Below are 114,055 nucleotides of genomic sequence, written 5' to 3' on the forward strand. Positions count from 1 at the left end.
TTGCACAGGCATAGCGCTATGGAGGTAGGAGGCAACTTGTTGCCGAAAGGGTCTGACGCGTTTCTTCAGGCACACCGCCTCGCGAACAAGTTCGCTCCTACCGGGCATTGCACAGGCATAGCGCTTATGGGGGTAGGAGGCAACTTGTTGCCGAAAGGGTCTGACGCGTTTCTTCAGGCACACCGCCTCGCGAACAATCGCGCTCCTTGGTCGATCCTGCAGAGGCACCATCCGCCTTTGCACCACACCGTTACGCCACATCCTCAGCTCGCCGCCCTTGGCTGCGGCGGCCACCTGTGACCAGTTCACTGAATTTACGGGCGCTCAACGGTCTGGCGAATAACCACCCCTGACCGTATTTCACGCCTTCACTCATGAGCAGCCGGGCCTGGGCTTCGAACTCGATACCTTCGGCAATCACCCGCAATTGCAGGGCATGGGCCATACGGATGATATGAGGAGCCACGCCGCTGCTGGCGGCGTCGTGACCCAGGGCATCGATAAATGCTTTGTCGATTTTCAGGCAATCCACGGGCAGTGTTTGCAGATAAGCCAGGCTGCAATATCCCGTGCCGAAGTCATCAATCAACACTTGGTGTCCCTTGTCGCGCAACGCCTGCAAGTGATTGCGGGCGACCACCACGTCGATCAATCCCCGTTCGGTGACTTCAAAGGCAATCTGCCGGGCCGAGACTTTGTGCACGGCCAGTAATCTGGCCGTGACCCGGCCAATCCTCGGCGCCATCACATCGCACGCGGCGAGGTTCACCGAGATGTAGAGCTGCGGATTGGCTCGCAGCAGAGGCCCTAACTGCTCAAGCAACTGCTGCAACACGAAATCCGTAATCTGCCGAATCTGCCCCGTGTTTTCCGCCAACGGAATAAACAGGTCCGGACTGGTCAGCGTGCCGTCCGGCCTACGCCAGCGAACCAGCGCTTCGGCCCCCACGCATACACGCGAATGCAGATCAAAAATCGGCTGGAAGAGCACTTTCAATTCGCCGCGCCGCAACGCGCCCTGCAGCTCACCCCCTAACGACTGGCGCTGACGCACGAGTTGCAACACCAGCGCGCCTATAAACAATGCAATCAGCAGGCTCGCGGGGACCAGCAACCACCAGGCTCCCGCTACTTTTTGCTGGAGACCGGCGCGGGGCGCAATCATCACCAACTGGTACACGGGGCTCTCAGTGGGCATGCGATAGATCAACAGGGTATCGGTGATGATCAGCTTTTCAGCGCTGTTCGAGGACCAGCGGACGCTGAGCGGCCAGGGTTGATCAGGACCCAGGACAGTGACGGCTTTGACGCCATGATTCAGCACCACCAGCAGACTGCCGCCGGTGGGCAAATCCACCACATCGGTCAGATGCCCCCGGGAGGTCGACACCCTGAAGCCGCCCCGGCCCAGCACCAACGCTGCGAGGTTGTCGTCGGGTTGAGCTGAGGTATTGAGCCAGTAATCGTAGGTGGGGCCGCGAATATCCGGCTTGCGAGGCAGGCCAGGCTGACTGTCCCGCGATCCGCTGGAACACGCTCTGGCATCGCCCACAAACGCAGCTTCATAGATGAATCGATAGCTGGAGGTAACCTGACGCAATCGGTCGATCATGTCCGGATTACAGCGTCGCAGAGGCTGGGCCTCCAGTTGATCAAGACCGGCGCGCAGTTGGCCAAACAGCTGCTCCAGGCGCACCAGAAAGCGCCCGCCCTGAGCATTCATCTGTTCGCTTTCGTTCTGTCGTGCCTGATGCAAAGCCAATGCAAAGCTGCCCGCCAACAACACGGCAGCACTCATCAAGGCGGCGAGCAAAGCCATCAGCCAAGGACGATACAGGGTCGTGCGAAAGGGTGTTGCCGCATCGCGCATCAGTTGATACCCGGAGGAATACCCCTAGGTATAGCAACAAACGCGAAAATAGCCCGCTGGATTGGAGCTGCGGCAACGAATTGGCGAAATCAGCGCTGGCGGTTGAGCACTTTCAGGATAGCGGCGCTCTGCACATCTGGCTGTCCGTCGAAACGCGCGGGTCGGTAATGCATCTGAAAAGCGGCCAGAACATCCCGCGTGGCAACATCCAGTTCACCCGTCTGCGGTACGGTGTAGCCAACGCGAGCAAGCTGCTGCTGAAACCAGGCGATGTCCGGCACGCTATCGAGCATAAGTGCCTGCTGTTCGGCCACCAGACGCTCGTCCGGCCAGACACCCAGCCCAGCCTCGGCCAGTCGTTTCCAAGGAAACAGCGGCCCCGGATCCAGCTTGCGCGCCGGCGCGATATCGCTATGACCGATGATGTGCCGCGGGTCGATATGGTTACGCTTGACGATGTCTTTGAGCAGCACGATCAGCGCCTGAATCTGCCCTTCCGTATACGGATACCAAAGTCTGCCCGTCGGTGTATCGCGGTAACCAGGATTGACGATTTCGATACCAATCGATGCAGAGTTGAGCCAGGTGCGCCCATCCCACTCACTTTCACCGGCGTGCCAGGCCCGGGCGCTCTCGTCGACGAGCTTGTAGATGGTCGGCGGCGTATCACCAATCAGGTAGTGCGCACTGACCTCGCCGTGAGTGAGCAACTCAAGGGAACGCTCAAGCGTCGCAGAGGTGTAATGCACCACGACAAACTGCACGCGGTTATCGTAGTTCACCGACGGATGACTGGTGTCGAGTCGCGGTCCGCTGGTGCAGGCCGTCAACGTAATGAGCAGCAGGGCAGATAAAAACAGCTTCATGAAAACCTGATCATAGAGACAAGAAAGTGGGGAGCATAGCGCACTGCTGTGGAATCGCTTACTGCTGTCGAGTCATCGATCAACCTTGCTCAACTCTGTTGCGGCCGTTTTCCTTGGCGCGGTACAAGGCCTGATCAGCGCGCTTGAGCGCTACATCACTGCGCTCGCCGGGGCGTAACGCTGTCACGCCCGTGGACACGGTGATGGTGACCGGTTCGCTCTTGAAGTGAAACGGGCACTCCTCAACCGCCGTCCGCAGTTTCTCGAGTAAAGCCAGGCCTGCTGTCACCTGAGTCGCAGGCAAGAGGATCACAAACTCCTCACCGCCGAAGCGCGCAATGAAATCCGTCGGGCGTAGCTGCTTCTTCACAACCTTTGCAACAATCTTGAGAACCCGGTCGCCGGCCAGATGCCCGTAGCCATCGTTAATACGCTTGAAGTGATCCAGATCCAGAATACACACCAACAGGTTGGTCTTGTTCTTCTGCCAGACGGCCATTTCATGCCCAAGGCGTTCTTCCCAGGCGGCCCGATTGGGCAAGCCGGTCAATGGATCGATCAGTGCCTTTTGCCGCTGCTCTTCAAGATTGGCCCTGAAACCCAACGCCTCTTGCTCCATGGTCGCCACCCGGCTCGCCAGACCTTGGAGGCGCGCCGCAACGTCCTGCTCACGCTCGTCGCGGGTCTTCTGATGTTGATCCATGGTGCCCAGAAGACCTTCCAGGCGGTTCTCCAGTACCTTTTTCAGGCTCGGCAAATCGGCGGCGTCCTGGACGCTGCTTTGCAAGCCGTCCACTTGCAGACGCAGCTCATTGTTCAACTCACGCGAGGCGGTCTGCTGGCCCACGTAGTCTTCGCTGGCGGCCTGAAGATTGCTCTGGAATGACTCGAGCCTTTCATTGAGCTGCTTTAGATAAATCTCGAACTCATGCTGACCACTGTCCGTGATCGCCAGCATCAAAACGGCAAGATCATCGAGAATGGGCAGCAATTCGTACCAGTTAAGGCCATGTTCGAGGCGCAAGCGCATCGCCTCGGCTTGAGGCCGATGGTGCTCCGGCAGGGTCAGATCGTTGAGCAGGCCCAACAGGGTGTGTTCGATATGCGCAGCCACGGAGCTGTAGCTAGGCTCGGGAGAGCTGGGCAGCGCGTAGGTTGATTCTTCTTCGCCAGACTCTGCTTCTTGCGGCAACTCATCGAATTCGCCGACAGCGCTGACCGGCTCTGACACGTATTCGTAGGGCACAACCGGGATTGGGGCGAGCAAATCCTCAATCGGGATGGATTCAGTGACTGACGCAGCCAGTGGAACAGCGATAGGCTCGACAATGACGTCGGCTTCATGGCCAGGAGCCGGGATCGCGGGCTCGGGCACTTCGAGCACGGGCTCGACGTTCGGCGTCTGCACGTCTGGCGGCGGGGCTGCTGGTTCTGGCGGCAGTTGCGGAGTTTTCGGAGGAGCAGAGACCGCTGCAGCAGGCGCAACAACAGCTGGCGACGTAGCTGGATCGACTGGTTTGGGCGGTTCGTCAGGCTCGTCCCACTCATCGACCTCGGTTGAATCAGTCGTACGCTCAGGCATGACTTCCGGAACAGTGGCTGCGGTATCACTGGCGTCCTTAGCCGGAGCATCCCCCGTTTCATGCCCACCAAACAGACGCTGCAGCAACCCCGGCCGGTGCGGCTCTTCAGGTCGTTCAATCACCGTCAGCGCCTGGCCCTGCAGGCCGCTTAGCTCGCCGAGCAACAGTGGTAGCTCCCGCGCTTGCGAGGCGCGCTCCTCAAGGTCTTTGGCGAAACGCTTGAGTGGCTTGCGTACGTCCTTGGGCAATTGCAGGGACTGTAACTGCGTGACCAGCGACACCAAGGCGCTACTGACCTGTGCAGCGCGCTCTTCGCGGCGCTGCTCGGAATCCAGTACCGCCTTTTCCAGCCTTGGAATCAACGCTGCAAGGCCCGCGTCCATGTCGTCCTTACGGACGATTTCGCGCATTTCCTTCATGCATTGGTCGACAGCCCGGTCCGACCCTTCGGCCGCCAGACTACTGCGCACCAGACCACGGCGCAGCAAGTCGAGACGGGCATTCCAGCGTTTTTCGAGCTTGTCTTGCTGTTCGACGCCTTTGAGGTATTTCTCTCGCCAGCGTTCGGCTTCGTCGCTCATTCAGGAGATCCGCGATGACTGATAACGGGCAGCGAGTCGCCACCCAATGAAGCAGGCAGGCGGATCTCCACTGCAACGGGCAAATGATCAGAGATTGGCTGAGCCAATACCTGAACCCGTTCCAGAGTGAGTGTAGGACTGAGCAGAATATGATCAAGGCAGCGTTGCGGTCGCCAACTGGGAAAAGTCGCTTCAATTTGCGGAGCAAGGAGACCCAGGTCACGTAATGGAGATTTTTCCAGCAGGTCGAGGGCGTGGGTGTTCATGTCACCCATCAGTACCTGATGACGGTAACCACCGATCAATTCACGGATATAGGCCAATTGCCGGGTACGGGTGCGTGCGCCAAGTGCCAGGTGCATCATCACCACGACCAGCGCATCCTCACCTTCGCCAAAACGAACCAGAATCGCGCCGCGCCCGGCAGGCCCGGGCAGCGGGTGATCCTCGATCGCCCACGGTCGCAGGCGGCTAAGCACGCCATTGCTGTGCTGACCCAGACGACCCAGGTTGCGATTGAGTTGCTGATACCAGTAAGGAAAGGCACCGAGCTGAGCAAGGTGCTCGACCTGATTGACGTAGCCGGAGCGCAAACTGCCGCCATCGGCTTCCTGCAAGGCAACCAGATCGAAGTCACCCAGCAAGTCACCTATCTTCTTCAGGTTACTGGCCCGCCCCACGTGCGGCAGCAAATGCTGCCAGCTGCGCGTGACGTAATGACCATAGCGGCCGGTGCTGATCCCGACCTGGATGTTGAAGCTAAGCAAGCGGAGCCGACCGTCCGCCGGCAGACCACTTGCCTGTAGATGATCCTCGTTGACCTGCGGATCATGCAGGCCAACGCTTCTTACTGCTTTCTTGCGCAGCATGGCAGGCGCTGCTTACTTGGCCGCTCGCTCTTTTTCGATGAGCTGATCAGCCACTTGCAGGGTTTGCTCCGGACCACCGGCAGAACCCAGGTCGAAACGGTATTTGCCGTTGACGATCATGGTCGGTACGCCCGTGATTTCATACTTCTTGGCCAGTTCCTTGTACTGGGCGATCTTGCCCTTTACAGCGAACGAGTCGAAGGTCTTCAGGAACTCTGCCTTGTCGATGCCTTGAGTAGCAACGAATTCGGCCATGTCGTTCTTGTCGGTCAGACGCTTGCCGCCTTTCTGGATCGCATCGAATACTGCGGCGTGAACCTTGTGCTCTACGCCCATGGTGTCCAGGGTGATGAACAGTTGGCCGTGGGCGTCCCAAGGGCCGCCGAACATGGCAGGAATACGGACAAAGTGAACGTCAGCAGGCAGCTTCTCGACCCATGGGTTGATGGTCGGCTCAAATGCGTAGCAGTGCGGGCAGCCGTACCAGAACATTTCTACAACTTCGATCTTGCCTGGCTCGGAAACAGGAACAGCGCTGCTCAGCACGGTGTACTGCTTACCGGCTTCGATAGGCTCGGCAGCGTGTGCCGTGATACCGAAAATACTGGCGGCAACCAGTGCGGCGCTGAGAATCAGATTACGCATGCTTTACTCCTGAGGCTGATTTGAGGGCCTTGCAACGACCGGGCTTCGACCGGCTGACAAGACACGAGTTCGCTAGTGTAACGCTGGCAACACCAAAAAAGGGTAGCCGAAGCTACCCTTTTTTTGAGTTGGAATGCGTTGGAGCGAGGCTTGCACGCGAAGAACTGTAACGCGGTGTATCTGCCCTGCGCGGTGATTGGTTCCTGGGCAAGCCGGATCGCCACCCGCACGCTCCAACAAGATCACCGCATGATCAATGCAGCCCCTGAATGTACTGCGAAAGCGCCTCGATATCCTTGTTACTCAACTTGGCGGCTATTGAGCGCATGACCATAGTGTCGCCGTCATTGGTGCGGTCACCTTCGCGGAAGGCCACGAGCTGCTTCTTGATGTAATCAGCGTGTTGACCGCCCAGATGCGGAAACCCCGCTGGCGCGTTGCCCACGCCATTGGGCGAATGGCACCCGGTACAAGCCGGCATGCCCTCGCTCAGTTTGCCGCCACGGAACAGTGCTTCACCGCGAGCGACCAGGTTCTCGTCAGCGGCACCCACGCTGCCTTTCTGACTGGCGTAGAACGCGGCGATATCGTTGAGGTCCTGCTCGTTGAGACTGGTCAGCAAGCCGGTCATTTCCAGCACGACGCGCTTGCCGTCCTTGATTTCATGCAGTTGCTTAAGCGTATATCGCTGGCCCTGGCCCGCCAGTTTGGGGAAGTTTGGCACCAGACTATTACCATCGGGGCCGTGACAAGCGCTGCAAACGGCGGTTTTGGCCTGCCCAGCAGCCGCGTCGCCGACTACCGTGTCAGCCGCCTGACTCGTGCCGCAGATGCCCAGAGCCAGCAGCAGACTCACGAAAATTTTGTTCATCAGGTAATCCAGATCGGCTAAAGGTGAATAGTTTTATAGAGGTGGACTCGCTCATCCAGACGGACGAAGGTTCGCGAATCCCCGCTATTGCGGTCTCTGCACAATCCACGCAACGGCATCACTTTGAACTCCTGAACACAGGCGACTCCAAAGCCTTCATACTCAGCAACCCTTTCAGGTTAAAAGCGGACTGCGTTCTAATGCGCTTATAGTTCTCGCTTGGCTGATGTAGCTTCCCGGGACCGGGACAAAGCACACACAAAATCTGCGGTAATTATATACTGGCCCCACTGAAACGGAAACGACACCTCTTGCCGCACCCCTTGCAGGCACCGCTCTCACCGGAAATCACATGCAACTCAAGAATCCCATCCTCGGCTTGTGCCAACAGGCAACCTTCATGCTCAGCGCAGCCAAAGTCGACCAGTGCCCGGACGACGACGGCTTTGAAGTGGCGTTCGCAGGACGCTCCAACGCAGGCAAGTCGAGCGCGCTGAATACCCTGACGCACGCCAGCCTGGCCCGTACATCGAAGACGCCAGGTCGTACGCAACTGCTGAACTTCTTCAAGCTGGACGATGAGCGACGCCTGGTCGACCTGCCGGGTTATGGCTACGCCAAGGTACCTATCCCGCTGAAACTGCACTGGCAGCGCCACCTTGAAGCGTATCTGGGCAGCCGCGAAAGCCTGAAAGGTCTGATTCTGATGATGGACATCCGTCACCCGATGACCGACTTCGACCTCCTGATGCTGGACTGGTCCATCGCCAGCCACATGCCGATGCACATTCTGCTGACCAAGGCTGACAAGCTGACTTACGGCGCAGCCAAGAACACACTGCTCAAGGTTCAGTCAGAAATCCGCAAGGGTTGGGGCGACGCCGTCAGCATCCAGCTGTTCTCTGCACCAAAGCGCATGGGCCTGGAAGAAGCCTATACCGTACTTGCAGGCTGGATGGAGCTGGAAGACAAGGCACCCGCCGAGTAAATCGCAGGCAAAAAAAACCCCGGACTTCATGTGGGGGAGGGGAAGTTCGGGGTTCAAGTTCCAGACTTCCATGGAGGGAAGCCGGATATCTGCCAACACTTAACACAACTAGGAGCATGACTGGCTTCTCAGCCAATCGAGTTCTCTGACCGGCGTTTCGAGGCGTAAGTTCCTGGCCTTCGGAAATTCTCCGAACGATCAGTCAGGCACACCGCGTTACCGTTCTTCGCAGGCAAGCCCAGCTCCAACAAATAGCGTGATCCTTGTAGGAGCGCGCTTGCCCGCGAATCAGACGCCTCGGTCCGTCAGGCACACCGCGTTACCGTTCTTCGCGGGCAAGCCCAGCTCCCACAGACAGCGTAATCCCTGTGGGAGCGAGGCTTGCCCGCGAATCAGACACCTCGGTCCGTCAGGCACACCGCGTATCGTTCATCGCAGGCAAGCCCAGCTCCACAGACAGCGTGATATCTGTGGGAGCGAGGCTTGCCCGCGATGCAGACGCCTCGGCCCTTCAGACACACCGCGTTACCGTTCTTCGTCGGAATGCCGCCCAGACCAAGCTCGGCTCCAACAGGAGATCGCGTGCTTGCCCCGGCCCACCGCCTGGTCAGTGCGCCTCATCCCAGTTATTGCCCACACCGACCTCGACCAGCAACGGAACATCCAGCTGAGCCGCGCCGCTCATGTGCGGGCGGATTTGCTCGCTGATCTGCTCGACGAGGTCTTCGCGAACCTCCAGTACCAGTTCATCGTGAACCTGCAGGATGACTCTGGCGTCAAGCTTCGACGTCTCCAGCCAGCCGTTTACCGCCACCATAGCCTTCTTGATGATGTCTGCCGCCGTGCCCTGCATCGGCGCGTTGATTGCCATGCGCTCTGCGCCTTTGCGCAAGGCCTGGTTCTTGGCGTTGATGTCCGGCAAATACAGACGACGGCCGAAGATGGTCTCTACGAAGCCCTGTTCAGCGGCCTGCGTGCGAGTGCGCTCCATGTAATCCAGCACGCCCGGGTAACGGGCGAAATAGCGATCCACATAGGCCTGAGACTGCTTGCGATCAACACCGATCTGCTTGGCCAGACCAAAAGCGCTCATGCCGTAGATAAGGCCGAAGTTAATCGCCTTGGCACTGCGGCGCATGTCGGTGGTGACTGCCTCAAGCTCAACGCCGAACACTTCTGCCGCCGTTGCCCGGTGAACGTCCAGGTCATTACGAAACGCGTGTAGCAAACCTTCATCCTTAGCCAGGTGAGCCATGATGCGCAGCTCGATCTGCGAGTAGTCCGCCGCCAGCAGTTTGTAGCCCTTGGGTGCGACAAACGCCTGACGAATGCGGCGTCCTTCGGCGGTCCGGATCGGGATGTTCTGAAGGTTTGGATCACTGGAAGACAAGCGCCCGGTCACCGCCACCGCCTGATGGTAGGAGGTGTGAATGCGACCGGTGCGCGGGTTGATCTGCTCTGGCAAGCGGTCGGTGTAAGTGCTCTTGAGCTTGCTCATCGAGCGGTACTTCATCAACACCGTTGGCAGCGGAAAACCTTGTTCGGCCAATTCAGCGAGCACTGCTTCGGCAGTCGAGGCCTGGCCTTTGGCAGTCTTGCTCAGAACCGGCATGCCGAGTTTTTCATACAGGATCACGCCCAACTGCTTCGGCGATCCCAGATTGAATTCCTCCCCTGCAATCTCGAACGCCTCGCGCTCAAGGGCAACCATCTTGTCGCCCAGCTCAACGCTCTGAATGCCCAGCAGCTTGGCATCCACCAGCGCACCCTGGCGTTCGATACTCGCCAAAACGGGCACCAGAGGCATTTCAATTTCGTTGAGCACCGGGGCCAGGCTTGGGATCGTAGCGAGCTTCGCCTGAAGCGCTTCGTGCAAGCGCAGCGTTATGTCAGCTTCCTGAGCTGCGTATTGCGCAGCCAGCTCCAGAGAAATCTGGTCGAACGTCAGTTGCTTCACGCCCTTGCCAGCAATGTCCTGAATATTCCCGGCGGCATGCCCCAGGTATTTCAGCGCGAGGCTTTCGCGGTCATGACGGGTTGCGGTGGAATCCAGCACGTAGGATTCGAGCATGGTGTCGTACAGCAGCCCCTGAACTTCAATGCCCTGACTCTGATCGCCATCAATGGCGCAGTTAGCGAGGATATTGATATCGAACTTGGCGTGCTGACCGACTTTGATTTTGCTCGGGTCTTCCAGCAGCGGTTTGAGCTGCTTGAGTACGTGATCACGATCCAGTTGCTGCGGCACGCCCATGTAGGAGTGGGTCAGCGGGATGTAAGCGGCTTCGTGCGTCTGCACGGCAAACGACAAGCCCACCAGTTGCGCACGCTGGGCGTCCAGGCCGTTGCTCTGGGTCACAAACGCCACCAGCTTGGCGCCGTTGAGCTTTTTCAGCCAAACGTCGAGCTGGCTCTGCTCAAGGATGGTTTCGTAGCGGGACTCTGCCGGGGCAGGAGCTTCTTCGATGGCGATTTCCAGACCAACACGCTTGGCATCACGGTGCAGGTCTTCGATCCAGCTTTTGAATTCCAGCTCGGCGTAAAGCTCAAGCAGCGCTTCACGATCAGGCTCGGTGCAGTGCAGTTGATCCAGCTCGATATCCAGCTGGACGTCGATCTTGATGGTCGCCAGCTCGTAAGACAGGAACGCCATGGCACGATGTTCTTCGAGCTTGGCAGCCAGGGTTTTCGCGCCACGGATCGGCAGCGTTGCGACCATTTCGAGGTTTTCGTAAAGCTCTTTCAGGCCGCCGCCCACACCGACCAACAGGCCTACGGCGGTCTTTTCGCCAACGCCCGGCACGCCTGGAATGTTATCGACCTTGTCGCCCATCAGCGCCAGGTAATCGATGATGTGCTCAGGGCCGACGCCGAATTTCTCTTTCACGCCCGCCACGTCCTGGACGCTGCCGGTCATGGTGTTGACCAGCGTGATGTGCCCGTCGACCAACTGCGCCATGTCCTTGTCGCCGGTGGAAATGATTACCGGTCGGTCCGCTGCGGCGCTGCTGCGCGCCAGTGTGCCGATTACGTCGTCAGCTTCGACGCCGTCAACGCACAGCAACGGGTAGCCCAAACCTTTCACACAGGCGTGCAGCAGATCGATCTGCACGCGCAAATCGTCCGGCATGCTTGGCCGGTTGGCTTTGTACTCGGCGTACAGGTCGTCTCGGAACGTACCGCCTTTGGCGTCGAACACCACCGCGAACGGGCTGTCCGGGTATTGCCGACGCAGGCTTTTGAGCATATTCAGCACGCCCTTCACGGCACCCGTGGGCAAACCCTTGGACGTGGCGAGCGGCGGCAGCGCATGAAAAGCGCGGTACAGATAAGAAGAACCGTCCACCAGGACGAGGGGAGCTTGGCTCATGAGCAGAATCAACCTTTTCGGCGGGGTCGGCGCTAGAATGCGAGGACCATTGACGACAAAGGGACAAGGTTATCATGCGCACAACAAATCGCCTGTTGCTGGCCGGCCTGTTTACACTCTGCCCGCTGATTGCTGTTGCTGCTGATGAGGCACCGTCAGGAGACCCGGACGTTACAATCCGCACCGAAGGTGACAGAACGATTCAGGAGTATCGCCAGAACGGCTTCCTGTATGCGATCAAGATCACCCCGAAAGGCGGTAAACCTTACTTTCTGGTGCGCGCCGATGGTACAGACGCCAATTTCATTCGTTCAGACCAACCGGATATGCTGATTCCATCGTGGAAAATATTCGAGTGGTAAGGTCGCACATTCACCTTTTTTGCTGGCAGCCCTGATATGTCCGTATTTACCCCCCTGGCTCGGCCCGAGCTGGAAACATTTCTCGCCCCTTACGGGCTAGGCCATTTACGTGACTTTCAAGGCATTGCCGCCGGAAGCGAAAACACCAACTACTTCATTAGCCTGGAGCAGGGCGAGTTCGTGCTGACCCTCGTGGAGCGCGGTCCGGTTCAGGAAATGCCGTTCTTCATCGAGTTACTGGACACGCTCCACGAGGCTGATTTGCCGGTGCCGTATGCCCTGCGTACTACGGAAGGCGCGGCACTGCGTGAGCTGGCAGGCAAACCGGCGCTGCTGCAACCACGCCTGCCCGGCAAGCACATCAGCGCGCCGAACACGCAGCATTGTGTGCAAATCGGCGAGTTGCTGGGTCATCTGCACCTGGCGACACGCGACAAGGTTCTGGAGCGCAAGACTGATCGCGGTCTGGACTGGATGCTGACCGAAGGCGCGACACTGATTTCTCACCTGGAGGAAGCTCCCGGCGTATTGCTCAAAGCCGCGCTGGAAGAAATCGAACGTTTGAAGCCGAAGATCATGGCGTTGCCCAAGGCCAATCTGCATGCGGACCTGTTCCGCGACAACGCGCTGTTCGAAGGCACGCACCTGACCGGGTTGATCGACTTCTACAACGCCTGCTCCGGGCCGATGCTTTATGACCTGGCTATCGCCTTGAATGACTGGTGTTCGGACGAAGAGGGCAAGATCGACGCACCACGCGGGCGGGCCTTGCTGGGTGCCTACGCCGGGTTGCGGCCGTTCACAGCGGCTGAAGCCGAATTGTGGCCGACCCTGCTGCGCGTTGGCTGCGTGCGTTTCTGGCTGTCACGCTTGATTGCAGCGGAATCCAATGCAGGGCAAGACGTGCTGATCCATGATCCGATAGAATTCCAGAAGCGTCTGGAACAACGGCAGGAAACGCATTTGCCGCTGCCGTTTGCGTTGTAGGACTGGACTGGCAGCGCTCCGTTTTAGACGTGAGAGCGGTATTTATTCCTAAGCCCTCCTGACTAAAAGCCGGTCTTACGGCATGGCATAGAACCTGTGGGAGCTGGGCTTGCCCGCGAATCAGACACCGCAGTCATAACTGTCAGAACGAGGCTAGCCTTATCGCGGGCAAGCCTCGCTCCCACAAAAAGAAGTTAATAGCCGGAGCAGCGGTATTTCCGCCTAATAGAGATATAGCGAATGCCCGGACGTCCTCCCGGCTAAAGCCGGTCCTACGGGATGGCATAGAACCTGTGGGAGCTGGGCTTGCCCGCGATTCAGGCACCGCGGTTGTACCTGTCAGAACGAGGCTAGCCTTATCGCGGGCAAGCCTCGCTCCCACAGAAAGAAGTTAATAGCCGGAGCAGCGGTATTTCTGCCTAATAGAGATATAGCGAATGCCAGGACGTCCTCCCGGCTAAAGCCGGTCCTACGGGATGGCATAGAACCTGTGGGAGCTGGGCTTGCCCGCGATTCAGGCACCGCAGTTCTAAATATCAGAACGAGGTTCGCCTTATCGCGGGCAAGCCTCGCTCCCACAATGAAAAATTAAAGCGACTCCAGGCACCCCACCAGATCATCCCCCAGCTTGTTCAGCAGCAGCTCATACCCGGTCGCGTTTGCGGGGGTATCACCGCCCAATGCATCCAGCTCAGCCAGTTTTGCGGGCAATCCGGCCGTCAGGGTCTCGGCAAGGCGTGGGCGCAACGGCGGTTCGCTGAACACACAGGTCTTGCCTACTTCGGTCAAACGCGCACGCATGGCAGCGACATGCTGAGCCCCCGGCTGAACCTCGGCGGCAACGCTGAACACGCCCGCGTGCTTGAGGCCATAAGCGTCTTCGAAGTAATCGAAAGCCTCATGGAAAACGAAGTACGGTTTGCCGGCGATTCCAGCTACACGGCCTTTGATTCGTGCATCCAGCGCGTCCAGACGCGCATTGAAAGCCTTCGCGTTACTGGCATACCGCGCAGCATTGGCTGGATCGACAGCGCTCAAGTCAGTGGCCATTTTTGCCGCGATCACCCGGGCATTGACCGAAGACAGCCACAAATGGGCGTCGAGACTTCCGGGACGATGGTCATGATCATGCTCGTCGTGGCCGTGCTCATCGCCTTCCTCATGGGACGCACTGTCAGCGCCGAAGTGGCGCAACTTCAAGCCCGGCAGGGATTGCACCGCAACGACCGGCAAAGTCCGGTTTTTCAGAACACGAGGCAGGAAGCCTTCCATGTCCGGACCGATCCAGTAGAGCAGATCCGATTGCTGCACGCGCCGTACGTCGGATGGCCGCAGCGCATAGTGATGTGGCGACGCCCCAGGCGGCAAAAGCACCTCTGGCTTACCAACACCGTCCTGCACAGCCGCCGCGATCAACTGCAATGGCTTGATGCTGGTGAGGACGCGGACATCGGCCTGAACCGGGGAAATTGTCAGCAAACTTGCGGTTAAAGCGACAAATAGAGCAAAAAGACGGTACACGTGGGCCACTCATAGAAGGCTAGAACGGGTAACATAATAACGTCTCTAGCAAATATCGTCTCCGCTCATGCCTATTACACCGCTGGCCAGTCGCCCTCACGACCACTCCCATTGCGTGCATACCGCGCTTTCCGAAGCCGATACGCTGTGCGCCCAGAAAGGCCTGCGCCTGACTGCCCTGCGCCGTCGCGTGCTGGAACTCGTCTGGCAGAGCCACAAGCCATTGGGCGCGTACGACATTCTCGCCGTGCTCAGCGAAGAAGACGGCCGCCGTGCTGCGCCGCCTACCGTTTACCGGGCGCTGGATTTCCTGCTGGAAAACGGCCTCGTGCATCGCATCGCTTCGCTGAACGCCTTCACCGGCTGCAACCACCCGACTCACGTGCATCAAGGCCAGTTTCTGATTTGCCGTGAATGTAACGCCGCCATTGAGCTGCAAAGCCCGGCCATCAGCGATTCCGTGATCACTGCGGCCGCTGGCGTCGGCTTCGCGGTCGAAGGCCAGACCGTGGAAATCGTCGGGGTGTGTTCCGGCTGCAAGGCCGCCTGATGAGCAATGCGTTGATCAAGCTTGAGCACGTTGGCGTCGCCCTTTCCGGGCAGAATGTGCTGGAAAACATCCATCTGAGCGTCAAGCCTGGGGAAATCGTCACCCTGATAGGCCCTAATGGCGCGGGCAAGACGACGCTGGTGCGTGCCGTGCTGGGTTTGCTCAAGCCGGACACCGGCAGTGTCTGGCGCAAACCCAAGCTGCGCGTCGGCTATATGCCGCAGAAGCTACACGTTGACCCGACGCTACCGTTGTCAGTGCTGCGCTTTCTGCGTCTGGTCCCTGGCGTGGACCGCGCAGCCGCACTGGCTGCGCTGGTTGAAGTCGGCGCGGAGAAGGTCATCGACAGCCCTCTGCAAGGTATTTCCGGCGGTGAGATGCAGCGCGTCCTGCTGGCTCGCGCCCTTTTGCGCGAACCGGAATTGCTGGTGCTGGATGAACCCGTGCAAGGCGTAGACGTTGCCGGGCAGGCCGAGCTGTACAGCCTGATCACCCGCCTGCGTGACCGCCATGGCTGCGGAGTGCTAATGGTTTCCCACGATCTGCATCTGGTGATGAGCACCACGGATCAAGTGGTCTGCCTGAACCGCCACGTCTGCTGTTCCGGGCATCCGGAGCAAGTCAGTCACGACCCGGCGTTCGTCGAGCTGTTCGGCAAGAACGCGCAAAGCCTGGCGATTTATCACCACCATCACGACCACGCCCATGATTTACATGGGGAAGTCGTCGAGGGCGCCGCCGATTCGGTCGGCCACATCCATACACATGTTCACGGAGACAGCTGCAAGCATGGCTGATTTTCTTCTCTACGCCTTGCTTGCTGGCCTGGCTCTGGCACTTGTCGCAGGACCGCTGGGTTCGTTCGTGGTCTGGCGACGCATGGCCTATTTTGGCGATACGCTTTCTCACGCTGCATTATTGGGCGTCGCGCTGGGTTTCTTGCTGGATGTAAGCCCGACGCTGGCAGTGACCGTCGGCTGCCTGCTGCTGGCGATCCTGCTGGTGACCTTGCAGCAACGTCAGCCGCTGGCCTCGGACACCCTGCTGGGGATTCTTGCGCCCAGCACGTTGTCTCTCGGGCTAGTGGTGCTCAGCTTCATGCACGACGTGCGGATTGACCTGATGGCGTATCTGTTTGGCGATTTGCTGGCGATCAGCCCCAATGATCTGATCTGGATCCTTGGCGGATCACTGGCAGTGCTGGTATTACTGATAGCACTTTGGCGCCCACTGCTGGCAGTTACCGTGCACGAAGAGCTGGCGAAGGTCGAAGGCCTGCCCGTTGCCGGTTTGCGCATGGCGCTGATGTTGTTGATCGCGGTGGTGATCGCTGTGGCGATGAAAATCGTCGGCGTTCTGCTGATTACATCGCTGCTGATCATTCCGGCTGCTGCGGCACAGCGTCACGCCCGTTCGCCGGAACAGATGGCGCTCGGTGCAAGCGTGCTGGGCATAGTGGCCGTGTGTCTGGGGCTGTCGATGTCCTGGTTCAAGGACACCCCGGCAGGGCCTTCAATTGTGGTTTCAGCAGCGGCATTGTTCCTGCTGAGTTTTGTCCTACCCAAACGAGCGGTGTAGACTTGCTCGTTTTTTGCGCAATTAGAGAATCGCAGGAATGAAGCCGTTTGCATCCCGTTATCTGTTGCTTGCCGCATTTTCCGTCCTGTTGGCAGCCTGTCAAAGCGCGCCAACAGTCGAAGCGCCCGTGCCTGCAACTGAGGCAGACGGCTTCGCACAGCTCGAGCAAAGTATTACCAGCAATGAACTGGCCACTGCCGAAGATCAGTTGGCCAAACTGCAAGCTGCAGCGCCAACGGACATTCGTCTGGAGCCGTTCCAGCGTCGTCTGGCCGAAGCGTATTTGAGCCGCAGCCAGATTGGCTTGCAGAAGGGTGACGTCAACGCTGCCGCCACGGCCTTGAGCCGCGCAAGGGCCTTGATGCCTAAGGCACCCGCACTGACCAGTGGCGTCAACGGCGCCATCGCCCACGCTCGTAAAGCCGAGCTGGATCAGGCTGAAGCAGAGTTGAAAGCGGCTGAAGCCAAGCGCGTTGCCAAATTGATTGATCCGTCGGCAGAAAGCACGACTATCAAGCTCAAGATCGGCGATATGGCGCAATTACGTCGCCAGCTGGATGCGATCGCCGCCGATACCGTTGCCTTTAACTGCATCGTCCTGCTGCAAGTGCCGCGCACAGACGATTACCCATGGCTGGCCACATTGCTGACCAAACGGGTGAACAAGATCAATCCGGATTTTGAACTGGAACTGCGCCGCAAGATTGAGCGCAATGAGACGGCGACAGTCGTTCTGAAGCCAGCACAGCAATAAGCCTCCGGATGCAATCCCGGTAGGAGTGAACTTGTTCACGAGAGGTTCTATCTGACACACCGCATAGCGGCAGGATCGGCCGGCCGGCGCTCCGTTTCAGCCGGGAGGACTGCACTTCAAGCGCAGCAGATGTAGCGCCTGAACCAAAGCCCTCCCGGCTAAAGCCGGTCCTACGGAAATTCGTTTCCACACGATAGTAAAAAGGCGCCATCCATGGCGCCTTTTCGTATCAAGCAGGAATCGCTTTAGCCTTCGGTTCACGATCCCAGACGCGGTGCTGGGCGATCGCAGTAAAGAAAGGCTTGAACGACTTGCTGTCAGACACTTCCAGCAGCCCCGCATCCTTGTCCAGATGCAGCAGATCGATGATCTGTTTAGCCTCACCACTCACGGAAATCGCCTTGAGGTGTTTGTAAGCCTCGAGCACGTAGTGCAGTGCGACACCGTCGCCACTCAGCGCGGTCACCGAAGCAGCACCACCTGGAATGAACACTGCGTCGAACGCTACTGAAGGCAAGCCTTCCATGGAGGCATCAACCGGCAGGCTCGCACCGCTGGCGGTTTTCACCGGCGCAGAAGTCGGGCCAAGCACCTTGGCGTGAGCACCTTCAGCTTCCAGCGCCGCTTTCATGGCCGCGACAGCTTTGTCGTCCACACCGTTGGCAACCAGAATCGCCACTTTGCGCGACACGATATCGCCGGATAGCAGGTTCATCTGGCTAAGCAGAGGGGACTCTGCAAGCGATTGCTTCTTCGACGGCACGGTTGGAGCCGTTGGCGCAGGCAGACCGAGGTTCGCAGCGACACGAGCGGCCAATTCCAGATCAATGTTGGCAAGAATCTCGTTCACCTGACGGGCACGAATGTGTTCGCGCTCAACCTTGCCCAACTCGAAGCTGTACGCCGCGATGATGTGCTCTTTCTCGGCATGGCTCATGCTGTTGAAAAACAGCGTGGCTTGCGAGAAGTGATCGGAGAACGATTCGCTACGCTGACGAACCTTGTGTGCCTCGATACGCTCTGGATAGGTCTCAAAGCCGCCATCTACCGGGCCAGCCGGAGTTTCTTTCGGCCAGCCGCCATCAATCGAGTTCGGCTCGTAAGAAGCGCGGCCCTTGTCGATGGTTGTGCGGTGCTGAGCGTCGCGCTGGCCGTTATGGTTCGGCGCAATAGGGCGGTTGATCGGGATTTCGTGGAAGTTCGGTCCGCCAAGACGGCTGATCTGGGTGTCTGTGTAGGAAAACAGACGACCTTGCAGCAGCGGGTCATTGGAGAAGTCGATACCCGGCACGACGTGACCAGGGCAGAACGCGACCTGCTCGGTTTCGGCGAAGTAGTTGTCCGGGTTGCGGTTGAGCACCATTTTGCCCAGCGGCGTCACGGGTACCAGTTCTTCCGGGATGATTTTGGTCGGGTCCAGAATATCGAAGTCGAACTTGTGCTCGTCTTCTTCTGCAACGATTTGCACGCCCAGTTCCCACTCAGGGTAATCACCGGTTTCGATGGATTCCCACAGATCGCGGCGATGGAAGTCGGTGTCTTTACCGGCCAGCTTCTGCGCTTCGTCCCACACCAGCGAGCAAACGCCGAATTTAGGCTTCCAGTGGAATTTTACGAAGGACGATTTGCCTTCGGTATTGATCATGCGGAACGTGTGCACGCCAAAACCCTGCATGGTGCGCAGGCTTTTCGGGATCGCCCGGTCGGACATGGTCCACAGCACCATGTGCGCGGACTCAGGCACCAGCGAGACGAAATCCCAGAAGGTGTCGTGAGCGGAACCACCGGTAGGGATTTCGTTATGCGGCTCAGGTTTGACCGCGTGAACGAAGTCCGGGAACTTGATGGCGTCCTGAATGAAGAACACCGGCATGTTGTTGCCAACCAAGTCGTAGTTGCCTTCATCGGTATAGAACTTCACCGAGAAGCCACGCACGTCACGCACGGTATCGCCGGAACCACGCGGGCCTTGCACGGTGGAAAAGCGCACAAACACAGGAGTTTGCTTGGCCGGATCACGCAGGAAGCCCGCTTTGCTCAGCGCGGCGTGATCTTCGTAAGCCTGAAAGTAGCCATGCGCGCCGGTGCCGCGGGCGTGGACGATACGCTCAGGGATACGCTCATGGTCAAAATGCGTGATTTTTTCACGCATGATGAAATCTTCTAGCAGCGACGGACCACGATCGCCGGCCTTCAGGGTGTTCTGGTTGTCGGAGACCTTCACACCATGGTTGGTGCGCAGCGCCTGCTGGGTCGCGTCAGAGCGGAACTGCTCCAGACTTTCCAGCTTGGCGTTGGTGTTGCTGCGGTCCGGGGTATCGGTTCCTGCGAGTTCGCTTTTTGACGGGTCTGGCGTGTTCGTTGGTTTCTTCGTAGCCATTGGAAAAAAACTCCTCAATTACAGGCTGCCCTGTAGCCAGAACTGGCATCGGGCTTATAAACAGAAATCCCCGAAATCGAGTCTGGGGAAATCACGGCACTAAGAAAGTGACTGAGGAGATAAACAGGCGTTCCGTGTTTTTTTTGAAGATCGGGCGGGTGGTGCTCACAATGGAGCGGTTTCCTGCTTGCCCGCGATATGACTGGAGCGATATGCCTGATATTTGCGTAGCCTTATCGCGAGCAAGCTCTGCTCCTCTCAGACAAACTACAACTATTTGATTCGGAATACTTCCATCTGTAGGAGCGCGCTTGGTCTGGGCCGCATCCGGACGATTACGTCAGCAGAGACGATACATTCATCGACTGACAGACCGAATCGTCCGGATGCGGCCCAGACCAAGCGCGCTCCTACACAGACTGTGTGAAAACCCTCAGACAAAAACAAACTGCGCGCGCTCACGTGAAATCTTTAAAAGTTTGTGTGGGTTACAGACCTCAAACTCACGTAGGAGCGCGGTTTTTTGAGCGTTTTTTAGCCAGCTAATTGGCTCGTGAGGTTTTCACACAGCCTGTACAGGTCTCCACTTGCTTCGCGACAGCGTGATGTCAGGGACACCGGGGCTCTCCCACATGAAATCCAGATCATTGCCACCCATCGCCTTATTCCATTTACACAGGTCTGTTATGAAATAAATGCTAAATCGATTCCGGCGGACAGGCTAAAATGCGCGCCCGGCCTATCCAGCCGATGCCAATCAGCCGGTGTGCGTCCTGCCGCTGCGCTGAATTTTTACCGCGCCCCCACAAGGTTCGCTAAGTGATCGAGTTCCATAACGTCCATAAAACCTATCGGGTGGCAGGCAAGGAAATTCCGGCCCTGCACCCTACCAGCCTGCGCGTCGAAGACGGTCAGGTGTTCGGCCTGATCGGCCACTCAGGGGCTGGCAAAAGCACCCTGCTGCGCCTGATCAACCGCCTGGAAACCCCGAGCGGCGGACAGATCATCGTCGACGCCGAAGACGTCACCGCCCTTGATGCCAATGGCTTGCGGCGTTTCCGCCAGCAGGTCGGGATGATCTTCCAGCACTTCAATCTGCTGTCCTCCAAAACCGTGGCCGACAACGTCGCCATGCCGTTGACCCTGGCCGGTGATATGTCCCGCGCCGAGATCGATCAGCGCGTGGCAGAACTGTTGGCACGGGTTGGCCTGTCCGACCACGCGAAGAAATACCCTTCGCAATTGTCCGGAGGGCAGAAGCAGCGTGTCGGCATCGCCCGCGCTCTGGCGACCAAGCCGAAAATCCTGCTCTGTGATGAAGCGACCAGCGCGCTGGACCCGCAAACCACCGCATCGGTCCTGCAACTGCTGGCCGAGATCAACCGCGAGCTGAAGCTGACCATCGTCCTGATCACCCACGAGATGGACGTGATCCGTCGCGTATGCGACCACGTCGCGGTCATGGACGCTGGCGTGATCGTCGAGCAGGGCAAGGTCGCCGATGTGTTTCTGCACCCGCAGCATCCGACCACCAAGCGCTTTGTTCAGGAACACGAGCAGATCGATGAAAACGAACAGCGCGATGACTTCGCCCACGTCGAAGGCCGCATCGTGCGTCTGACCTTCCAGGGTGAGGCGACCTACGCGCCACTGCTCGGTACTGTCGCGAGAGAAACCGGTGTGGATTACAGCATCCTGGCCGGGCGCATCGATCGCATCAAGGACACGCCTTACGGGCAGCTGACGCTGGCCATCACCGGCGGTGACATAGACGCCGCCTTCGCTCGCTTCACCGCCGCGGATGTTCATATGGAGGTGCTGCGCTGATGGACGCTCTACTGACTTTATTCCCCAATGTCGATTGGGCCGAGATCTGGATCGCTACCCTCGACACCCTGAACATGCTCGTTGTGTCTCTGGGCTTTACCGTGCTGCTCGGTTTGCCACTGGGTGTGATCCTGTTCCTCACGTCGCCACGCCAGTTGCTCGAAAACAAAGGCCTGTACTCAGTGCTGGCGGTAATCGTCAACTTGCTGCGGGCTTTGCCGTTTATCATCCTGCTGATCGTGATGATGCCCGTGACCGAGATCATCACCGGCACCACGCTGGGCATCCTCGGCACGTTGCCACCGCTGATCGCGGGCGCCACGCCGTTCTTTGCACGTCTGGTGGAAACCGCGCTGCGTGAAGTGGATCGCGGCATCATCGAAGCGACTCAGGCAATGGGCGCCACCACGCGGCAGATCATCGTCAAGGCGCTGTTGCCTGAAGCTCGCCCCGGCATCCTGGCCGCTGTTACCGTTACGGCGATTGCGCTGGTGTCGTTCACCGCCATGGCGGGTGCCGTCGGCGCGGGCGGGCTGGGCGATCTGGCGATTCGTTACGGTTACCAGCGTTTCCAGAACGATGTGATGTTTGTGACGGTCGTATTGCTGCTGGTGCTGGTGCAAATCCTGCAAACCATTGGCGACAAACTGGTCGCGCACTTTTCCCACCGCTAGTTTTTGGCCGATACCCGTCGGCAATAGCCCGCCAGATTGGCGGGCTCTCAAAGGAGTTGATGTATGAAGAAGCTGTTGGCCGTATTTGCTGCTGTTGCTGCGTTGTCTGCACACGCTGATGAAACCCTGACCGTTGCGGCCAGTGCCGTACCGCATGCCGAGATTCTCGAATTCGTGAAGCCGACCCTGGCCAAAGAAGGCGTGGACCTGCAAATCAAGGTCTTCAATGACTACGTGCAGCCTAACGTGCAAGTCGAGCAGAAGCGCATGGACGCCAACTTCTTCCAGCATCAGCCATACCTGGATGAGTTCAACAAAGGTAAAGGTACTGATCTGGTCAGCGTGGCCAAGGTTCACGTAGAGCCGTTTGGTGCCTACTCGGACAAGTACAAAACTCTGGCCGAGCTGCCGGACGGCGCCATGGTTGCGCTGCCTAATGACGCCACCAACGAAGGCCGCGCTTTCCTGTTGCTGGCCAAAGCCGGCTTGATCACCCTGAAAGACCCAACCAGCATCCTCGCCAAACCGAGTGACGTGCTGCAGAACCCGAAAAACCTTAAGTTCCGCGAGCTGGAAGCGGCTACGCTGCCACGCGTGCTGACTCAGGTAGACCTGGCGCTGATCAACACCAACTACGCGCTGACTGCCAAGCTTGATCCAACCAAGGACGCGCTGATCATCGAAGGTGCCGAGTCGCCTTACGCCAACATTCTCGTGACGACTCAGGCCAACAAGGATGCGGACGCCATCAAGAAGCTGGTTGCTGCCCTGCAAAGCCCGGAAGTGAAAGCGTTCATCGCCGAGAAGTACAAAGGCGCAGTGGTTCCGGCGTTTTAAGCTGAATCACCGCACTTTCACGCTGCAAACATATGTGGGAGCAGAGCTTGCTCGCGATAAGGCTGGACTCGGCTCACTTTAGATCGCGTCCAGCCTTATCGCGAGCAAGCTCTGCTCCCACATAGGATTGCGCGGTGTCAGTAAACTCCGGTACTCACTCCCGCTCCAACAACCCCGGCAACTGCGCCAGCAGCTTCTGGTTGTTGAACGGCGCACGAATGAACCCACGCTGATTGCCGTCTGGCCCGAGCAACGCAAGGTTGCCGCTATGGTCCACGGTGTAGCCCGGTTTACTGGTATCGGCCGGAATAAACGGAATGCTCACGCTGTTGGCAAGCTTCTGGATATCCGGCACGCTCCCAGTCAACCCCACGAAGTCCTTATCGAAATATCCCAGATACTGTTTGAGCTGCTGCGGTGTGTCGCGATTGGGATCGACGCTGACCAGCACCACTCGCAATTTGCTCAACGTCTCCTGAGGTAGCTCGCTCTTGATCTGACGCAACTGGGCGAGCGTGGTTGGGCAGATGTCCGGGCAATAGGTGTAGCCGAAAAAAAACAGCGTCCACTTGTCCTTGAGCCCGTTGACCTGCACTGGCTGGCCGTCCTGATTGGTCATGGTCAGGTCTGGCAGCTTGCGGCTTTGGGGCAGCAGAATAATCCCGGCATCGATCAAAGCGGTCTGGTCACTAGCGCTGTTGCCAGACAACGCACGATTGACGGCATAGCCCAAAATCAAAGCGACGAGGGCGACCAGGATGAAAACGGTTTTCTGGGTTCGAGTCATGAGATCAGCAGTAATGGGTCTTGTGGTGGCGGAGCGCAGATTGCAATGGCGTGCCACGTTACAGCACGGACGCCCGAATCAGGAAGAGACCACGATACCTCCAGCAACAGCTAGCCGCCGCTTTTCGAGGCAGGCGTTTTGCTGGAGGTCACGTTGAACAAGGTGTACCCCAGGGTTAGCTGTTCGATATCCTTCGGCAAGTCGTAGTCGACGATGAAACGCACCAGCATTTCCACACGCTCACCCGGCTGCAGCACTTGCTGGGTGAAGCAAAAACATTCTGTCTTTTGAAAGTACGCCGCTGCGGAGCCTGGCGAGATGCTCGGCACTGCCTGAGCTGTCATGGGCTGGTCTGTGGGGTTCTGGGCGATGAACAACATGTCATTAACGGCGCCGGGATGTACTTCCAGTTGATCGGCTTTAGGGTAAAAGCCCCACACCATGTTCACGGCATTGGACGACAGGAACTTCACCCGTACCTGACGGCTTTCATCGACCCGTTGCGAGCGCTGATCATCGCCAGCCTTGCCATGAATGCCCAATATCCGAGACGCACCATTGAACAGCGGAACTGCAGAAACGCCGAGAGCAAACATGACGATAATCACCAGCAGCAGGCGGACGATCTGGGACTTGGAAAAACGGGGGGCATTCATACCAATACAGTCAGCCTGGTGAAGGTGTAATACGCGCCATGAGTTGATGGACCGAGACGTCGCGACGCAGCCATGACTCCAGATGTCGAACAGCGCCCGATGACCATCAGCACTGCCAAAAACCGAGTATAGACAGGCACCGTAGGCGTGCAACGCGCTGGAAAAATCCGGAAAATGTCGGCCGCGAGTTGCCGCGTCAAAAATTTAAGAGGCAATAGTGGCGCAAATGGCGCTTTTAATAGCCAATACACATATATGTGAACCTGTTATGACAAAAACGTCTTAGCCTTTCGTTCAGGCAGGCTAACGTATGGTCTCCCCCTATCCGTACCCTGGTTTTCCATCCTCAGGAGCATTCATGAACACCGCCGCTTTGCGCGAGCAGATACAACGTGCGCATCAACACGAGGCCGAGACCGGCCAGTTATTGCGTCAACTTGAAACTCAGTTACCGCACCTGCACCCTGCCATTCATCTGCCGGAAGTCGATGCGCGCGGCGTGCTGACGCGTTTTGTCACCGCCTATATCGATCTGGTGCCGGACTTGCTGGACGCGGCTCATGAGGTTGCCGTTGAAGCGGGCATCGAAGGGCAGATCAAACCGGTGCTGAAAATCGCCGAGCACTTCTTCACAGCACCACCCGCCATCATGGACGGCCACGAGGGCCTCGACAGCCTGCTGGATGAAGCCTATTTGGCGCATCGTCTGGTTGAGGAAGTGAATGATCTATACATCAAGCATTTCGCCCGCCCGCTGATCCCGTCCAATACCGTGGTCGCCAGCGTTATCGCCCACCAATTGATTGGTGAGTCGTTCGCCAACCAGTTGGACGAAGCGGTGCATCACGCTGTCGATCAGTTGCTTGATGAGGAAAGCTTTGAGCTGGAATCCGTGGAAGCCTACCGCGACCGCCTGAGCAGCCCGGACACCGAAGCCGCATGGAAACGCTGGCCGTGCCTGTCGCGCCAGCTGGGGCTTGGGCTGGCCCTGGATAGAGGTTAAGAGTTACCCGCAATACCGGGTGCCCCCCTGTGGGAGCGAGGCTTGCCCGCGATAAGAGCACCGCAGATTCTCGGTGAATCGCGTCTGGCCTTATCGCAGACAAGCCTCGCTCCAACAATCAACCCACATTAGCTTTGCGAAGCAGCTGACCCGATCCCGGTAGTTGTCGTCAACCGACCTTCCAGCCTGCGCTTCAATCTCCGTGGCTCGATGATCAAACGCGAGCCCTGAGCAGCGTTGGCGCGGCCCCATTCTTCCAGCAGTTCAAGGCAGGAATGGTCGATGTAGCTCAGGTTGCTCATCGGCACATAAACCTTGCTGCCCGCCGGAATAGTCTCCATCACCTTGGTCAGCGCCGGGACTTTCAGGAAGGTAGCGGAGCCGACCATGCGCAACTCGAACTCGCCTTCAACGTCGGTGGGCACCAGGTTGATTTTCAAACGCGCAGCTTGCAGCGCCAGTTTGACCAGGGTCAGACCGAAACCGACCAGCACACCTGTCAGCAGATCGGTGAAGATGATCGCCGCAGCGGTAGCCGCGTAGGTGAACATCGGCATCCGGCCATAACGGCCCAAGCCACGAAACGCCTTGAGGTCCACCAGTTTGCAACCGGTGTACACCAACACACCCGCCAGACTCGCCACCGGAATGCTTTGCAGCACGCTGGACAGCAGCAACACGAACGCCAGCAACCACAGGCCGTGGAACATCGCCGACATACGTGTCTTGGCACCTGCCTGAACGTTGGCGGAGCTGCGCACGATCACGCCCGTCATCGGCAATGCGCCTACCAGACCGCACAGCACGTTGCCGACGCCCTGAGCACTCAGCTCTTTATCGAAGTCCGAGCGCTGCCCGTCATGCATCCGGTCTACTGCGGCTGCCGAGAGCAAGGTTTCGGCACTGGCGATAAAAGCGACCGCAAAGGCAGCAATCAGAATCGCTGGATCAGCAAGGTTCATCAGGTCGGCAGGACGCAACCAGTCGATGGCTTCAGCCAGGTTATCCGGCACTTCCACACGCTTTACCTGCATCACTAAAGCGATACTGGCAAAGGTTGCCAGGCCGACACCCAGCAGGGCGCCCGGAACGAAGCGCAGCGACTGAGGACGAAACTTGTCCCACACCCACATCACCAGAATCGTACCCAGACCGAGAGCTCCGGCCTGCATGCCGCTGCCCGGGCCGATCGCCTGAATCAGGGTAGAAGGGAAGGCAACGAGGTTATCCAGGCCGGACGGTTTGGGCCCGCCATCAAACATGACGTGCGCCTGAGAGAGCACGATCAGCACACCGATACCGGCGAGCATGCCGTAGACCACCGCCGGGGCTGTGACGCGGAACCAGCAACCGAGCTTGAAGCGCCCGGCAAGGATTTGCAGCACACCCGCCAGCAGCAGGATCGGACCGAGCATGGCCATGCCGTGCTCGCGGACCACCTCGAAGACCAAGACCGCAAGGCCTGCAGCCGGGCCGCTGACTTGCAGCGGTGAGCCTGCCAACCAACCCACCACCAGGCCGCCGATGATGCCGGTGATCAGTCCTTTGGCCGGTGGCATACCGGAAGCGATAGCGATCCCCATACACAGGGGCAATGCAACCAGAAAAACGACTACGGAAGCGAGAAGCTCTCTGGGCAAAACGGATTTCAATTGAGCGAGGCCCATGATGACTCTCCGGGATTCTTCAGACGTGACGACGCCTCACGGCGCGCTGGTAGCGCACCGTCAGGTGTCTGAACGAGGTGAAAGTCGCGTTTTTAGTAGCGAGACTTCGGCGTGGCAACCGGTGTCGGATGGTCGCCATCCAACTCCAGGAAACGACCTTTTTCGGCATCGTAGGCTTTGATGCCACAGGTTTCGATGTCGTACACCCAGCCATGGATGAACAACTCGCCGCTGGCCAGCTTCGACGCTACTGATGGGTGAGTACGCAAGTGTTGAAGTTGCGCGATGACGTTCTCTTCGGTGAGGACGTGCATCGTTTCTTTTTCGCCGGTGCAGCTGCAGTTGTCTTCAACCACAGTACGGGCGACCTCGGCGTGTCGCAGCCAGGCTTTGACCGTCGGCATTTTTTCCAGCGTGTGCGGGTTAAGTACAGCGCGCATGGCGCCGCAGTCGGAGTGGCCGCAGACGATGATGTGGTGCACACCCAACGCCATGACGGCGTATTCGATAGCGGTGGAAACACCGCCGTTCATAGGACCGTATGGCGGGACTACGTTACCGACGTTACGCGTCACGAACAGGTCGCCAGGCGAGCTGTTGGTGATGAGCTCCGGCACAATCCGGGAGTCGGCACAGGTAATGAACATGGCACGCGGCTGCTGGGCCGTTGCGAGTTTCTTGAACAGTTCTTCCTGCTCAGGAAAAACTTCAGAGCGAAAACGTTTGAAGCCTTCAACAATGTGAGCCAGCGCTACGTCGGAAGTTTCGGCCTCAGGCTTAACGTCTACCGACGTAGCTGAAACCTGCTTATCCATGTCACTCATGTCTAATCCTCTTTGACGGATTGATGTGGGTTTATTGCTGCAACCCTAACAACAGGCATCGCGTCCAAATCCATTTGCCCGCGCCCAACGGGGTCATGCAGATTTACAGGCTAACCGTCAAAACTTAACTGAAACTGAATGTAGCGCTCTGGATCAAGGGTTACAGCCCAACGGCACTAGTGGCATTTGAATGGCCTGCAACCCTGATTTTTCCGTTATCCCTCGCAAACGCTACTGAAAGCTTCGACAACCTTCGGCAGATTCTGCTCGTTCAGCCCGGCCATGCAAACCCGGCCACTGCTGATCAGATAAACGGCGTGCTCGTTTCTCAGTCGGTCAACCTGTGCACTGCTGAAACCTGTGTAACTGAACATGCCACTTTGCGTGAGGATATAGCTGAAGTCACGTTGTGGCATTTTTTCCTTGAGAGCGGCCACCAGTTTTACGCGCATGTCGATGATACGCAGACGCATGGCTTCCACTTCTGCGAGCCACTGGTTACGCAAAATTGGATCGTTAAGCACGGCGGACACTACCAGCGCGCCGTGTTTTGGCGGACTGGAGTAGTTACGGCGGACGGTGGCCTTGAGCTGGCCCAGGACTTTGTCAGCCATGGCTGCATCCGGGCACACGATAGACAAACCACCGACCCGCTCGCCGTACAGTGAGAAGATTTTCGAGAACGAGTTGCTGACCAGTACCGTCAGACCCGCATCAGCCATGGCTCGAATGGCGTAGGCATCTTCACTCATGCCAGCACCGAACCCCTGATAAGCAGTGTCCAGGAAAGGAATCAGCTTGCGCGCGCCGATCAGTTCAATGAGCTGATCCCACTGGGCAATCGTCAGGTCCGCGCCTGTCGGGTTGTGGCAGCACGGGTGCAGCAGCACGATGCTGTGCGCTGGCAACTTTTGCAGCGAGGCGAACATGGCGTCGAAATTCACGCCACCGGTCCCGGCATCGAAATACGGATACGTGTTGACCTTGAAGCCTGCGCCGCCGAACAACGCGTGATGGTTCTCCCACGTCGGATCGCTGACCCAGACTTGAGAGTCCGGATAAGCCGACTTCAGGAAGTCCGCGCCGACCTTCAATGCGCCCGAGCCGCCTACGGTCTGGATAGTTGCAATGCGTCCGGCCAGCAGAGCAGGGTGCTGCTCGCCGAACAACAAGGCCTGCACGCCCTGACGGTAAGGAGCAAGGCCTTCCATTGGCAGATACACGCAAGGAGGCTGCTTGCCCTCAAGTAGTGTGCTCTCGGCTTCTACTGCAGAAGCCAGACGCGGGATTTGCCCAAGGTCGTCGTAGTACAGACCGATACTGAGGTTGACCTTTTCGGTGTTGGGATCTTTTTGATAAGTATCCATCAACGACAGGATCGGATCACCGGCATAGGACTCAACGTGGGCAAACATGGCAGACAACTCCTGATGAAAAAGGTGGGCGCGACATAACGGGGTAAGCAAGCCTATGGGAAAACTCCATAGCTCACACAACAAGCGCGCATCCTACACAAAGCATGATGAACACGCATATAAAGCTTTCAGAATGCACAGATCGCGCAATCATTAAACAAAAAACGCACCAAGCGTGTACATAAAGCCAAAGAAACGAGTCAATACTGTGCGAAGCGCCTTAAGCGGTGGCTATATTGTTTTCCTTCAAACGCTCGAGCACTACTGAAGTCTTGAGATGCGAAACGCAGTTTGTCGCAGAAATCCTGCCCATCAGTTGATTGAGGCTGGCGAGATCGGCCACTGCGGTTTTCAGGTTGTAATCGGCATCGCCGGTGGTTTTGTACGCATCGATGATTGCAGCCTCGGTGCCGATGAACGCCTGAAAGCCTTCTGAATGCTCCGGTCGATGGCTGATCAACTTGACCTCGACCATCGCCACCACCTCCAGATTCATGGCCTGTGGGGCCAGCCGCGCATGGTAGCCAAGGATCAACTGCGCCTGCTCCAGAGCGATCCGACGCCGCGAACACTGGGACGCGGACAACCCGATCAGGTCACTGAGCTCCTGATTGGTCAGGCGCCCGTTGGCCTGTAACAGGGTCAGGATCTTCAAATCAAAATCGTCGATCTCGTTGACTTTCATGGTCGAGTAATCCGTCGGAATTCAAAGGCTTCGGACGCAAAGCCTAACAGTTTATGCTTGACGCTTGGCCAATGGCGGGTAGCCTGCGTCATCCTTTTGCAGCACCTGAAAAATCCAAAAGCTGTTGTGTGGCACCTGTTTTGCAAAATGCCACGTACAGCTCGCAATTGGCGGCTTGTATCCACTCGGTATCTTCACCTGGGTCAGAACCTTTTATGAACGAACAAAAATCTGCCGCTCACCTGCATCGCGGGCTCAAGAATCGGCATATCCAGCTGATCGCCCTGGGCGGCGCAATCGGCACCGGACTGTTCCTGGGCATTGCGCACACCATCAATATGGCCGGTCCGTCGGTCATCCTCGGTTACGCCATTGCGGGCATGATCGCGTTTTTCATCATGCGCCAGCTGGGTGAAATGGTGGTGGAAGAGCCTGTCGCGGGTACTTTCAGTCACTTCGCCAACCGTTACTGGGGTCGCTTCGCAGGTTTCATGTCGGGCTGGAATTACTGGGTACTTTACGTACTGGTGGGCATGGCCGAACTGACTGCGGTGGGCCAGTACGTGCAGTATTGGTGGCCTGAGACGCCAACCTGGGTGTCGGCGGCAATCTTCTTCGTGGCCATTAATCTGATCAACCTGACCAGCGTAAAGATCTTCGGCGAGATGGAGTTCTGGTTCTCCATGATCAAGATCGTCGCGATCATCAGCATGATCGTGTTCGGTGCCTGGCTGCTGGCCAGCGGCACCGGCGGGCCTGACGCAAGCGTCGCCAACCTCTGGCAGTACGGTGGCTTCTTCCCGAATGGCATCAGCGGGCTGGTGATGGCCATGGCCTTCATCATGTTCTCGTTCGGTGGTCTGGAGCTGGTCGGCATCACTGCTGCCGAGGCAGAAAACCCTAAGACCAGCATTCCAAAAGCAACCAATCAGGTGATCTACCGCATCCTGATTTTCTACGTCGGCGCGCTGGCCATCCTGCTCTCTCTGTACCCTTGGCAGAAAGTCGTGACTGGCGGCAGCCCGTTCGTGCTGATTTTCCACGCGCTGGACAGCAATCTGGTCGCCACCCTCCTGAATGTCGTGGTGCTGACCGCAGCGCTGTCGGTCTACAACAGCTGCGTTTACAGCAACAGCCGCATGCTCTTCGGTCTGGCCATGCAAGGCAATGCGCCCAAGGCCTTGCTCAAGGTGAACCGTCGCGGCGTGCCATTGCTGGCGCTGGGCGTATCGGCCACCGCCACCGGCCTGTGCGTGCTGATTAACTACCTGATGCCAGGCAAAGCCTTCGAACTGCTCATGGCGCTGGTGGTGTCCGCACTGGTGCTGAACTGGGTCATCATCAGCATTACCCACCTGAAATTCCGCAAGGCCAAGCGCGAAGCGGGTGAAACCACTGAGTACCAAAGCTGGGGCTACCCGCTGACCAACTACGTGTGCCTGGTATTCCTGCTGGGCATTCTGGTGATCATGTACTTCACGCCCGGTATTTCGCTGTCGGTGTTCCTGCTTCCAGCGTGGTTGATTGTTCTGGGGGTGGCTTACCGGATCAAGATGCGTAAGGCGAAGGCATTGGCGGCGAGGGTCTGAGCTGAAATCGCATAAGTCTTGAGTTGCAATGCAGCCATTGTGGGAGCTGAGCTTGCTCGCGATAAACGATAACGCGGTGCGTCTTCTGGCCGTGTCTCATGTATCGCGAGCAAGCTCAGCTCCCACAGGGGATGGCATTCCAATCCGCTATTGCGCCAACTCTCGCTACAACAACGACATCTGCCCACCCGGTGGGCAGAATGCCTCGCAATCCAGGTTGAAGCTTTCCCGCTGGTTAAGCCCCAGCCGCTTGATCGCCATGCGATAGCGCTGCGCCAACAGGTCAGCAAACGGGCCTTCGCCACGCATTCGCACGCCAAAACGGCTGTCGTAAACCTCACCGCCACGCACTTGTCTGACCAGACTCATCACATGCTCGGCCCGTTGCGGGTAGTGCGCCTGTAGCCATTCTTCAAATAGCGGCGCAACTTCCAGCGGCAGGCGCAGCATCACGTAGCTGGCACTCAAGGCCCCGGCAGCCTTGGCTTCGCTGAGCATGGCTTCCAGTTCCATGTCGTTGATCATCGGGATGATCGGCGCGCACAACACGCCAACCGGCACCCCCGCATCGCGTAGCACCCGAATCGCTCGCAGCCTCGCTTTGGGCGCAGCGGCGCGCGGCTCCAGAATGCGTTTGAGTTCGTCGTCCAGCGTAGTCAGGCTGATGAACACCGAGATCAGATTCTGTTTCGCAAGTTCGGCCAGCAGGTCCAGATCCCGGAGGATCAACGACCCTTTGGTAATGATCGTCACCGGATGGCGATAACGCAGCAGCACTTCGAGCACCGCCCGGGTGATTTTGTACTCACGCTCGATGGGCTGATACGGATCGGTGTTAGCCCCCAAAGTAATCGGCGCGCAGCGATAACCCGGTTTCGACAACTGCTGTTCGAGCACAGCAGCGGCGTTGGTTTTAGCGATCAGCTTCGTTTCGAAATCCAGGCCCGGCGACATATCCCAGTACGCATGACTGGGCCGTGCATAGCAGTAAATGCAGCCGTGTTCGCAGCCACGATACGGATTGATCGAGCGATCAAAGGGGATGTCAGGCGAGGTGTTGCGGGTAATGATGCTTTTGGCCGTTTCGCTGGTGACCTGTGTGCCTTGGGTCAACGGCACTTCCTGATACCAGCCGTCGTCCTCAGCCAACGAACGGCTGGGCGCGAAGCGATTATGCGGGTTGCTGGCCGTGCCCCGGCCGCGAGGCGGGAAAATCAGGGACATGGGGGCTTCTCCTATAACTGTATGTGCATACAGTACAAGATATACCCCTTAGATCCCTAGCTCGCCCGATAGAAGGCGCAACACCGGTAGGAGCGAACTTGTTCGCGAGACGATATTTCTGCATGCACAGGAACATCGCCTCGCGAACAAGTTCGCTCCTACCGGTAGTGAGTCACTTCAATCCAAATCAACCGGCTTTTTCAGCTTCGGATTCGGGAAGAACTGCACGCCCTGTACCTTCGGATCGATAGCCTTGACCGCGATCTTGTTGACGCGCGTGCCCAGCTCCTTGGGAACCGAATTGCCCTGCTCGTTGAGTGTGTCGCTGTAACCGCAGCCCACGCACTCACGATGAGGAACGTCATTTTCGCTCCACATCATGAGTTTGTCGGGCTCGCTGCACGCCGGGCAGACAGCCCCGGCGATGAAGCGCTTCTTGGTAATGATTACCGGTGTATCGGTCATGCTGCCGCATCCTCACTCAGGCCACTGTGGCGCAAGAGTGCGTCAATCGACGGCTCACGTCCGCGGAAGTCGACGAACAGCACCATCGGCGCCTGGGAACCGCCGCGAGCCAGGATCGCTTCACGGAAGGCGCGACCGGTCTCGGCATTGAGGACACCGTCTTCTTCGAACTTCGAGAACGCGTCAGCGGACAGCACTTCAGCCCACTTGTAGCTGTAGTAACCCGCGGCGTAACCGCCTGCGAAGATGTGCGCGAAGCTGTTCGGGAAGCGGTTGTAAGCAGGCGGACGCATCACCGACACTTCGTCGCGAACGCCATCCAGCACTTGCGCCACGCTGCGGCCGTCGCCGTGAGTGGCATGCAGCTCGAAGTCGAACAGCGAGAACTCCAACTGACGAACCATCATCAGCCCGGACTGGAAATTCTTGGCAGCGAGCATTTTTTCCAGCAGGTCCTGTGGCAACGCTTCGCCAGTCTGGTAATGACCAGAAATCAGCGCCAGACCTTCCGGCTCCCAGCACCAGTTCTCCATGAACTGGCTTGGCAGCTCGACGGCATCCCACGCCACGCCGTTGATGCCGGACACGCCCGCGTGCTCGACGCGGGTCAGCAGGTGATGCAGACCGTGGCCGAACTCGTGGAACAGGGTGGTGACTTCATCGTGGGTCAGCAATGCAGGCTGACCCGGCGAGGCCGGAGTGAAGTTGCAGACCAGATTCGCCACCGGGCTCTGCAATTGACCTTCGGCAGTACGGCGACGGTCGCGAGCGCCGTCCATCCACGCACCACCGCGCTTGTTGGCGCGGGCATACAGGTCGAAGAAGAAACGCCCGACGTGCTGACCGTTTTCCTTGATCTCGAACAGGCGTACGTCTGGATGCCAGGTATCGAAGCCTTTCTGCTCGGCGATTTCGATGCCGTACAGACGCTGAACAATGGCAAACAGGCCGCCCAGCACTTTGTCGATCGGGAAGTAGGCACGCAACGCTTCCTGAGAAACGCTGTAGCGCTGCTCACGCAGTTTCTCGCCATAAAAGCCGCTGTCCCAGCTTTGCAGGTCCGGGCAGCCTTGTTCGGCGGCGTAGGCCTTGAGCTGTGCCAGATCCTGAGCAGCAAAAGGCTTGCTGCGCTTGGCCAGATCACGCAGGAAGGTCAGCACCTGATCGCTGGATTCAGCCATCTTGGTGGCCAGACTCAGCTCGGAGAAGCTCGAAAAGCCCAACAGCTGAGCCAGTTCCTGACGCAAGTCGAGGATCTGCTCCATCACCGGGCCATTGTCGTTCTTGCCAGCATTCGGGCCCTGATCAGACGCACGGGTGCAGTACGCCGCGTAGACTTCTTCGCGCAGAGCGCGGTCTTCGGCATAAGTCATCACCGCGTAATAGCTCGGGAATTCCAGAGTGATCAGGAAGCCGTCCAGATCCTTGGCCTTGGCGGCGGCCGCCATTTGTTGCTTGGCCGACTCGGTCAACCCTTTCAGAGCTGCTTCATCAGTGACCAGTTTGGTCCAGGCCTGAGTGGCGTCGAGCAACTGGTTGGAAAACTGGCTGCCCAGCTCCGACAATTTGCTCTGCACCTCGGCGTAGCGTTTCTGCTGTTCTGGCGGCAAGTCGATGCCCGACAGACGGAAGTCACGCAGCGATTGCTCGAGAATGGTTTTCTGCGCCACATCAAAGCCGGCCGCTTCAGGGCTGTTGGCCAGGGCTTCAAACGCCTGGAACAGTTCGCGGTTCTGACCCATTTCAGTGGAGTAGGCACTCAACGCCGGCAGGCATGACTCGTAGGCTTCGCGCAGTTCGGCGCTGTTGCACACGGCATTCAAGTGGCTGACCGGGCTCCAGGCGGCGCCGAGGCGGTCATTGAGTTCGTCCATCGCCAATACAAGCCCGGCCCATGTAGGCTGCGAGCCTTGCTTGACGAGGATCTCGGCAATCGCTGCGCGGTTGTCGGCAAGAATCTGTTCAATGGCAGGTTTGACATGCTCGGCACGAATCGCCGAAAAAGGTGGCAGGTCGTAGGATTGCAGAAGAGGGTTGTTCGCGCTCACGGTTTTGCACCTTGGCTGGAAGAAACACCCACGCATCTTAATTACAATCGGCGCGGTCCGCAGCTATCAGCGCCAAAGAAGGAGCCTATCGTGGCGATTCGCACGTTCCAGAACCACACGCCAACGCTTGGCGACCGGGCTTTTGTCGATCATTCGGCCGTTGTCCTCGGCGATGTCGAAATTGGTGCTGACAGCTCGGTCTGGCCGCTGACCGTGATTCGCGGCGACATGCACCGCATCCGTATCGGCGCGCGCACCAGCGTGCAGGACGGCAGCGTGCTGCACATTACCCACGCCGGGCCGTTCAACCCGGACGGCTTTCCGCTGCTGATTGGCGATGAAGTCACCATCGGCCACAAAGTCATGCTGCACGGCTGTGTCATCGGCAATCGCATTCTGATCGGCATGGGCAGCACGATCATGGACGGCGCGGTGGTTGAAGACGAAGTGATCATTGGCGCAGGCAGTCTGGTGCCGCCGGGCAAAGTACTGGAAAGTGGTTTTCTTTACGTCGGCCGCCCGGTGAAACAGGTCCGTGCATTGACCGAGAAGGAGATCGCCTTCTTTCCGTACAGCGCGGCTAATTACGTGAAGCTCAAGGACCTGCATCTGGCGGAAGGTTTCGATAAGCCCTGTTGAATCCTGTAAACACGTCCCTGTAGGAGCTGCCGCAGGCTGCGAATAGCGGTGTGTCAGATGCATCGATTTCGCAGCCTTCGGCAGCTCCTACAGAAAACGGATTGCGTTTTTACCCAAGGCGATCCCGAAAACCCATGGGAGTTTGCATGCATTACCAAAACATCCTGTTCGACCTGGATGGCACCCTGACCGATCCGCGCCAAGGGATAACCAAGTCAATCCAGTTCGCCCTGAAGCAATTGGGGATCGATGAGCCGGACCTGGCACAACTGGAGCACTTCATCGGCCCTCCGCTGTTGCAGCAGTTCATGAATCAATACGGCTTTGACGAAGCCAAGGCCTGGGAAGCGGTGGGCTTCTATCGCCAACGCTTCAAGGTCACCGGGCTGTACGAAAACCTGGTGTTCGATGGCATCTTTGAACTGTTGGATGAGCTGGTCGATCAAGGTCGCAATTTGTATATCGCAACGTCCAAGCCGTGGGTATTCGCCCATGAGATCGCCCGGCATTTCGACTTTGCCCGGCATTTCAAAGTGATTTACGGCAGCGAACTGGACGGCACCCGCACCGATAAAGTTGAACTGATCGCGCATTTGATGGCGACAGAAAAGCTCGATCCGCAGCAGACGCTGATGATCGGCGACCGCAAACACGACCTGATCGGCGGCCTGCGCAATGGGCTGGATGTGGCTGCGGTGGGCTATGGTTTTGGTAGTCATGGGGAATTGCAGGCTGAGTCGCCGACGTATCACTTTGCAACGCTGGCGGAGCTGCATAAGGCGTTTCTAAAGAAGTGACCTGTGGGAGCGTGGCTTGCCCGCGATAAGGCTGCACTCGATTCCAGATAAAAACCGTAGCGCCCCTATCGCGGGCAAGCACCGCTCCCACATAGGGCCACATTCCAGCGCGCCAATGCAGCAAAACCCGCACAACCCCGGTCCAAGCTCCATCTAATAACAAGCCTTGGAGGACCCGATGCCGCAGTCCAGCTCCATTGATCAAGCGGTCGCTCATGTCATCGCCCGGTTGCCAGCGCATATCCACATGGGCATTCCATTGGGTCTGGGTAAGCCGAATCGGTTCGTCAACGCGCTGTATGAGCGGATCAGGCAAATGCCCGAGCGGCAGTTGACGATCTACACGGCGCTAAGCCTGGGTCGTCCGCCCACCGGGGACGGTCTGCAAGGACGATTCCTGCAGCCGTTTCTGGACCGGATATTTGATGATTATCCCGAGCTGGAATTTCTCGCCGATCTGCACCATGACAGCCTTCCAGCCAACATCCGCGTGCAGCAGTTTTTCATGCAGCCGGGCAGCCTGCTGAACAGTGCGCCCGCCCAGCATGATTACATCAGCAGCAATTACAGCCATGCCGCGCGGGACATCAACGCCGGCGGCCTGAATCTGGTCGCTCAACTGGTTGCCCGCGATGAACAACGGCCCGGCAAGTTAAGCCTGAGCTGCAACCCCGATGTCACCCTCGACTTGTTGCCCATGATTGCCAAGCGGCGCGCAGCCGGAGAAACCGTTTTGATGCTGGGCCAGGTTCATGCGGATCTGCCCTATATGCCGGGCGATTCGGAGCTAGATGCCGAGGACTTCGACTTTCTGATCGATGAAGAAGAGCGCAGCACATTGTTTTCCACGCCGAATATGCCGGTGGGCTTTCAGGATCATTTCATCGGCCTGCATGCCAGCACACTGGTACGCGATGGCGGCACCTTGCAGATCGGCATTGGCTCAATGGGCGATGCGCTGACTGCTGCGTTACTGGCTCGTCAGGCCGATAACGACACTTATCGAGCGCTGCTGGCCGAACTGAACCTCAGCGACTGGCAAACCCTGATCGACCGTGAGGGCGGCGTCGAGCCCTTCGTTTCAGGGCTTTACGGCTGCAGCGAGATGTTCGTCAACGGTTTGCTGGTGCTGGTCGACGCCGGGATCATTCGCCGCAAGGTGTATCCCGATGCAATGCGTCAGCGCGAAGCCAATAACGGCACTCTCGACGAGTCGGCTTACACGGACGGCATCATGGTCCATGGCGGATTCTTCCTCGGACCGCAGAGTTTTTATCAGCGCTTGCGAGAGTTTTCCCTGGAGCGTCTCGGCGACTTCAACATGACTGCCATCAGCTATATCAACGAGCTGTATGGCGATGAACAGCTCAAGCGTCTGCAGCGACGCGATGCGCGGTTCATCAACAGTGCGTTCACCGTCACTCTCATGGGTGCCGCGGTGTCCGATCAACTGCAAGATGGCAGGGTAGTGAGTGGTGTCGGCGGCCAATACAACTTTGTGGCCCAGGCGCATGCACTGGAGGACGCCCGTTCAATTCTGATTCTGCGCAGCTGGCGTGAGTCTGGCGGCGAGACCAGTTCCAATATCGTTTGGGAATACGGCCACACCACCATTCCACGTCACCTGCGGGATATCGTGGTCACCGAATACGGCATTGCCGACCTGCGCGGCAAGAATGATTCAGCGGTCATTGAAGCCATGCTCAACATCAGTGACTCACGCTTTCAGCCGGGCTTGATCGAACAGGCGCAAAGAGCGGGCAAGCTGCCCAAGGATTTCAAACTGGACCCGCGCTTCGCCCACAACACCGCTGAGCGCCTTCAAGCCATCGCCGATCAATATTCGCAACTGTTTCCCGAATACCCATTGGGTTGCGACTTCAACACCGAAGAGCGCGATCTGCTGCGGGCGCTGCACTGGCTGGAAAGCAAATTCAAGCTCACAGAGATCATCGAGCTGGGCAAAGCGACACTGGATGCGCCAGAGCCCGAGGCGTTCCCTGTGCATCTGGAGCGCATGCAGCTTGACCGGCCACAGGGGTTGAAAGAGGAACTGTATCAGCGGCTGTTGTTGGCGGGGTTGCAGAATACGGCTCGGACTGATGCAGCGCCCGGCGTCTGACACAGCGCCGTACCTGTCGGAGATTCACTGTTCGCCTGCAAATGCAATTTTCTGTGGGAGCGAGGCTTGCCCGCGATAAGGGCGATCCGGTCCATCTGTCGAATCGCGGTGTCTGCATCGCGGGCAAGCCCGGCTCCCACATGAGATTGCGCTCTTCTGTTCAGGCGGGCTTGGTCTGGGCGGCATTGTGACGAGTCAGTCGCTGCGGTGCATCAGGCTTACCGGGTATCGCTCTTCGCGGGCAAGCCTCGCTCCAACAGGTGTCTACAAAGGTCGGGCTCACAGCGTATTCAGCGGAATCTTCAGGTAGCGCACGCCATTGTCTTCAGGCTCGGGAAGGTGACCTGCCCGCATATTGATTTGCACGGATGGCAGGATCAGCACGGGCATTTCCAGCGTGGCATCCCGGGCTTCGCGCATCTGCACGAATTCGTTTTCATCGATGCCCTGGCGGATGTGGATATTGTCGGCGCGCTGTTCGGCCACCGTCGTCATGTACTGCAACTCGCGACCATCCGGCTGATAGTCGTGACACATGAACAAGCGCGTCGAATCGGGCAGGGCGAGGATTTTCTGGATTGATTGATACAGCGTTCGTGCATCCGCACCGGGGAAGTCACAGCGCGCCGTGCCGTAATCCGGCATGAACAGCGTATCCCCGACAAAAGCCACACTTTCGCCGCCAACGTCGAACACGTAGGTCATGCAGGCCGGAGTATGTCCTGGCGTGTGCATGGCCCGCGCTTCAAGGGTCCCGACGTTAAAGGTCGCACCATCACCCAGCAGCACATCGAACTGGCTGCCGTCCCGGGCGAAGCCACTCGGCGCATTGAACAGCTCGCCGAACACGTTTTGCACCGCGGTGATGTGGCTGCCAATCGCGATTTTCGCGTTGAGCTTGTCTTTGAGATAAGCCGCTGCCGAAACATGATCGGCGTGGACATGGGTTTCAAGGATCCATTGCACAGAGGCGTTCAGTTCACGAACGCGGGCAATCAGCTGATCGGCGGATTCAGTGCGGGTGCGTCCCGATTTGGGATCGAAGTCGAGCACGCTGTCGATCAGCGCGCAGTGCCGGGTCTGGACGTCCATCACCAGATAACTGAGCGTTGATGTGTGGGTGTCGAACAGGCCTTCGATGTGAAGACGGTCGGCGATGATCATGGGTTCTCCGACAGTATGTGGGTTTGCTGTAGGAGCGCGCTTGCCCGCGATAAGGGCCGAAGGACCTTCAAAGCCAATCGACAAATATCTGCGACAGCCGAATCGCCATCGCGGGCAAGCGCGCTCCTGCGTTAAGTATCAATTTACTTAACCTGCACCTTGAAGAAGTCCTGACGACCAAACGGGCTGACCTGGTAACCGCTGACATCTTTGCGGGTAAGGACGGCTGCGGTTGGGTGTGCCAGTGGCAACCAGAGTGCCTGTTGCTGAATCTGCTGCTGAGCCTGGTGATACAGCTTGCTGCGCGCAGCCTGATCGCTGGTGGCTTTGCCGTCGCTGATCAGCTTATCCAGCGTCGCATCACAATAGCGGGCGAAGTTAGTACCGGACTTCACGGCCGCGCAGGAGAACTGCGGGGTCAGGAAGTTATCCGGATCACCGTTGTCACCCGCCCAACCCATGAACAACAGGTCATGCTCGCCAGCCTTGGCGCGGCGGATCAGTTCGCCCCATTCGATGACTTTGATTTCAGCGTTGATGCCGACTTTAGCCAGGTCCGCCTGCAGCAACTGCGCGCCCAGGTTCGGATTGGGGTTGAGCAGGCTGCCACTCGGGCGGGTCCAGATAGTCGTTTTAAAACCGTCCTTCACGCCCGCCTTTGCCAGCAGCGCTTTAGCTTTGGCGACGTCCGGCTTATAGCCGGGCAGGTCTTTCGCGTAGCTCCAGGTGTTCGGCGGATACGGGCCATTGGCGGCTTCAGCGGTGCCTTCGAATACCGCTTTCAGGTAGCTGTCCTTGTCGAATGCCAGATTGACCGCTTGCCTCACTTCAGCCTTGTCGAACGGCGGGTGCTGGCTGTTGATCGCCAGAAACGCGGTCATGAACGCTTCGGTTTTTTCGATTTTCAGATTCGGATCTTTGGCGGCTTCCTGAATATCCAGCGGCTTGGGCGAAAGAGTGATCTGGCATTCGTTGCGACGAATACGCTGCAAACGCACATTGGCGTCCGGGGTGATTGCGTAGATCAATTTGTCGACGCCCGGCTTGCCCGCGAAATAATCCGCGTTGGCTTCGTAACGCACCACGGCATCTTTCTGGAAGCGTTCAAACACGAACGGCCCTGTACCAATCGGCTGGCTGTTGAGTTTTTCCGGAGTGCCCGCTTTGAGCAGTTGCGCGGTGTACTCGGCCGAGTAGATCGAGGCAAAGCCCATGCTCAGCGTCGCGAGGAACGTGGAGTCCGGATGATCAAGGGTAAAGCGCACAGTCAGCGGGTCAGGCGCGTCGATCTTCTTGATCAGCGCAGGCAACTGCATCGATTGAGCGTGGGGGAAGCCGCTCTGAGCAACCTTGTGCCATGGGTTTTGCGGGTCAAGCATGCGCTGGAAGCTGAACACCACGTCATCCGCGTTCAACTCGCGGCTGGGCGTGAAATAGTCGGTATGGTGAAACTTCACCCCCGGGCGCAATTTGAAGTCGTAGGTCAGGCCGTCAGGCGAAACGGTCCAGCTTTGCGCCAGGCTGGGCACCAGCTTGCCGCTCTGGGCGTCGAAATCCACCAGCCGGTTCATCAGCACGTCGGCGGAGGCATTGGTGGTGGTCAACGAGTTGTACTGCACCACGTCAAAGCCTTCCGGGCTGGCCTCAGTGCAGACGCTCAACGACGTCGCGGCGCTGGCCATTGCCGGGAACAAAAGAGGAGCTAACAAAAACGGTATCGCAGCAAGACGCATGGCTATATTCCTGTCAGAAAGGGCCCCATCTGCTGGCGCAGTCTGGTAAGGGAGTTACCCTAGACCATGCTTGGACACAGAACAATGGTTACAACCCGACCGGCGGTAGATTTGCCAGCACCCCCGCAAAGGCCTGACCATTGGGCTGAACGCGTCGCCTGATGTTGGGCTAAAGTGCTTTGCCTGTTGTGACACCAAACCCTTTCTGGTATAAAGCAGCGCTCTTTTCTAGGGGCCCGGTTCCTTCACTGTAGGTGTAGCCGGTAAGACCCTTAAAGAAACGCGGCGCCTGGCGCCAAATGACTGAGAGATTAAGCGGCCAACCCATGCCGGGTTGGGCATGAGGTTTTAGAGGGCTGAGGCATGTCGAGAGTATGTCAAGTTACCGGTAAGGGTCCGGTGACTGGGAATAACATTTCCCACGCAAACAACAAAACCCGTCGTCGTTTCCTGCCAAACCTGCAGCATCACCGCTTTTGGGTTGAAGAAGAGAAACGTTTTGTTCGTCTGCGCGTATCTGCTAAAGGCATGCGTATCATCGACAAGCGTGGCATCACTGTTGTGCTCGCTGAACTCCGTCGCGACGGCAAAATTTAAGGGAGAAGATCATGCGTGAATTGATCCGATTGATTTCTAGTGCTGGCACCGGTCATTTCTACACGACCGACAAGAACAAGCGCACCACTCCGGACAAAATCGAAATCAAAAAATTCGATCCGGTTGTTCGCAAGCACGTGATCTACAAAGAAGGCAAAATCAAGTAATTGATTTTTTTTCTTGTGAAAAAGGCCCGTATCTCACGATACGGGCCTTTTTTATTTGCATTTGAATCTGGCACCGAAGGTGCCCGACTCCTGGCTCAGCCAAAGCTGAAGCCCTGAACAAGGTTGGCGCCATCGACATCAACCGTTACGCGGTCGATGTCGAACTCTTTGGTCACGAAGTCCTTTGAACTGACAACGTGTTCACGGCCCGTCAACTCACTGATGTGAGTCTTGATGGTTGGCTCGTAACGGCTGCCGATCAGATACTGAAGCTGCTGAATGATCTCTTCATTGGTCATGAATTTATTCCTTTATAAAAGTTGAATGTCCTCCTTGGACGTCATCAGCATCCTCCACGCAAACTGATCATGTGCACTACATAGTTATACTTTCTGCTCAAACACCACATAGACCTTGCGGCAGTGCTCCAGCACCTCCCACGTGCCTTTAAAGCCTGCTGGAATCACAAAGCGATCTCCCGCACGCAGGGTTTTCGACCCGCCCGCGTCATCACGCAAAACCGAAACACCCTGCACGATTTCACAGTATTCATGCTCGGTGTAGTTCACGGACCATTGGCCAACCTCACCCTCCCAGACGCCCGCGTTCATCTGTCCGCAAGGGCTGTTGTAGTGGTTGTAGATTGTCTGCTCCGGATCGCCCTTGAAGATTTTTTCCGGCGCCGGACGGTAACGTTCAGCTTCGGTGCTGGCTTCGCTGAAATCCACGATGCTGTCGATAGTCATTTCTTACCCTCGCGGTAGGTGCGTTGCTGGTTTGACGAAGCGCTGGGCCAATAGTGCCAAACGCTCGCGTCGCGATGTTGCATAAATCGAACAGGACAGCGCCATTCAGGCCCTTTATGTCAAAGATATTGGAAATCGCCAGATCACTGGTTTAGGGTGGTGAGTGCCGTTGCCCGGTGGCGGTGGATTGCAGATTGTTTGTTTTTTGCACAAATCTACCCACCAGGCACACCCTAATCGATACAAGCGGAGGACATACGCATGACCACCCTGACCCATGCTGACTGGGAAAAACGCGCCAAGGACCTGAAGATCGAAGGCCGCGCGTTCATCAATGGCGAATACTCCGACGCCGCTTCCGGTGAGACATTCGAATGCGTCAGCCCGGTCGATGGCCGCCTGCTGGCCAAAGTTGCCAGCTGTGACGCCGCCGACGCCCAGCGCGCCGTTGAAAGCGCCCGCAAGACATTCAATTCCGGCGTCTGGTCGCGACTGGCACCGACCAAGCGTAAAGCCGCCATGCTGCGCTTTGCCGCACTGATCAATAAAAACGTTGAAGAGCTGGCCCTGCTGGAAACCCTGGACATGGGCAAGCCGATCAGCGATTCGTACAGCATCGACATCCCTGGCGCCGCAAACGCGCTGAGCTGGAGTGGCGAGGCCATCGACAAGCTGTATGACGAAGTAGCTGCCACGCCTCATGACCAGCTTGGTCTGGTGACCCGCGAGCCTGTAGGCGTCGTGGCCGCCATCGTGCCGTGGAACTTCCCGTTGCTGATGGCGAGCTGGAAACTGGGCCCGGCGCTTTCCAGCGGTAACTCGGTCATCCTCAAGCCTTCGGAAAAATCTCCGCTGACGGCCATTCGTATTGCCCAACTGGCGATCGAGGCAGGCATTCCGGCTGGCGTGCTCAATGTGCTGCCAGGTTATGGTCATACCGTGGGCAAGGCGCTGGCCCTGCACATGGATGTCGACACCGCGGTGTTCACCGGCTCGACGAAAATCGCCAAGCAGTTGCTGGTTTACTCCGGCGAATCGAACATGAAGCGCATCTGGCTGGAAGCGGGCGGCAAAAGCCCGAACATCGTCTTTGCCGACGCGCCTGACTTGCAGGCCGCCGCTGAATCCGCCGCCAGCGCTATCGCGTTTAACCAGGGCGAAGTCTGCACCGCAGGTTCGCGCCTGCTGGTGGAGCGTTCGATCAAGGACAAATTCCTGCCCATGGTCATCGAAGCGCTCAAGAGCTGGAAGCCGGGCAACCCGCTGGACCCGGCCACAACCGTTGGCGCGCTGGTCGACACTCAACAGATGAACACCGTGCTGTCTTACATCGAAGCAGGACATACCGACGGCGCAAAACTCGTGGTGGGCGGCAAGCGCATCTTGCAGGAAACCGGTGGTACTTATGTCGAGCCGACGATTTTCGACGGTGTGACCAATGCCATGAAGATCGCTCAGGAAGAAATCTTCGGCCCGGTTCTGTCGGTATTGACGTTTGATACAGCCGAGGAGGCGATTCAGATCGCCAACGACACGCCGTACGGCCTCGCTGCTGCCGTCTGGACTGCAAACCTGTCTAAGGCTCACCTGACCGCCAAAGCGTTGCGTGCGGGTAGCGTGTGGGTCAATCAGTACGATGGCGGTGACATGACCGCGCCATTTGGTGGCTTCAAGCAATCCGGCAACGGCCGCGACAAGTCGCTGCATGCGTTCGACAAGTACACCGAACTGAAATCGACGTGGATTAAGTTGTAACCGCCGTCGATTGGTCCGCAGGACCGGCTTTAACCGGTAGGGCAGCATTTCAGGCGAAGGAGATTCAGCGAATGTTCCGGCTGAAGCCGGTCCTACGAGATTGCCTGGATTCTGTGGGAGCAGAGCTTGCTCGCGATAAGAGCGCCGCGGATATCAGGAAAATCGCATCCGCGCCTATCGCGAGCAAGCTCAGCTCCCACAAAAGTTAATCCGCGCCTGACCGAACATTGAAAACAGCCGGGCTTCCCTTGGGACAGCCCGGCTGTTTCGTCTTGGCCTTTTGATCCACAGGAGCGTGGGAATGCGTTGGGGTACTTATTTCGCGGTGCTGGCGTCGGTGCTCTCGGTCGGGCTGGCATTGGGTGTCAGCATGCCGCTGGTGTCCTTGCGACTGGAAAGCTGGGGTTACGGCTCGTTCGCCATTGGCGTAATGGCTGCAATGCCCGCGATTGGCGTTCTGCTCGGCGCAAGCCTGGCCAGCGGCCTCGCTGCACGTTTCGGTACTGCCGCGCTGATGCGCCGCTGCCTGTGGGCTGGGGCGCTGTCCGTAGGCCTGCTGGCGCTGCTGCCGTATTACACGGTGTGGCTGGTACTGCGGCTGACGCTCGGCGTGATCCTGACCATCGTCTTCATCCTCGGTGAAAGCTGGATCAACCAACTGGTCGTCGAAAAATGGCGTGGCCGTCTTGTCGCGCTCTATGGCAGCACTTACGCCTTGTGCCAACTGGCCGGGCCGCTGCTGCTTGGCGCATTGGGCACCGAGCACGACACAGGCTTCTGGGTGGGCGTGGCGCTGCTGATCATTTCGCCGTTTTTGCTGCTGGGCAGAAGCGGTGCGCCAAACGCCGATGCATGCCGCGTCACCTTCATCGACCTGTTCGCTTTCTGTCGCTCCATGCCCGCGATCGCCTGGGCGGTGGCACTGTTCGCCGCATTCGAGGCGCTGATCCTGACCTTGCTGCCAATCTATTGCCTGCGTCAGGGCTTCACGCCGGAAATCGCCTTGGCGATGATCAGCACCGTGGTAGTGGGCGACGCGCTTCTGCAGTTGCCGATTGGCGCACTGGCCGACAAGGTTTCGCGGCGCACGCTGTTTTCGAGCTGTGCCGTGGCATTGATGGTTTCAAGCCTGCTGGTGCCGCTGCTGGTGAATACCGTGCTGATCTGGCCGCTGTGGGTGCTGTTCGGGGCCAGCGCAGGCGGCTTGTTCACCCTTTCGCTGATTCTGATTGGAGAGCGCTTTCGCGATGACGCACTGGTTCGCGCGAACGCGCATGTGGCGCAGCTGTGGGGGATCGGTTGTTTGCTGGGACCACTGGCGGCCGGCGCAGGCAGCCAGTGGGTCAGCGGTCAGGCACTGCCGCTGTTGATGGCGGCGGGTGCGTTTGGCCTGGCGATCCTGTCATCCCGACGCGGGGCATTCGGGGTTCAACCGGCGGCAACGGCCTAGAGCATTTTCTCCAGGCCCACGACCCGGCTGAACCACGCGTTCAAGCGCCGCCAGGTATCGCCGGGCTCTTTGTACAAGGTGTGGATTTTGCCGTTGTCTTCGGTGACCCACACCACTTTGCCGTCTTCCAGCTTCGCCTCATAACTCAGGGTCGGCTGCATGCCTTGCAAGGCCAGTTCGCGCAGCGCTTCGGTCAATTCGGGGCTGTCTACCAACACGCCGACTTCGGTGTTCCACAATACCGAGCGCGGGTCGAAGTTGAAGGAGCCCACGAACACTTTTCGACGATCAAACGTCATCGCCTTGCTGTGCAGACTGGAATCCGAACCACCGCCAAACGTTCCGCTTTTACTGAACAGATGAGGGCCGCTGCCCCCGCTGTCACTGCCGGGATCACCCGGCTGGCGGCGCATTTCGAACAGTTTCACACCATGCTCCAGCAACGCCTTGCGATAAGGCGCATAACCGCCGTGTACCGCAGGCACGTCAGTCGCCTCAAGGGAGTTGGTCAGCAAACTGACCGAAACCCCGGCATCGGCACGCCCGGTCAGGTAGAGCAAACCTTCTTCACCCGGCACGAAGTAGGCGGAAACCAGTATCAGTTCCTTGTTTGCATTGAGCAGCTCAGGGGCCAACTGCGTGGTCAGCAGCAGATGCGGGTCAGGTTCGCCACGAGCCAGCACTTTGGTCGGCGCATCCCACAAGGCCTTGTTATGCGCCCAGATCAATTCGTTGAACCAGATCTTGAGACGTGGGTTTTTCTGGTACGCCATCAGGCGGTCGTACAGCGCCTTGTGTTTGTGCTGCGACTCTACGAGCGATGCCTCCAGCCGTTTGCGCGCCTTGGCCAGATCACGAGTCGTCGGCAGGAAATACATGAACTCGGCGATGGGTTTGCTCAGTGTGCTGTTCCAGTATTGATCAAAACTGTGCCCGAGTTGCTCGGCCACCGGACCGACGCTGAGCATGTCGATGTCGGTGAAATTCAGGTTTTCTTCGGCATCGAAGTATTCATCACCCAGATTGCGCCCACCCACGATGGCCACGCTGCCGTCGGCCAGCCACAGCTTGTTGTGCATGCGCCGATGCTGGCGCGACAGATTTAAAAGCCGCCCCACACTGCGGGTCACGCCGGTCTCGCGCCCTAGACTCTGGGGGTTGAATAGTCGAATCTGAATGTTGGGGTGTGCAGCCAGAGTGGCGATGGAGTGATCAAGCCCGTCGCTGGTGGTGTCGTCCAGCAGGATGCGCACGCGAACACCGCGATCCGCCGCCTTGAGCAACTCATCAATCAAGGCACGGGTGCTCAAACCGTCATGGACGATGTAGTACTGCAAATCCAGACTGGTGCGGGCATTGCGGATCAGTTCGGCACGCGCCATGAAGGCTTCGGTGCTGTTGGACAGCAGGCGAAAGCCCGAACGACCCTCATGAGGCTGAGCCATCGCCTGCACAGAACGGCCAAACGCCGAATCCGTCGGCGGCAACGCCTGACTCGGTTCGTTAGGGACATTGATATGAGCACAACCACTGAAGCACAGCGCCGACAACAGGCAGAAGGGCATCGCCCATGTGTTCTTCAAATTCACTACCCCAAGGGCGTTACGACATGGCGTGTATGACCGCAGCTTTTAGATAAAGTCGCACAGAATGTAAGCACTGGCTCTCTTATCTCTACCTACAGGGAGCCGCTCATAAGCATGGAAACGCTCAAGTACGGGCGTGTGCCATCGCTGGACTGTAAGCTTGTTGAACGACCCAACATCTTGAAAAAACTCAACACCATCTGAGTGTTTAAAATCAAATAACAAACCAACATCATCGCGGTTCAATTACTTCGACAGGACGTCGGAAATGAGCGGCATTAGCGATGTACGTTTAAGACTTAAAGGCCAGGAGTTGAACGCAGAATACAAGCACTCGGTAACGATGCCAAAAAGACCCGGTGAAGGCCTGCTGGCACTGTACCTGAGGCGCTGGACCAATCGTGAACAACTTCTGAAATTAACCATGGCACAACTAAGAGATGCAGGGATCGATCCACGATATGCCCGCGAGGAAGGACTCAAGCCGTTCTGGAGAGAATAAGCACTGGCCGTCATGAATCGGACCCGAGCCTTCCTTTTGAGCAGTTTCAAAGTGGAAGGCTTGTCCACCCTGAATACAGCCGTATATAAACCCATTTAAAGTGTTTCAATTAACTCTTTAATCGTACTCCCGACCGTGCGCACCGCGTTCTCGACCTCTGGAGACGGCTTTGCAGCGAAATTCATTCGCAGGCAATTACGGTATTTGCCAGAGGCAGAAAAAATACTGCCCACGGCAATCTGTACGCCCTTGGTCAACAGCGCACGATTCAGACGCAGCGTATCGAAATCCTCGGCAAGCTCGACCCACAACATGAAACCACCTTGTGGACGACTGACCCGTGTACCTGCCGGAAAGTAACGCATGACCCAGTCGATCATTTGCTCGCGACCACGCTGATACTGACTGCGCATGCGCCGCAGGTGCGGCTCGTAATGTCCGCCCTCAAGAAACTCGGCAATCGCCAGTTGCGGCTGAGGCGCTGTTGAACCGGTGCCGATGTACTTCATGTGCAGCACGCGCTCCAGATAGCGGCCCGGCGCAACCCAGCCAATGCGCAACCCTGGCGCAAGCGTCTTGGAGAACGAGCTGCACAGCAGAACCCGGCCGTCTTCGTCGAAGGATTTGATCGTCCGCGGCCGCGGATAACTGAACGCCAGATCGCCATACACATCGTCTTCGATGATCGCCACATCAAAGCGCTGAGCGAGGGTTAGCAAGGCGCGCTTGCGGTTTTCCGGCATGACGTAGCCCAACGGGTTGTTGCAGTTGGGTGTCAGCTGTATGACCTTGATCGGCCATTGCTCCAGCGCCAGCTCAAGTGCTTCAAGGCTGATGCCAGTCACGGGATCGGTAGGGATTTCCAGGGCTTTCATGCCCAGGCCTTTCAGCGTCTGCATGGCGCCGAAAAAGCTCGGCGAGTCTACGGCGACGATATCCCCTGGATCACAGATGGCCCGAACGCTGGCCGAAAGCGCTTCGTGGCAACCGGTGGTGATCAACAAATCGTTGGCGGTCAGGTTGCAGCCCGAATCCAGCAGCAACCGAGCGACTTGCTCGCGAAGTGTCTGGTTACCCTGAATGCTGTCGTAATACAGACCGGGCATTTGCTCGTCACGACTGATCCGCCCAAGGGCGCGCATCAGCGGCCGTAGCGTCGGGCTACTGACGTCGGGCATGCCACGCCCCAGTTGCACGAGGTTCGGCAAAGCCTTGACCCGCATCAGGTCCAGCACCTGATCCCACTGGGAGATGTCCACAGGACGCTGCGCCGGACGACCAATGACCGGCAGCGCCGGAACAGCGCGGCTGACCGGTACAAAATACCCGGACTTGGGTTTGGGCAGGGCAAGGCCGCTGTCTTCCAGCACGCGATAAGCCTGCTGCACCGTACTCAGGCTGACGCCGTGTTCAACACTCAACGCCCGCACCGACGGCAGCCTGTCGCCAGGGCGATAGAACCCGTTTTCGATACGCGTACCGAGCAATTCGGCGAGGTTGACGTAGAGTGTCATGAGCATACTCTCGGCTTTTTGAGTGAGCTAACCATACAGATGTGAGAAAAATACAGCATTCAGCGCCGTTATGAAAACATCTGTATGCAGATAAATAGATTTGTTTGAATCTGTAATGGTTCGTCGCGCCGATTCATCATGTACCCACACCACAACGTAATGAGGGTTGGGAACATGAACGGGTTGAGTGATGTGCGGTTGGCGCTTTACAGCCAGGAACTGAGCAGCGGAAAAGCAGTTGTCGCCAAGACAGCAAGCGGACCGAAGCTAGGCCGCTGGGCGCTGTATCGCCATCGCTGGATGTCACGCCGAGGGTTGCTGAATCTGACTGAAGAGCAATTGCGCGATATTGGCCTGAGCTCCGCTCAGGCCATGCGCGAAGGGTTGAAGCCGTTTTGGCGGGAGTGATTACCAGGCCCTGTGACACCTGTGGGAGCTGGGCTTGCCCGCGATAAGGCTGGACGCGGTTCACTTTAGATAGCGTCCAGCCTTATCGCGGGCAAGCCCAGCTCCCACAGGAGACCGCAGTTTCTTGTTAGACCACAGTCGTTCATCAGCCAGTTTCAGCCTCAACGCAATTCCTTCAACCGATGCCAAAGCATCCCCAGCGCCAGCAATGGCGAGCGCAGATGCTTGCCGCCAGGGAAGGTGATGTGCGGGACTTTGGCGAACAGCTCGAAGCCATTGCTGTGTTGCCCGGCAATGGCTTCACCGAGCAGCTTGCCGGCCAGATGGGTCACGTTAAGGCCGTGTCCGGAATAGGCCTGGGCGTAGAACACGTTGGGCTGGTCCTTCAAGCGACCGATCTGCGGCAAGCGGTTGGCACCGATGCCGATCATGCCGCCCCACTGATAATCGATCTTCACAGCCGCCAACTGCGGGAACACCTTGAGCATTTTGGGCTGCATATACGCCGCGATGTCTTGCGGGTCACGCCCCGAATAGTGACAAGCCCCACCAAACAACAGACGCCGATCCGCCGAAAGCCGGAAGTAGTCCACCGTCACACGCTGATCACACACGGCCATATTCTGAGGCAGCAACTGTGTGGCCAGGTCTTCACTCAACGGCTCGGTGGCGATGATGTAGCTGCCTGCGGGTAAGACCTTGCCGCTGAGTTGCGGGTTGAGATCATTCAGGTAAGCGTTGCAGCCCAGTACCAATGTCTTGGCCTGAACCAGGCCCTGAGCAGTATGTACTTTGACCTGCGGGCCATATTCGATGAGGCTCACCGCCGAATGCTCGAACACTTGCACACCCAGCGACTGCGCAACAGCGGCTTCACCCAAGGCAAGGTTCAACGGGTGCAAATGTCCCGATCCCATGTCGATAAGGCCGCCCACATAGCGGTCCGAACCTACCACGCGACGCATCTCGCCGGCCTGCAGCAGTTTTAACGAATGGCGATAACCCAAATCGCGCAGCTCGTCAGCATCTGACGCCAGCCCGACAAGATCCCGAGGCTTGTTGGCCAGGTCGCAATAACCCCAGGTCAAATCGCAATCGATGCCATAACGCTCAACGCGTTGACGCACGATTTCGACCGCCTCAATGCCCATCAGCTTCAACTGCCGCACGCCCTCCGCACCGACCACGCCCGTGAATTGCTCAAGGCCGTGACCCACGCCCCGAATTAACTGCCCGCCATTGCGCCCGCTGGCGCCCCAGCCAATTTTTCGCGCCTCCAGCAGCACCACGCTCAAGCCGCGCTCGGCCAGTTCAATCGCCGTATTCAGGCCGGAAAAACCGCCGCCCACCACGCAGACGTCAACCTGAACCTGACCTTGCAGCGGTGGATAATCGGGCTGCGGATGGCTGCTGGCGGCGTAATAAGAAGGGGCGTGCTGATCGGTGGCAGTCGATGGTTGAACGCGGGCGTTCATGGCGGGATCCCGTTGCTGGCGTCTGAAAAACATTCCCGAGGATAAGCCGCAGGTTCGGCGACGGGCAAGGCGCGATCCAGACTGTGCTGTCTTGAACCGCTGGACTGAGGCAAAATCACGCCCATTAACAGCGGGTAAGTTTCAATGAGCTGCAACAGTCAGAAAATTCGTGCGTTACGCCAGCAGATCCCTTCTTTCGAATGCGTCCCAGGCTGCCACGACTGCTGTGGCCCGGTGACCACATCGCCGGAAGAAATGTCCCGCCTGCCACGCAAGACAGCGGCCGAGCAGGATGCGGCCATGGACGAACTGAATTGTGTGCACCTTGGGCCCAGTGGCTGTACGGTCTACGACGAACGCCCTCTGATCTGTCGCCTGTTCGGCACGACGCCAACCCTGCCATGCCCCAACGGCCGTCGACCGGTGGAGATGATTCATCCGCGGGTCGAAAAGCAGATTCATGAGTACATGGCGTCGACGCGGCAGGTGTTGGTTTAAAAGCCGGAAGAGATTCCAATTGTCGGAGCCGGGCTTGCCCGCGATGCAGGCGCCGCAGTCTTTCAGATGAAAAAGGTTGCTTTCATCGCGAGCAAGCTCGGCTCCTATCAAACAAAATATAACTATCTGATTTGGAATGCTTTTTACTGTAGGAGTGACCGGGGTGGCGATCCACATTGCTCGCGATAGCTCCAGTACAGGCAATATATTCATCGACTGACAGGCCGAATCGCGAGCAAGCTCACTCCTACAGGGTCCGTGTTTGCTGCGCGACAGCGTGGTGTCAGGGACACCGGGGCGGCTCCCACAAGAGCTCCGCCATCCTTTGGGAATGGCCTGGTCTCAATCCGCAATCGGCAGATTCAGGCTCTCTTTCACCTCTTCCATCACGATATAGCTCTTGGACTCCCGTACATGGGGCAGTTTGAGCAAGATGTCGCCCAACAGTTTGCGGTACGAGGCCATTTCCGAGATGCGCGCCTTGACCAGGTAATCGAAGTCGCCTGAAACCAGATGACACTCCAGCACGTGGGGCAGCTTCAGCACCGCGCGGCGGAATTCTTCGAAGGTGTCGCCAGATTTGTAGTCCAGGCTGATCTCGACGAACACCAATAGGCTAGCCTTGAGACTTTGCGGATTAAGGCGTGCGTTGTAACCCATGATGATGCCTTCGCGCTCAAGCCGACGGACCCGCTCTGTACAGGGCGTCGTAGACAAACCGACGCGCTCACCCAGCTCGGTGAAGGAGATTCGGCCGTCGGCCTGAAGGATGCGCAGGATGTTGCGGTCGATCTTGTCCAGTTCACGTTTGGACTGGGTTTGGGTACGCATGGGTAAACCCCCTCTACCAAAGGCTTCTTTGCCGGGAAATCCCGCCAAATATAGGCACTTATACAGTGAAAAGCACTGCCCTTAGCTGCATATACTGCGCACATCCTTGCTTAAAACTTGAAAACGTCAGCGGATATCCGCGATGAGGTAAATCGACATGCGCGTTCTGGTCCTTGGTAGTGGTGTGATCGGCACGACCAGTGCCTATTATCTGGCACGGGCAGGCATGCAGGTTACGGTCGTGGATCGCCAGCCAGCGGTGGCCATGGAAACCAGCTTTGCCAACGCAGGCCAGGTTTCGCCGGGCTATGCATCGCCGTGGGCAGCGCCCGGTGTGCCACTCAAAGCGATCAAATGGCTGCTCCAACGCCACGCGCCACTGGCGATCAAAGCCACTGCCGATATCGACCAGTACCTATGGATGGCGCAGATGCTGCGCAACTGCACGGCCAACCGCTACGCTGTGAACAAAGAGCGCATGGTTCGCCTGTCCGAATACAGCCGCGATTGCCTTGACGAATTACGTGCCGAAACCGGCATTGCCTATGAAGGCCGTACGCTGGGTACGACTCAGCTGTTCCGCACTCAGGAGCAACTGGATAACGCCGCCAAGGACATCGCTGTCCTTGAGCAATCCGGCGTGCCATTCGAGCTGCTGAATCGCGACGACATTGCCCGGGTTGAACCGGCGTTGGCGGGCGTGACCAATATTCTTGCGGGCGCCCTGCGGCTGCCCAACGACCAGACCGGCGATTGCCAGATGTTCACCACTCGCCTGGCCGAGATGGCTGTGCAGTTGGGCGTTGAATTCCGCTACAACCAGTCCATCGAGCGCATCGATTTCGCTGGCGACCGCATCAATGGCGTGTGGATCGACGGCAAGCTGGAAACCGCCGACCGTTACGTTCTGGCACTCGGCAGCTACTCGCCGCAGTTGCTCAAGCCGCTGGGCATCAAGGCCCCGGTATATCCGCTCAAGGGCTATTCGCTGACGGTGCCGATCACTGATCCGGCGATGGCCCCGACGTCGACCATTCTCGACGAGACGTTCAAAGTGGCGATCACCCGTTTCGACAACCGCATCCGGGTCGGCGGCATGGCCGAGATTGCCGGTTTTGATCTGTCGCTGAACCCGCGTCGACGTGAAACGCTGGAGATGATCGTCAACGATCTTTATCCTCGCGGCGGTGACTTGAGCCAGGCCAGTTTCTGGACCGGTCTGCGCCCGACCACGCCTGACGGCACACCAATTGTCGGTGCAACGCCATACCGTAACCTGTTCCTGAATACCGGCCACGGTACATTGGGCTGGACCATGGCCTGCGGTTCGGGTCGTTTGCTGGCGGACCTGATTGCTCGCCAGAAACCTCAGATCAGCGCCGAAGGCCTCGATATTTCTCGCTACGGCAGCTCCAAGGAGATCGCAAAAAATGTCCATCCAGCGCCAGCTCACCAATGAGCGCATGAGCCAGATCGTCGTCCATAACGGCACTGTGTACCTCGCAGGCCAGGTCGGCGACGACATGGCTGCCGGGATTGAGCAGCAGACCCGCGAGACCCTTCACAGCGTTGAACGCTTGCTGGAGTTGGCCGGTACTGACAAAAGCCGTCTCCTTTCAGTAACGATTTACCTGAAAGACATCGACGCTCACTTTGCCGGAATGAACAGCGTCTGGGACAAATGGCTGCCAAAAGGTGTAGCGCCTGCGCGTGCCACCGTTGAAGCCAAGCTGTGCGAACCGGAAATACTGGTTGAGCTGTCGGTTGTGGCAGCGCTTCCTTAACAACGTATCCCCTGTAGGAGCTGCCGAAGGCTGCGAACACTCTTGAAGTCACCTCAGCGACCAAGACCTTTCGCAGCCTTCGGCAGCTCCTACAGTTCTATTCCTTTGCCATCAGAATCCCACCATGCGTCCAGCTCGCGCGATTATCGATCTTCAAGCCCTGCGTCATAACTACCGCCTGGCCCGTGACACTACCGGCGCGAAAGCCCTTGCGGTGATCAAGGCCGACGCCTATGGCCATGGCGCTGTGCAAGTCGCTCAGGCACTTGAAGCCGAGGCCAATGGTTTCGCCGTGGCCTGTATTGAAGAGGCGCTGGAGTTACGCGCCGCCGGTATTCGCGCTTCCGTTTTGCTGCTGGAAGGTTTCTTCGAAGCCGATGAGCTGGACCTGATCGTCGAGCACGACTTCTGGTGCGTGGTGCATTCACTGTGGCAACTGGAGGCCATCGAACAAGCCCGTCTGCACAAACCGCTGACTGTCTGGCTTAAGCTCGATTCAGGCATGCATCGCGTCGGCTTGCATCCGCAGGACTTTCAGGCCGCTTATCAACGCCTTCAAGCCAGCGGCAAAGTGGCGAAAATCGTACTCATGAGCCATTTTGCCCGCGCCGATGAACTGGACTGTCCGTCCAGCGCCGAGCAAGTTGCGGTTTTCGAAGCAGCCCGCCAAGGCATGAACGCCGAAATAAGCCTGCGCAATTCCCCAGCAGTAATGGGCTGGCCTGATGTTCCCAGCGATTGGGTGCGCCCCGGCATCATGCTCTACGGCGCCACGCCATTCGATCGGCCGCAAGCGGTGGCTGATCAGTTGCAACCGGTGATGACCCTGGAATCGAAAGTCATCTGCGTACGCGATTTGCCTGCAGGCGAAGCGGTGGGCTACGGCGCAACGTTCATTACCGAGCGGGCCAGCCGCGTTGGCGTGGTCGCCATGGGTTATGCCGATGGCTATCCCCGAGAGGCACCGACCGGTACGCCGGTGTTGATCGACGGCCAGCCGAGCCAACTGCTGGGCCGCGTGTCGATGGACATGCTGTGTGTCGACCTGAGTCACTTGCCGAATGCGGGTCTGGGCAGCCGGGTCGAGCTGTGGGGCAAGAACGTCCTGGCCAGCGACCTGGCGACTCGCGCAGGCACCATTCCGTATCGAATCTTTTGCAATCTGCGCCGGGTGCCAAGGGTTTATCAGGCTTAAGATACTTATCTGAATCGAGGTACTTTTTTCTGTGAGCTCACGGGTACCGCGAGGCAGCGATAGCAGTCTTTCTGATACTCCGCCATCGCGGCCTCGCGGTGCTCATGCGCTCCTACAGGGGGTAATGGTTAGCCGCTCGACAGCGCGGCGCTTGCCAGCCAGTTCCCTGGATATTCCGTAACAGGTCCAAGTGTTGTAAATACTGAACGCTATTGCCATGATGGCGCTCAACTCGACCTTGCCTCATCTATATCTAGGAGGACTGCCGCATTGGACGTCGGTGAACGACTGCAATCCATTCGTAAACTCAAAGGTCTGTCCCAACGCGAGCTTGCCAAACGAGCAGGCGTGACCAACAGCACCATTTCCATGATCGAAAAAAACAGCGTCAGCCCCTCGATCAGTTCACTCCGGAAAGTGCTCGGCGGGATTCCCATGTCCATGGTGGAGTTCTTCTCTGAAGAGCTCGAGCAGCAGAACCCGACTCAGGTGGTTTACAAGGCCAGCGAGCTGATTGATATCTCCGACGGCGCGGTGACCATGAAACTGGTGGGCAAGGCGCATCCGAGCCGCTCAATCGCATTCCTCAACGAGGTGTACCCGCCTGGTGCCGATACCGGTATCGAGATGCTGGTGCACGAAGGTGAGGAGACCGGCATCCTGGTCGAAGGTCGTCTCGAGCTGGTCGTCGGGCTCGACACTTACATTCTCGAAGAGGGCGACAGCTATTACTTCGAGAGCACCAAGCCGCACCGCTTTCGTAACCCGTTTGACGTGCCAGCGCGACTAATCAGCGCAGCCACTCCGGCTAACTTCTAAGGCAAAGGCCCGATAATCAAGGGCTGCAGCGCAAGCCCTTCAACGTCGATTCGCAGCCCAATAACCTTTCTTATTGCAGGGTTGTTTCGGACGTTCAGGGCAGGGGATATACTCTCGCCGCCTGCTAAACCGTGGCAGGTGTGCGTGAATAGTCTCCATGAGGGTGGAAGCGTGAACCTGACCAACAAGATTCTGGCCATTGCCGCAGCGCTGGCTTTTTGGGCGTTCAGCGCTCAGGCAGCGACCAGTGAAGAGATTGCCAAACGGCTGGAGCCGGTCGGCCAGGTCTGCATTCAGGGCAAGGAATGTGCAGGGACAAGCGTCGTCGCATCGGCGAACAGCGGTGCTACCAAGAACCCCGACGACATCATCGCCAAGCACTGTACTGCCTGCCACAGCATCGGCTTGCTGAACGCACCGAAAATCGGTGATACCGCCGCCTGGAAAGAGCGCGCCGATCAGCAGGGCGGCCTGGATGGCCTGCTGGCCAAGGCGATCACCGGGCTCAACGCCATGCCCGCCAAAGGCACCTGCGGCGACTGCACTGACGACGAACTCAAGAGCGCCATTCAGAAGATGTCGGGGTTGAAGTAAACGACCAGACCTATCACTTGTAGGAGCTGCCGAAGGCTGCGAATCGCGGTATTTCAGGTCAAGTGCTTTCGCAGCCTTCGGCAGCTCCTACAGGGAATTATGTTCACTCAGATCTACCCATCAACCTCTGCAACTCAGCCCGGCGCTGCGCAATTGGCAACGCGCCCAGACTCTCCACTTGCGCATAAAACGCCTGCCAGTCTCTGTTCACGTTTCTGAACAGCGCTTCAAAGGCAGGCACCCATTGGTCGTAGAGCCCAAAGGGCAACAACCTGGCGTTGTTCATCGGCGCGTTGATCCAGGCGTCATAACGCTTGTCACCCGACCATTGCTGATCACGCAATAGCCGGTACTCGCTGCGCAGCCTTTCAAATTCCGCCGCCTTGCGCTGGCGCATCAGCTCGGCGCTCAAGGGTTGGCGGTAAAGCTGCATGAGTCGCTCGCGGGTAGCCAGTACCAGCCGTGTAAGGTCATCTCGCTGTTTTGATTGCGTTAAATGCTCAGGAGCAAGCCCGCGCGCAATGCGCCATTGTCGGGTGCCTTCCTGCTCGACGAAGCTGGCGTAGGACTCATTGAACTCAGTGTCATCCTTCACATAGAAACGCTGGTGCGCCAACTCATGAAAGATCAACGTCGCTAAACGCTCGTCACCCCAGCCCAGCATAGAGCTGAGAATCGGATCATTGAACCAGCCCAGTGTGGAATAGGCTTCCACACCGCTTACATAGACGTCTTTTCCCTCCTGGCGCTGTAACGCTGCAGCGCCTCTGGCACCGCCGATGCTGTAATAGCCGCGATAGGCCACGCACCCGGCGATGGGGAAACAATGGGTGATCGGCTCAAGAGAAAACTCGTCCGTGGCGAACACATTCCAGACCACGTACGGGCGTCCGAGATCGGCATAAAGCCGGTAGCTTTTATTGTCAGGAAGGTGCAACTGGCTGCTGGCAAAGTCGCGTGCTTGCCGGGAAAAAGCCAGACGCTGGCGAAGTTTCGGATCACGGGTCTGATCAGCGATCACATCCTCGACCGGCTCACGAGCACGTAGCAGCTGAAACTGGCCGCTCACCAACTGGTCGTAATAGCTAAGGCTGGAACAACCGCTGAGCAGCAAAATCGCCAACAGCGGCCAACTGCGCCAAAGGCATGAAGCGTTGAGACTCGGCATGGACAGCCTTTAAAGTTGCACACATGGCGCGTTATGCCGGACAGCGAGGGCATTTCGCAACTACTATCGAGATCCTTTGAAGCCGAGCTGACCATGCGCCCTTTATTGATGCTCTTAGCCCTTGCCTCACTGGCTGGCTGTGCAGGCCCCATGCCTGCCGTGGACCCGGCTCAAGCCTGGGTCGATATGCGGACCATGACCGGCAAGCTGGTCATGGCTGACAAGGTGGACGGCAAGACGACCTATGACGGCCGTTACTTCCAGATATCGCCAGGCAGTCACCGGCTTCAGGTCCGTTATGACTATGAAGTCCACTACGGTGGCTTTACCGCCATGGGCGACGAGTACACCGAGCTGACGTGCTACGTCGAACTGCACTACGCGAACTTCGCCGCCGGGCAGCGCTATATGATCGAGGTCCGATCACTGACCAACGATGTGACCGCCGAACTGCTGGATGCCCAGCGTAACGTTCTGGCGGAACAGGACCATGTCACCTGCATCTGACGATCAGCGATCGTTTTTCTGGTAGATGATTTTGCGTGTGCCGTTATCGCAGGTGCCCACTACCATGTTCTGGTCTTGGGCCTCGTCATTGGTGACGATTTCCAGAGTGTAGGAACTGACATTGTTGGCCTGAATCTTGGCTTCGATCTCGGCTTTCAACTCTTCACAATCTTTAGGCGCGGCGAGGGCGCTGGTGGCCAGCGATAGACCCAGTACGGCTAATGCAAAACGTTTCATGCTCGACTCCTCGATACCACTAGAGCAGCACGCGCCAGAATGATTCCCGCGCCTGCGCCGCTCCTTTCCATAGACATTACCCGGTCCCAGCAAGTTCGGCACTCGTCAGTCGGGTCGAACTTCTTTGTGAGCGACTCATCACATCCTGACGATTAACTGACTGAGTGATGTATGAACGCACCTTTCATCCAATGGGTTATCCAGTACAAGGACGCCCTGACGGTCCTGATCAGCATCGGTACGCTGATCGTCTGGGTGCTCTACGCACAACTGCTGTTGAACAATTACCGCCGCCAGCGTCGACCGCGGATCATCATCAACCGGGGCGCGGGTAAGGGCATCGGCTCGCTGTGCCTGATCAGCAACATGAGCGCCGAGCCCATCTTCATCAATCAGATCGTGCTGGTGCTCAACACCAACCAAGGCCAGCTGTGCTGCGATGTCACGGACATCCGGGAAGAAAGCAAAGGTGAGATCGAACAGGATCTGATTCTGCACAACGCGACCCGCCAAGGGCCATTGGGCACGGGCGACTTCACGCATATCGGCTCTTTCGCTTCGCTCATCCAGCGTCTGGCGCTGCTTCACGCGATCCCCATGCAGGGTCAAAAGCCAGCGCAAGAGTGGAAGTTTTCCAGCCTGGAAGTGCGAGTGATCGCATTCTACGGCTCTGACAAGCACGCCATTGGTGCAAGCCGGGGATTTGAGCTCAGTAATGCTGAGGAGGATGGCTGCCAGTTGATCGCGCAGTCACGGGAAAGCTTGCAGTACAACTCCGCGTGGCACCGTCGCAAGGTACGTCGGCAGTGGATGCTGGATGTGGAGGGGTAGAGAGAGTCGACCCTACGCCGAACACTGTAGGAGCTGCCGAAGGCTGCGAAAGCGATAGTCCTGAGACACCGCTATCGCAGCCTTCGGCAGCTCCTACAGGTCAATCATATGCCCTGAACCGATCAGCTAAGCAGCGTAGCGTCCAGAGTGATTTTTGCATTCAGGACTTTCGAGACCGGGCAGCCTTCTTTGGCCATAGAGGTCAGCTTGTCGAACTGCTCTTGAGTCGCGCCTGGCACTTTGGCCTTCAGCGTCAAATGAACTGCTGTGATCGCGAAGCCGCCGTCCACCTGATCCAGAGTGACGTCTGCAGTCGTATCGATGCTTTCAGCGGTGAGGTTCTCGCCGCCCAGTATCATCGACAGCGCCATGGAGAAACAGCCTGCGTGCGCTGCGCCAATCAACTCTTCTGGGTTGGTGCCTTTGCCGCCTTCAAAACGAGCCTTGAAGCCGTAAGGCGCTTCACGCAGTACGCCGGTTTCAGTGGAGATGCTGCCGATGCCAGTCTTCAGGTCGCCTTCCCAGTGGGCCGATGCTTTTTTGACAATGCTCATGGTGTCTCCTCATGGATAAGTGCGTTTCGCACGGGGTTAAGGGTTCTGAGGATAGCTCGGTCTGGAAAGTTCAACTGTAGGAACGATCCGAAAATAAAGTAGCATTTTTCTACTTTAGGGATTGAATCTGGAGCATATGCCCTTATCCTCTTAAGCAACCGCGGGTTTCGGTCATTAGCGTTTTCTCCATCTGACGGGTCATGCGCCAAGCCTGCAAAACACTTTCGAGGATCGTTGACGACCTATGAAACGTTTAGCTGATGTGAAGATTTCCACGCTTGATCTGGTACCCGTACGCCACGACTCAGGTCCTGCTCAGTCCCTGCGCAACTCGCTTGACCTGGCGCAACACGTCGAAAAACTGGGCTACAACCGCTTCTGGGTGGCCGAACATCACAACATGGATGGCATCGCCAGTTCGGCCACTTCAGTGCTGCTTGGCTATCTGGCGGGCGGCACATCGACCATTCGCGTCGGTTCCGGTGGGATCATGCTGCCCAACCATGCACCACTGGTGATCGCCGAACAGTTCGGCACCCTGGCAAGTCTGTATCCGGGCCGGATCGACCTGGGTCTGGGTCGCGCACCGGGTTCCGATCAAATGACCGCCCGGGCCTTGCGCCGGGAGCGCTCTGGCAGCGCTGATGACTTCCCCGAAGATGTGGCTGAGCTGATGGCCTACCTTGGCCCACGCACGCCTGATCAGCGAGTCATCGCCGTTCCGGGCACTGGCACCAATGTGCCGATCTGGTTACTGGGCTCAAGCCTGTTCAGTGCCCAACTGGCCGGGCAACGCGGGTTGCCTTATGCATTCGCGTCGCACTTCGCGCCGCGCTACATGCATGAAGCCATCCGGGTTTATCGTAATCACTTCGAACCTTCAGCGGTGCTGGACAAGCCCTACGTGATGCTCGGTGTGCCGCTAGTGGCCGCCGATACGGACGAGCATGCAGAGTATCTGGCGACATCGCTGTATCAGCGGATTCTTTCGCTGATGCGCGGCCAGACATTGATGCAGAAGCCGCCTGTGAAAAGCATGGAAGGGCTGTGGTTGCCTCATGAACGTGAAGCGGTGAGCGATTTCCTCGGCCTGGCCATGGTCGGCAGCAAAGAAAAAATCCGTGCACGGCTGGATGTCTTGCTGGAGCAGACAGACGCAGATGAACTGATCTTCACCTGCGACATGTATGAGCATGACGATCGCTTGCGCTCGTATGAAATTCTGGCTGAGGCAGCAAGAGGCTAATATCAGTTTCAGAACCGCAACTGAACCTGTGGGAGCGAATTCATTCGCGAAGGGGCCGGGACATTCACAACATCTGCGTCGTCAGGAATGCCGCCTTCCCGAATGAATTCGGTCCCACAGGTATCTGCGGTCGAGAAAGCCCACAAAAAAACCGACTTCAACGAGTCGGTTTTTTTGTATCTGCAATCTGATCAGCCGCGCTGATACACGATTTCCTTGGCGCCGCCTTCACAGCTGCCGACAACTTTCTTGTCGGTCACGCTGCCTTTGTCGACGACTTCAAGCGTGTAGGACGAAGCGCCTTTAGCCTGCAGCTTTGCGTCAATTTCAGCTTTCAACTCTTCGCACGGCTTGCCAGCCGCCAGGGTGGTCCCGGCAATGCTCAGCAAACCTACCGCCAATAGAAACTTCTTCATTGGTCAAACTCCTTCGTCAGGCCAAATCAGGTCATTTACAAGGCAAACGACCTGAAAGAATTAACCACGCCGACGATTGTTCGCAACAGCGGGCTCTATCTGTGTAGCGGAGGATATGGCAATCAGCCAGTGCGAAAGTTCAGCAATGATCAGCTGTTGGCAATCCGAAAGCCTACTTTCAGGGTGACCTGGAAGTGCGCAACCTTGCCGTCTTCAATATGACCACGGGTCTCAGTCACTTCGAACCATTCCAGATGATTGATGCTCTTGCTGGCCTCGGCCAACGCGTTGTTGATCGCGTCTTCGATGGTGGTGGTAGACGAGCCAACCAGCTCAACCTTCTTGTAAGTGTGATGATCAGTCATGGCAGTTCTCCTAAGGGTCATTACGAGCGCAGCAGTGGGCACGCTCCCTACCTCTGTGGGGAAAAGCGACATAAAAGTTCAGCATTTTACAAAAACCCAAACGCACTTTCTGAAAAGCCCGTAGTCGGAAACAACACACGCCACTCACCATCGCAGGAGAAACATCATGGCTAGCACTTCACTACGTAAAGCCTCGCTTCAAAGCATGGAAGCGGAAATCGAAAGTCTGTTGAAATCACTTGAAGGCTTGAAATCCGATGCGTCGGACGAGTCGCGCAAGACCCTCAAAAATTTGAAAGCCAACGCTGAAAGCGCGCTGAGCCACTCGCGCAGCCTGCTGAGCGATGTGTATGAAGACGTCAAAGTCAAAACCCGCGAAACCAGCGTTGCCACTCGCGACTACGCGCAAGAGCACCCTTGGACTACCGCCGGTGTTGCAGTGGGCGCGGTTGGCCTGCTGGCTGCCTACCTGCTGTTCAAACGCGGCAACTGATTAAAGTCTAATCAGCTCAGGGCCTTCCCGAATGTTTCAGCTCATTTTTTAACCAGTTGGCTAATGATTGAGCGCGCCCGTCAGCGGCACGTTTGGGAACCCAGAGCGCCAGTTGCGCCGGGGTTTCGCTGAAACCCCATGGCGCAACCAGGCGACCAGCCCGCAGGTCATCTGCCACCAACGGCTCAGGCGCAATCGCAACACCCAGGCCAGCCACGGCAGCCTCCAGCAAATAATACAAATGCTCAAAACCCTGCCCATACTGCAGCGCCTTAGGGTCGATGCCGTTTTGTTGCGCCCAACTGGGCCAGGCTTGCGGCCGTGAAGTGGTTTGCAGAAGGGTTTCGTTGAGCAACTCTTCCACCGACGCCTGCTGCAACTGTGCATAACGGGAAAAGTGCGGGCTTAACACGGGGCCAATTCGCTCACTCGCCAACTCGAAAACCTGCATGTCCGCCGGCCATGGCGGCTCGGCGAACACCAGCAGCGCGTCCAGCCCGGGACGACGGGGATCCAGATCCCCTTCACCCGCTGACAAGTGCAGGCGCAGATCGGGCAAGTCCGCATTCAGCCGTCCCAGACGAGGAATGAACCAGCGCGCCAGCAAGCTTCCGGAACAGCCCAATACAAAGGGAGCGTCTTCAATGCTCTGGCTGAGCTCGGCACACACCGCGCGCAGGCGGTCGAATGCATCGCCGCTGGCGTCTCGAAGGCGAACGCCTGCATCTGTGAGTTTAAGGCCACGCCCCTCCTTGACGAACAAGGCGACGCCCAGGTGCTCTTCAAGCACCTTCAGTTGCCGACTCACTGCACCGTGAGTCACGTGCAGCTGTTCAGCCGCCTGACTGACGCTGTTCAAGCGTGCCGTGGCTTCGAAGGCTCTTAATGCATTTAGCGGAGGAAGGTCGTGGCTCATGGTATCTGTGAGTTTTCCTGACAGGTCGCGGCGATCTTATCGGTTTTCAGATGGGTTGGCGCTGGTTAAAGTGTGTCCATTGCCGATCCGGCTAACTCATTCGCTTATCGACCCTGGAGGTCACATGACCCAGACCAACTTCAGCAGCGGCCCAGACGCCAACGGCTTGTTCGGCTCATTCGGCGGCCGCTACGTTGCCGAAACCTTGATGCCATTGGTTCTCGACCTGAATCGCGAGTACGAAGCTGCCAAAGCCGACCCGGAATTTGTCGAGCAAATGACCTATTTCCAGCGTGATTACATCGGTCGTCCAAACCCTCTGTACTTCGCTGAGCGTCTGACCGAGTTCTGCGGCGGCGCAAAAATCTACTTCAAGCGCGAAGAACTTAATCACACCGGCGCGCACAAGATCAATAACTGCATCGGCCAGGTCCTGCTGGCCAAGCGCATGGGCAAAAAGCGCCTGATCGCCGAAACCGGCGCCGGCATGCACGGTGTAGCGACGGCCACCGTCGCTGCACGTTTTGGCCTGCCATGTGTGATCTACATGGGTGCCACCGATATCGAGCGTCAGCAAGCCAACGTATTCCGCATGAAGTTGCTGGGTGCTGAAATCGTCCCGGTCACCTCCGGTACCGGCACCCTGAAAGACGCGATGAACGAAGCTCTGCGTGACTGGGTAACCAACGTCGATGACACCTTCTACCTGATCGGCACCGTGGCAGGCCCACACCCGTATCCGGCGATGGTTCGTGACTTCCAGTCGGTCATCGGCAAGGAAACCAAGGTTCAGATGCAAGAGAAAGAAGGTCGTCTGCCCGATAGCCTGATCGCTTGCGTCGGTGGCGGCTCCAACGCCATGGGCCTGTTCCATCCATTCCTGGATGACAACAGCGTGGAAATCATCGGTGTCGAAGCCGGTGGTCATGGCGTCGAGACCGACAAGCATGCCGCCAGCCTTAACGGTGGCGTACCAGGCGTCCTTCACGGTAACCGCACGTACTTGCTGCAGGACAACGACGGCCAGATCACTGACGCGCATTCGATCTCTGCCGGTCTGGACTACCCAGGCATCGGCCCCGAGCACGCTTACCTGCACGAAGTGAAACGCGTCGAATACGTCAGCATCACTGACGAAGAAGCGCTGGAAGCCTTCCACCATTGCTGCCTGCTGGAAGGCATCATCCCGGCACTGGAAACCGCTCACGCCTTGGCCGAAGCCATGAAGCGCGCCACCAACCTGCGCGATGATCACCTGATGGTCGTATGCCTCTCGGGTCGCGGTGACAAAGACATGCAAACCGTCATGAACCACATGGCCGCCGCCGAACAGAATAAGGAGATGCTGGTATGAGCCGCCTCGAACAACGTTTCGCCCAGCTGAAAACCGAAGGCCGCGCGGCACTGGTGACCTTCGTCACCGCAGGCGATCCGGGTTATGACACCTCGCTGAAAGTGCTCAAGGGCCTGCCTGCAGCCGGTGCCGATGTCATCGAACTGGGCATGCCGTTCACCGACCCAATGGCCGATGGCGTGGCAATTCAACTTGCCACCCTGCGTGCTCTGGATGCCGGGCAGACGCTGCTGAAAACCCTGCAGATGGTCAGCGAGTTCCGCGTCGACGACCAAACCACGCCGATCGTGCTGATGGGTTACTACAACCCTATCCATCGTTATGGTGTGGAAAAATTCGTCGCCGCTGCCAGCGAAGCGGGCGTTGATGGCTTGATCATCGTCGACTTGCCACCCGAGCATGACGCCGAACTGGCGACGCCTGCTCAGGCTTCCGGCATCGACTTCATCCGCCTGACCACGCCGACCACCGACGATGCGCGTCTGCCGCGTGTTCTTGAGCGCAGTTCCGGCTTCGTCTACTACGTTTCGGTTGCGGGTGTGACCGGTGCGGGTTCGGCGACGATGGAGCACGTTGAAGGCGCAATCGAGCGTCTGCACCGCCACACCAGCCTGCCGATCTGTGTCGGTTTTGGCATTCGCACCCCGGAGCAGGCGGCTGCCATCGCTCGCCTCGCGGACGGCGTAGTGGTGGGTTCGGCACTGGTGGACAAGATCGCCAATGCCGCTTCGCCAGAGCAGGGCGTCGATGATGTGTTGAGCCTGTGTGCAGCCTTGGCTGAGGGCGTACGTAAAGCTCGTGTGAGCTGAAGGTAAAGTTCCTGATACAGAGGAATCAAAGCGCAAACACCTGTACTAAGTAGTCAGGCAAAGGGGTTCAGGGTTCATGCCTTGAACCCCTTTTTGCTGCATTGAATTCTTCAGGAGCAACACATGAAACTGCCGAACCGTTTGATTGCCGGGCTGGGTATCTTGATGATCAGCGCCAGTCCGCTGTTGCAAGCAGCGCCACAAGATCAGCGCGGCGGCCCTGACGATAACCGTCAAGGTCAGCAACAAGGTCCAGGTCCGCAGAGCAAAGGTGGTCATGAGCAGGGCAGACAGGGTCAAAACCCGGGCCCAGGCAATGACAACCGTCCGCAACAGCAAGCGCATCAGGACAACCGCGGCGGCAATCGTCCACCGGAAAATTTCGATAGCGTGCGCAATACCATCCAGCAGCACCGCGACGTGATCGGCCGTGGTCAGCCGCTGCCGCCGAACATTCATGTGGTCAAAGGCCACCCATTGCCGCCGGGCTACGGCAAACGCCTGGACTCGCGCTCGCTGCAACACCTGCCTCATTACGATGGCTACGAATGGCGCCGTCTGGGTAGCGACGTGGTGCTGATCGCTGTGGGCACCGGGATTGTCTACGCGATTCTGGATGGTGTTTTGAATTAACAAAAACCTTACTGTAGGAGCTGCCGAAGGCTGCGAAGCGGTATTTCTGACACGCCGCCATCGCAGCCTTCGGCAGCTCCTACAGGTCTGGGTTTATTTCGCATTAGCGCCTGAACATCCCCAGATTCAAAGGCCGAACCGCCCCCATCCAGATCGCATGCTCGGTATGATCCGCCAGCTCATCGCCAGTCAGCGGATGGGTAAACACCACCAGACCATTGCGATTCAGCGCCAGCCAAAGCATCACATCGGCAAACTGCTGATGATCAAATGCCAACTGACAACTCCAGTCGGTATGCGGACCAACCGGCCGCTCGTGAACCCTGCCCATCGCCAAGCCAAACTTCTCGACCGCCGCCTCACACAAGGCACGTGCATGCTCGAGAGTGTCAGCATCGAAGTAAACATGGGCGTGATAACCCTGAATCTCTGACATGGGCGTAAGTGCTCCTCTGGATAATCGAATCAGGCGGTTCTTATCAGATGCCGCAATAATCTGGATTGAAATGGAATCTCACTGTGGGAGCGAATTCATTCGCGAAGGGGCCAGTCCTGGAGAACACCAGAGTCTGACAGACCGCTTTCGCGAATAAATTCGCTCCCACAGGGGTCCCGTTTTTTCTGAACGGCTTTGCGACACCAGCCTGGCGACAGCGCCTGCAACGCTTTTTTTATACCGCAATCGACGGCAACGGCCTGCCTGTCAACGATGGTCCGCTCTGTGCCTGCTCACTCGCCAGCCAATCCACAAACTGCTGAACGATCTGCACCCGCCGTTTACGTTGCGGCAGTACAACGTAATAGCCATAAGCGGAGACCGCTGTCGCATCCACAGGGCGGCACAGCAAACCTTGATCGAGCAGGGCGTCCACGAGATGACGCCAGCCGATGGCGACGCCCTGGCCCGCAATGGCTGCCTGAATCAGCAAGGTGTAATTGTCGAAGCGCAGCTGTCCGGGAGCAGGGGCCTGATGGATGTTCAAGGCTCGAAACACGCCGCCCCAATCGAACCAGTTGGCGCTGCCTTCGCCTCGCAAATGCAGCAGCGGGAATTCACGCAAGACGTCAGTGGGCAAGGGCGGCTCTCGTCCGGCCAGTAACTGCGGGCTGCACACCGGGAAGACTTCCTCGCTGAACAACCAGCGGCTCTCGCCTTGCTTGAAACGCCCATCTCCGAACAGGACGGCGACGTCGATATCGGCGCGCAGCATGCTATGACTGCGCTCGCTGGTGACGAGGCTGACGTCCACGTCCGGATGAGCTTCGTGAAAACGATGCAGGCGAGGCATCAGCCAGTAGGCGGCGAAAGCAAAGTCGGTGGCGACCTGCAGCACTTCGTGTTGATGCTGATGGGTGATCGCGACCAAACCTGCGTCCATCGACTGCAAGCCGGTCTGCACATGGCTGAAAAGAATGTCGCCTGCATCCGTCAGCTCGATGCCACGGTAGATCCGGTCAAACAACCGGGTGGCCAGTTGTTCTTCCAGGCGTTTGATCTGCTGGCTCACGGCTGGCTGAGTGGTGCCCAGCTCGATGGCTGCGGCTGTAAAACTGCGTAGGCGCGCTGCGGACTCAAATGCCCGCAGCAGATCCAGCGAGATATCACCGAGCGATTCAAACATAAGCTGTACTTATCCTAGGCATTGCCTTGCATGGGCTTTACCTTAAATCCCATGGGTCCCATCCTCAATCGGAGCACTTTCGCATAAATATTCACTATGGGATGCCGCGAAATACATGAAGCGCAAAAATATTCTTTTCATCATGGCCGATCAAATGGCCGCGCCGATGTTGCCGTTCTACGCCTCATCTCCCATCAAGATGCCCCATTTGAGCCGCCTCGCCGCTGAAGGTGTGGTGTTCGATGCCGCTTACTGCAACAGCCCACTGTGCGCGCCATCGCGTTTCACGCTGGTCAGCGGGCAGTTGCCCAGCAAGATCGGCGCTTACGACAATGCCGCGGAATTCCCGGCAGACATCCCGACTTACGCGCACTATCTGCGCCGCCTGGGCTACAAGACTGCGCTGTCGGGCAAGATGCACTTCTGCGGGCCTGACCAGTTGCATGGCTACGAAGAGCGCCTGACCAGTGATATCTACCCCGCCGACTATGGCTGGTCCGTCAATTGGGACGCGCCGGATGTGCGTCCGACCTGGTATCACAACATGGCGTCGGTGCTGCAGGCTGGCCCATGCGTGCGCACCAACCAGCTGGACTTCGATGAAGAAGTGGTCTTCAAAGCCCAGCAATACCTGTTCGATCACGTGCGCAACGACGGCGATCAACCGTTCTGCCTGACGGTTTCCATGACTCACCCGCACGATCCGTACACCATCCCGAAACCGTTCTGGGATCTGTACAGCGACGACGAAATCCCGATGCCTCGTCATCAGCCGGATCAGGCCGATCAGGATCCGCACTCCCAACGCCTGATGAAAGTCTATGATCTCTGGGACAAGCCGTTACCCGAGGAGAAAATCCGCGATGCACGGCGTGCTTATTTCGGCGCGTGCAGCTACATCGACAGCAACGTCGGCAAGCTGATGCAGACGCTGGAAGACATCGGCCTGGCGGACGACACCATCATTGTGTTCTCCGGCGATCATGGCGACATGCTAGGCGAACGTGGTCTCTGGTACAAAATGCACTGGTTTGAAATGGCGGCTAGAGTGCCATTGCTGGTTTATGCGCCAGGTCATTACAAGGCCGGACGTGTTGGTGCCGCAGTTTCCACAGCTGATTTGCTGCCAACATTTGTCGCCATGGCAGAAGGGGAACTGGTGGATGGCCTGCCACTGGACGGTCAATCACTGATGCCGCATCTTCTGGGCGAGGGGGGTCATGACGAAGTGTTTGGCGAGTACATGGCCGAGGGCACTAACAGCCCGCTGATGATGATCCGGCGCGGCGCGTACAAATTCATTTATTCGGAGCAGGACCCATGCCTGCTGTTCGATGTCCATAACGATCCACAGGAGCTGGAAGAGCTGAGCCAGTCGGACACTCACCAGCAACTGTTTACTGAATTCCTGGCTGAAGCACGAGCCAAGTGGGATATACCGGCGATACACCACCAGGTGCTCGCCAGCCAGCGCAGAAGGCGCTTTGTCGCTGAATCGCTGGCACTCGGCAAGCTGAAGAGTTGGGATCACCAGCCGCTGGTAGACGCCAGTCAGCAGTACATGCGCAACCATATTGATCTGGACGATCTGGAGCGCAAGGCACGTTATCCACAACCTTGACCCTGCCAAAAAATCAAAAAACTAGGGGAAGTTAATGAAGACGTTATCCAAAACACTCGTGATTGGGGTCATGGCATTGAGCAGCCTTGCGGTACAGGCTGCCGAGCAAAGTTGCAGCACGGTCAGAATGGCCGATCCGGGCTGGAGCGACATTGCTGCAACCAACGCCATTGCCGGCTTCCTGCTGGACGGGATGGGCTACAAGGCCAAGGTCGACACCCTGGCGGTGCCGATCGCCTACGGCGGCCTCAAGGATGGCAAGCTGGACGTCTTCCTGGGCAACTGGATGCCCGCGCAGCAGGGTTTCTATGACAAGTTCGTCGCAACCGGGGATGTCACCCAACTGGCGAAGAACCTGGACGGCACAGAATTCACCCTGGCCGTACCGGATTACGTCTGGGACGCGGGTGTGCATAACTTTGCCGACCTGAACAAATTCGCCGACAAGTTCGAGAAGAAGGTTTACGGGATTGGCTCCGGCGCGCCCGCCAACTTGTCGATTCAGAAAATCATCAAGGAAAACGAATTCGATCTGGGCAGCTGGAAGCTCGTCGAGTCCAGTGAGCAAGCAATGTTGGCGGAAGTGAATCGCCGGGTGAAAAAAGACCAGTTTGTGGTGTTCCTCGGCTGGACGCCGCACCCGATGAACGTGCAGATCAAAGGCCTGCATTACCTCAAAGGCGGCGAGAAATACTTCGGCGACACCGGCACCGTGCACACCCTTACCCGTAAAGGTTACGCCGAAGCATGCCCGAATGTAGGCAAGCTGCTGACCAACCTGACGTTCACTCAGGAGATGGAAAACAGCATCATGGCCGACGTGACCAACAACAAGGTCACCAATGCTGCCGCGGCCAAAGCCTGGATCAAATCAAACCCGGCCGTGCTGGATAAATGGCTGGATGGCGTGAAGACCATCGATGACAAAGATGCACTCGCGGCGGTGAAGGCGAAGCTTTAAAAGGACTAATCACACAAAGCTGTAGGAGCTGCCGAAGGCTGCGATGCGATATGTCAGGAATATTGCTTCGCAGCCTTCGGCAGCTCCTACAGATGCATGGAACCTTGCACCCCATTGCCTGACCCTTCACCCTTACCCTTCCGCAATCCTTCGAAGAGCGTTTCATGGGTTGGCTAAATCGCCATAAATTCCTGCCGTTTCTTGCCTGGCTCCCACGACAGACTCGTGCCACCGTGGGTCGTGATGCGATAGTAGGGTTGAGCGGGGCGATTCTGGCCTTGCCGCAATCCATCGCTTACGCCCTGATCGCCGGCCTGCCTGCCGAGTACGGTTTATACGCGGCGATAGTGCCGGTCATGATCGCCTGTTTGTGGGGTTCGTCCTGGCATCTGATCTGCGGGCCAACGGCGGCAATTTCAGTCGTGCTTTACGCCAGTATCAGCCCGCTGGCGGTCCCCGCCAGTCAGGATTACATCACCCTGATTCTATTGCTGACGTTCATTGCCGGGCTGTTCCAGCTATTGCTCGGTATGGTGCGTTTCGGCGCGCTGGTGAACTTCGTCTCACATTCGGTAGTGCTCGGCTTCACCCTGGGTGCTGCCGTAGTGATTGCCCTGGGGCAGATGCCCAACCTGATCGGTATTGATTTACCCAGCCAGACTACAGCCCTGAAAAGCCTGGTTGCAGTGCTGGAACATCGAGGTGAGCTAGACACGCCATCACTCATTCTGGGTTTGCTGACGCTCGTGCTCGGCATTTTGCTGAAGCTGCTGGTACCGCGCTGGCCAACATTGTTGATCACCCTGATCGCCTCCAGTCTGCTCGTCTGGCTGTGGCCAGTGATGTTCGGCCATGTGCGCGTGGTTTCCGCATTCGTCGGCCATCTACCGCCGTTGAGCCCGCTGCCGCTGGACCCGGAACTGATCCTCAAACTGCTGCCCTCCGCCGTGGCGGTGGGCATGCTCGGGCTGGTTAACAGCCTGTCGATTTCCCGCTCGCTGTCCACCCGCTCCCAGCAACTGATCGACGCCAATCAGGAAGTCCGCGCCCAAGGGCTGTCGAACATGGGTGGCAGCCTGTTCTCAGGGTTTCTGTCAGCGGGTTCGTTTACGCGCTCGGCACTGAGTTTTGAAGCGGGCGCCAAATCACCCTTGGCCGGCATATTTTCCGCGTTATGGGTGGCGCTGTTTGCCGTCGCCGGAGCATCGTTGATCGCGCACATTCCGATTCCGGCCATGGCGGCTTCAATTCTGCTGATTTGTTGGGGGCTGGTGGACCGGCGGGGTATTCGTGCCTTGTACCGGGTCAGTCGCTCCGAGTTTCTGGTCATGGCCCTGACCTGCGTCGCGACGTTGCTACTCGAACTGCAAACCGCGATTTACGCAGGGGTGCTGGCGTCGTTGTTCTTCTACCTCAAGCGAACCTCACAGCCAGTCGTGCAGCAGTGGCGCGACGGCGACGAAGACATCATGCGCGTGGGCGGCTCGATCTTTTTTGGTGCCAGCCACTATTTGCAGACAAGACTGCAGCGCACTGAAGGCAAACACGTGGTCATTGAGGCGCAGCACATCAACTTCATCGATTACTCCGGCGTCGAGATGCTTCATCAGGAAGCCCGACGCCTGCGTGATCACGGCCGAACCCTGACGTTGCGTCGGGCCAGGCCGCAGGTGATCGAAGAATTGCGCAAGCTGGAAGGGGAGGAGAAATGCCCGATCCGGTTCGAAGATTAAGCGCCGAGTTGCCTGCGCAATTCGGCCAGCACTGGCGCAGAGTCCGGTCGCACGCCGCGCCATAACAGGAAGGCCTCTGCGGCTTGCTCGACCAGCATGCCCAAGCCATCCACCGATTGTGCTGCGCCGTGCTCGGCGGCCCATCGACAAAACGCCGTAGGCTCGCTGCCGTACATCATGTCGTAGCAGAAGGTTTTACCGGGCTCGATCAGGCTCGGCGAAATCGGCGGCAGCTCTCCGGCCAGGCTAGCGGAGGTGGCGTTGATGATCACGTCAACGGACTCTTCCAGCCAATCGAAGCCGCTGGCAAACACCGGCCCCAGATCAGCGAATTGCTGGGCCAGCAGCTCGGCTTTTTCTACGGTTCGATTAGCGATCACCAATACCGACGGACGCTCGGCCAACAGGGGCTCAAGCGCACCGCGCACTGCGCCACCTGCACCGAGCAGCAATATGCGTTTGCCGCGAAGGCTTACGCCACAGTTAACCGTCAGATCCCGCACCAGCCCCGCGCCATCCGTGTTATCGCCCAACAGGGTGCCGTCAGCCAGCTTGCTCAAGGTGTTGACCGCGCCTGCACGCCGGGCGCGTTCGGTCAGGCTGTCGACCATGCGATAAGCCTGCTCCTTGAACGGCACCGTCACGTTGGCTCCACGGCCTTCGCTGAAGAAAGCCATCGCGAATGCCGTGAAGTCATCCAGCGGCGCGAGAGCCGTGCGGTAATCCAACTGCTGACCGGTCTGCTCGGCGAACAGTCCATGGATAAGCGGTGACTTGCTATGACCGATGGGGTTGCCGAAGACGGCGTAGTGATCCATTGGGTTTCCTGTTTAATTTCAGACTCTGCCTCGGTAGGAGCGAACTTGTTCGCGAAGCGGTGTACCTGACACAACGCCTCGCGAACAAGTTCGCTCCTACCGAGACCTCGCTCACCGCTAAATAACTGTCAACCCAACGCCAACCAATCCCGATCCTGCAGGAAATACTCGGTCAGGCGCGCTTCTTCGCTTCCTGGCACCGCTTTCCAGTCATAGCCCCAGCGCACTTGCGGCGGCAGAGACATGAGGATCGATTCGGTACGTCCGCCCGATTGCAGGCCGAACAGCGTGCCGCGGTCGTAAACGAGGTTGAATTCCACATAACGCCCGCGACGGAATTCCTGAAACTCGCGTTGCTGCGCGGTATAAGCGTCTGCTTTGCGACGACGCACGATGGGCAGATAAGCGTCGATAAAGGCGTCGCCAATCGCGCGCATGAAGGCAAAGCTGGTGTCGAAATCCCACTGGTTCAAATCATCAAAGAACAAGCCGCCAACACCGCGTGGCTCGTTGCGATGCTTGAGGTGGAAGTAACTGTCGCACCACGCCTTGTAGCGAGGATAGACGTCAGCACCAAACGGCGCACACGCTTGCTCGGCAACCCGGTGCCAATGCACACAGTCTTCTTCAACGCCGTAGTAGGGCGTCAGATCGAAACCACCGCCGAACCACCAGACCGCTTCCTCGCCTTCTTTTTCTGCGATGAAAAACCGTACGTTAGCGTGAGACGTCGGCACATGCGGGTTGTGCGGATGGATCACCAGCGACACGCCCAGCGCCTCGAAACCACGTCCGGCCAGCTCAGGCCGATGGGCACTGGCAGAAGGCGGCAGGCTGGTGCCGAACACATGAGAGAAGTTGACGCCGCCTTTCTCGATCATCGCGCCATTCTCGGCAACCCGCGTACGCCCACCGCCACCTGCGGGGCGAGTCCAGGCGTCTTCAAAGAAACGGGCATCACCGTCTTCCTGTTCCAGAGCGGTACAGATCCGGTCTTGCAGATCGAGCAGATAGGCTTTGACGGCCTCAGTGCGGCTAGAAGACATGGCGACCTCTTAAACTGACTTCAGACGGCTGGCCCCCGGACTTCAAGGGCGGCAGCGAAATTGGCGCGTAGCATAACACCCGCTGGCAATCGACCGCAGTTGACGAAGCGCAAACGAAGGAGTCCGATAGAGCGCTTTCATATTCCTGTTTCGATTGATCATGGAGAGAACAAATGGCAAAGCGTATCCAGTTCAGCACGACCGGTGGCCCGGAAGTTCTTGAGTATGTGGACTTCGAACCGGCCCAGCCTGGCCCGCAACAGGTACGTGTGCGCAACAAGGCCATCGGCCTGAATTTCATCGAAACCTACTTCCGCAGCGGCCTGTACCCGGTGCCGTCCTTTCCGTCGGGGCTGGGTAACGAAGGCGCGGGCATCGTCGATGCCGTGGGCAGCGAAGTCAGCCGCTTCAAAGTCGGCGACCGCGTGGCATACGGCACCGGTCCGCTCGGTAGCTACAGCGAGCTGCATACCTTGCCGGAAGCCAATCTGGTGCATCTGCCGGAAGCGATCAGCTTTGAGCAGGCCGCCGCCATCATGCTCAAAGGCCTGACCGTGCAGTACTTACTGCGTCAGACCTACGTCGTTAAACCGGGTGAAACAATCCTGTTTCACGCCGCAGCCGGTGGCGTAGGCTCCCTGGCCTGCCAATGGGCCAAGGCGCTGGGCGCGAAGCTGATCGGCACTGTCAGTTCCGCCGAGAAAGCCGCTCACGCCAAGGCGCTGGGTGCCTGGGAAGTGATCGATTACAGCAAGGACGATGTGGCGAAACGCGTGCTGGAATTGACCGACGGCCAGAAATGCCCGGTGGTTTATGACGGCGTTGGGCAGGACACCTGGACCACTTCGCTGGATTGCGTTGCCCCGCGCGGCCTGTTGGTCAGTTTCGGAAATGCATCCGGGCCGGTTGCAGGCGTGAACCTGGGAATTCTGGCGAGCAAAGGTTCGTTGTACGTCACGCGCCCAACCCTCGGCAGCTACGCCAACACGCCACAGAACCTGCAAAGCATGGCCGACGAACTGTTCGACATGCTCGCCAGCGGCAAGATCAAGGTGGATAACATCCAGCAATTCGCCCTCAAGGATGCGGGCAAAGCGCAGATCGAACTGTCGGGCCGACGCACCACTGGCTCAACTATTTTGATTCCTTGATTTGAAATGCAAACACCTGAAGGAGATTCTTTGAGGGCCTGCTAGCTCAATTCCCTGTGGGAGCGAATTCATTCGCGAAGGGGCAGTTACATCCGCCACTTATGTGTCGACTGAAACACCGCCTTCCCGAATAAATTCGGTCCCACACAGACTGTGTGAAAACGTAGCGAGCGACGGCAAGACAAGGCAAAAACGGGCGAAAAAGCGGAGTCTAGGTGTTCTAAATGAGCATTTTTCGCCTGTTTTTAACGCAGTATTGCCGAGCGCAGTAGTTTTCACACAGTCTGCACAGGTCCATCATGAGCCCGAGATCATGTTCGACCCCGAAGGACCGAATTACCCCGCTCGAACAACCTCTGCCGTAGCGATATCGCGAATCACGCTCGGGTTACGGCGGCCACCCAGGCTGCCGCTGAGCACGCCATCGATCTGCCCACGGAAATACTGCTCGACCCTCAGACGTGAGCGGGCAGCAGGGCGGCCCGCCGGGTTGGCCGAGGTAGAAATCAGCGGCCCGACCAATGCACACAGCTCACGCACCGTTGGGTGATCGCTGACGCGCAACGCCACCGTCTCGTGAATGCCTGTAATCCATTGAGGCAAGAGATTCTGGTGAGGCACCAGCCACGTGTTGGGACCCGGCCAGGTGCTGGCCATACGATCAATCCACAGCTCCGGGAAATCTTCGAACAGGAAGTCGAACTGACGAATGTTGTCAGCGATCAGGATCAGCCCTTTCTCCACGGGCCGCGATTTGATCGCCAGCAGACGGTAAACCGCTTCTTCATCCCAAGGGTCACACCCCAGCCCCCACACCGCTTCGGTTGGATAGGCAATGACCGCACCGGCACGAATATCTCGGGCGGCTTGTTGCACTCGCCAACTGCTGACCATTTTCACTCTCCACTAAAACATTGTCGGCAGTTTAACCTCAGGCTGCGCGCGCAAACCATCGTCCTGCTTCACAGGTAATGCGTCCGTCCAGCTCCAGTTCGGTCAACGCAGCGAGCACTTTCGGCAACGCCCAGCCAATGGAGTGCGCCAACGCTTCACTGGTGTGTGGCGCTGCATGCAGCAAAGCCAGCAGCGGATGGTCGATAGCGACTTCGGTTGTCTGCACCGTTTCAGTGGGTGCCACCACCTGCCAGCCACGCAAAGCTTCGAGAATGTGATGCACCGTCTCGACCAGTACTGCGCCATCGCGAATCAACTGATGACAGCCACGCGCGCCGGGGTGATGAATCGAACCCGGGATGGCGTACACCTCGCGGCCCTGTTCGGCAGCCAAACGAGCTGTGATCAGCGAACCGCTGGCAACGCTCGCCTCGACCACCAGCACACCCAGGGACAAGCCACTGATGATTCGGTTGCGACGCGGGAAGTTGCTGGCAGTAGGACCTGCATCCAGCGGGAACTCGGAAACCACTGCACTTCCTTCGGCAATCATCCGCGCCGCCAACGCTCGGTGGCGCTGTGGATAAAGTTTTTCGATACCAGTGCCGAGGACGCCGATTGTAGAGCCGCCGACGTCCAGGGCGGCCTGATGCGCAGCGCCATCAATGCCCAACGCCAGTCCGCTGGTGATGACAAATCCGGCACCCGCAAGACTTTTCGAAAAGGCTGCCGCGGTATCCAGGCCCGGACGTGAAGCGCGGCGGCTGCCGACCATGCCCAACTGCGGCCGGTCAAGAATCGAAGCGTTACCTGCGACAAACAGAAGAGGAGGTGGATCGGGGATTTCCGCCAGCAATGCCGGATAGTGCGGATCGTCCCACATCAGCAAATGCTGGTCCGGACGCTCTAACCAGACCAGTGCGGCACTCGCACCATCGCGTACATCCGGATCACGTCGAGCCTCTGCGCACGCCGTCGGCAACCCCAGAGAACACCATGCGCTAGCCGGTGCACTGAGCGCAGCAGAAGCGCTGCCGAACGCATTGATCAACTTGAAGAATCGCTTTGGCCCCACCTCCGGCAAGCGATGCAGGCGCAAACGCGCTTCCTGTTCGGCAGGCGAAGGGGCAGCTTTTTCAAACAGTGGCATAAGATCTTCCTTGACCTGCAGCGCACCAAAATTGGTGGCCAATCCTGTGGATAACTCTGTTAACAACAATTTGATAACTGGTGAAGCAACGACAGGAATCTGTATTAATTCTGCAACATGACGTTAAGGATTTCTGACCTTATCCATCACCGCCAGAGAACGATTGGCATTCAGAACCAGCGCGTAGCTGAGTTTGTCGTAAGTACGGAAAATCATCAGAAGACCCGAACGTTCGTCAGGAATTTTGACTTGTTCACCGGTGATGCGATCACGGACAGTTTCGCCCGTCTTGTAGATCGCCAGCACGTTGCCTTCGATCAAGCCGTCGCGTTTGCCTCGATCCAGAGTGACCACATCCATGACGCCGATCTGATTCACACCCCGTGGGACGTCGATGATCAAGCCGTTGATCGGGTTACCTGGCTCGCTTGGCAGGAAGCTGGAGTTGATTGCCCGCTCTTCGCTGGCGAACAATCGATCGCCCAGGCGCACTTCCTGATTCGAGCGTTGCAGCATCAACGTGGAGATATCACCTTCGGTCGCGACAATTTCGCCTCCGCCAATCTCGTCAGCGTTAATCCCCAGTACTTCCTGAGTGACCGGATCGGTGTAGGTTTTGCCTTGGCGGAAGATGCCGTAAACCGAATGCGCAGGGTCCAGAGCACCTCGGGCATAGATACGGTCGCCGATCCCGCTCAGCACTCGCTCGGAATTGCCAGCCACGATGTACGGCGCTCTGTCGAATTGCTCGGGAGTGTCTACAATGCGGTTGCTGAGCAGAAAAGCATTGATTGCGCCCAAGGGAATACTCGGCACCGCTTCGATCATCGGCGTACTGCGCACCTGTGGCGACAGCTTGACGGTGCCGCGTGATGCGCCGCGATTGAGGGTGACGCGGGGCTGGCCGTCCACATAACTCAGCGTCAAGGTATCGCCGGGATAGATCAGATCAGGGTCATGGACCTGCGGGTTGGCGCGCCAGATTTCCTGCCATTTCCAGGGCTCACTGAGAAACTTGCCTGAAATGTCCCAAAGCGTGTCACCAGCAACGACGGTATAACGCTGGGGATGGCCTTCCCTGAGTTGCACTTGCGCCTGCACAAGACCGGTCGCGGCCAACAGCAGCAGGGCGAGTAGTGATTTCCTCATGCAGTGAATCCCTTTATCATGTTGCTTCGCGTGAACATAGAGTCCTATCCGGCTCGGTGTGAAAATGGTTGCCCCGCTTGAACGTCCAAAGCCTAGCAGCCGATTTTGACTTTACCCTACAAGTGCAGCTCTTACGTATATGGCTATTCTAAACATCCTCGAGTTTCCCGATTCGCGCCTGCGCACCATCGCCAAGCCGGTGGCCGTAGTAGACGCCGACATTCGTCAGTTGGTCGATGACATGTTTGAAACCATGTATGAGGCGCCAGGTATCGGGCTGGCTGCAACCCAGGTCAACGTCCATAAGCGTGTCGTGGTCATGGACCTCAGCGAAGACCGCAGCGAGCCTCGGGTTTTCATCAACCCCGAGATCGAAATGCTGACTGACGAAATGGATCAGTATCAGGAAGGCTGCCTCTCGGTGCCGGGCTTCTACGAAAACGTGGATCGCCCGCAAAAAGTGCGTATCAAGGCACTGGGCCGTGACGGCAAGGCTTACGAAGAAATCGCCGAAGGCCTGCTTGCTGTGTGTATCCAGCATGAGTGTGATCACCTGAACGGCAAACTGTTCGTCGATTACCTGTCCAACCTCAAGCGCGACCGGATCAAGAAAAAGCTCGAAAAACTGCACAAGCAGAATGCTTGATTCAGCTAAACCTGTGGGAGCCGGGCTTGGTCTGGGCGGCATTCCGACGATAAGGCTGATGCGGTCTAGCTGATATTTTCGCCGACCTTATCGTCGGAATGCCGCCCAGACCAAGCCCGGCTCCCACAAAGGCACAACCATCCAGCCAGCCTACAACTCCCTCCTTTCCCAACGAGAAGCCCATGACTGAGCCACTGCGCATCGTCTTCGCCGGCACCCCAGAGTTCGCCGCTGAACACCTCAAGGCCTTGCTCGACAGCCCTCACCAGATCATCGCGGTCTACACCCAGCCTGATCGCCCGGCCGGTCGTGGACAAAAGCTGATGCCGAGCCCGGTCAAACAACTGGCTGTGCAACACGATATTCCGGTGCTGCAACCGCCAACCCTGCGCGATGCCGCGGCCCAGGCCGAACTGGCTGCGCTCAAGCCTGATTTGCTGGTAGTGGTCGCTTACGGTCTGATCCTCCCGCAAGTCGTGCTGGATATCCCGCGTCTGGGCTGCATCAACAGCCACGCATCACTGCTGCCACGCTGGCGTGGTGCGGCACCGATTCAACGCGCCGTAGAAGCAGGCGATGCCGAAAGCGGCGTCACGGTCATGCGCATGGAACTGGGCCTGGACACCGGCCCGATGCTGTTCAAGGCCGTCACGCCCATCACCGCAGAAGACACCGGGGGCTCTTTGCATGACCGCTTGGCTGAACTGGGCCCGCCTGCTGTATTGCAAGCGATTGCCGGTCTGGCCGATGGCACACTGATCGGTGAGGTGCAAGATGACAGCCTCGCCACTTACGCTCACAAGCTCAACAAGGACGAAGCGCGTATCGACTGGACCCGTCCGGCCGAAGAGCTGGAGCGTCTGGTTCGTGCATTCAATCCATGGCCGATCTGCCACAGCACGCTGAACGGCGAAGCCCTGAAAGTCCTCGCCGCCAGCCTCGCTGAAGGGCAGGGCGAGCCGGGCGTCATTCTCGAAGCAAGCAAGGACGGTCTGATTGTCGCGTGTGGCCAGGGAGCGCTGCGTCTGACTCGCCTGCAATTGCCCGGCGGCAAACCACTTAATTTCACTGACCTGTTCAACAGCCGTCGCGAGAAGTTCGCCATCGGCACCGTGCTGGGCCAACCGGTAACGGCGCAATGAACCCGCGTCTGGCCGCCGCCAAGGCACTGGCCGCTGTGCTCAGCGGCAAAGCTTCGCTCAACAGTTCGCTGCCGACGCAGATGGACAAGGTTGAAGTCCGTGATCGCGGCCTGACTCAGGATCTGGCGTTTGGTACAGCGCGCTGGCAACCACGTCTTTCTGCGCTGGCGGCAAAACTGTTGCAAAAGCCTTTCAAGGCCGCCGATGCCGACGTCGAGGCGTTGCTGCTGGTGGGTTTGTATCAACTTCTGTATTCGCGTATTCCGGCTCATGCCGCCATCGGCGAAACCGTAGGGTGTGCAGACAAACTGAAAAAGCCTTGGGCCAAGGCATTGCTCAACGCAGTGCTGCGCCGTGCCCAGCGTGAAAGCGAAGCATTGTTGGCCGAGCTGGAACATGATCCGGTGGTGCGTACATCGCACCCGCGCTGGCTGCAAAAAGCGTTGAAAGCCGCCTGGCCGGAGCAGTGGGAAGCCATCTGCGCCGCCAATAACGCGCATCCGCCGATGATTCTGCGGGTCAATCGTCGGCACAACAGCCGCGATCAATACCTCGAACTACTGGCCAAGGCCGGCATTGAAGCAGGCGGCTGTACGTTCAGTCAGGACGGTATTCTCCTGACTGAACCTTGCGATGTACGCAGCCTGCCGGGCTTCGCCGAAGGCTGGATCAGCGTGCAGGACGAAGCCGCGCAACTGGCTGCCGATCTGCTGGAACTGGCTCCAGGCCAACGGGTGCTGGACGCCTGTTGCGCTCCTGGCGGTAAAACCTGTCACTTGCTGGAAGTCCAGCCTGCGCTTGAAGGCGTAGTGGCGGTGGATCTGGAGGCCAAGCGTCTCGTACGGGTGCGCGAAAACCTGGAGCGCCTTGGTCTGAGTGCCGAGTTGATCGCTGCCGATGCCCGGGAAACCGCACAATGGTGGGACGGCAAGCCGTTCCAGCGCATCCTGCTCGATGCGCCGTGCTCGGCAACCGGCGTGATCCGTCGTCATCCCGACATCAAGCTGACCCGTCAGGCTGATGACATCCCGGCCTTGGCAACCCTGCAAGGCGAGTTGCTCGATGCCCTTTGGCCAACCCTGCAAGTCGGCGGCATTCTGCTGTACGCCACCTGCTCGACACTGCCTCTGGAGAACACGGAAGTCATCGAGGCGTTTCTGGCCCGTACCTCCGGCGCTCGCGAGCTGGACATCGCCGGTCAGCTCGGCCAGCAACCACCGGGAATGAAACAGCCGCACGGTCGCCAGTTGCTCGCGCAGGAAGGCGGGCATGACGGGTTCTATTACGCCAAACTGATCAAGATCGCTGCTTGACTGCTTCAACGTCGTAAGACCCGTGGGAGCGAATTCATTCGCGAATGCTATGTTGGAGGCGATAAATATTTGCCGAATGTACTGGCCTCTTCGCGAATAAATTCGCTCCCACAGTATTTCTATCACCCACAGATCCCTGCGATTAACTTTCAAGGAATTACTGATTGAAAATCATCATCCTCGGCGCAGGGCAGGTTGGCGGTACGCTGGCTGAGCACCTCGCCAGCGAAGCCAACGACATCACCGTGGTCGACACCGATGGCGACCGGTTGCGTGATCTGGGCGATCGTCTGGATATTCGCACGGTGCAGGGCCGTGGCTCGTTCCCGACCGTACTCCGTCAGGCCGGTGCAGATGACGCTGACATGCTGGTGGCAGTGACCAACAGCGACGAAACCAACATGGTTGCCTGCCAAGTCGCCTACACGCTGTTCCACACGCCCACCAAGATTGCTCGAGTGCGGGAAGCGGCCTATCTGACCCGTGCAGGTCTGTTCGACAACGATGCCATTCCCGTTGACGTGCTGATCAGCCCCGAGCAGGTCGTCACCAACTACATCAAGCGTCTGATCGAATACCCCGGCTCACTGCAGGTGATCGATTTTGCAGGCGGCAAAGCACAACTGGTTGCAGTGAAAGCCTATTACGGCGGACCGCTGGTCGGTCAGCAACTGCGCCAGTTGCGTGAACACATGCCCAATGTCGACATGCGTGTGGCGGCTATTTTCCGTCGTGATCGGCCGATCCTGCCGCAAGGCGACACGGTCATCGAAGCGGACGATGAGGTATTTTTCATCGCCGCCAAGGCAGACATTCGTGCCGTCATGAGCGAGATGCGCCGTCTGGACGAGAACTACAAACGCATCGTCATTGCGGGCGGAGGGCATATCGGCGAGCGCCTGGCGGAAGCCATCGAAAGCCGTTATCAGGTCAAAATCATCGAGATGAATCCTGCACGCTGCCGTCACCTCTCGGAGTCGCTGAACAGCACGGTAGTGCTGCAAGGCAGCGCATCAGACCGTGATCTCCTGCTGGAAGAGAACATCGCCAACACCGATCTGTTCCTGGCCCTGACCAACGACGACGAAGCCAACATCATGTCGTCGTTGCTGGCCAAGCGCATGGGCGCGCGTAAGGTGATAACCATCATCAACAACGCGGCGTATGTCGATCTGGTCCAGGGCGGCGAAATCGATATCGCGGTCAGCCCGCAACTGGCAACCATCGGCACCTTGCTGGCCCACGTACGCCGCGGCGACATCGTCAGCGTGCACTCACTGCGTCGCGGTGCGGCCGAGGCCATCGAAGTGGTTGCTCACGGCGACACCAAGTCCAGCAAGGTCATCGGCAAAGCCATCAAGGACATCGCGCTGCCGTCGGGCACCACAATTGGCGCGATCATCCGTGCCGACGAAGTACTTATCGCCCACGACGCGACCGTGATCGAAACCGGCGACCACGTGATCATGTTCCTTGTGGATAAAAAGTACATCCGCGATGTGGAGCGGCTGTTCCAGGTGGGGTTGAGCTTTTTTTAAGCAGGTACACAGCCCCGGTAGGAGCGAACTTGTTCGCGAGCAATAGTGCTGTGCAATCAGGAATATCGTCTCGCGAACAAGTTCGCTCCTACCGGTATTGCATCTAGCCCATCAATACCAGCGAGCCTCTCCGGCGGGGCGCTTCTTGAAGCGCTTCATGGTCCACATGTACTGGCTTGGATACGCCCGCACATACTTCTCCACTACCTGACTCATGGCCGCCGCAGAGGTCGCGGTGTCGGTGCTGTACATGGCCTCGGGCGCGGCTTCCAGCACCACTTTGTAACCCGAACCGTCTGGCAGGCGCATGGCATGCAGGAACACGCCGACCGCCTTTCCACCGGCCAGCATATTGGGCACAAACTTGCTGGTCAGGGCCGTGGTGGCAAAAAACGGCACGAAGATCCCTGCTGATTCTGCTGGCTCGGGATCGGCCGGAATACCCACCGAGCCGCCTTTGCGCACTTCCTTGATAACGCTGAGAATGCCTTCCTTGGTGGAGGCCGCCACGCGGTTACCCAGTTGCACGCGCTGTTTGCGCAGCAGGTCATCGACCGCCTTGAGCTTGGGCGGGCGGTAGAAAATGATCGGTTTGCACTGGCTGCAGTAGAAGTGGTTCAACACTTCCCAGTTGCCCAGGTGACTGGTGATGCCAACGACGCCCTTGCCGGACGCCAGGGCATCCTTGAGTACGTCGAGGCCTTCGACTTCGCGCACCAGATCGATGGATTTCTGAGCTGGCCAGATCCAGGCGCAAGCGCTTTCCGTGAGGGTCTTGCCGATATCCATCAAGCTACGACCGACCAGAAGCTCGCGCTCGGCAGGGTCCATTTCCGGAAAGCATTTAGCCAGGTTGATGCGCGCGACCTCACGCGAACGGTTCGGCAGTTTCCACATCAACCAGCCGATGCCCGCACCCACCCACTGCACAACGCGCCAGGGCAACAAGGCAAACAGTCGCAACGCGCCCACCATAAGGGCACCTTTAAACTTTTCCACAGATCACTCCCCAAAACTCAAGGCGGCCATTGTAACCGTCAGCGGACCAAATCCGCGTATCGATCACAATCCACGGTGTGGTCCATGACCATGCCGCTCGACTGCATGTAGGCATAACAGATGGTCGGCCCGACAAAGGTAAACCCGGCTTTCTTCAACGCCTTGCTCATGGCCTCGGCCTCTGGCGTTATAGCCGGGACTTCGCTGCGGTCCTTGCGGTGGTTGATCTTCCGTTCACCGCCCACAAACGACCAGAGGAATTCCACCGGGTCGTCCAGCTTCAACCAGGCCTGCGCATTGCGCCGGGCGGCATTGAGCTTGAGACGGTTGCGGATGATGCCTGGCTCCTGCATCAGGACTTCGACATCAGCGTCAGTCATGGCCGCGATTCGATGCACATCAAAACCGAACATCACCTCGCGATAGCGCGCGCGCTTTTTCAAAACGGTGATCCATGAAAGACCGGCCTGGAACCCTTCGAGCAAAAGCAACTCGAAGAGCTTCTGCGCGTCGCGCAACGGCACGCCCCACTCGTGATCGTGATAATCGATGTAAATCGGCTCTTCGTTGCACCAATAGCAGCGTGGCATAGGGCTTCCAAGGGTGGAGGTGCTGCTGAATCGGGTATACTCCCGCTCTTTAAATCGCAGCCCCAGTACAGGTGAATTTCGTGAGCCAGCCTACGCCAGCCGTGCGTACCTTCCAAGACTTGATCCTCGCCCTCCAGCAATACTGGGCCGAGCAAGGTTGTGTGGTACTTCAGCCCTACGATATGGAAGTAGGCGCCGGCACTTTCCACACCGCCACGTTTCTGCGCGCCGTAGGCCCGGAAACCTGGAACGCAGCCTACGTACAGCCAAGCCGCCGTCCGACTGACGGCCGGTATGGTGAAAACCCGAACCGCCTGCAGCACTACTATCAGTTTCAGGTAGTCCTCAAGCCAAACCCGGACAACTTCCAGGAGTTGTATCTGGGCTCGTTGAAGCATGTCGGTCTGGACCCTCTGGTCCACGACGTGCGGTTCGTTGAAGACAACTGGGAATCGCCAACGCTCGGCGCCTGGGGTCTGGGCTGGGAGATATGGCTCAACGGCATGGAAGTGTCGCAGTTCACTTACTTCCAGCAAGCGGGCGGCATCGAATGCTATCCGGTGACCGGTGAGATCACCTACGGCCTTGAACGTCTGGCGATGTACCTGCAGAACGTTGACTCGGTCTATGACCTGGTGTGGGCTGACGGTCCATTCGGCCGCGTGACTTACGGCGATGTGTTCCACCAGAACGAAGTGGAGCAATCGACTTACAACTTCGAGCACGCGAACGTCGACAAGCTGTTCGAACTGTTTGATTTCTACGAAAGCGAGGCCAAGCGCCTGATCGAACTGGATCAGCCGTTGCCGCTGCCAAGCTACGAAATGGTTCTGAAGGCTTCCCATACCTTCAACCTGCTGGATGCCCGTCGCGCTATCTCGGTAACTGCTCGTCAGCAGTACATCCTGCGCGTTCGTACCCTGGCTCGTTCGGTTGCCCAGGCTTATCTGATGGCTCGCGCCAAGCTGGGCTTCCCGATGGCTCCACCTGATTTACGTGATGAAGTGCTGGCCAAGCTGGAGGCGCAACAATGAGTGCTCAAGATTTTCTGGTTGAACTGGGCACCGAAGAGCTGCCGCCAAAAGCGCTCAACACGTTGGCTGACGCCTTCCTGGCCGGTATCGAAAAAGGCCTGCAGTCTGCAGGCCTGACGTACAGCGCCAAGCAGGTGTATGGCGCACCTCGTCGTCTGGCTGTATTGATCACCGACCTGTCCACGCAACAGCCGGATCGCAGCATCAACCTTGACGGTCCGCCACGTCAGGCGGCTTTCGATGCTGAAGGCAACCCGACTCAGGCTGCCCTGGGTTTTGCCAAGAAGTGCGGCGTTGATCTGAGCGAAATTGATCAGAGCGGCCCCAAGCTGCGTTACAGCCAGAGCATCGCAGGCAAACCCACCGCGAGCCTGCTGCCGACTATCGTTGAAGACTCCCTGAACGACCTGCCGATCCCCAAGCGCATGCGCTGGGGTGCTCGCAAGGAAGAGTTCGTGCGTCCAACCCAGTGGCTGGTCATGCTGTTCGGCGATCAGGTCATCGACTGCACAATCCTGGCTCAAACCGCAGGCCGGGAATCACGTGGTCACCGATTCCACCATCCGGAAAGCGTTCGCATCACCTCGCCAGCCAGCTACCTGAGCGATCTGCGCAATGCGTACGTATTGGCTGACTTCAACGAACGTCGCCAACTGATCACCAAGCGCGTCGACGAGCTCGCGACCCAGCACGAAGGCACTGCCATCGTGCCGCCAAGCCTGCTGGACGAAGTGACTTCGCTGGTCGAGTGGCCGGTTCCGCTGGTGTGTTCGTTCGAAGAGCGCTTCCTGGAAGTGCCGCAAGAAGCCCTGATCACCACCATGCAGGACAACCAGAAGTATTTCTGCCTGCTGGATGCCGACGGCAAGTTGCTGCCGCGCTTCATTACCGTTGCGAACATTGAAAGCAAAGACCCGCAGCAGATCGTGCTGGGTAACGAGAAGGTTGTTCGTCCACGTCTGACTGACGCCGAGTTCTTCTTCAAGCAGGACAAAAAGCAGAAGCTGGAAACCTTCAACCAGCGTCTGCAGAACGTCGTGTTCCAGGCTCAGTTGGGCAGCGTTTTCGACAAAGCTGAACGTGTTTCGAAACTCGCTGCATTCATTGCTCCGCGTATTGGTGGCGACGCTCAACGTGCAGCCCGTGCCGGGCTGTTGTCCAAGTGCGACCTGGCCACCGAAATGGTTGGCGAATTCCCTGAAATGCAGGGTATCGCAGGTTACTACTACGCCAAGGCTGACGGCGAAACCGACGATGTAGCTCTGGCATTGAACGAGCAGTACATGCCGCGCGGTGCTGGCGCTGAACTGCCAACGACCTTGACCGGTTCGGCAGTGGCCATCGCTGACAAGCTGGACACGCTGGTCGGCATCTTCGGTATTGGCATGTTGCCAACCGGCAGTAAAGACCCGTACGCACTGCGTCGTGCCGCACTGGGCATCCTGCGCATTCTGATCGAGAAGCAACTGGACCTGGACCTGATCGAAACCGTGAAGTTTGCAGTAGGTCAGTTCGGTGCCAAGGTCAAAGCTGCCGGTCTGTCCGATCAGGTACTGGAATTCATCTTCGACCGCCTGCGTGCGCGTTACGAAGACGAAGGCGTTGAAGTGGCGGTTTATCTGTCGGTTCGTGCCCTGCAACCAGGCTCGGCGCTGGATTTCGATCAACGTGTTCAAGCCGTTCAGGCGTTTCGCAAACTGCCGGAAGCTGCCGCGTTGGCCGCAGTGAACAAGCGCGTTTCGAATCTGTTGAGCAAGGCTGAGGGCAACATTGCCCAGACCGTCGAGCCAAAATACTTCGATAACGCTAACGAGTTCTCGCTCTATTCGGCGATCAAGCAAGCAGATCAAGATGTGCAGCCAATGGCAGAAGCGCGTCAGTACAGCGAAACCCTCGCGCGTCTGGCAGCCCTGCGTGAACCGGTTGATGCCTTCTTCGAGGCTGTAATGGTCAACGCCGAGGACGCCAATGTACGGGCCAACCGATATGCGCTGCTGGCGCGTCTGCGTGGCTTGTTCCTGGGTGTCGCCGACATCTCGTTGCTGGGCTGAGGAAGGGGCGCATCGTGAAGTTGCTGATCCTTGATCGGGACGGAGTCATCAACCATGACTCCGACGCTTACATAAGGTCGGTGGGGGAGTGGATTCCGATTCCCGGCTCGATCGAGGCCATTGCGCAACTGAGTAAGGCCGGCTGGACGGTTGCAGTCGCAACCAACCAGTCCGGCATCGCCCGGGGTTATTACGACCTCGCGACTCTGGATGCCATGCACGCTCGTCTACGTGCGTTGGTGGCGGAGCAGGGGGGCGAGGTCGGTTTGATCGTCTATTGCCCACATGGGCCCGATGAAGGCTGCGATTGCCGCAAGCCGAAACCGGGCATGCTGCAGACCATCGCCCGGCACTACCAGGTGGAGCTGGCGGGACTATGGTTTGTAGGTGACAGCAGCAGTGACCTCAAGGCCGCACTGGCCGTCGACTCACAACCGGTTTTGGTAAAGACCGGCAAAGGTGAGAAAACACTGGCCGGTTCGCTGCCCGCCAGTACGTTGGTTTTTGACGATCTCGCGGCCGTTGCCGCAGAACTTATCCACAATAGCGCTCCGCAAAACAACTAGCGGTACGCTTGATGAACGGGCACTTGCCCGTACGGTAAATGCAACTATGTCGATCATCCAGGCAATCAGGACCGTTCTCTTCTACCTGTTGCTAGGCACCAGCTCTTTGCTGTGGTGCACGTTAAGCTTCTTTATCGCACCGTTCCTGCCCTTCAAGGCTCGCTATCGTTTCATCAACGTTTACTGGTGCCGCTGCGCAATCTGGTTGACGCGCGTATTCCTCAACATCCGGGTTGAAGTGACCGGCGCAGAAAATGTCCCCAAGACGCCCTGCGTGATCATCTCCAACCACCAGAGCACGTGGGAAACGTTCTTCCTGTCACAGTACTTCTCGCCGCTAAGCCAGGTGCTCAAGCGTGAACTTCTGTATGTCCCGTTCTTTGGCTGGGCAATGGCCATGCTGCGTCCTATCGCAATTGATCGTGAGAACCCAAAAGCAGCACTCAAACAAATCGCCAAGAAGGGCGATGAGTTGCTCAAGGATGGCGTCTGGGTACTGATCTTCCCAGAAGGTACCCGTGTTCCGTTTGGCCAGGTCGGCAAGTTTTCTCGCGGTGGCACTGCGTTGGCGGTCAATGCAAACCTGCCCGTGCTGCCTGTTGCACACAACGCCGGCAAGTACTGGCCGAAGGAAGGCTGGGCGAAAAAGCCAGGCACTATTCAGGTCGTTATCGGCGAACCGATGTATGCAGAGGGCGAAGGTCCACGCGCCATCGCAGCGCTCAACGATCGAGTTCAGACCTGGAACGAAGAGACTCAAAAAGCCTTGGGTTCAATCACCGCACCGGTGTCGAGCAAGGAAGAAGCCGTTATCTGATTTTTGTGGATAACCTGTGCACTGTTTTTGATTTTTTCGCAAAAAACGGCGGCAAACCATTGGATTCACTGCTTATTTCCGATGCTCATTAAAAAGCCAAAAACGTGCATAAGTTTTTATGAGCTTCTAGAACCGACCTCTTGGGGTCGGTTTTTTTATGTCCGGTTTTGGGTACATCTCATAGGGACTTTTGACGCGGCTCTGATGGACCATACCCTATCAAGCGATCCCTCTCGGCTAAATCACTGTCCCTACTAAATACACGTTCCACGTGGAACATATCCTCATACAAGCCTTGGCTTGAGGATCGCACCAGCCGCGAAGCCATCCATGACTGCGGTTTAAATGCCGTCACTTACTCGATGTCGGCGACGCCATGAACGTCGATAAATCGTGATTGAAACGCGACGATTCTTCCAGGAACGGAGCATGGCCTGAGTTCTCATATACCTTTGTCTGAACGCGAGGATTCAACTGCTTTGCGCGCGCCATAGAGGGTTGAACATTGACGAGCTGGTCCTTTGCGCCATATAGCATCAAGACGGGCACCTTGGCCTTGGGTAACCCTTCTGCAGCGGCCACGGTCATGGACGGAGTGGCGCGTGTCATTGTCCAGGACGCCATCGCAGCATTCGATAGCAACAATTCGAAAGTGGGGGCATCCGGTTGGGTGTGGAAGCATAGGGCAAGGAATGTTCGTATGGCCTCCAGGTGTGTCTTGAGATCATCAGACGCCAGCCCTGCATACACCTCCGGGTGTGAGGTAATCAACGCAGCGTTAAGCTCGATCACGCCATCGACATACATGATGCCACCGAGATCAGCGTCACCATAAGCCGCCAGGTAATTGGATATAACCACTCCACCCAAAGACCAGCCAACGAGCACCGGGTGCTTGCTACCAGTCGCCTTGAGAACAGCAGCCAGATCATCTGCGGATCGACGCCCTATGAGATACGCGTTGGAATCGTCAGGCTTGTCGGAAAGGCCATGGCCTCGCAGGTCATAGGTCACCATACGGTAGCGTTGCAGCTCCGGACTGCTCGTCTGCTTTTCCCAATTCAGGCGGCTACCGAGTAAACCATGAATAAAGATGATCGCTGGGCCGTCTGGATTTCCCGCCTCCTGAACGGCGATCCTGACGCCGTCCGGAGCGGTTACCGTGTAGCTTTTCTCGGCTGCGATAGATAAAGATGAAAGTGCTGCCAATAACACTATCGCCCAAGCGTTGCCTAGTAATCGACCACAAAAACGGTGACTCATGAAATGACTCCAATGCTCAAAGTTGAGCATTGGAGTCTAGGTAGGGCGCACAGGACGGTCTATGATCTGAGCTCTGTAGATATTGATCAATCGTCCTGGAGTGATAGTGGCTTTGCCTATTCAACCTGATCCAAGTGATCTGATCAGCGAATTGTTATCAGGCATGCGTCTTGTGGGCGTACAGTTTCGCAGGATAGAAGTCCGAGACTTTCCGGGGGTGGGTTTCAGTAACTCAGTGGGTCGCGCGCAGTTTCACTTCGTGGGACGAGGGCCTGTCTGGCTTCGTAGTCCGGGCAACAATCTGTATCGGATGGATACAGGGACCGCAGTCTTGATACCTCACGGCGGACTCCATGCGATTTTGTCTTCAGAGAGAACGCCTTCATCCCAGGTAAAGCCGTTCGCCTTTGACTCGTTTAGCGGAGAGCAGGGTGGCGGTTGCCAAGGTCCGGTTATTTTCAGCTGCTGCATGGAACTGGAGCTCGGTGGCATGCAGCCGCTGGTTGCCGCCATGCCGGAGGTATTACTGGCGAGCACGCTGTCGCAGGCGTCACCCGAAATCTGCCCCATGCTGGACGCGATGGAGCGTGAATCTTTGACGTTAAAAGCCGGCCACTTGGGTATTCTTGCGCGCCTCGCCGAAGTGGTTGCTGCACTTGTGATAAGGGATTGGGTGGCAGATGGATGCGGTGGTGCAGCAGGATGGTTGGGTGCATTAAAAGATCCTCGGCTGAGTAGAGCCCTTGTAATGATGCACAAACACCCCGCTAGAAGTTGGACAGTAGCGTCTCTGGCAAGCCAAGCAGGGCAGTCGCGCTCTGTTTTTGCTCAGCGTTTTCTTCATGCTACTGGTGTCTCTCCGCTTCGCTACCTCACGGATTTGAGGATGCGCCTGGCTCTGCTTAGTCTGAGTCGCGAGCGGCAGCCAATAGAAACCATTGCAACCCGGTTAGGTTACGGTTCACTGGCCGCCTTTAGCCGAGCGTTCAAACGCTCGGTGGGTGTGTCACCAGGCACGATCCGCGGCTCAAGTGAAGCTCTGAACCCGCCTGTATACCCAGACAATTCAAAGCCATAAAAAAGCCAACCCGGAGGTTGGCTTTTTCGTGGAGTAGTGAAAACGGCCGTTTCCGGCCACAACCTGATTTAGAAATCCAGGTTGGAAACCGCCAGAGCATTGCTCTCGATGAAGTCACGGCGAGGTTCTACTGCATCACCCATCAAGGTATTGAAGATCTGGTCTGCACCGATAGCGTCTTCAATAGTGACCTTGAGCATCCGGCGAACCGACGGATCCATCGTGGTCTCCCACAGCTGATCAGGGTTCATCTCACCCAGACCTTTGTATCGCTGGATGGTGTGGCGCTTGGTGCTTTCAGCCATCAACCAGGCCAAGGCTTCCTTGAACTCGGTGACCTGCTTCTTGCGCTCGCCACGTTGAACGTAAGCACCTTCTTCCAGCAGCGTACTGATCTGCAGGCCCAGTGCGGTTACGGTCTTGTAGTCGTTACTGCCGAAGAAGTCGCGGTTGAAGGTCACGTAGTTGGACAGACCGTGGGAGATCAGTTCGACCTCTGGCAGCCAGACATTACGTTCGCGATCTTCACGCAGGCTGGCTTTGTAAACCAGACCCGACTTCTCACCAACACGCAGACGGGCGTCAAACAGTGCCAACCAGGCTTGCATGCCTTCGTGGTCAGACAGCTGCTCAAGAGTGACAGGAGGCAGGTACACGAAGTGCTCAGTCAGTTCCTGAGGATACAAGCGCGACAGTCGCTTCAGGGTCTTCATGACCATCCGGAAATCGTTGACCAGACGCTCCAGCGATTCGCCGGAAATACCAGGTGCAGACTCATTCAGGTGCAGGCTCGCATCTTCAAGAGCCGACTGGGTCATGTATTCTTCCATGGCCTCGTCGTCTTTGATGTATTGCTCTTGCTTGCCTTTCTTGACCTTGTACAGCGGCGGCTGGGCGATGTAGATATAGCCACGCTCGATCAGTTCTGGGAGCTGACGGAAGAAGAAGGTCAGCAGCAGCGTACGGATGTGCGAACCGTCGACGTCAGCATCGGTCATGATGATGATGTTGTGATAACGCAGCTTGTCGATGTTGTACTCATCGCGGCCGATACCACAGCCCAGGGCGGTGATCAAAGTACCTACTTCTTGCGACGAGATCATCTTGTCGAAACGTGCTTTCTCGACGTTAAGGATCTTACCCTTGAGTGGCAGAATCGCTTGGGTTTTACGGTTACGTCCCTGCTTGGCTGAACCGCCAGCAGAGTCACCTTCCACGAGGTACAGTTCGGAAAGGGCAGGGTCTTTTTCCTGGCAGTCAGCAAGTTTGCCGGGCAGACCCGCAATATCCAGTGCGCCTTTACGACGGGTCATTTCGCGAGCTTTACGAGCAGCTTCACGCGCGCGTGCAGCGTCGATCATCTTGCCAACAACCGCCTTGGCTTCGTTCGGGTTTTCCAGCAGGAAGTCAGAGAAGTATTTACCCATCTCTTGCTCTACTGCAGTTTTAACCTCGGAAGAAACCAGCTTGTCTTTAGTCTGCGAGCTGAACTTCGGATCCGGTACTTTCACCGAAATGATCGCAGTCAAACCTTCGCGCGCATCGTCACCAGTGGTCGCCACCTTGTGCTTCTTGGCCAGACCTTCCTGCTCAATGTAGGCGTTGAGGTTACGCGTCAGCGCGGAGCGGAAGCCCACCAGGTGAGTACCGCCGTCACGCTGTGGGATGTTGTTGGTGAAGCACAACAGGTTCTCGTTGAAGCTGTCGTTCCACTGCAAAGCGATCTCGACGCCAATGCCGTCGTCGCGCTGAATATTGAAGTGGAACACCTGATTGACCGCAGTCTTGTTGGTGTTCAGGTATTCAACGAAAGCACGCAAACCACCTTCATACTTGAACAGCTCTTCCTTGCCGCTGCGCTCGTCTCGAAGGACGATGCCAACACCGGAGTTCAGGAAGGACAGCTCACGAATCCGCTTGGCCAGAATATCCCAGCTGAAGTGGATGTTCTTGAAGGTTTCAGCGGAAGGCTTGAAGTGGATCTCGGTGCCGGTCGTGTCGCTGTCACCCACAATACGCATCGGCTCCTGTGGAACACCGTGAACGTAAGTTTGCTCCCAGATCTTGCCGCTACGACGCACAGTCAACAGCAGCAATTCGGACAAGGCGTTAACTACAGAAACACCCACGCCGTGCAGGCCGCCGGATACTTTGTAGGAGTTGTCGTCGAACTTACCACCAGCGTGGAGCACGGTCATGATGACCTCTGCTGCCGACACGCCTTCTTCTTTGTGCACGTCTACCGGAATACCGCGACCGTTGTCGCGGACCGTAATGGATTCGTCCGGGTGGATGGTGATAGTGATGTCATCGCAATGGCCAGCCAGTGCTTCGTCGATCGAGTTATCAACAACCTCAAACACCATGTGGTGAAGACCGCTGCCATCGTCAGTGTCACCGATGTACATTCCGGGACGCTTGCGTACGGCATCTAGTCCTTTCAGTACCTTGATACTGGAGGAGTCGTACGTTTGGTTTTCGCTCATGCAATCACTCCCGATGATCGTGGGTCTGGGTGATACGGCCTTGTTCCACGTGGAACAAAGCGACTGGCGTTTCCGTTTGCCAGCCGTCCCTCAATAATTCGTGGTCTACACAGGTGATAAAAACCTGGCAGCGTAAGTCTTCAAGCAAGCGGCAAAGCGCGCGGCGATGCTGGTCATCCAGTTCAGACGGTAGATCGTCAACAAGGTAAATACATTGGCCACGACGAGCCTGGCTAACGAGATGCCCTTGAGCAATACGCAGTGCGCACACCACCAGTTTCTGCTGACCACGCGACAAGATATCTGCCGCATTATGCGCGCCTAATCTAAGTCGCAAATCAGCTCGCTGTGGTCCTGCTTGCGTATGGCCCATCTGTTGATCGCGATGGAGGGAAGAGGCGAGCACAGTGCTCAAGTCTTTTTCCTTGTCCCATCCACGGTAGTAACTCAGGGTCAAACCTTCGAGTTCAACCAGCTCACTTAGAGTCTGTTCGAAGACGGGTTTTAACGCCTTGATGTATGACCGGCGATACTCATCAATTTCATCGCTGGCCAGGCACAGCTCCCGGTCCCATGCCGCTTGTGAAGCGCCGTCAAGTGTACCATGCCGAAGCCACGAGTTACGCTGCTTGAGGGCCTTCTGGAGGCGCTGCCAAGTGGCCATAAAACGACGTTCCACGTGGAACACTCCCCAGTCCAGAAACTGCCGGCGAATCTTCGGCGCTCCTTCGAGAAGACGGAAACTGTCAGGGTTGATAAGTTGCAGAGGCAGGGTTTCAGCAAGTTGCGCCGCGCTACGAGCGTTCTGCCCATCTATACGTATTTGAAAATCCCCCTGACGATCACGGGAAACACCCAGATTGCTGTGCCCACCTTCAACCAGATCGACCTGACCAAAAACCGTACACGCAGGTTGTTCGTACTGGATAACCGGTAGCAGTCGAGCGCTGCGAAATGAACGAGCGAGGCCAAGCAAATGGATGGCTTCCAGCACGCTGGTTTTGCCACTGCCATTATCGCCGTGAAGGATGTTGATACGGGGGGAGGGGGAGAAGGTCACCGGGTGCAGATTGCGCACCCCGGTGACAGAGACGCGACTAAGAGACATCTAGCTTCTGCTGAACATGGTTACAGGCGCATCGGCATAACTACGTAAGCGGAGTCGTCATTATCCGATTCCTGTACCAGCGCGCTGCTGTTGGAGTCAGACAGAATCAAACGAACCTGCTCGGTAGTCATCACGCCCAGTACGTCGAGCAAATAGCTGACGTTAAAACCGATCTCCAGCGAAGCGCCGTTATAGTCGACGCTGATCTCTTCTTCTGCTTCTTCCTGTTCAGGGTTGTTCGCCTGGATTTTCAGCTGACCGCTGGCCAGTTGCAGACGGATGCCGCGGTATTTCTCGTTGGACAGAATCGCCGTACGGCTGAACGCTTCACGCAATGCCTGACGATCACCCAATACAAGCTTGTCGCCACCCTTGGGCAGCACACGCTCGTAGTCCGGGAATTTACCGTCAACCAGCTTGGAGGTGAACGTGAACTCGCCAGTGGTCGCACGAATGTGATGCTGACCCAGAACGATACTCACGATGCCATCTTGCTCGGTCAGCAGGCGAGCCATTTCCAGAATGCCTTTACGCGGCACGATCACCTGGTGCCGATCAGCCTGTTCGATATCAGCGGTCATGGAGCACATGGCCAAACGGTGACCGTCGGTGGCAACAGCGCGAAGCACACCTGCGCTTACTTCCAGCAGCATGCCGTTCAGGTAGTAACGAACATCCTGCTGAGCCATGGCGAAGCTGGTGCGCTCGATCAGACGACGCAGCTTGCTTTGAACCAGGTTAAAGGTCAGCGAACCAGGGCCTTCTTCAACAGTCGGGAAGTCATTGGCTGGCAATGTCGACAACGTGAAGCGGCTACGGCCAGCCTTGACGATCAACTTTGCATCATCAACCTTGATGTCGATCAGCACGTCGTTCGGCAGACTTTTGCAAATGTCCATCAGCTTGCGGGCAGGGACAGTGATCTCGCCCGGTTCAGCAGGTTCTTCAAGTTGAACACGACCAACGAGTTCGACTTCAAGATCAGTGCCGGTCAACGAGAGCTGCTGCCCTTCGACGACCAGAAGCACGTTGGAGAGCACCGGCAGGGTCTGGCGGCGTTCGACCACGCCGGCGACCAATTGCAGGGGTTTCAACAGGGCTTCGCGTTGAATGGTGAAATGCATGGTCTAGTCCCTTGCCTTAATAAGCTGCGCTGATGTCATCAAGTGGTCAGTGTACGCAGCAGGTTCTTGTAGTCCTCGCGAATATCCGCGTCGGATTCTTTCAATTCATTGATCTTTCGGCAGGCGTGCAAAACGGTTGTGTGATCACGACCACCAAACACATCACCGATTTCCGGCAGACTGTGGTTAGTCAGTTCCTTCGACAATGCCATCGCCACCTGACGCGGCCGGGCTACAGATCTGGAACGACGCTTGGACAACAGGTCGGAAATCTTGATCTTGTAATACTCGGCGACGGTGCGCTGGATGTTATCCACACTCACCAGTTTGTCCTGCAGTGCCAACAGGTCCTTCAACGACTCGCGGATCAACTCGATAGTGATATCACGCCCCATGAAGTGCGAGTGAGCGATAACACGCTTTAGCGCGCCTTCAAGCTCACGCACGTTGGAGCGAATGCGTTGTGCAATGAAGAACGCTGCATCGTGAGGCAGATCGACCTTTGCCTGATCCGCTTTTTTCATCAGGATCGCGACGCGGGTTTCAAGCTCCGGAGGTTCGACAGCAACTGTCAGGCCCCAGCCGAATCGCGACTTCAGGCGCTCCTCAAGCCCCTCAATTTCCTTCGGATAACGGTCGCTGGTCAGAATGACCTGCTGACCGCCTTCGAGCAGAGCATTGAAGGTGTGGAAAAATTCTTCCTGGGACCGTTCCTTGCGGGCAAAGAACTGAATATCGTCGATCAGCAACGCATCGACTGAGCGATAGAAACGTTTGAACTCGTTGATAGCGTTCAACTGCAACGCTTTGACCATGTCGGCCACAAAACGCTCCGAATGCAGGTACACAACCTTCGCGTTCGGGTTCTTCTTGAGAAGATGATTACCCACAGCGTGCATCAAGTGAGTTTTACCCAGACCAACGCCACCATAAAGAAAGAGCGGGTTGTAACCATGCTTGGGGTTGTCAGCTACCTGCCAGGCCGCAGCCCGGGCCAGTTGGTTGGACTTACCCTCAACGAAGTTCTCGAACGTGAAGGTGCGATTCAGATAGCTGGTGTGCTTTAGCGCGCCTTCTACCTGAACCGTGCGCTGTTCAGCACGAGCAGGGGCCTGTTGGGAACTGGCACCCGCCATTGGATCGAAACTGTCACGAGAGGGTTCGTCGTTAATCTGTGATGGCTGCTGTACCGGCGCTGGAGCAGCCACTTGAGCGGGTGCAGGAGCCTGGCTAACAGGCTGGCTCGCGGCCATTGCCTGCGAAGCCGCTGCAGCCAATGGGGCGTTCGGGGCTGCGCGGGGAGCTGAACTGCGCTTGCTGCCTATTAATAGAGAAAGCGCAGGCGCCATCCCCTGACCGTGCTCACCTAACAGTTCAAGCAAACGACCGAGGTACTTTTCGTTTACCCAGTCGAGAACAAAACGGTTCGGTGCATAGACACGCAACTCGTCGCCTTCGGCTTCAACCTGTAGCGGACGGATCCAGGTGTTGAATTGCTGGGCAGGCAGCTCATCGCGCAAAAGCTCTACGCACTGCTGCCAAAGTTCCAATGACACGGACATCCCCTAGGTTAAAAGCCGGTGAGGCAAAAACAGCCGCCATTGTACCGACCGCGTCAGTACTTATCCACATGTAGGTGATCAGTCGAACGGGATAAATCAGATATTCAGCTACCATCAAGCCGACCAATGGCATGTGCATAAGCTCTGTGGATAACCCGGCCTCAGCCCGTTGCATAACCCAGGCCTGAAATCTGTGGATAAGCGGCCTGTGGATAAAACACCATTCCACACACAGGTTTTCCGACAGCGCAGCACAGGCAGAGCACCGTTTCTCGACAGTGTTGTCATTCTCTGTACATCCTGATTTAAAAGGCTCTGAGCAGGTTATCCACAGCGAAGGGCGTACCTTGCTTTAATAAGCTCTATAAAGAAGCTTTAAATACTTCTCTTCTTTATTTCTATATCTGGGCGTGACGCAAAACCTCAGGTCTCTGGAAAAAGTGATCCAGAACCGGTTACATAACTAATTGAAGGAAACGCTGGTTGGAAATTGACCTAGAGGCTTGCTTTCTCTAGAATCCCCGGTCTCTTAAAACGGGGGCCATTCCGGCCCGTTGTGGACGAACCAGGTAACACGCCATGAAACGTACTTTCCAACCAAGCACTATCAAACGCGCTCGCACTCACGGCTTCCGTGCTCGCATGGCCACCAAGAACGGCCGCGCCGTACTGTCGCGTCGTCGCGCCAAAGGTCGCGCGCGTCTGGCAGTTTGATAATCCGGCACTGGAGGTGAGTCAGGACTTCAGTCGGGAAAAGCGTTTGCTTACCCCCCGGCATTTCAAGGCAGTCTTTGACTCCCCTACCGGCAAGGTTCCGGGGAAAAATCTCCTGCTCCTTGCGCGCAATAACGACCTTGATCATCCCCGTCTGGGGCTGGTTATCGGTAAAAAGAGCGTCAAACTCTCCGTTGAGCGCAACCGCTTGAAACGCCTGATGCGCGAATCATTTCGCCACCACCAAGACAACTTGGTCGGGTGGGATATTGTGATTGTCGCGCGTAAAGGCTTGGGTGACGTAGAAAGCCCCGAATTGATTCAGCATTTCGGCAAGCTATGGAAACGCCTGGCACGCAGCCGGCCGGTTCCAGAAGTAAAAACCGAAACTGTAGGGGTAGATAGTACCGATGCGTAAACTGGCGCTCGTTCCGATCCAGTTCTATCGCTATGCCATTAGCCCGCTAATGGCCAGCCACTGTCGTTTCTACCCCAGTTGCTCCTGCTACGCGTATGAAGCCATTGAAAATCATGGTCTTCTGCGCGGTGGCTGGCTGACCTTTCGTCGCTTAGGTCGCTGTCATCCGTGGAATCCCGGTGGTTATGACCCGGTTCCGCCTGTCCCTACCTCCCGTTCTTCTTCGATGGCCGAGTAATCATGGATATTAAACGCACGATCCTGATCGTCGCCCTGGCAATCGTGACCTATGTCGGGGTTCTGAAATGGAACCAAGACTACGGCCAGGCCGCCATGCCGACTCAGAATGTTGCTGCCAGCACCCCTGCACCGGGTATTCCGGACACGGCTACTGGTGCAAAACCTTCTGCGAGTGCCGATGTTCCTAGCGCAAATGGCGAAGTGGCTGCGCCGCTGGAAACTCCAGCAGCTGTCAGCAAAGACCTTATTCAGGTCAAAACCGACGTGCTCAGCCTGGAAATCGATCCAGTCGGCGGCGATGTCGTTCAGCTGAGACTTCCGCTGTATCCACGTCGTCAGGACCATCCTGATGTGCCATTTCAGTTGTTTGACAATGGTGGCGAACGTACCTTCCTGGCGCAAAGCGGTCTGACTGGCAACAACGGTCCCGATGCACGCCCGGCTGGTCGTCCGGTTTACTCGTCTGCACAGAAGATCTATCAACTCGCTGATGGTCAGGAAAATCTGGTTGTCGACCTGAAGTTCACCGACAACGGTGTCAACTACATCAAGCGCTTTACCTTCAAGCGCGGTTTGTACGATCTGGTTGTGAGTTATGAAATCGACAACCAGAGCGCTCAGCCCTGGTCGGGCAACCTGTTTGCCCAACTGAAACGTGATGGCAGCGATGATCCTTCCTCCACAACTGCCACCGGTACTGCGACCTATCTGGGTGCCGCACTGTGGACAGCCGGCGAGCCTTACAAAAAAGTGTCGATGAAAGATATCGACAAGGCTCAACTCAAGGAAACCGTCCAGGGTGGTTGGGTTGCATGGTTGCAGCACTACTTCGTAACCGCGTGGATCCCGAGCAAGGACACTGCCAACGCCGTTCAGACTCGTAAAGACAACCAGGGCAACTACATCATCGGTTTTACTGGCCCGGCTGTAACTGTTGCACCGGGTAGTAAAGGCGAGCTGAGCGCCACGTTGTATGCGGGTCCGAAAAGCCAGGCAGTGCTGAAAGAGTTATCCCCAGGTCTGGAATTGACTGTCGACTACGGCATCCTGTGGTTTATTGCACAGCCTATCTTCTGGCTGCTGCAACACATCCACGCCATTGTGGGTAACTGGGGCTGGTCGATTATTTTCCTGACCATGCTGATCAAGGGTCTTTTCTTCCCATTGTCGGCAGCCAGCTACAAATCCATGGCTCGCATGCGCGCAGTTGCACCAAAACTTGCAATCCTGAAAGAGCAGCATGGCGACGATCGTCAGAAAATGTCGCAGGCAATGATGGAGTTGTACAAGAAAGAGAAGATCAACCCGCTGGGTGGATGTTTGCCAATTCTTGTACAAATGCCGGTGTTCCTGTCGCTGTATTGGGTTCTGCTTGAAAGCGTCGAGATGCGTCAGGCACCGTGGATTCTGTGGATAACTGACCTGTCGATTAAAGACCCGTTCTTTATCCTGCCGATCATCATGGGCGCTACCATGTTCATCCAGCAGCGTCTGAACCCAACACCGCCGGATCCGATGCAGGCCAAGGTCATGAAAATGATGCCAATCATCTTCACGTTCTTCTTCCTGTGGTTCCCTGCTGGTCTGGTTCTGTACTGGGTTGTGAACAACACCCTGTCGATCGCTCAACAGGCATACATCACTCGCAAGATCGAAGCGGCGACCAAAAAAGCCGAAGCTTGATCTAACCTGTGAATAAGTATTACAAGGCGCCCCCTAGTGGGGCGTTTTGCTATCCGCTATTTGTCCTGGAGCCGGACCATGAATGCCCCACGTGAAACCATTGCAGCCATCGCCACCGCCCAAGGCCGCGGCGGGGTAGGCATCGTGCGTATTTCCGGACCTCTTGCCGCCAAGGCCGCCTCAGCTATCACAGGCAGAACCCTGAAACCGCGATTTGCGCACTACGGTCCGTTTGAAGATGGCGCCGGGCACGTTATTGATGAGGGGATTGCGCTTTATTTTCCGGGCCCTAATTCGTTCACAGGCGAAGACGTTCTCGAGCTTCAGGGGCACGGTGGTCCCATTGTTCTGGATATGCTGCTGCAGCGCTGTCTCGAATTGGGCAGCCGTCTGGCCAGACCCGGCGAATTCAGCGAACGCGCTTTCCTTAATGACAAGCTGGATCTGGCACAGGCCGAAGCCATCGCTGATCTGATTGAGGCCAGTTCCGCACAGGCTGCACGCAATGCATTGCGTTCATTACAGGGCGCGTTTTCGCGCCGTGTGGATAACTTGACTGAGAAGTTGATCAGCTTGCGTATCTATGTCGAAGCTGCGATCGACTTCCCCGAGGAGGAAATTGATTTCCTGGCTGACGGTCACGTGCTATCCATGCTCGACGCGGTACGAGACGAGTTATCCACAGTGATGCGTGAGGCCGGGCAAGGTGCCCTGTTACGGGATGGCATGACCGTAGTGATCGCCGGACGTCCTAACGCGGGTAAGTCCAGCCTGCTGAACGCGCTGGCGGGTAAAGAAGCAGCCATCGTTACAGAAATTGCGGGCACCACCCGGGATATTCTTCGTGAACATATCCACATTGATGGCATGCCACTGCACGTCGTCGACACTGCAGGGCTGCGCGATACTGAAGATCAGGTCGAGAAGATTGGGGTACAGCGAGCTCTGAAGGCCATCGGCGAGGCTGATCGTGTGCTGCTGGTGGTGGACGCGACTGCACCTGAGGCACTCGATCCTTTTTCGCTATGGCCAGAGTTTCTGGAGCAGAGGCCGGATCCAGCCAAAGTCACCTTGATCCGTAACAAGGCAGATCTGAGTGGAGACACCATCCAGTTGCAGACAAGTGATGATGGCCACGTCACCATTAGTTTGAGCGCCAAGTCTGCCGGTGAAGGCCTGGATTTATTGCGCGAGCATCTCAAAGCCTGCATGGGCTATGAGCAAACCTCGGAAAGCAGCTTCAGCGCCCGCCGACGTCACCTGGAAGCGTTGCGCCATGCAGGTGACTCGCTTGAGCACGGCAGGGCCCAGCTGACATTGGCGGGAGCCGGCGAGTTACTGGCGGAAGACTTACGCCAGGCTCAACAGTCTCTTGCGGAAATTACCGGCGCATTCAGTTCCGATGATCTGCTCGGCAGGATTTTCTCCAGCTTCTGCATCGGAAAATAGATAGGGAGCGTTGGCCACTGGGGATAACTCGACAGTGGCCAACTTATCCACAACCCTACCAGTTATAGCTGACGGTTCCCAACAGCGTCCGGCTGTCTCCCCAGTAACAGCGGCCCGCGTCGTTGCATCCCGACACGTATTCCTTATCGAAGAGATTCTTGGCGTTTACGTCAACTGACCAATTCTTGTCTATCTGGTAGCCAATATTGGCGTCTACCAATGTCACGTCGCCGGCATCGAGTTTTCCGTACAGCGCCGTCGGTGTGTAGGAGAAGGTGCTGTCGAAATAACGGATGCCTGTCCCAACATGCAACCCGTTCAGATAGCCGTTCAGGAAACGGTATTTAGCCCATGCTGATGCCTGATTGCGCGGAACGCCGGTGATCTGGTGCCCTTCAATAAGTGAACCTGGAGCATCTTTGATCACTTTTGCGTCTGTGTAGGAATAGGAAGCGGTGATATTCAGGTTTTGGTTGATATCACTGTTGATCTCAAGCTCAACGCCTTTGGAGCGACTTTCCCCAACCTGTCGGTAACTGGCACTGGTCGTATCGAAGTAAGTGTCGTCCTTCTTACGCAGATCGTAGACGGAAGCCGTAAGGGAGGTGTTCCAGCCGCGAGGCTCGTATTTCAAACCCACTTCATACTGGCTACTGGTAATAGGGTCCAGCGGAGCACCGCCGTTGGATATCTGTTGCACAGGAACAAAAGCAGTCGAGTAGCTGACATACGGTGTCAGGCCGTTGTCGAACTGGTACATGACCCCGCCCTGATAGGTGAACTTCTTGTCGCTGGCGCTAAGGTCGCCAGCCGGGGCAAGCTTGTTGCGGAAGTCGCTGTCGACCCAATCCTGACGGCCACCCAACAAGAAGATCCATTGGTCGTATTTGCTCTGAATCTGCCCGTACACCCCCTGCATCTGTTGTTCAAGAAGCGTGTTCTGTACAGGACTGGATGTCACTGGATCCCCCGCGTAAACGGGATCATAAATGTTGATGCGGCCCGCGAAGCCGGCATCCCAGTCCTGGCTGAATGATGTGCGGTCAACACTGACACCAAACAGGACGGTGTTCTCCAGACCACCGCTGTTGAATTTACCTTCCAGCTGGTTATCCAGTGAGTAAACCATTGATTTGTTATAGCGATCATAGGCCATGACATTCAGCTGGGTACCGAACCCGGCGTTGTCGAGACTCCCTGGCCAGGTCTCATGCCGGGTGATGCGCGACTGCATGTATCGCGAGTTCTGCCGGAATTGCCAGTCATCGTTGAAGCTGTGGCTGAACTCATAGCCAGCACTCCACATTTCACGTTCGAAAGTGTTCCAGTCCGGAACGCCGAGCATTGTGTCCTTGTCCAGCTTGCCATTCGGGTTGCGCAACAAAGTGCCCGCAGCTGGCAATCCCAACTCCATATTGGTGTGGTCTTTCTGATAGCTGCTCAGCAGAGTCAGGCTGTTGTAATCATCGAAATTCAACGTCAGCGAAGGTGCGATGTAGAGTCGATCATCGGGGACGTGATCTGTCTGTGTGTCAGCATTACGCCCGAGCATGACCACTCGCCCCAGAACATTACCGCTTTCATTCAAAGGGCCGGAGATATCCACACCCAATTGCCGACGATTGTTGGAGCCGTAGCTGAGCAGGACCTCGCCCTGGGAATTGTCGGTCGGCCGTTTACTGACCAGATTGACCAGACCGCCTGGCGCATTTTCGCCGTAGAGAATCGACGATGGCCCGCGGAATATCTCGACTCGTTCAAGTCCGTAAGGCTCAGTGGTGGTGTCATAACGATTGCCCTGCACACGCAAACCGTCACGCATCAAGCCATAACCGTAGTCGGTGGCATTGAAACCCCGGATGAAGAACAGGTCGCCCGCCAGGTTGTCACCCGCAGCGAAAGGCGGCGCAAAAATACCCGGCACATAACCTAATGCCTCTGTAAGAGTCTGGGTTTTCTGATCCTTCATGCGTTGCGCAGTGACTATCGAAACCGAGCGTGGTGTTTCGGCAAGTGGCGTGCTGGTTTTAGTTCCCACCCGACTGTTTTCAGCCTTGTAGCCACGATCCGGTAACTCGAAACCACCGGATTGGGTGCTGTCTATGTTCGTCGGCGATAAAACAATCGACCCATCATCAGGCACGGATTGCAGGACATAGCTGCCAGGAGATTGCGCGACTACCTGCAGCTTCGCCCCCTGCAGCAGGGCCGAGAAACCTTGTTCTATTGAATAGTTACCGCGCAAGCCCGGGCTTGTGCGGCCGATTGTCTGTTCCGGAGAGAATGAAAGGATCACATGGGAAGCCGACGCGAACTGATTCAATGCGCTATCCAGCGGCCCCGCGGCGATGTTGTAGTTTTGAACAGCAGAGGCAGCCATGACGCTGGTGGTTGTCACTGCGCACCCAATGCCACCGGCCGCCAGCAGCAAGCTATAGCCAATACATTGTCGAGAAAGGTGCTGCCGGGCATGGAGCGGAAGAGGTGGGAAGCGCATTGTTATTAAAGACCCCGAGGTGATGAATTCGCATTTACCTGTAGGGCCGTGCCTGAACTAAAAAAGATAACCCTCGCTGAGAAAATTTTTTCAGCGTCAGACGATACGCTTCACAGACACCCAATAACGGGTGAAGTAACTCACCCGAATAGGAAGCGTCGCTTGTAGATTGGCCAGGACTGCTTCTGTAGCGTCCACACGAAATGCACCAGACACCCGCAAGCTGGCTGCCTGTTCATCGCACTGCATTACGCCGGGGCGATATCGGGCCAACTCCTTGATGACATCTCCCAGCCGCGCATCCAGAACAACTAGCTGGCCATCAAGCCATGCCGTCTCGGCCTGTGGATAAATACGGGTTGGGCCAACCCCTTCAGTGTAGAAATCCACCCCTTGACCCACTGTTAACAGGCTCGGCGAGGTTAATGAACGGGCAGGCTGAATGCTGACGCGATCCTCCAGCACCCCGACTCGAGTGCCATATTCCATTTGCCTGACAACGAATCTGGTACCAAGAGCCTGCACTCTTCCGTCTCGAGTTTCGACATAGAACGGCCGGGTATCCCCTAGCTTGCCGGTACTAATCATAATTTCACCGTCACGCAGGTGGATCAGCCGCTGCTGGCTATCAAATGCAACGTCTATCGCAGTATCGGTGTTCAGCTCGACTTGAGTGCCTTCCGCCAGCTCTACATGTCGACGCTGACCCACCGGCGTGCGGTAGTCAGCTCCCATATTTTTCAGCGAAGTGTGCTGTTGAATATTCCAGCCAGCATAGCCGGTACCTGCCAAAGCCAGCATTAACTTGAGCACCTGCCGACGTTGCTGAGGGGCGGATAAAACGCGGCGGGTCAGGTCAGGAGACAAGCCGCCAAGGCCTCGTTGCAGTTGCTCCATGCGTTCCCAGGCAATCCGGTGGGCAGGGTCGCTTTCCAGCCAGCGACGCCATGCTGTCTGGTCTTCCTGAGTCAAAGGTTCACTCTGAAAGTGCACATACCAACTGGCGGCAGCCTCGAATACCGTGCGGTCTGGGACGGGGCTCACGACATCTGCGCCACGAGCATCGTGCATTCAGTAAGGGCGCGGATCATGTGCTTTTTCACCGTCGTCAGGGACACCTTTAACTGAGTCGCGATCTGTTGATAAGTCAGCCCATCAATCTGCGAAAGAACAAAAATGTGCTTGGTGCGGGCCCCAAGGTCACTCAACGCTTTATCCACAGCCATCAGGGTTTCGATGATCAACGCCTTGTCTTCTTCACTGATCACCGTCGTTTCCGGCCTGTCAGCCAATGTCTGCAGGTAAGCCTGTTCAATCGTCCGGCGCCGGTAACGATCAATCACCAGACCGCGAGCCACCGTAGCCAGGTAATCACGTGGCTCACGTATGGGCACGGTATTGGAAGAACCAAGAATACGAACGAAAGTGTCCTGGGCTACATCGGCGGCATCGCAGGCGTTGTTCAGTCTGGCCTTAAGCCAGGCGTTCAACCACGAGTGATGCTGCTCATATATGCACTGCACGGCGACCGTATGGAAGTAGGAGGGCATGGCGACAAGGTATGTGAATGATAATAGCTATTATTAGCTTTTGTCTGGGGAACTCACAATAGCTGTGTTTTAACCATTTCAGTCATCGCTTGAGGCCTGGTTTTTTCACTCGACAATGCCTTGGCTCGATTACATCGCTCACCAGCCCATCAATAAGTGTGGTTGCCCGGCATGGATTGGAGCAAATTTCGTACATTAAGCTCTGTGGATAACGCCCGTTAAGGTCGGTTGATAACAGGGGTCGAAATCTGAGCATAACCCCCTCTGTGGACAAGTAGGGTTTTAATCCACAGGCTAAAGACGGTTATCCAGAACCCTCCCGAGCACATGAACACAGACTTTTGAATCTCTGTACACATTGAATTAATTGGCCTGTAGCAATCTATCCACAGAAAATAGGTTCTGTATAAATAGCATTTAAAATAAGGTTTTATAAATCTTCTTTCTTTTTAATTTCTATATCTGAGACTTTTCCACAGCTGGTTAATTTTTGTGCAACGGGTTCCTTTCAGGGGGGGTAAGTCCCTATACTTGTCAGCTATCCCAATTTCCCATCTAGAACAGGCACGAGGTGCGTGGTGGATTTCCCTTCCCGTTTTGAAGTGATCGTCATCGGTGGCGGTCATGCCGGTACCGAGGCCGCACTGGCGTCGGCACGTATGGGTGTAAAAACCCTTTTGCTGACCCACAACGTGGAAACACTGGGTCAGATGAGCTGCAACCCGGCTATTGGCGGGATTGGTAAAAGCCATCTAGTCAAGGAAATCGACGCCTTGGGCGGCGCTATGGCTATGGCCACGGACAAAGGTGGTATCCAGTTCCGCGTGCTGAACAGCCGCAAAGGCCCTGCAGTCCGGGCAACTCGTGCACAGGCAGACCGTGTTCTGTACAAAGCGGCAATTCGCGAAACCATCGAAAATCAGCCGAACCTGTGGGTATTTCAACAAGCCTGTGATGACTTGATCGTTGAGCAGGACGAGGTACGCGGTGTAGTGACCCAAATGGGTCTGCGTTTCATGGCCGATTCGGTTGTGCTGACGACCGGTACCTTCCTGGGTGGACTTATCCACATCGGAATGCAGAATTATTCGGGCGGTCGCGCTGGCGATCCACCTTCAATCGCGCTGGCACATCGTTTACGTGAGTTACCGCTGCGAGTGGGTCGCCTGAAAACCGGTACTCCTCCGCGTATCGATGGCCGTTCGGTCGATTTTTCGGTCATGACAGAACAGCCGGGTGATACACCGATTCCGGTCATGTCGTTCATGGGCTCCAAGGAGCAGCATCCATCGCAAGTCAGTTGCTGGATTACCCACACCAACGCCCGGACTCACGAAATCATTGCGGCCAACCTTGATCGTTCGCCCATGTATTCCGGCGTTATCGAAGGTGTGGGTCCACGCTATTGCCCATCGATCGAAGACAAGATTCATCGATTTGCCGACAAGGAAAGCCATCAGGTTTTCATCGAACCTGAAGGCCTGACCACGCATGAGCTGTATCCGAATGGCATTTCGACTTCGTTGCCGTTTGACGTGCAATTACAGATCGTTCGTTCGATTCGAGGCATGGAAAATGCCCACATCGTGCGCCCTGGCTATGCCATCGAATATGATTACTTCGATCCACGCGATCTGAAGTACAGCCTCGAAACCAAAGTCATCGCGGGTCTGTTCTTCGCAGGACAAATCAACGGTACGACCGGTTACGAAGAAGCCGGTGCTCAAGGTTTGCTGGCCGGGACCAATGCCGCTCTCCGTGCCCAGGGCAAGGAAAGCTGGTGCCCGCGTCGCGATGAAGCGTACATAGGCGTGCTTGTGGATGACTTGATCACGCTGGGTACCCAAGAGCCGTACCGGATGTTCACGTCTCGTGCCGAATACCGCTTGATTCTGCGTGAAGACAACGCGGACTTGCGCCTGACCGAAAAAGGCCGCGAGCTGGGTCTTGTCGATGATCAACGCTGGGCTGCGTTCTGCGCCAAACGCGAAAACATCGAACTGGAAGAGCAGCGCCTGAAAAGCACCTGGGTACGTCCGGGTACTGAGCAGGGCGATGCCATCGCCAGTCATTTCGGCACGCCGTTGACTCACGAATACAACCTGCTCAACCTGTTGACCCGACCGGAAATCGACTACGCCAGTCTGGTTTCCCTCACTGGCCATGGCAGCCCTGATCCGCAAGTCGCTGAACAGGTTGAAATCAAGGCTAAGTACGCGGGTTACATCGACCGTCAGGTCGACGAAATCGCCCGTTTGCGGGCCAGCGAAGACACCAAACTGCCGCAAGACATCGATTACATGACCATTTCCGGTCTGTCGAAAGAGATCCAGAGCAAGCTGGGGATAACTCGTCCGGAAACGCTGGGGCAGGCTTCGCGAATCCCGGGCGTTACGCCGGCAGCGATTTCGCTATTGATGATTCACCTGAAAAAACGCGGCGCTGGCCGTCAGTTGGAGCAAAGCGCTTGAGTTCTATGGTCACCCCGCAACACGCCGAAGAGTTATCCCGAGGCGCTCAGGAACTGGGTGTAGAACTCAGTGAAAGCCAGCACTCACAGCTGCTGGCCTACTTGGCCCTGTTGATCAAATGGAACAAGGCTTACAACCTGACTGCGGTGCGCGACCCGGACGAAATGGTGTCCCGTCATCTGCTCGATAGCCTGAGCGTGGTGCCATTCATCGATGGCGAACGCTGGTTGGACGTTGGCAGTGGTGGCGGCATGCCGGGTATTCCATTGGCGATCCTGTTTCCGGAGATGAAGATCACCGTGCTGGACAGCAACGGCAAGAAAACCCGGTTTCTGACCCAGGTCAAACTGGAGCTCAAGCTGGATAATCTCCAGGTTATCCACAGCCGCGCCGAATCTTTTCAACCTGAACAACCGTTTACCGGGATCGTTTCCCGTGCGTTCAGCAGTCTGGAAGACTTTACCGGGTGGACCCGCCACATGGGCGACACCAATACGCGATGGCTGGCGATGAAAGGCCTGCATCCGACCGATGAACTGGTAGCATTGCCCGCAGATTTCCGCGTGGATAGCGCACAAGCCTTGACCGTACCGGGTTGCCAAGGCCAACGCCATCTGCTGATACTGCGCCGCACGGCATGACTGGGAACACAAGCAAGCATGGCTAAGGTATTCGCGATTGCGAACCAAAAAGGTGGTGTGGGTAAAACCACCACCTGTATCAATCTCGCAGCATCGCTGGTCGCTACCAAGCGCCGCGTATTGCTGATCGATCTCGACCCTCAGGGCAACGCCACGATGGGCAGTGGTGTGGATAAACATGCCCTGGAAAACTCGGTTTATGACGTTCTGATTGGCGAATGCGACCTGGCTCAGGCCATGCAGTTCTCTGAACATGGCGGCTACCAGCTACTGCCCGCAAACCGGGACCTGACGGCTGCCGAAGTTAATCTGCTCGAAATGAAGATGAAGGAGAGCCGCCTGCGCAATGCGCTGGCGCCGATCCGCGAGAACTACGATTACATCCTGATCGACTGCCCGCCGTCTTTGTCGATGTTGACGTTGAACGCGCTGGTCGCTTCAGATGGCGTCATTATCCCCATGCAGTGTGAATACTTTGCTCTTGAAGGTCTCAGCGACCTTGTGGATAACATCAAGCGCATTGGTGAGCTGCTCAATCCAGCCCTGAAAATCGAGGGATTGCTGCGCACCATGTACGACCCGCGTCTGAGCTTGATCAACGACGTTTCTGCGCAGCTCAAAGAGCATTTCGGCGAACAGCTGTACGACACCGTAATCCCGCGCAACATTCGTCTCGCCGAGGCACCGAGTTTCGGTATGCCTGTTCTGGCTTACGACAAGAGTTCTCGCGGTGCATTGGCCTACCTTGCCCTTGCAGGGGAAATGGTTCGTCGTCAACGGCGCGGTTCGCGCACAGCTCAGCCAACTTAAGGAAACCCCATGGCCGTCAAGAAAAGAGGTCTCGGACGTGGGCTGGACGCACTTCTGAGCAGTCCAACCGTCAGCTCCCTCGAAGAACAAGCCGTCAAGGCCGACCAGCGTGAGCTGCAGCACATCCCGCTGGATCTGATTCAGCGCGGCAAGTACCAGCCACGTCGCGACATGGATCCTCAGGCGCTCGAAGAGCTCGCCCAATCGATCAAGGCCCAAGGCGTGATGCAGCCGATTGTGGTGCGTCCGATTGGCGATAACCGTTTCGAAATCATCGCCGGCGAACGTCGCTGGCGTGCAAGCCAGCAAGCCGCGATGGAAACCATCCCGGCGATGGTGCGCGATGTGCCGGATGAAACCGCTATCGCCATGGCGTTGATCGAGAACATTCAGCGCGAAGACCTTAATCCCATCGAAGAAGCTGTGGCTTTGCAGCGTCTGCAGCATGAGTTTCAGCTCACCCAGCAGCAAGTGGCCGACGCGGTCGGCAAGTCGCGGGTCAGTGTTGCCAACCTGCTGCGCCTGATTGCGCTGCCGGATGTGATCAAAACGATGCTTTCCCACGGCGACCTGGAAATGGGTCATGCTCGAGCGTTGCTCGGTTTGCCCGAAGATCAGCAGGTCGAAGGGGCGCGACATGTTGTCGCACGTGGTCTGACGGTTCGCCAGACAGAAGCGCTCGTACGTCAGTGGTTGAGTGGAAAACCGGCAGCTGCCGAGCCGGTCAAGACCGATCCGGATATCAGCCGCCTCGAACAGCGTCTGGCCGAGCGGCTGGGCTCTGCGGTGCAAATTCGGCACGGGCAGAAGGGCAAAGGGCAGTTGGTGATCCGTTATAACTCGCTGGATGAGCTTCAGGGTGTGCTCGCCCACATCCGCTGAAACAATTGCACTGTAGCGTGTAGTCGGAAATCACTACCTGAAGGTTGAATAGGGGCTGAACCGCCCCTATACTCTGCGCGCATTTTGTCGGCACAAATTATGCCAAGTTATTGATTTTGGCGGCCGACGCACGAGGAGCAGGAGTGATGGAGACACGCATGCCAAACCGCTTGCCGTTCCATCGACTGGCGGTTTTCCCGGTACTGCTGGCTCAATTTATTGTCCTGCTGCTGGCAGCCCTGGTGCTGTGGCAGTGGCACGGAGTCGTAGCCGGATATTCAGGGCTGTGCGGAGGCCTGATAGCCTGGCTGCCCAATTTGTATTTTGCTCACAAGGCTTTCCGGTTTTCCGGGGCTAGAGCAGCGCAAGCCATAGTCCGGTCATTTTATGCCGGCGAGGCAGGCAAGCTGATTTTTACGGCAGTGCTTTTTGCACTGACCTTTGCAGGTGTGAAGCCATTGGCGCCGATTGCGGTATTCGGCGTGTTCATGTTGATCCAGGTGGTCAATTGGTTCGCTCCCCTGCTGATGAGAACAAGACTTTCGAGACCTTAGGGCGTTTGAGGCAAACATGGCAGAGCAAACAGCTTCGGGCTATATCCAGCACCACTTGCAGAACCTGACCTTCGGTCAGCTACCAGATGGCGGCTGGGGTTTTGCCCACACCGCTGCAGAAGCGAAGGAAATGGGCTTTTGGGCTTTCCACGTCGATACTCTCGGCTGGTCTGTTGCCCTGGGCCTGATTTTCGTTCTGATTTTCCGCATGGCGGCCAAGAAGGCAACTTCCGGGCAACCAGGTGCGCTGCAGAACTTCGTTGAAGTGCTGGTCGACTTCGTAGACGGTAGCGTGAAGGACAGCTTCCACGGTCGTAGCCCGGTGATTGCACCGTTGGCGCTGACCATTTTCGTCTGGGTGTTCCTGATGAACGCCGTCGACCTGGTTCCAGTTGACTGGATTCCTCAGTTGGCGATCCTGATTTCAGGCGATTCGCACATTCCTTTCCGCGCTGTTTCGACGACTGACCCTAACGCCACGCTTGGCATGGCTCTGTCGGTCTTCGCGCTGATCATTTTCTACAGCATCAAGGTCAAGGGTATCGGCGGCTTTATCGGCGAACTCACCCTGCACCCGTTCGGCAGCAAGAACATTTTTGTTCAGGCGCTGTTGATTCCGGTGAACTTCCTGCTTGAATTCGTGACTCTGATTGCCAAACCGATTTCGTTGGCACTGCGTCTGTTCGGCAACATGTACGCTGGCGAGCTGGTGTTTATCCTGATCGCCGTCATGTTCGGCAGCGGCCTGCTCTGGCTTAGCGGCCTGGGCGTGGTACTGCAATGGGCGTGGGCTGTATTCCACATCCTGATCATCACCTTGCAGGCGTTCATCTTCATGATGCTGACCATCGTGTATCTGTCGATGGCTCACGAAGATAACCATTAAGACTCGCCTGGCGCGTCTGGATGTACCTCTCGCTTCGGCGAGAGGAGGCCGCAAGCGGGGAACCGCAAGGGCTGATGTAAAACGATTTGTTTTACCGCTTTAATCTAAGAAAACCTAACCAATACGACGTAAAAGTCGGGAGGAAAGATGGAAACTGTAGTTGGTCTAACCGCTATCGCTGTTGCACTGTTGATCGGCCTGGGCGCACTGGGTACTGCAATCGGCTTCGGCCTGTTGGGCGGCAAATTCCTGGAAGGCGCAGCTCGCCAGCCAGAAATGGTTCCAATGCTGCAGGTTAAAATGTTCATCGTTGCCGGTCTGCTCGACGCCGTAACCATGATCGGTGTTGGTATCGCTCTGTTCTTCACCTTTGCGAACCCCTTCGTTGGTCAACTCGCTGGCTAATCTCTCGATTTT

General features: G+C 57.3%; 108 protein-coding genes. 59 read left to right on the top strand and 49 right to left on the bottom strand.

The features are described 5' to 3' along the window. Nucleotides 1–250 precede the first annotated feature (250 nt). The 6 genes from KDX30_RS02025 to KDX30_RS02050 form a co-directional block, all read right to left on the bottom strand. Nucleotides 251–1,870, bottom strand: a complete 1,620-nt coding sequence (locus tag KDX30_RS02025) for an EAL domain-containing protein (protein WP_231674831.1) — start codon at nt 1,868–1,870, stop codon at nt 251–253. Between the two features lie 89 nt (nt 1,871–1,959). Further along, nucleotides 1,960–2,736, bottom strand: coding sequence for an N-acetylmuramoyl-L-alanine amidase (locus KDX30_RS02030; RefSeq protein WP_027902786.1), 777 nt, complete (start codon nt 2,734–2,736; stop codon nt 1,960–1,962). Nucleotides 2,737–2,815: 79 nt separating this feature from the next. After that, nucleotides 2,816–4,900 (bottom strand): GGDEF domain-containing protein, encoded by a 2,085-nt coding sequence (locus KDX30_RS02035; protein ID WP_231674832.1) that lies wholly within the window; start codon nt 4,898–4,900, stop codon nt 2,816–2,818. Then, complete coding sequence (locus KDX30_RS02040) at nt 4,897–5,769, bottom strand: endonuclease/exonuclease/phosphatase family protein (protein ID WP_231674833.1); 873 nt, start codon at nt 5,767–5,769, stop codon at nt 4,897–4,899. The genes KDX30_RS02035 and KDX30_RS02040 overlap by 4 nt, the downstream gene beginning before the upstream one ends. A 12-nt stretch (nt 5,770–5,781) precedes the next feature. Continuing rightward, nucleotides 5,782–6,414, bottom strand: coding sequence for a thiol:disulfide interchange protein DsbA/DsbL (locus KDX30_RS02045; protein ID WP_231674834.1), 633 nt, complete (start codon nt 6,412–6,414; stop codon nt 5,782–5,784). A 253-nt stretch (nt 6,415–6,667) separates the two neighbouring features. After that, nucleotides 6,668–7,285: a c-type cytochrome gene (locus KDX30_RS02050; protein WP_027902790.1), complete on the bottom strand. Its 618-nt coding sequence runs from the start codon at nt 7,283–7,285 to the stop codon at nt 6,668–6,670. Between the two features lie 352 nt (nt 7,286–7,637). Here KDX30_RS02050 and yihA point away from each other — a divergent pair, with 352 nt between their 5' ends. Next, on the top strand, nt 7,638–8,273 hold the full coding sequence (gene yihA / locus KDX30_RS02055) for a ribosome biogenesis GTP-binding protein YihA/YsxC (RefSeq protein ID WP_027902791.1): 636 nt from the start codon (nt 7,638–7,640) through the stop codon (nt 8,271–8,273). Between the two features lie 607 nt (nt 8,274–8,880). On the opposite strand, the gene polA is transcribed toward yihA, so the two are convergent. Next, nucleotides 8,881–11,643, bottom strand: coding sequence for a DNA polymerase I (polA, locus tag KDX30_RS02060; RefSeq protein WP_231674835.1), 2,763 nt, complete (start codon nt 11,641–11,643; stop codon nt 8,881–8,883). A 74-nt stretch (nt 11,644–11,717) separates the two neighbouring features. Here polA and KDX30_RS02065 point away from each other — a divergent pair, with 74 nt between their 5' ends. After that, complete coding sequence (locus tag KDX30_RS02065; protein WP_027902794.1) at nt 11,718–12,005, top strand: DUF2782 domain-containing protein; 288 nt, start codon at nt 11,718–11,720, stop codon at nt 12,003–12,005. A 36-nt stretch (nt 12,006–12,041) separates the two neighbouring features. Next, a complete protein-coding gene (locus KDX30_RS02070; protein WP_231674836.1) occupies nt 12,042–12,992 on the top strand; it encodes a homoserine kinase in 951 nt (316 codons plus the stop codon). A 588-nt stretch (nt 12,993–13,580) separates the two neighbouring features. Here KDX30_RS02070 and KDX30_RS02075 read toward each other — a convergent pair. Beyond that, a complete protein-coding gene (locus tag KDX30_RS02075; RefSeq protein ID WP_406643669.1) occupies nt 13,581–14,513 on the bottom strand; it encodes a zinc ABC transporter substrate-binding protein in 933 nt (310 codons plus the stop codon). Between the two features lie 67 nt (nt 14,514–14,580). Here KDX30_RS02075 and KDX30_RS02080 point away from each other — a divergent pair, with 67 nt between their 5' ends. The 4 genes from KDX30_RS02080 to KDX30_RS02095 are packed head-to-tail and all read left to right on the top strand — an operon-like array spanning nt 14,581 to nt 17,395. Then, nucleotides 14,581–15,063, top strand: a complete 483-nt coding sequence (locus tag KDX30_RS02080; protein ID WP_027902797.1) for a Fur family transcriptional regulator — start codon at nt 14,581–14,583, stop codon at nt 15,061–15,063. Next, nucleotides 15,063–15,860 (top strand): zinc ABC transporter ATP-binding protein ZnuC, encoded by a 798-nt coding sequence (gene znuC / locus KDX30_RS02085; protein ID WP_027902798.1) that lies wholly within the window; start codon nt 15,063–15,065, stop codon nt 15,858–15,860. The genes KDX30_RS02080 and znuC overlap by 1 nt, the downstream gene beginning before the upstream one ends. Beyond that, the gene (gene znuB, locus KDX30_RS02090) at nt 15,853–16,641 is read left to right on the top strand and encodes a zinc ABC transporter permease subunit ZnuB (RefSeq protein WP_231674838.1); all 789 of its coding nucleotides are present in this window, start codon (nt 15,853–15,855) and stop codon (nt 16,639–16,641) included. The genes znuC and znuB overlap by 8 nt, the downstream gene beginning before the upstream one ends. Before the next feature lie 37 nt (nt 16,642–16,678). Further along, entirely contained in the window at nt 16,679–17,395 is a 717-nt protein-coding gene (locus KDX30_RS02095; protein ID WP_099270240.1) for a PA5502 family lipoprotein, read from the top strand. A 229-nt stretch (nt 17,396–17,624) separates the two neighbouring features. Here KDX30_RS02095 and katE read toward each other — a convergent pair whose 3' ends face one another. After that, on the bottom strand, nt 17,625–19,775 hold the full coding sequence (gene katE, locus KDX30_RS02100; RefSeq protein WP_231674839.1) for a catalase HPII: 2,151 nt from the start codon (nt 19,773–19,775) through the stop codon (nt 17,625–17,627). Nucleotides 19,776–20,594: 819 nt separating this feature from the next. Between katE and KDX30_RS02105 the strand changes: the two genes are divergently transcribed. The 3 genes from KDX30_RS02105 to KDX30_RS02115 all read left to right on the top strand — a co-directional run bounded on the left by KDX30_RS02105 (nt 20,595) and on the right by KDX30_RS02115 (nt 23,113). Then, complete coding sequence (locus tag KDX30_RS02105) at nt 20,595–21,602, top strand: methionine ABC transporter ATP-binding protein (protein ID WP_027902802.1); 1,008 nt, start codon at nt 20,595–20,597, stop codon at nt 21,600–21,602. Continuing rightward, a complete protein-coding gene (locus tag KDX30_RS02110; RefSeq protein WP_099270238.1) occupies nt 21,602–22,276 on the top strand; it encodes a methionine ABC transporter permease in 675 nt (224 codons plus the stop codon). The genes KDX30_RS02105 and KDX30_RS02110 overlap by 1 nt, the downstream gene beginning before the upstream one ends. Nucleotides 22,277–22,339: 63 nt before the next feature. After that, nucleotides 22,340–23,113: a MetQ/NlpA family ABC transporter substrate-binding protein gene (locus KDX30_RS02115; RefSeq protein ID WP_231674840.1), complete on the top strand. Its 774-nt coding sequence runs from the start codon at nt 22,340–22,342 to the stop codon at nt 23,111–23,113. Nucleotides 23,114–23,267: 154 nt separating this feature from the next. On the opposite strand, the gene KDX30_RS02120 is transcribed toward KDX30_RS02115, so the two are convergent. Both KDX30_RS02120 and KDX30_RS02125 read right to left on the bottom strand, forming a co-directional pair. Further along, entirely contained in the window at nt 23,268–23,900 is a 633-nt protein-coding gene (locus KDX30_RS02120) for an SCO family protein (protein ID WP_231674841.1), read from the bottom strand. Nucleotides 23,901–24,010: 110 nt separating this feature from the next. Beyond that, on the bottom strand, nt 24,011–24,556 hold the full coding sequence (locus KDX30_RS02125; RefSeq protein ID WP_231674842.1) for a cytochrome c oxidase assembly protein: 546 nt from the start codon (nt 24,554–24,556) through the stop codon (nt 24,011–24,013). Between the two features lie 358 nt (nt 24,557–24,914). Between KDX30_RS02125 and KDX30_RS02130 the strand changes: the two genes are divergently transcribed. After that, entirely contained in the window at nt 24,915–25,559 is a 645-nt protein-coding gene (locus tag KDX30_RS02130; RefSeq protein ID WP_027897974.1) for a hypothetical protein, read from the top strand. A 128-nt stretch (nt 25,560–25,687) separates the two neighbouring features. Here the strand turns inward: KDX30_RS02130 and KDX30_RS02135 are convergent, their stop codons facing one another. From KDX30_RS02135 to KDX30_RS02150, 4 genes are all read right to left on the bottom strand, one after another. After that, entirely contained in the window at nt 25,688–27,226 is a 1,539-nt protein-coding gene (locus KDX30_RS02135) for a SulP family inorganic anion transporter (protein ID WP_231674843.1), read from the bottom strand. Between the two features lie 92 nt (nt 27,227–27,318). After that, the gene (locus KDX30_RS02140) at nt 27,319–28,050 is read right to left on the bottom strand and encodes a carbonic anhydrase (protein ID WP_027898489.1); all 732 of its coding nucleotides are present in this window, start codon (nt 28,048–28,050) and stop codon (nt 27,319–27,321) included. 215 nt (nt 28,051–28,265) lie between these two features. After that, entirely contained in the window at nt 28,266–29,465 is a 1,200-nt protein-coding gene (locus tag KDX30_RS02145; RefSeq protein ID WP_231674844.1) for an amino acid aminotransferase, read from the bottom strand. 220 nt (nt 29,466–29,685) lie between these two features. Continuing rightward, a complete protein-coding gene (locus KDX30_RS02150; protein ID WP_027898491.1) occupies nt 29,686–30,150 on the bottom strand; it encodes an Lrp/AsnC family transcriptional regulator in 465 nt (154 codons plus the stop codon). 215 nt (nt 30,151–30,365) lie between these two features. Between KDX30_RS02150 and KDX30_RS02155 the strand changes: the two genes are divergently transcribed. Next, nucleotides 30,366–31,739, top strand: a complete 1,374-nt coding sequence (locus KDX30_RS02155) for an amino acid permease (RefSeq protein WP_231665510.1) — start codon at nt 30,366–30,368, stop codon at nt 31,737–31,739. A gap of 165 nt (nt 31,740–31,904) precedes the next feature. Here the strand turns inward: KDX30_RS02155 and KDX30_RS02160 are convergent, their stop codons facing one another. The 3 genes from KDX30_RS02160 to prlC all read right to left on the bottom strand — a co-directional run bounded on the left by KDX30_RS02160 (nt 31,905) and on the right by prlC (nt 35,476). Beyond that, entirely contained in the window at nt 31,905–32,963 is a 1,059-nt protein-coding gene (locus KDX30_RS02160; RefSeq protein ID WP_122396918.1) for a PA0069 family radical SAM protein, read from the bottom strand. 177 nt (nt 32,964–33,140) lie between these two features. Next, the gene (locus KDX30_RS02165) at nt 33,141–33,428 is read right to left on the bottom strand and encodes a YheV family putative zinc ribbon protein (protein WP_099270231.1); all 288 of its coding nucleotides are present in this window, start codon (nt 33,426–33,428) and stop codon (nt 33,141–33,143) included. After that, a complete protein-coding gene (gene prlC / locus KDX30_RS02170) occupies nt 33,425–35,476 on the bottom strand; it encodes an oligopeptidase A (RefSeq protein ID WP_231674845.1) in 2,052 nt (683 codons plus the stop codon). The genes KDX30_RS02165 and prlC overlap by 4 nt, the downstream gene beginning before the upstream one ends. A gap of 90 nt (nt 35,477–35,566) precedes the next feature. Between prlC and KDX30_RS02175 the strand changes: the two genes are divergently transcribed. The 3 genes from KDX30_RS02175 (at nt 35,567) to KDX30_RS02185 (ending at nt 39,034) form a co-directional block, all read left to right on the top strand. Beyond that, nucleotides 35,567–36,115 (top strand): gamma carbonic anhydrase family protein, encoded by a 549-nt coding sequence (locus KDX30_RS02175; protein ID WP_027898496.1) that lies wholly within the window; start codon nt 35,567–35,569, stop codon nt 36,113–36,115. A gap of 146 nt (nt 36,116–36,261) precedes the next feature. Further along, the gene (locus KDX30_RS02180) at nt 36,262–36,912 is read left to right on the top strand and encodes an HAD family hydrolase (protein ID WP_231674846.1); all 651 of its coding nucleotides are present in this window, start codon (nt 36,262–36,264) and stop codon (nt 36,910–36,912) included. A 178-nt stretch (nt 36,913–37,090) separates the two neighbouring features. Then, nucleotides 37,091–39,034, top strand: coding sequence for an acetyl-CoA hydrolase/transferase C-terminal domain-containing protein (locus tag KDX30_RS02185; protein WP_122395710.1), 1,944 nt, complete (start codon nt 37,091–37,093; stop codon nt 39,032–39,034). A gap of 279 nt (nt 39,035–39,313) precedes the next feature. On the opposite strand, the gene KDX30_RS02190 is transcribed toward KDX30_RS02185, so the two are convergent. Continuing rightward, on the bottom strand, nt 39,314–40,198 hold the full coding sequence (locus tag KDX30_RS02190) for an MBL fold metallo-hydrolase (protein ID WP_027898499.1): 885 nt from the start codon (nt 40,196–40,198) through the stop codon (nt 39,314–39,316). A gap of 143 nt (nt 40,199–40,341) precedes the next feature. Beyond that, entirely contained in the window at nt 40,342–41,931 is a 1,590-nt protein-coding gene (locus KDX30_RS02195; protein ID WP_231674847.1) for an ABC transporter substrate-binding protein, read from the bottom strand. 363 nt (nt 41,932–42,294) lie between these two features. On the opposite strand from KDX30_RS02195, the gene rpmB reads away from it, so the two are divergent. Together rpmB and rpmG are read left to right on the top strand one after the other, a co-directional pair. Beyond that, nucleotides 42,295–42,528, top strand: a complete 234-nt coding sequence (gene rpmB, locus KDX30_RS02200) for a 50S ribosomal protein L28 (RefSeq protein ID WP_007920377.1) — start codon at nt 42,295–42,297, stop codon at nt 42,526–42,528. 11 nt (nt 42,529–42,539) lie between these two features. Then, nucleotides 42,540–42,695 (top strand): 50S ribosomal protein L33, encoded by a 156-nt coding sequence (gene rpmG / locus KDX30_RS02205; protein ID WP_007894709.1) that lies wholly within the window; start codon nt 42,540–42,542, stop codon nt 42,693–42,695. A gap of 95 nt (nt 42,696–42,790) precedes the next feature. Here rpmG and KDX30_RS02210 read toward each other — a convergent pair whose 3' ends face one another. Both KDX30_RS02210 and KDX30_RS02215 read right to left on the bottom strand, forming a co-directional pair. Further along, nucleotides 42,791–42,994, bottom strand: a complete 204-nt coding sequence (locus KDX30_RS02210; RefSeq protein ID WP_122395708.1) for a hypothetical protein — start codon at nt 42,992–42,994, stop codon at nt 42,791–42,793. A gap of 84 nt (nt 42,995–43,078) precedes the next feature. Further along, entirely contained in the window at nt 43,079–43,441 is a 363-nt protein-coding gene (locus KDX30_RS02215; protein WP_122395707.1) for a cupin domain-containing protein, read from the bottom strand. A gap of 261 nt (nt 43,442–43,702) precedes the next feature. Between KDX30_RS02215 and KDX30_RS02220 the strand changes: the two genes are divergently transcribed. Next, the gene (locus KDX30_RS02220; protein WP_099270225.1) at nt 43,703–45,196 is read left to right on the top strand and encodes an aldehyde dehydrogenase; all 1,494 of its coding nucleotides are present in this window, start codon (nt 43,703–43,705) and stop codon (nt 45,194–45,196) included. Nucleotides 45,197–45,497: 301 nt separating this feature from the next. Continuing rightward, nucleotides 45,498–46,646 carry an MFS transporter gene (locus KDX30_RS02225; protein WP_231674848.1) on the top strand — a complete coding sequence of 383 codons (1,149 nt, stop codon included), beginning with the start codon at nt 45,498–45,500 and terminating at the stop codon, nt 46,644–46,646. Here the strand turns inward: KDX30_RS02225 and KDX30_RS02230 are convergent. Continuing rightward, nucleotides 46,643–48,229, bottom strand: a complete 1,587-nt coding sequence (locus tag KDX30_RS02230; protein ID WP_231674849.1) for a phospholipase D family protein — start codon at nt 48,227–48,229, stop codon at nt 46,643–46,645. The two genes, KDX30_RS02225 and KDX30_RS02230, sit on opposite strands and share 4 nt — an antisense overlap. 271 nt (nt 48,230–48,500) lie before the next feature. On the opposite strand from KDX30_RS02230, the gene KDX30_RS02235 reads away from it, so the two are divergent. Beyond that, nucleotides 48,501–48,734, top strand: coding sequence for a DUF1127 domain-containing protein (locus KDX30_RS02235; RefSeq protein WP_122395704.1), 234 nt, complete (start codon nt 48,501–48,503; stop codon nt 48,732–48,734). Between the two features lie 95 nt (nt 48,735–48,829). Here KDX30_RS02235 and KDX30_RS02240 read toward each other — a convergent pair whose 3' ends face one another. Further along, nucleotides 48,830–50,248, bottom strand: a complete 1,419-nt coding sequence (locus KDX30_RS02240) for an aminotransferase-like domain-containing protein (protein WP_027902761.1) — start codon at nt 50,246–50,248, stop codon at nt 48,830–48,832. Between the two features lie 174 nt (nt 50,249–50,422). On the opposite strand from KDX30_RS02240, the gene KDX30_RS02245 reads away from it, so the two are divergent. Next, the gene (locus KDX30_RS02245; protein ID WP_099270222.1) at nt 50,423–50,656 is read left to right on the top strand and encodes a DUF1127 domain-containing protein; all 234 of its coding nucleotides are present in this window, start codon (nt 50,423–50,425) and stop codon (nt 50,654–50,656) included. Nucleotides 50,657–50,817: 161 nt separating this feature from the next. Here the strand turns inward: KDX30_RS02245 and KDX30_RS02250 are convergent, their stop codons facing one another. Then, nucleotides 50,818–52,131 (bottom strand): NAD(P)/FAD-dependent oxidoreductase, encoded by a 1,314-nt coding sequence (locus KDX30_RS02250; protein WP_231674850.1) that lies wholly within the window; start codon nt 52,129–52,131, stop codon nt 50,818–50,820. A 144-nt stretch (nt 52,132–52,275) separates the two neighbouring features. Between KDX30_RS02250 and KDX30_RS02255 the strand changes: the two genes are divergently transcribed. Then, nucleotides 52,276–52,629, top strand: coding sequence for a YkgJ family cysteine cluster protein (locus tag KDX30_RS02255; protein WP_231674851.1), 354 nt, complete (start codon nt 52,276–52,278; stop codon nt 52,627–52,629). Nucleotides 52,630–52,971: 342 nt separating this feature from the next. Here KDX30_RS02255 and KDX30_RS02260 read toward each other — a convergent pair whose 3' ends face one another. Then, on the bottom strand, nt 52,972–53,460 hold the full coding sequence (locus KDX30_RS02260; protein WP_027901535.1) for an Lrp/AsnC ligand binding domain-containing protein: 489 nt from the start codon (nt 53,458–53,460) through the stop codon (nt 52,972–52,974). A gap of 157 nt (nt 53,461–53,617) precedes the next feature. On the opposite strand from KDX30_RS02260, the gene dadA reads away from it, so the two are divergent. The 5 genes from dadA to KDX30_RS02285 all read left to right on the top strand — a co-directional run bounded on the left by dadA (nt 53,618) and on the right by KDX30_RS02285 (nt 57,852). Then, complete coding sequence (dadA, locus tag KDX30_RS02265) at nt 53,618–54,919, top strand: D-amino acid dehydrogenase (protein ID WP_027901536.1); 1,302 nt, start codon at nt 53,618–53,620, stop codon at nt 54,917–54,919. After that, nucleotides 54,891–55,244 carry a RidA family protein gene (locus tag KDX30_RS02270; RefSeq protein ID WP_122395700.1) on the top strand — a complete coding sequence of 118 codons (354 nt, stop codon included), beginning with the start codon at nt 54,891–54,893 and terminating at the stop codon, nt 55,242–55,244. Before dadA ends, KDX30_RS02270 begins: the two co-directional genes overlap by 29 nt. Before the next feature lie 124 nt (nt 55,245–55,368). After that, nucleotides 55,369–56,439 (top strand): alanine racemase, encoded by a 1,071-nt coding sequence (alr, locus tag KDX30_RS02275; protein WP_231674852.1) that lies wholly within the window; start codon nt 55,369–55,371, stop codon nt 56,437–56,439. 270 nt (nt 56,440–56,709) lie between these two features. After that, on the top strand, nt 56,710–57,258 hold the full coding sequence (locus KDX30_RS02280) for a cupin domain-containing protein (protein WP_027901539.1): 549 nt from the start codon (nt 56,710–56,712) through the stop codon (nt 57,256–57,258). A gap of 171 nt (nt 57,259–57,429) precedes the next feature. After that, a complete protein-coding gene (locus tag KDX30_RS02285) occupies nt 57,430–57,852 on the top strand; it encodes a c-type cytochrome (protein ID WP_231674853.1) in 423 nt (140 codons plus the stop codon). A gap of 103 nt (nt 57,853–57,955) precedes the next feature. Here the strand turns inward: KDX30_RS02285 and KDX30_RS02290 are convergent, their stop codons facing one another. Beyond that, nucleotides 57,956–59,020 (bottom strand): aminopeptidase, encoded by a 1,065-nt coding sequence (locus tag KDX30_RS02290; RefSeq protein ID WP_231674854.1) that lies wholly within the window; start codon nt 59,018–59,020, stop codon nt 57,956–57,958. A 93-nt stretch (nt 59,021–59,113) separates the two neighbouring features. On the opposite strand from KDX30_RS02290, the gene KDX30_RS02295 reads away from it, so the two are divergent. Continuing rightward, nucleotides 59,114–59,527 carry a PA0061/PA0062 family lipoprotein gene (locus tag KDX30_RS02295; RefSeq protein WP_099270344.1) on the top strand — a complete coding sequence of 138 codons (414 nt, stop codon included), beginning with the start codon at nt 59,114–59,116 and terminating at the stop codon, nt 59,525–59,527. Nucleotides 59,528–59,530: 3 nt separating this feature from the next. On the opposite strand, the gene KDX30_RS02300 is transcribed toward KDX30_RS02295, so the two are convergent. Then, nucleotides 59,531–59,764: a DUF1161 domain-containing protein gene (locus tag KDX30_RS02300; protein WP_027901543.1), complete on the bottom strand. Its 234-nt coding sequence runs from the start codon at nt 59,762–59,764 to the stop codon at nt 59,531–59,533. Between the two features lie 171 nt (nt 59,765–59,935). Between KDX30_RS02300 and KDX30_RS02305 the strand changes: the two genes are divergently transcribed. Next, nucleotides 59,936–60,595 (top strand): hypothetical protein, encoded by a 660-nt coding sequence (locus tag KDX30_RS02305; protein WP_176560676.1) that lies wholly within the window; start codon nt 59,936–59,938, stop codon nt 60,593–60,595. A 122-nt stretch (nt 60,596–60,717) separates the two neighbouring features. Here the strand turns inward: KDX30_RS02305 and KDX30_RS02310 are convergent, their stop codons facing one another. After that, nucleotides 60,718–61,149, bottom strand: a complete 432-nt coding sequence (locus tag KDX30_RS02310; protein ID WP_231674855.1) for an OsmC family protein — start codon at nt 61,147–61,149, stop codon at nt 60,718–60,720. A gap of 244 nt (nt 61,150–61,393) precedes the next feature. Between KDX30_RS02310 and KDX30_RS02315 the strand changes: the two genes are divergently transcribed. Further along, nucleotides 61,394–62,395, top strand: coding sequence for an LLM class flavin-dependent oxidoreductase (locus KDX30_RS02315; RefSeq protein WP_231674856.1), 1,002 nt, complete (start codon nt 61,394–61,396; stop codon nt 62,393–62,395). 191 nt (nt 62,396–62,586) lie between these two features. Here KDX30_RS02315 and KDX30_RS02320 read toward each other — a convergent pair whose 3' ends face one another. Next, the gene (locus KDX30_RS02320; RefSeq protein WP_027901547.1) at nt 62,587–62,811 is read right to left on the bottom strand and encodes a DUF1161 domain-containing protein; all 225 of its coding nucleotides are present in this window, start codon (nt 62,809–62,811) and stop codon (nt 62,587–62,589) included. Nucleotides 62,812–62,960: 149 nt separating this feature from the next. Then, on the bottom strand, nt 62,961–63,176 hold the full coding sequence (locus KDX30_RS02325) for a dodecin (protein ID WP_027901548.1): 216 nt from the start codon (nt 63,174–63,176) through the stop codon (nt 62,961–62,963). 166 nt (nt 63,177–63,342) lie between these two features. Between KDX30_RS02325 and KDX30_RS02330 the strand changes: the two genes are divergently transcribed. Beyond that, the gene (locus KDX30_RS02330; RefSeq protein WP_027901549.1) at nt 63,343–63,669 is read left to right on the top strand and encodes a DUF883 family protein; all 327 of its coding nucleotides are present in this window, start codon (nt 63,343–63,345) and stop codon (nt 63,667–63,669) included. A 16-nt stretch (nt 63,670–63,685) separates the two neighbouring features. Here KDX30_RS02330 and KDX30_RS02335 read toward each other — a convergent pair whose 3' ends face one another. Then, nucleotides 63,686–64,585 (bottom strand): LysR family transcriptional regulator, encoded by a 900-nt coding sequence (locus KDX30_RS02335; protein ID WP_231674857.1) that lies wholly within the window; start codon nt 64,583–64,585, stop codon nt 63,686–63,688. Nucleotides 64,586–64,709: 124 nt separating this feature from the next. Here KDX30_RS02335 and trpB point away from each other — a divergent pair, with 124 nt between their 5' ends. The 3 genes from trpB (at nt 64,710) to KDX30_RS02350 (ending at nt 67,381) form a co-directional block, all read left to right on the top strand. Further along, the gene (gene trpB, locus KDX30_RS02340; protein ID WP_027901551.1) at nt 64,710–65,939 is read left to right on the top strand and encodes a tryptophan synthase subunit beta; all 1,230 of its coding nucleotides are present in this window, start codon (nt 64,710–64,712) and stop codon (nt 65,937–65,939) included. After that, a complete protein-coding gene (trpA, locus tag KDX30_RS02345; protein WP_027901552.1) occupies nt 65,936–66,748 on the top strand; it encodes a tryptophan synthase subunit alpha in 813 nt (270 codons plus the stop codon). Before trpB ends, trpA begins: the two co-directional genes overlap by 4 nt. A 123-nt stretch (nt 66,749–66,871) precedes the next feature. Further along, the gene (locus KDX30_RS02350; protein ID WP_231674858.1) at nt 66,872–67,381 is read left to right on the top strand and encodes an anti-virulence regulator CigR family protein; all 510 of its coding nucleotides are present in this window, start codon (nt 66,872–66,874) and stop codon (nt 67,379–67,381) included. Between the two features lie 103 nt (nt 67,382–67,484). On the opposite strand, the gene KDX30_RS02355 is transcribed toward KDX30_RS02350, so the two are convergent. After that, a complete protein-coding gene (locus tag KDX30_RS02355; RefSeq protein ID WP_231674859.1) occupies nt 67,485–67,817 on the bottom strand; it encodes a DOPA 4,5-dioxygenase family protein in 333 nt (110 codons plus the stop codon). A 235-nt stretch (nt 67,818–68,052) separates the two neighbouring features. Next, nucleotides 68,053–69,003, bottom strand: a complete 951-nt coding sequence (locus KDX30_RS02360; RefSeq protein ID WP_231674860.1) for a choline sulfate utilization transcriptional regulator — start codon at nt 69,001–69,003, stop codon at nt 68,053–68,055. A 115-nt stretch (nt 69,004–69,118) separates the two neighbouring features. Here KDX30_RS02360 and betC point away from each other — a divergent pair, with 115 nt between their 5' ends. The 3 genes from betC to KDX30_RS02375 all read left to right on the top strand — a co-directional run bounded on the left by betC (nt 69,119) and on the right by KDX30_RS02375 (nt 73,318). Further along, nucleotides 69,119–70,624: a choline-sulfatase gene (gene betC, locus KDX30_RS02365; protein WP_099270212.1), complete on the top strand. Its 1,506-nt coding sequence runs from the start codon at nt 69,119–69,121 to the stop codon at nt 70,622–70,624. A gap of 34 nt (nt 70,625–70,658) precedes the next feature. Then, nucleotides 70,659–71,585: a choline ABC transporter substrate-binding protein gene (choX, locus tag KDX30_RS02370; RefSeq protein ID WP_231674861.1), complete on the top strand. Its 927-nt coding sequence runs from the start codon at nt 70,659–70,661 to the stop codon at nt 71,583–71,585. Between the two features lie 164 nt (nt 71,586–71,749). Further along, a complete protein-coding gene (locus KDX30_RS02375) occupies nt 71,750–73,318 on the top strand; it encodes a SulP family inorganic anion transporter (RefSeq protein ID WP_231674862.1) in 1,569 nt (522 codons plus the stop codon). Here KDX30_RS02375 and aroE read toward each other — a convergent pair. Both aroE and hemF read right to left on the bottom strand, forming a co-directional pair. Next, nucleotides 73,315–74,136 (bottom strand): shikimate dehydrogenase, encoded by an 822-nt coding sequence (gene aroE, locus KDX30_RS02380; protein WP_231674863.1) that lies wholly within the window; start codon nt 74,134–74,136, stop codon nt 73,315–73,317. The genes KDX30_RS02375 and aroE overlap by 4 nt on opposite strands. Nucleotides 74,137–74,264: 128 nt before the next feature. Then, nucleotides 74,265–75,182 (bottom strand): oxygen-dependent coproporphyrinogen oxidase, encoded by a 918-nt coding sequence (gene hemF, locus KDX30_RS02385; protein ID WP_099270209.1) that lies wholly within the window; start codon nt 75,180–75,182, stop codon nt 74,265–74,267. A 173-nt stretch (nt 75,183–75,355) separates the two neighbouring features. On the opposite strand from hemF, the gene KDX30_RS02390 reads away from it, so the two are divergent. After that, nucleotides 75,356–76,333 carry an NADPH:quinone reductase gene (locus tag KDX30_RS02390; RefSeq protein WP_231674864.1) on the top strand — a complete coding sequence of 326 codons (978 nt, stop codon included), beginning with the start codon at nt 75,356–75,358 and terminating at the stop codon, nt 76,331–76,333. Nucleotides 76,334–76,669: 336 nt separating this feature from the next. On the opposite strand, the gene KDX30_RS02395 is transcribed toward KDX30_RS02390, so the two are convergent. The 3 genes from KDX30_RS02395 to KDX30_RS02405 form a co-directional block, all read right to left on the bottom strand. After that, on the bottom strand, nt 76,670–77,227 hold the full coding sequence (locus KDX30_RS02395) for an L-threonylcarbamoyladenylate synthase (protein ID WP_231674865.1): 558 nt from the start codon (nt 77,225–77,227) through the stop codon (nt 76,670–76,672). 37 nt (nt 77,228–77,264) lie between these two features. Beyond that, nucleotides 77,265–78,377 carry a DNA-processing protein DprA gene (gene dprA, locus KDX30_RS02400; protein WP_231674866.1) on the bottom strand — a complete coding sequence of 371 codons (1,113 nt, stop codon included), beginning with the start codon at nt 78,375–78,377 and terminating at the stop codon, nt 77,265–77,267. A gap of 123 nt (nt 78,378–78,500) precedes the next feature. Continuing rightward, nucleotides 78,501–79,526, bottom strand: a complete 1,026-nt coding sequence (locus KDX30_RS02405; RefSeq protein ID WP_231674867.1) for a LysM peptidoglycan-binding domain-containing protein — start codon at nt 79,524–79,526, stop codon at nt 78,501–78,503. A 139-nt stretch (nt 79,527–79,665) separates the two neighbouring features. Here KDX30_RS02405 and def point away from each other — a divergent pair, with 139 nt between their 5' ends. The 4 genes from def (at nt 79,666) to trkA (ending at nt 84,165) form a co-directional block, all read left to right on the top strand. Continuing rightward, complete coding sequence (def, locus tag KDX30_RS02410; RefSeq protein WP_231674868.1) at nt 79,666–80,172, top strand: peptide deformylase; 507 nt, start codon at nt 79,666–79,668, stop codon at nt 80,170–80,172. 182 nt (nt 80,173–80,354) lie between these two features. After that, nucleotides 80,355–81,314 (top strand): methionyl-tRNA formyltransferase, encoded by a 960-nt coding sequence (gene fmt / locus KDX30_RS02415; protein WP_231674869.1) that lies wholly within the window; start codon nt 80,355–80,357, stop codon nt 81,312–81,314. After that, nucleotides 81,311–82,627 (top strand): 16S rRNA (cytosine(967)-C(5))-methyltransferase RsmB, encoded by a 1,317-nt coding sequence (gene rsmB, locus KDX30_RS02420; RefSeq protein ID WP_231674870.1) that lies wholly within the window; start codon nt 81,311–81,313, stop codon nt 82,625–82,627. Before fmt ends, rsmB begins: the two co-directional genes overlap by 4 nt. 164 nt (nt 82,628–82,791) lie before the next feature. Continuing rightward, a complete protein-coding gene (gene trkA / locus KDX30_RS02425) occupies nt 82,792–84,165 on the top strand; it encodes a Trk system potassium transporter TrkA (protein ID WP_027901568.1) in 1,374 nt (457 codons plus the stop codon). Between the two features lie 111 nt (nt 84,166–84,276). Here trkA and KDX30_RS02430 read toward each other — a convergent pair whose 3' ends face one another. Both KDX30_RS02430 and KDX30_RS02435 read right to left on the bottom strand, forming a co-directional pair. Further along, on the bottom strand, nt 84,277–85,164 hold the full coding sequence (locus tag KDX30_RS02430; protein ID WP_231674871.1) for a lysophospholipid acyltransferase: 888 nt from the start codon (nt 85,162–85,164) through the stop codon (nt 84,277–84,279). 38 nt (nt 85,165–85,202) lie between these two features. After that, the gene (locus tag KDX30_RS02435; RefSeq protein WP_231674872.1) at nt 85,203–85,754 is read right to left on the bottom strand and encodes a DNA-3-methyladenine glycosylase I; all 552 of its coding nucleotides are present in this window, start codon (nt 85,752–85,754) and stop codon (nt 85,203–85,205) included. Nucleotides 85,755–85,834: 80 nt separating this feature from the next. On the opposite strand from KDX30_RS02435, the gene glyQ reads away from it, so the two are divergent. From glyQ to KDX30_RS02455, 4 genes are read left to right on the top strand one after another with little or no spacing between them, the layout of a single operon-like run. Next, nucleotides 85,835–86,788: a glycine--tRNA ligase subunit alpha gene (glyQ, locus tag KDX30_RS02440; RefSeq protein WP_020292021.1), complete on the top strand. Its 954-nt coding sequence runs from the start codon at nt 85,835–85,837 to the stop codon at nt 86,786–86,788. Next, the gene (gene glyS, locus KDX30_RS02445) at nt 86,785–88,839 is read left to right on the top strand and encodes a glycine--tRNA ligase subunit beta (protein WP_027901571.1); all 2,055 of its coding nucleotides are present in this window, start codon (nt 86,785–86,787) and stop codon (nt 88,837–88,839) included. The genes glyQ and glyS overlap by 4 nt, the downstream gene beginning before the upstream one ends. Nucleotides 88,840–88,853: 14 nt before the next feature. Further along, nucleotides 88,854–89,405 carry a D-glycero-beta-D-manno-heptose 1,7-bisphosphate 7-phosphatase gene (gene gmhB / locus KDX30_RS02450; RefSeq protein ID WP_122708558.1) on the top strand — a complete coding sequence of 184 codons (552 nt, stop codon included), beginning with the start codon at nt 88,854–88,856 and terminating at the stop codon, nt 89,403–89,405. Nucleotides 89,406–89,451: 46 nt separating this feature from the next. Next, nucleotides 89,452–90,222, top strand: coding sequence for a lysophospholipid acyltransferase family protein (locus KDX30_RS02455; RefSeq protein ID WP_122708559.1), 771 nt, complete (start codon nt 89,452–89,454; stop codon nt 90,220–90,222). 351 nt (nt 90,223–90,573) lie between these two features. Here KDX30_RS02455 and KDX30_RS02460 read toward each other — a convergent pair whose 3' ends face one another. Then, complete coding sequence (locus tag KDX30_RS02460; protein WP_231674873.1) at nt 90,574–91,485, bottom strand: alpha/beta fold hydrolase; 912 nt, start codon at nt 91,483–91,485, stop codon at nt 90,574–90,576. 118 nt (nt 91,486–91,603) lie between these two features. Here KDX30_RS02460 and KDX30_RS02465 point away from each other — a divergent pair, with 118 nt between their 5' ends. Next, a complete protein-coding gene (locus tag KDX30_RS02465) occupies nt 91,604–92,563 on the top strand; it encodes an AraC family transcriptional regulator (protein WP_231674953.1) in 960 nt (319 codons plus the stop codon). 68 nt (nt 92,564–92,631) lie between these two features. Here KDX30_RS02465 and gyrB read toward each other — a convergent pair whose 3' ends face one another. Genes gyrB through dnaA form a run of 4 tightly spaced genes read right to left on the bottom strand, consistent with a single transcriptional unit; the run spans nt 92,632 to nt 98,837 of the window. Continuing rightward, nucleotides 92,632–95,049: a DNA topoisomerase (ATP-hydrolyzing) subunit B gene (gene gyrB, locus KDX30_RS02470; protein WP_027901575.1), complete on the bottom strand. Its 2,418-nt coding sequence runs from the start codon at nt 95,047–95,049 to the stop codon at nt 92,632–92,634. Nucleotides 95,050–95,053: 4 nt separating this feature from the next. Then, entirely contained in the window at nt 95,054–96,157 is a 1,104-nt protein-coding gene (gene recF, locus KDX30_RS02475) for a DNA replication/repair protein RecF (RefSeq protein WP_231674874.1), read from the bottom strand. A 20-nt stretch (nt 96,158–96,177) separates the two neighbouring features. Next, nucleotides 96,178–97,281: a DNA polymerase III subunit beta gene (gene dnaN / locus KDX30_RS02480; RefSeq protein ID WP_027901577.1), complete on the bottom strand. Its 1,104-nt coding sequence runs from the start codon at nt 97,279–97,281 to the stop codon at nt 96,178–96,180. Between the two features lie 38 nt (nt 97,282–97,319). Next, nucleotides 97,320–98,837, bottom strand: a complete 1,518-nt coding sequence (dnaA, locus tag KDX30_RS02485; RefSeq protein ID WP_099270342.1) for a chromosomal replication initiator protein DnaA — start codon at nt 98,835–98,837, stop codon at nt 97,320–97,322. A gap of 585 nt (nt 98,838–99,422) precedes the next feature. On the opposite strand from dnaA, the gene rpmH reads away from it, so the two are divergent. The 5 genes from rpmH to mnmE all read left to right on the top strand — a co-directional run bounded on the left by rpmH (nt 99,423) and on the right by mnmE (nt 103,347). Beyond that, nucleotides 99,423–99,557 carry a 50S ribosomal protein L34 gene (gene rpmH, locus KDX30_RS02490; protein ID WP_003213577.1) on the top strand — a complete coding sequence of 45 codons (135 nt, stop codon included), beginning with the start codon at nt 99,423–99,425 and terminating at the stop codon, nt 99,555–99,557. Between the two features lie 16 nt (nt 99,558–99,573). Continuing rightward, on the top strand, nt 99,574–99,975 hold the full coding sequence (gene rnpA, locus KDX30_RS02495; RefSeq protein ID WP_231674875.1) for a ribonuclease P protein component: 402 nt from the start codon (nt 99,574–99,576) through the stop codon (nt 99,973–99,975). Beyond that, nucleotides 99,968–100,213 carry a membrane protein insertion efficiency factor YidD gene (yidD, locus tag KDX30_RS02500; protein ID WP_027901580.1) on the top strand — a complete coding sequence of 82 codons (246 nt, stop codon included), beginning with the start codon at nt 99,968–99,970 and terminating at the stop codon, nt 100,211–100,213. The genes rnpA and yidD overlap by 8 nt, the downstream gene beginning before the upstream one ends. A gap of 2 nt (nt 100,214–100,215) precedes the next feature. Continuing rightward, nucleotides 100,216–101,898 carry a membrane protein insertase YidC gene (gene yidC, locus KDX30_RS02505; protein ID WP_231674876.1) on the top strand — a complete coding sequence of 561 codons (1,683 nt, stop codon included), beginning with the start codon at nt 100,216–100,218 and terminating at the stop codon, nt 101,896–101,898. Nucleotides 101,899–101,976: 78 nt separating this feature from the next. Continuing rightward, complete coding sequence (gene mnmE, locus KDX30_RS02510; protein ID WP_027901582.1) at nt 101,977–103,347, top strand: tRNA uridine-5-carboxymethylaminomethyl(34) synthesis GTPase MnmE; 1,371 nt, start codon at nt 101,977–101,979, stop codon at nt 103,345–103,347. Between the two features lie 55 nt (nt 103,348–103,402). Here mnmE and KDX30_RS02515 read toward each other — a convergent pair whose 3' ends face one another. The 3 genes from KDX30_RS02515 to KDX30_RS02525 all read right to left on the bottom strand — a co-directional run bounded on the left by KDX30_RS02515 (nt 103,403) and on the right by KDX30_RS02525 (nt 107,394). Then, the gene (locus KDX30_RS02515; RefSeq protein ID WP_406643693.1) at nt 103,403–105,844 is read right to left on the bottom strand and encodes a TonB-dependent siderophore receptor; all 2,442 of its coding nucleotides are present in this window, start codon (nt 105,842–105,844) and stop codon (nt 103,403–103,405) included. Between the two features lie 96 nt (nt 105,845–105,940). Further along, on the bottom strand, nt 105,941–106,888 hold the full coding sequence (locus KDX30_RS02520) for a FecR domain-containing protein (RefSeq protein ID WP_231674877.1): 948 nt from the start codon (nt 106,886–106,888) through the stop codon (nt 105,941–105,943). After that, a complete protein-coding gene (locus KDX30_RS02525; RefSeq protein WP_231674878.1) occupies nt 106,885–107,394 on the bottom strand; it encodes a sigma-70 family RNA polymerase sigma factor in 510 nt (169 codons plus the stop codon). The genes KDX30_RS02520 and KDX30_RS02525 overlap by 4 nt, the downstream gene beginning before the upstream one ends. Nucleotides 107,395–107,972: 578 nt before the next feature. Here KDX30_RS02525 and mnmG point away from each other — a divergent pair. From mnmG to atpE, 7 genes are all read left to right on the top strand, one after another. Beyond that, nucleotides 107,973–109,865, top strand: coding sequence for a tRNA uridine-5-carboxymethylaminomethyl(34) synthesis enzyme MnmG (gene mnmG, locus KDX30_RS02530; RefSeq protein ID WP_099270341.1), 1,893 nt, complete (start codon nt 107,973–107,975; stop codon nt 109,863–109,865). 5 nt (nt 109,866–109,870) lie between these two features. After that, a complete protein-coding gene (rsmG, locus tag KDX30_RS02535; protein WP_099270193.1) occupies nt 109,871–110,506 on the top strand; it encodes a 16S rRNA (guanine(527)-N(7))-methyltransferase RsmG in 636 nt (211 codons plus the stop codon). An 18-nt stretch (nt 110,507–110,524) separates the two neighbouring features. Continuing rightward, complete coding sequence (locus KDX30_RS02540; protein WP_027901588.1) at nt 110,525–111,316, top strand: ParA family protein; 792 nt, start codon at nt 110,525–110,527, stop codon at nt 111,314–111,316. Nucleotides 111,317–111,325: 9 nt separating this feature from the next. Then, nucleotides 111,326–112,198 carry a ParB/RepB/Spo0J family partition protein gene (locus tag KDX30_RS02545; RefSeq protein ID WP_027901589.1) on the top strand — a complete coding sequence of 291 codons (873 nt, stop codon included), beginning with the start codon at nt 111,326–111,328 and terminating at the stop codon, nt 112,196–112,198. A 146-nt stretch (nt 112,199–112,344) separates the two neighbouring features. Further along, the gene (locus KDX30_RS02550; protein ID WP_027901590.1) at nt 112,345–112,752 is read left to right on the top strand and encodes a F0F1 ATP synthase subunit I; all 408 of its coding nucleotides are present in this window, start codon (nt 112,345–112,347) and stop codon (nt 112,750–112,752) included. A gap of 16 nt (nt 112,753–112,768) precedes the next feature. Then, nucleotides 112,769–113,638, top strand: coding sequence for a F0F1 ATP synthase subunit A (gene atpB / locus KDX30_RS02555; protein ID WP_027901591.1), 870 nt, complete (start codon nt 112,769–112,771; stop codon nt 113,636–113,638). Between the two features lie 147 nt (nt 113,639–113,785). Beyond that, a complete protein-coding gene (gene atpE, locus KDX30_RS02560) occupies nt 113,786–114,043 on the top strand; it encodes a F0F1 ATP synthase subunit C (RefSeq protein WP_002555987.1) in 258 nt (85 codons plus the stop codon). Nucleotides 114,044–114,055 lie beyond the last annotated feature (12 nt).

It is taken from the genome of Pseudomonas quasicaspiana (assembly GCF_021147825.1).
Taxonomy (GTDB): Bacteria; Pseudomonadota; Gammaproteobacteria; order Pseudomonadales; family Pseudomonadaceae; genus Aquipseudomonas; species Aquipseudomonas quasicaspiana.

Bases quoted from the DNA above. Each gene is read 5' to 3' on its own strand.
- KDX30_RS02025 (WP_231674831.1), bottom strand. From the start codon at position 1,870: ATGCGCGATGCGGCAACACCCTTTCGCACGACCCTGTATCGTCCTTGG.
- KDX30_RS02030 (WP_027902786.1), bottom strand. From the start codon at position 2,736: ATGAAGCTGTTTTTATCTGCCCTGCTGCTCATTACGTTGACGGCCTGC.
- KDX30_RS02035 (WP_231674832.1), bottom strand. From the start codon at position 4,900: ATGAGCGACGAAGCCGAACGCTGGCGAGAGAAATACCTCAAAGGCGTC.
- KDX30_RS02040 (WP_231674833.1), bottom strand. From the start codon at position 5,769: ATGCTGCGCAAGAAAGCAGTAAGAAGCGTTGGCCTGCATGATCCGCAG.
- KDX30_RS02045 (WP_231674834.1), bottom strand. From the start codon at position 6,414: ATGCGTAATCTGATTCTCAGCGCCGCACTGGTTGCCGCCAGTATTTTC.
- KDX30_RS02050 (WP_027902790.1), bottom strand. From the start codon at position 7,285: ATGAACAAAATTTTCGTGAGTCTGCTGCTGGCTCTGGGCATCTGCGGC.
- yihA (WP_027902791.1), top strand. From the start codon at position 7,638: ATGCAACTCAAGAATCCCATCCTCGGCTTGTGCCAACAGGCAACCTTC.
- polA (WP_231674835.1), bottom strand. From the start codon at position 11,643: ATGAGCCAAGCTCCCCTCGTCCTGGTGGACGGTTCTTCTTATCTGTAC.
- KDX30_RS02065 (WP_027902794.1), top strand. From the start codon at position 11,718: ATGCGCACAACAAATCGCCTGTTGCTGGCCGGCCTGTTTACACTCTGC.
- KDX30_RS02070 (WP_231674836.1), top strand. From the start codon at position 12,042: ATGTCCGTATTTACCCCCCTGGCTCGGCCCGAGCTGGAAACATTTCTC.
- KDX30_RS02080 (WP_027902797.1), top strand. From the start codon at position 14,581: ATGCCTATTACACCGCTGGCCAGTCGCCCTCACGACCACTCCCATTGC.
- znuC (WP_027902798.1), top strand. From the start codon at position 15,063: ATGAGCAATGCGTTGATCAAGCTTGAGCACGTTGGCGTCGCCCTTTCC.
- znuB (WP_231674838.1), top strand. From the start codon at position 15,853: ATGGCTGATTTTCTTCTCTACGCCTTGCTTGCTGGCCTGGCTCTGGCA.
- KDX30_RS02095 (WP_099270240.1), top strand. From the start codon at position 16,679: ATGAAGCCGTTTGCATCCCGTTATCTGTTGCTTGCCGCATTTTCCGTC.
- katE (WP_231674839.1), bottom strand. From the start codon at position 19,775: ATGGCTACGAAGAAACCAACGAACACGCCAGACCCGTCAAAAAGCGAA.
- KDX30_RS02110 (WP_099270238.1), top strand. From the start codon at position 21,602: ATGGACGCTCTACTGACTTTATTCCCCAATGTCGATTGGGCCGAGATC.
- KDX30_RS02115 (WP_231674840.1), top strand. From the start codon at position 22,340: ATGAAGAAGCTGTTGGCCGTATTTGCTGCTGTTGCTGCGTTGTCTGCA.
- KDX30_RS02120 (WP_231674841.1), bottom strand. From the start codon at position 23,900: ATGACTCGAACCCAGAAAACCGTTTTCATCCTGGTCGCCCTCGTCGCT.
- KDX30_RS02125 (WP_231674842.1), bottom strand. From the start codon at position 24,556: ATGAATGCCCCCCGTTTTTCCAAGTCCCAGATCGTCCGCCTGCTGCTG.
- KDX30_RS02130 (WP_027897974.1), top strand. From the start codon at position 24,915: ATGAACACCGCCGCTTTGCGCGAGCAGATACAACGTGCGCATCAACAC.
- KDX30_RS02135 (WP_231674843.1), bottom strand. From the start codon at position 27,226: ATGGGCCTCGCTCAATTGAAATCCGTTTTGCCCAGAGAGCTTCTCGCT.
- KDX30_RS02140 (WP_027898489.1), bottom strand. From the start codon at position 28,050: ATGAGTGACATGGATAAGCAGGTTTCAGCTACGTCGGTAGACGTTAAG.
- KDX30_RS02145 (WP_231674844.1), bottom strand. From the start codon at position 29,465: ATGTTTGCCCACGTTGAGTCCTATGCCGGTGATCCGATCCTGTCGTTG.
- KDX30_RS02150 (WP_027898491.1), bottom strand. From the start codon at position 30,150: ATGAAAGTCAACGAGATCGACGATTTTGATTTGAAGATCCTGACCCTG.
- KDX30_RS02155 (WP_231665510.1), top strand. From the start codon at position 30,366: ATGAACGAACAAAAATCTGCCGCTCACCTGCATCGCGGGCTCAAGAAT.
- KDX30_RS02160 (WP_122396918.1), bottom strand. From the start codon at position 32,963: ATGTCCCTGATTTTCCCGCCTCGCGGCCGGGGCACGGCCAGCAACCCG.
- KDX30_RS02165 (WP_099270231.1), bottom strand. From the start codon at position 33,428: ATGACCGATACACCGGTAATCATTACCAAGAAGCGCTTCATCGCCGGG.
- KDX30_RS02180 (WP_231674846.1), top strand. From the start codon at position 36,262: ATGCATTACCAAAACATCCTGTTCGACCTGGATGGCACCCTGACCGAT.
- KDX30_RS02185 (WP_122395710.1), top strand. From the start codon at position 37,091: ATGCCGCAGTCCAGCTCCATTGATCAAGCGGTCGCTCATGTCATCGCC.
- KDX30_RS02190 (WP_027898499.1), bottom strand. From the start codon at position 40,198: ATGATCATCGCCGACCGTCTTCACATCGAAGGCCTGTTCGACACCCAC.
- KDX30_RS02195 (WP_231674847.1), bottom strand. From the start codon at position 41,931: ATGCGTCTTGCTGCGATACCGTTTTTGTTAGCTCCTCTTTTGTTCCCG.
- rpmB (WP_007920377.1), top strand. From the start codon at position 42,295: ATGTCGAGAGTATGTCAAGTTACCGGTAAGGGTCCGGTGACTGGGAAT.
- rpmG (WP_007894709.1), top strand. From the start codon at position 42,540: ATGCGTGAATTGATCCGATTGATTTCTAGTGCTGGCACCGGTCATTTC.
- KDX30_RS02210 (WP_122395708.1), bottom strand. From the start codon at position 42,994: ATGACCAATGAAGAGATCATTCAGCAGCTTCAGTATCTGATCGGCAGC.
- KDX30_RS02215 (WP_122395707.1), bottom strand. From the start codon at position 43,441: ATGACTATCGACAGCATCGTGGATTTCAGCGAAGCCAGCACCGAAGCT.
- KDX30_RS02220 (WP_099270225.1), top strand. From the start codon at position 43,703: ATGACCACCCTGACCCATGCTGACTGGGAAAAACGCGCCAAGGACCTG.
- KDX30_RS02225 (WP_231674848.1), top strand. From the start codon at position 45,498: ATGCGTTGGGGTACTTATTTCGCGGTGCTGGCGTCGGTGCTCTCGGTC.
- KDX30_RS02235 (WP_122395704.1), top strand. From the start codon at position 48,501: ATGAGCGGCATTAGCGATGTACGTTTAAGACTTAAAGGCCAGGAGTTG.
- KDX30_RS02240 (WP_027902761.1), bottom strand. From the start codon at position 50,248: ATGACACTCTACGTCAACCTCGCCGAATTGCTCGGTACGCGTATCGAA.
- KDX30_RS02245 (WP_099270222.1), top strand. From the start codon at position 50,423: ATGAACGGGTTGAGTGATGTGCGGTTGGCGCTTTACAGCCAGGAACTG.
- KDX30_RS02250 (WP_231674850.1), bottom strand. From the start codon at position 52,131: ATGAACGCCCGCGTTCAACCATCGACTGCCACCGATCAGCACGCCCCT.
- KDX30_RS02255 (WP_231674851.1), top strand. From the start codon at position 52,276: ATGAGCTGCAACAGTCAGAAAATTCGTGCGTTACGCCAGCAGATCCCT.
- KDX30_RS02260 (WP_027901535.1), bottom strand. From the start codon at position 53,460: ATGCGTACCCAAACCCAGTCCAAACGTGAACTGGACAAGATCGACCGC.
- dadA (WP_027901536.1), top strand. From the start codon at position 53,618: ATGCGCGTTCTGGTCCTTGGTAGTGGTGTGATCGGCACGACCAGTGCC.
- KDX30_RS02270 (WP_122395700.1), top strand. From the start codon at position 54,891: ATGTCCATCCAGCGCCAGCTCACCAATGAGCGCATGAGCCAGATCGTC.
- alr (WP_231674852.1), top strand. From the start codon at position 55,369: ATGCGTCCAGCTCGCGCGATTATCGATCTTCAAGCCCTGCGTCATAAC.
- KDX30_RS02290 (WP_231674854.1), bottom strand. From the start codon at position 59,020: ATGCCGAGTCTCAACGCTTCATGCCTTTGGCGCAGTTGGCCGCTGTTG.
- KDX30_RS02295 (WP_099270344.1), top strand. From the start codon at position 59,114: ATGCGCCCTTTATTGATGCTCTTAGCCCTTGCCTCACTGGCTGGCTGT.
- KDX30_RS02300 (WP_027901543.1), bottom strand. From the start codon at position 59,764: ATGAAACGTTTTGCATTAGCCGTACTGGGTCTATCGCTGGCCACCAGC.
- KDX30_RS02305 (WP_176560676.1), top strand. From the start codon at position 59,936: ATGAACGCACCTTTCATCCAATGGGTTATCCAGTACAAGGACGCCCTG.
- KDX30_RS02310 (WP_231674855.1), bottom strand. From the start codon at position 61,149: ATGAGCATTGTCAAAAAAGCATCGGCCCACTGGGAAGGCGACCTGAAG.
- KDX30_RS02315 (WP_231674856.1), top strand. From the start codon at position 61,394: ATGAAACGTTTAGCTGATGTGAAGATTTCCACGCTTGATCTGGTACCC.
- KDX30_RS02320 (WP_027901547.1), bottom strand. From the start codon at position 62,811: ATGAAGAAGTTTCTATTGGCGGTAGGTTTGCTGAGCATTGCCGGGACC.
- KDX30_RS02325 (WP_027901548.1), bottom strand. From the start codon at position 63,176: ATGACTGATCATCACACTTACAAGAAGGTTGAGCTGGTTGGCTCGTCT.
- KDX30_RS02330 (WP_027901549.1), top strand. From the start codon at position 63,343: ATGGCTAGCACTTCACTACGTAAAGCCTCGCTTCAAAGCATGGAAGCG.
- KDX30_RS02335 (WP_231674857.1), bottom strand. From the start codon at position 64,585: ATGAGCCACGACCTTCCTCCGCTAAATGCATTAAGAGCCTTCGAAGCC.
- trpB (WP_027901551.1), top strand. From the start codon at position 64,710: ATGACCCAGACCAACTTCAGCAGCGGCCCAGACGCCAACGGCTTGTTC.
- trpA (WP_027901552.1), top strand. From the start codon at position 65,936: ATGAGCCGCCTCGAACAACGTTTCGCCCAGCTGAAAACCGAAGGCCGC.
- KDX30_RS02350 (WP_231674858.1), top strand. From the start codon at position 66,872: ATGAAACTGCCGAACCGTTTGATTGCCGGGCTGGGTATCTTGATGATC.
- KDX30_RS02355 (WP_231674859.1), bottom strand. From the start codon at position 67,817: ATGTCAGAGATTCAGGGTTATCACGCCCATGTTTACTTCGATGCTGAC.
- KDX30_RS02360 (WP_231674860.1), bottom strand. From the start codon at position 69,003: ATGTTTGAATCGCTCGGTGATATCTCGCTGGATCTGCTGCGGGCATTT.
- betC (WP_099270212.1), top strand. From the start codon at position 69,119: ATGAAGCGCAAAAATATTCTTTTCATCATGGCCGATCAAATGGCCGCG.
- choX (WP_231674861.1), top strand. From the start codon at position 70,659: ATGAAGACGTTATCCAAAACACTCGTGATTGGGGTCATGGCATTGAGC.
- KDX30_RS02375 (WP_231674862.1), top strand. From the start codon at position 71,750: ATGGGTTGGCTAAATCGCCATAAATTCCTGCCGTTTCTTGCCTGGCTC.
- aroE (WP_231674863.1), bottom strand. From the start codon at position 74,136: ATGGATCACTACGCCGTCTTCGGCAACCCCATCGGTCATAGCAAGTCA.
- hemF (WP_099270209.1), bottom strand. From the start codon at position 75,182: ATGTCTTCTAGCCGCACTGAGGCCGTCAAAGCCTATCTGCTCGATCTG.
- KDX30_RS02390 (WP_231674864.1), top strand. From the start codon at position 75,356: ATGGCAAAGCGTATCCAGTTCAGCACGACCGGTGGCCCGGAAGTTCTT.
- KDX30_RS02395 (WP_231674865.1), bottom strand. From the start codon at position 77,227: ATGGTCAGCAGTTGGCGAGTGCAACAAGCCGCCCGAGATATTCGTGCC.
- dprA (WP_231674866.1), bottom strand. From the start codon at position 78,377: ATGCCACTGTTTGAAAAAGCTGCCCCTTCGCCTGCCGAACAGGAAGCG.
- KDX30_RS02405 (WP_231674867.1), bottom strand. From the start codon at position 79,526: ATGAGGAAATCACTACTCGCCCTGCTGCTGTTGGCCGCGACCGGTCTT.
- def (WP_231674868.1), top strand. From the start codon at position 79,666: ATGGCTATTCTAAACATCCTCGAGTTTCCCGATTCGCGCCTGCGCACC.
- fmt (WP_231674869.1), top strand. From the start codon at position 80,355: ATGACTGAGCCACTGCGCATCGTCTTCGCCGGCACCCCAGAGTTCGCC.
- rsmB (WP_231674870.1), top strand. From the start codon at position 81,311: ATGAACCCGCGTCTGGCCGCCGCCAAGGCACTGGCCGCTGTGCTCAGC.
- KDX30_RS02435 (WP_231674872.1), bottom strand. From the start codon at position 85,754: ATGCCACGCTGCTATTGGTGCAACGAAGAGCCGATTTACATCGATTAT.
- glyS (WP_027901571.1), top strand. From the start codon at position 86,785: ATGAGTGCTCAAGATTTTCTGGTTGAACTGGGCACCGAAGAGCTGCCG.
- KDX30_RS02455 (WP_122708559.1), top strand. From the start codon at position 89,452: ATGTCGATCATCCAGGCAATCAGGACCGTTCTCTTCTACCTGTTGCTA.
- KDX30_RS02460 (WP_231674873.1), bottom strand. From the start codon at position 91,485: ATGAGTCACCGTTTTTGTGGTCGATTACTAGGCAACGCTTGGGCGATA.
- gyrB (WP_027901575.1), bottom strand. From the start codon at position 95,049: ATGAGCGAAAACCAAACGTACGACTCCTCCAGTATCAAGGTACTGAAA.
- recF (WP_231674874.1), bottom strand. From the start codon at position 96,157: ATGTCTCTTAGTCGCGTCTCTGTCACCGGGGTGCGCAATCTGCACCCG.
- dnaN (WP_027901577.1), bottom strand. From the start codon at position 97,281: ATGCATTTCACCATTCAACGCGAAGCCCTGTTGAAACCCCTGCAATTG.
- rpmH (WP_003213577.1), top strand. From the start codon at position 99,423: ATGAAACGTACTTTCCAACCAAGCACTATCAAACGCGCTCGCACTCAC.
- yidD (WP_027901580.1), top strand. From the start codon at position 99,968: ATGCGTAAACTGGCGCTCGTTCCGATCCAGTTCTATCGCTATGCCATT.
- yidC (WP_231674876.1), top strand. From the start codon at position 100,216: ATGGATATTAAACGCACGATCCTGATCGTCGCCCTGGCAATCGTGACC.
- mnmE (WP_027901582.1), top strand. From the start codon at position 101,977: ATGAATGCCCCACGTGAAACCATTGCAGCCATCGCCACCGCCCAAGGC.
- KDX30_RS02515 (WP_406643693.1), bottom strand. From the start codon at position 105,844: ATGCGCTTCCCACCTCTTCCGCTCCATGCCCGGCAGCACCTTTCTCGA.
- KDX30_RS02525 (WP_231674878.1), bottom strand. From the start codon at position 107,394: ATGCCCTCCTACTTCCATACGGTCGCCGTGCAGTGCATATATGAGCAG.
- rsmG (WP_099270193.1), top strand. From the start codon at position 109,871: ATGGTCACCCCGCAACACGCCGAAGAGTTATCCCGAGGCGCTCAGGAA.
- KDX30_RS02540 (WP_027901588.1), top strand. From the start codon at position 110,525: ATGGCTAAGGTATTCGCGATTGCGAACCAAAAAGGTGGTGTGGGTAAA.
- KDX30_RS02545 (WP_027901589.1), top strand. From the start codon at position 111,326: ATGGCCGTCAAGAAAAGAGGTCTCGGACGTGGGCTGGACGCACTTCTG.
- KDX30_RS02550 (WP_027901590.1), top strand. From the start codon at position 112,345: ATGGAGACACGCATGCCAAACCGCTTGCCGTTCCATCGACTGGCGGTT.
- atpB (WP_027901591.1), top strand. From the start codon at position 112,769: ATGGCAGAGCAAACAGCTTCGGGCTATATCCAGCACCACTTGCAGAAC.
- atpE (WP_002555987.1), top strand. From the start codon at position 113,786: ATGGAAACTGTAGTTGGTCTAACCGCTATCGCTGTTGCACTGTTGATC.